This is a genomic window from Candidatus Aquiluna sp. IMCC13023 (genome assembly GCF_000257665.1).
In the GTDB taxonomy this organism is placed as follows: domain Bacteria; phylum Actinomycetota; class Actinomycetes; order Actinomycetales; family Microbacteriaceae; genus Aquiluna.
Genome location: NZ_AJKR01000002.1, coordinates 1 through 112,471 on the forward strand (window position 1 = coordinate 1; position 112,471 = coordinate 112,471).

Here is a 112,471-nt window from a genome sequence, read left to right on the forward strand (position 1 = left end):
GTTCGAACGCGGTGTCGCTCATGTAAATCTCCAATTAAAATTACTGCTTTTGTGAAATGGGATAAAAACTTATGGGGCATTGGTGCTTCTGTGCTCTTCGAAACTCGTTATTCGGTGCTTATTAAGCTGCTCTGTTGCTGCACCCTTACCGGGTGAGGTCTTTTTCAAGACCCCGCCCGGTTTGGGTTTGCAACTACTTAGTTTTTGGAACTATTTGTGGCTAGTGTTTACCACTCTGGCGCTACGTCAGCGTCAGATGCGTTGCCAGCGGTTACCTTTACAGAAGGCATGAATCTAACTTCACGCTCTCCAGCAGCAATCTCGCCGGTTAGTACTGCATACATCAAACGAGTCGCGTTGTCGCCATCCCATGAGGATGACTGGAATACGGTTCCGTCTAGGCTGCCTGCAATAACAAGTGGGTTACCTAGGAAGGTGTTACCGATTGAGGTGATGAAGTAGTCAGCTGCGACTACGCCACGTGCCTCTAGAGCTGCGATTGCACCAGCTGCGATTGAGTCGTCAGCTGCATAGATGCCGCCGATGTTGTCGATACCCTGAGCAGTGATCATCTCTGAGGCAACCTGCTGAGCAGTAGCCTTGGTCCAGTCAGTTGACTCTTCCTGCAAGATGGTTACGTTAGGGCAGTTAGCTGCAACGGTGTCAGTGAAACCATTGTCGCGGTCGATAGCAGTTGCGTTACCAGGTGCACCGTTTAGCTGAATGATGTTTACTGGGGTGTCTCCAACAAGCTCACACATGATCTCGGCTGAAGATACGCCCTGGCCATAAGTGTCTGGTCCTGAGTAACCGAATGATAGAGCCTTGTCAGCGTCGAATAGGTCAGAGTTGGTTACGGTTACAGGAATATCTGCAGCTGCAGCTGCCTCTAGACATGGACGAACAGAGTCACCAACAGCTGGCCAAAGGATAATTCCGTCTGGCTTTGCTGCAACGGCAATTTCACACTCAGAAGCTTGCTTGTCACCGTCGTACTGTGAGTTGGTGATGGTCAGGTTAATACCTAGCTCGGCTGCTGCTGCTTCCATTGCTGGAACGTAGAAGGTACCGTATGCCTGGTCTGAACCCTGAGGAAGCAATGCGTAAACCTCGTAGGTCTCCGCTACTTCTTCAGTTGAATCGGTTGTGCTACCTGCGTCTGTGGTTGTCTCTTCTTCGGCTGCTGCGCAGCCAGATAGAACCAAAGCGGCCGCGGCCAGCATCACTGCTGGAGCGAGTACTAGACGAGATTTTCTCATAGTTGCCTCTTTCTTCACTTGATTTCACGATCGACGGCGCCGATCTTTTTTTCTCTGGCCTATTTGGCTAGAGAATTCTTTATTCCTTGGAACGTGGTGCTTAGCGAGCCCCAAACAGCTCGCAGGCTGCTCGGGTCGGTGATGACAGCAATAAGCAAGATGCCACCGATGAAGATTTCCTGAATCGGAATCTGAACGCCTGAGATAGTTAGCGCAACCTGGAGCATTCCAAGTGACGCGGCACCAATTAGGGTTCCAATAATCGAACCCTTTCCACCCTTCAGGTAGTTACCACCGATGATTGCCGCAGCGAAGCTGGCAAGCAAAACGGTGGAGCCTGAGGTTGGATCGGCGCTGGTTCGCTCAACAGCGTTGATAATTCCAGCGATTGAAGCTACGACACCGGAAATAATGAAACCGGTGAAGATTCTTCGCTTGACTGGGATTCCAGCATCGTAGGCAGCCTGTCGGTTACCACCAACAGCCAAGAACTCTCGACCTGCCTTGACGCGAGAAACAAAAATCTGGATTGCAATGAAGATCAGGAAGAAGATCATGATTCGAGGAGTCAGAGGCCCGAGAAGCGGCTGACCGAAGGCGATTCCCAAGTCGGTGTTCTGAAGCTTCACGGGCGCCTCATCAGCAATAACAAAGGCCATTCCTCGGAGCGCAAAAAGCATTCCAAGGGTTGCAATGAATGAATTGATTCCAACAATCGCTACGAAGAAAGCATTGATAAGCGAAACGACGACACCGGCGGCCAGTGCAGCCAGAACTCCAATTGCCATGTTGGTCTGGTTTGCCACCGTGACGGCAATTACACCGGAAACAGCCAGAGTGCTAGCAACGCTAAGGTCCAGTTCGCCCATCAGAATCACGGCTGTTAGGCCCAGGGCCACAAGACCGATAAGTGCGATTCTTCCAAGTGTTACCTGGTACGCGGTGAAAACTAGAGGCTGGGAGACGGTAACGAACGTTGCGATAATCGCAAACAATACGACCGCGCGACCTTCAGTGCGCCTGGCCAACAAAGTTCTGGACTTGCCCCAGAAGCCTGTGGCCGTTGAGCCGACCTTAATTACGGTTTGATTGGTCATTTCTTGGACACCCTTCTGCCGAGTGCGTCCACAGTGACTGCGAGCACAATCAAGGACCCAATCGCTACCTGCTGGAACCCATAACTAACCTGAACTAGCACCAAGACATTAGACAGAATGCTCACGAACACGACACCTAGCAGCGTTCTAGGGACACTGCCCTTGCCGCCAAACACGCTGGTTCCACCAACGATGATTGCCGCGAGCGCTTGGAAGTCAAAACCTGTTGCCATGTTTGAAACGGCAGTATTTGAGAACGCAGCAAGCACAAAACCAGCGAACATGGCAGCCATTGAGGTAACCATGAAGGCCCCGATAACTATCAAGCCGGTGTTGGTTCCCGCCAACCTGGTTGCGCTACTGTTCACGCCGAACGATCGAATCAGAAAACCGAAGTTCGTTCGGGTTAGTACGAAGGTCAGTATCAATGTGACTGCTACTAGAACAACAGCTGAGTAAGGGAAGGGGCCGAGCTTGCTGGTTCCAAAAGTTGCGATTGGTCCATCGGCCGGGCCAAAGACCTGGCTTCCGCCAGATAGCAACCGCAAGAGACCTAAGCCGATGTAGGTGGTCGCGAGCGTCACAATCACAGCGTTTGCCTTGAAATAACCGACAGCGATGCCGTTTGCAAGCGCAAAGATGATCGCTACTACGAAAGCCACTGCGAAAGCAATAATCAGGTTGTAGGCATTGCTGACTGCAATCAGAATCACTCCGGCTGCTGCTGCCTGGGCAACAACTGAAAGATCCAGGTAGTTACCCGTGATAACCACAAAGGTCATACCCAAGGCAACAATCCCGATGGGAGCTGCACGGTGGAAAACGTCTGTGACATTTTGCAATGATGCAAAGCCGTCGACGAAAAGCACCGCTGTAAGAACCAAAATACCGGTGAAGACGAAGATGCCCTTGTCGGCTATGAAGCCAATAAATGAGGTCTTCGGCTTGGTGGCCTTGGAATCCTGAGGGTCCTTAGCAACGGCCATTGCCTCTGTGAAAGTTTCTTTTGCCATTATGCGCCCACCAACTTCTCGCCTGCAGCCAGCGACATAACTGACTTTTCGGTAGCTTCGGCCCCGGTTAGGGTCCCGGCAATCTTGCCGTCTCGAACAACGTGAATAAGATCTGAAAGCTCCAGGAGCTCTGGAAGATCGGAGCTGATTACAAGAACTGCAGCGCCATTGTCTGCTAGTTCTTTGACCAGCTTGTGAATCTCGGCCTTGGCACCAACATCAACACCTCTTGTTGGCTCGTCCAGAACGATGAACGAAGGCTTACGCCCCAGCCACTTAGCAATAACAATCTTCTGCTGGTTTCCACCCGAGTACTGTCCGGCTTCGCGGGTTACCTCTGGCGGACGAAGATTTACCTTTTCCGAAAGAACCTTGGCGAAGGCAGAAATCTTGCCCTTGGGCATAACACCGGTTGGTGAGATCTCTTTGCGGTTTGGAAGGAAGATGTTCTCGGCAACAGTCATGGTCAGCGCCAGGCCATCGGTTCTGCGCTCTTCAGGAACATAGGCCACTCCAGCCTTGATCGCAGACAGGTAGCCAGTAATAACGCGCTTTTTACCATTTGAGGTAATGGTCACGCGACCCGCGCTTCTTGGGTCCGCTCCGATGATTGCTCTAAGTAACTCGGTTCTTCCTGCGCCAACGAGCCCGCCTAGGCCAACAATCTGGCCCTTGCTTACCTCTAAGTCGATGCCGTTTACCTTTGGAGCCTTGATGCCCTTTGCGCTTAGGACTAGCTCGCCCAACTCGCGTGCTGGCCTGCGCTGGGTTAGGTCTAGATGCAGCTCACGTCCAACCATCTGGTCAATAACTTTGTCAGGGGTTAGATCGCCGATTGAATCGTTTGTTACCAACTTGCCATCTCGAAGAATTGTGACCTTGTTACAGATCTTGAAGACCTCGGGGATGCGGTGAGAGATGTAGATGATTGCAAGACCCTGGGACGCAAGGCGCTGAAGCATGCTCAATAGGTAATCAGTTTCGGCAGGAGTCAAAGTTGCGGTTGGCTCGTCGAGAATCAGAACCTTTGGCTTTCTAGCTACTGCTCGGGCTATCTCAACAAACTGACGAAGTGCTACTGAAAGCCTTGAGATGCGCTCATCTAGATCAACCTCGACACCGATTTCTTTCAAAGTGTCGGCGGCAATCTTTTTCATCTCTTTGGTCTTGGTCCAACCACCGTTGGTGGGAAAAGCGCCGAGCATAATGTTCTCGGCAACGGTCATTTCTGGAATAAGACTTAGTTCCTGGTGAACGAGTGAAATACCGGCATCAATGGAAGCCTTGGCACTGTTCTCAATTTCTTTACCGTCAATGCGGACGGAGCCACTGTCTGGTGTCTCAACACCGGCAAGGATACGCATCAAGGTGGATTTTCCAGCGCCATTCTCTCCGATTACGGCGTGAATTTCTCCAGGCATAACGCTGACCGATACATCGTCAACTGCCCTTACTCCCCCAAAACTCTTCACTATGTTTCTAGCCTCAATGACAGGTGAGGTCATAGATTCGGCTCCTTTGCCTTTTTCTGGGTATTCGAACTTGTTCACAAGTGTAAACAAGGAGAGAACACAATGTTAAATAGAGACCATTATGTGACTAAATTGTTATCTCTGGGAGAACACTAGGGACTCAGGTGTTTTTAAGCAAAAACCAACTCAGGTGTTTTTAAGCAAAAACCAAAGGGCTAATAAATGTGGCGGGCTTCCATTGCCTCGGCGGCACTGGCGTCCGAAGCGCCACCCTGTTCCGAAATAAACCAAATCGCTCTTACTTGCTTATCGGTTGCGTTCCAGAAACGATGCGGGATACTGCAATCAAAAGCCACTGAGTCCCCCTCGGTTAGAACCGAAATACTCAGGCCGACTTGAATAGTCAGCTCACCGGAAATGATGATCCCGTACTCCCTACCGACATGCCTAACAACCTCGCTTGGAGGATTGGAGGCGTGAACAGAAGGTTCGTAGACAACCTCGATAAATTCTGCGTTTGTTTCGACCCTGCCAGTTAGCCGCTCCCAGGTCAGGCCAGAAGTTAGATCGAGCTTTGGCCTTGATTCAACCCGCTGAATGACACCGGCTTCCTCAAGGGAAACCTCTCCGGCTGCCGCACGTTGTTCCTCTGCAAAGTCAACCGAAGCCTTTGGCTTGCCGGGGTCTTCAAAGAGACTGTCCATCGAGATACCAAGTTCCTGAGCAACTCGATAAAGAGTTGGAACGCTGAAGGAGGCTAAGCCTCTCTCGACCTGAGAAACATGTGACGCTGAAACTTCAATTCTTCTGGCTAGTTCGCGAACGCTGATCCCAGCTGCTTCACGGGCAATGCGGATATTTTCACCCGACCTGCGCCAGTGCCCATCTTCGCCAGTAGTAATAGTCACTCTTATCCTCTAAATCTTTCATCTCTTATGCTACCGACTAACAGGGTGTTCTCTAAGACCAAACAGTAAACATCGTAACTTTCTTGGCCACGAGCTTTCGATACCAGAATCAGATGATTGCAAAGACTCAATGCTGAAAGCAGCTGCTGATAATCTCAACCCATGGGACTAAAGCGTGTAATTGGAATCACGACCACCGCACTTATTGTTGTTGTTGCAGGTGGCGCACTGGCAGTTGGTAACTACGTGTACACCTCTGGCACTGAAGTTGCCTGCGCCGTGAACGCGGACGATGTGAACAACTTTCCAGAGCAGTTCTTCACTGCTCCTTCTGGAGAAGGCCCCTACCCAGGACCTGGTTGGGAAAAGTGGGTTGGCTATGACCTAAGTAGTTGGTGGCTACAGGATTACCCATACGATTCGGTGAGAATTCCGGTTGCCGACCAGGTGGAGCTAGCTGCCTGGTGGATAGACGCCAAGAACCCCGACTCAAACAAGACCGTGATGGTGACCCACGGAATCGGCACTTCCAAACAAGACTTCAACACCCTGTTACCAACTGCAATGCTTGTGAAAAACGGCTTCAACGTGCTGTTGGTTGATCAAAGAGACACCGGCGAATCCACCTGCGTAGATGGTCGTCACTCCGCTGGTCAAGAAGAATCCAGCGACTTTGCAGTGGTTGCCGATTGGCTGATCGCCAATAAGGGCCTCTCGGCTGCAAACATAGGAATGTTTGGTGTTTCTGGGGGAGCTATTGCCACCTCGCTGCTTCCAGCAAAATCAACCAATGTTTCAGCCTTCGCGATGGAGGGCACGATCTTTGACTTCAATGCCGCTGCCACTCAAGAGGTTGAGTTCCAGGGTTTCCCTGGATTCCTATGGCAGTTTGCACTCATTTCCGCGCGGCTTTTCCACGGCACTAACCTTTCAGAAACTTCAGTTAAAGAAGGCATTGATTCGGCAGGAACTAGGCCAATGCTCATCCTGCACGGAGAAATTGACCAGAGACTTCCCTACCAAAGCTCAGTGGACTTTTATGACTACGCAAAATCGGTGGGCGCTGACATTGAATTAGAGAGCTTTGCAAACGCCGATCACACCGAGGGCATGCTTACAGAGACCGATCGCTATGCCAGCGTATTAGCGGAGTTTTTTGGCAGGTCCCTAGCGAACTAGCTAATTCTTCAGCTTCTCAATTCGAAGAACCTCTTGAACTGGTTTCCTAATAGATGGCGCCGGGATGATGTCCCGGTCTTCTTCGCCCACTGACACAAAGCAAATGATCTCTTCGTAGTCTGCGATATCTGCAAGCTTCCGAAGCTTGTTGGCTTGAGTGTTGGTGGAAGAGAAATTCATTGGGCAGCTTGCCCAACCTAAGGCCTGAATTGACAGCAGTAGCTGCTGCAAGAAAATGCCACCGTCAATCCACATCTGGCTTCGCTCATTCGATCCGGTGAAGTTTCTAATGTCCACCGTGACTAAAAGCAACACCGGAATAGGAGAATTACCAACGTTTCCATTTTGAAGCTTCAAAATGTCAGTTATGTCTTGGGAATCTCGATAGGCCCTAACGCTCCAGCTCTGAGTGTTTGAAACGCTAGGGGCTTGAACAGCAAGTGAAATTACTCGCTCCAGCTCTGCATCACTTATCTGCTTATCAGACCCGAACGCTCGAACCGAGCGCCTAGAAACAAGGAACTTTTCAACCCCAGTTGCCGCTGGCAAAGTTATTTGCTTTGGCCTTAGTCCCTTGTCGTTCCAAGAATTTCGATTGTCTAAGACAGTCTTTGCCTGGGACAAAAGGTTCTTTCCTAGTTGATCCCCGTAATTGGCGATTATGTCCTCAACGCGCTTCACAGGAGCATTACCAAAAGGCCTCCTTGGTTCTGGCAGCGCTAAAGCGCGTTCAATCAGGTGAATGTCTTTTTGCAGTTCGGCTTTTGCTTGAATCAGGTTCTTAGGAGATCGAAACAAACCAAAATGCTTAGCTCGCCTAACCGAGTCCCGAAGGCCCTCGATTATTAGTTTCGCCGCCTGCAGCAAGGAATTGACGATTACGCTTTTGGCCCGAATGTCCTTGCCAAGCTTGCTGCTGCTGCAGAGAGCTCAGTTGGGATAAACCAGACCTTATTGGAATCGCCCTGTGCCAACTCCTTGAGTTGGTCAATGTATTTGTAGGCAAGAGCCTGGTCCGTGACTGACGCAGCCGCTAAGGCATCGAAGACCTTTTGAATTGCTTGGGATTCACCGTCAGCAACCAGTGCTTGAGATTCGGCGTCAGCACGGGCGTTTAGGACCATTGCCTTGGCACTACCTTCAGCGCGCAAGATGTCCGCTTGCTTATTTCCCTCAGCGGTCAAGATTGATGCTTGCTTAGTTCCTTCGGCAAGCAAAATTGAAGCGCGCTTTTCTCGCTCTGCCTTCATCTGCTTCTCCATGGAGTCACGAACTGACTCCGGTGGAACGATGTCCCTGATTTCAACCCGGTTCACGCGAACTCCCCACTTACCAGTGGCTTCGTCCAGAACGGTTCTTAGCGCTTTATTAATAGTGTCTCTGGATGTCAGAGCACTTTCTAAATCAAGACTTCCCACCACGTTACGCAGCGTTGTGACGGTCAGCTGTTCGATACCCAGGACAAAGTTGTTGATCTCATAGGTGGCGGACTTTGAATCGGTCACCTGGTAGTAGATAACGGTGTCGATTGAAACAACAAGGTTGTCCTCGGTAATAACCGACTGCGGCTTGAAATCAACGACTTGTTCGCGGAGGTCAATTGTTCTTCTAATAACGTCGATGAAAGGAAAGACCAGGTTCACACCAGCATTTAGAACTTTATGGAAGCGGCCTAAGCGCTCAACAACCCCGGCAGTTGCCTGAGGAATGATTCGAATCGATCGGATCAAGAGCAGTGCGATAACAATCAGCACAACTGCGGTTACCAAGCTCCCAAAATCAAAGGAATTTAGAATATCTATCATTTCAACTCACTATCAACGTCACGCCATCGATTTTTTCGATGACTACTTTGGATCCAACCTCTTTGATGCCCGAACCAGTCCTTGCGCCCCAGGTTTCTCCCTGAATTTTCACGTAACCGGCGACTTGGCTTACTTCTTCGAGGACAAATGCGTCTTTGCCAACCATTGCGGCAGCATTCGTCATTGTTTCTGGCTTCTCGCCCTGAAGCTTTGTGATTACCGGCCTAACGAATACCAGTGCCACAATGGCGGCGGCCAGAAAGCCCAGCGCCTGAACCCAGATATCAAGACCAAGAAGAGAAAGCACCAGCGGAACTAGGGCCGCTGCGGCAAGAGCCGCGAAATACAAGCCATAGGTAACTAGCTCTATAACTACCAGTGCTGCGATAACTCCCAGCCAGATTAATGTCACTTTGGTCCCTCTCGCTCTATAACGAGCCTAACCGACAACGCCGACTGTTTACTGGGAGCTTCGTTCGCTAGTGGGCTTGGCGGCTAAGCGCGGTGACTAGGTTTCGGAGTTAGCTCATTAGAAACAACAGCCTGGGCTGGCAAGTTCTGGTTTAGATAATCAAAGTCAGCATTCGAAAGCTCTATTTCTGTCGCGGTGATGCAATCCAGAATGCTCTCTGCCCTTGTTGCTCCCGGTATGGGTAGCACCGATGAAGAGGTCTTCATCTCCCAGGCAAGAGCAATTGCATAGGGCGAGACTGAATACTTGCGTCCCATTTCATCAAATGCGCTCGATTCGGAAATAGCTGCCTTTGTATTTACTCCACCCAGCGGTGACCAAGGAAAGAATGCAATCCCATATTCTTCGCAGATCTCCAGAACATCCAGATCGTGGCGGTAGCGGGGGCTGAATTCATTTTGAATTGACACCAGGCCACCTTGATCTGGTGTCCCGCCTATTTCAATCGCCTTTAGAAGCTGCTTAGCGTCATAGTTTGAGACACCGACCTGCTTGGCTAGCCCGCGGTCTTTTAGGACCATTACATTTTCAAACTGGGTCTCGAAGTCAATGTTTGGATCTTGCCGGTGGTGCTGCCAAAGATCTAGCTGCTCAACCCCGAGTCGAAATGCCGAGGCTTCTGCTGCACGCAAGAAATGATCAAGGCTTCCGTTTCGACCCCAGACTTCGCCTTCACTTCTGGTGATGCCACCTTTAGTGGCAATGAGAACTTTGTCCTTTTGCTCCTTAGTGCCGGACCATGTTCTGAGCGCCTCGGCAACAAAGACTTCGTTGTGACCAATATCGTCCCAGGTTGGAGCATAAATATCGGCTGTGTCCAGCAGGGTAATGCCCGCATCTAGGCCAGCGTGGATTGCAGGAATTGCCGATTCGAGTCTCCGGACCGGATCAAGGGCTGCGCCATTTGTGAAGATCCACGAAACATTCATGCAGCCTAAGCCGATGGCTGAAACCTCTTTGTTGCCAAGTCTTTGTTGCCAAGTCTTTGCTGCTTCATCTAGTGGCTCCTAAGTGCGGGTCAGATGGTGCTCGCATCAATCACAAAACGATAGCGAATGTCGCTATCCACCACTCGAGCATAAGCATCATCAATGGTTTTTGGATCGCTGGCATCAACCATCTCGATGGTTGAAACAATGTTGTGCTCACCACAGAAATCAAGCATGTCTTGGGTGGCGGCAATGCTGCCTGTATTCGCTCCCGCAATTGAGCGCAGTCCGGTAACCACGCTAAATGCATGGAACTCCTGCTTATTTGGGGAAATCCCAACGGTCACAAATGTTCCTCCAACTTTCAACATGCCAAGCAAAGAATCAAGATCAAGATCGGTGCTGGTGGTGTTTAGGATCACGTCGAAGAAGTCTTTGTGGGTTTCGAAGATCTCGGTGGTCATAAGGTAATCCTTGGCACCGAACTCTTTTGCATCCTGCACCTTAGACAGGCTGTGACCAAGAACATAAGTCTCGGCTCCCATGGCTGCAGCAAACTTCACTGCCATGTGGCCAAGGCCACCTAGGCCCATGATCGCGACCTTCATACCAGGTCCTACTTTCCAGTGCTTCAGTGGTGAGTAGACGGTTATTCCGGCGCAAAGCAAAGGAGCAGTTGCTGCGTAATCAAGATTTTCTGGAACCCTTAGAACAAAGGTCTCTTTGACAACGACGTCTTTGGCATAACCGCCATAAGACTCTTCGCCGTCATAGTGACGGCCGTTGTAGGTCTGAACGTTGCCGATTCGGCAGTAGTTCTCCATGCCTAGCTTGCAAGGCTCACAGGTCCCACAGGAATCAACGAAGGTTCCAACGCCTACTCGGTCGCCAACCTTGAACTTGGTGACTGCGTCGCCAACGGCCGTTACTTCACCGACAATTTCGTGACCCGGAACCATTGGGAAGATGCCCTCGAACCACTCATCTCTTGCCTGGTGGATATCTGAGTGACAGATACCTGAGTACTTGATGTTGATGGCAACTGAATCGGCAGTTAGCTCTCTGACTGGCATTTCTGCTTTTTCAAATGCTGCACCTGGTGCACTGACGATGAGGGCGTGGGTCTTTGACAATTGATCTCCTTTGGTCTTGCTTAGATGCTAACCCAGCTAAGACTGCAAGCGTAACCACTTACTGACAAGATACTGTCCTTGGGGTTTTGTGGTTTGCTTCTCTCATGAAAACTCGCACCAAGGTAATCCTCAGCGTCATTGCAGCGGTGGTTCTCATTGGACCCTTTGCGATTCCGGTAGAGACCTCCGGAACTCTCACCAACAAAGAGGCTGCGGCTCTTAGTTGGGACGGGGAATCGCAGTTTGTCGACATTGCAGATCACAGCGTTCACCTGGTTACTAAAGGCGATCCAGCATCCGACACCCTCATCGTGCTGCTCCACGGCTTTGGTGCTAGCGCCCTTACTTGGCAGGACGTTTTAGAGCCACTAAGTGCAGTTGGCTTTGTGGTTGCCTACGACCGGGCAGCTTTCGGTTTCACCGAAAGGCCCACCAAAATTGGAGACGTAAACCCATACTCCTCAGCCGGGCAGCTGCAGGTTTTGGATCAGGTTGTTGAAAAATATGGTGACCAGAAAAAAGTAGTTGTCCTGGGTCACAGCGCTGGCGGATCTCTGGCTTTGGGATATGCACTGGATAACCCAAACAAAGTTGACCGATTGATTCTTGAGGCGCCGGCTATTTATGGGTCTGGTGGTGCTCCGGAGTGGTTGAACTGGGTTTTTAATATTCCACAACTAAACCATTTGGGGCCGTTGGCAGTTTCTTCTATTGCCACTAGCGGTTTGCAGATTTTGGATCAGAGCTATTACAACAAAGACTTGATCACTGAAAAGGTCAGGGACAACTACACCGCTCCGTTAGCTGTGATTGGTTGGGAGCGAGCGTTCTGGGAGTTCAATAAGGCCCCGCGATCCCTTGATCTAGTTGACCGGCTCGGTGAACTAAATGTTGAAACCCTGATCATCACCGGTGACAACGATGAAATCGTTGCAACCGCTGACTCAGTGAAGCTTTCTAGCGAGCTTTTAGGATCAACCCTTGAGATTGTGACTGACTCCGGCCACCTTCCCAACGAGGAAAAGCCAGCAAAATTTGTTGAGTTGGTAATCGGCTTCTTGGCTAAGTAGCGATAGGTTCTTGAAATGCTAACTAAAGGTGTGTTTGGGGCTCTAAGAACCTTGCTTGGTCTTGCGCTGGTTGGCAGCGTGATCTGGCAGGTTGCTGACAGGATTCGGGTCGATTTATTTCGGCCAACCGAGTACTTTGCATACTTCTCTATTACCTCGGCCATCTTCGCCGGCTTGGTGCTGTTAGTTAGCGGCCTGGTGTTACTTCGAGGCAAGAGTGAATCTGAGCGCTTGAACGTAATTCGCCTGATTGCAGTTGTCTCAATGATCATTGTCGGGGTTGTCTACCATGCACTACTTGGTGATTCAGCTCTTGACCCAAGAGACATTGGCTATGACTGGCCAAGGGTTCCGAACGCGATAATCCACACCTATGCGCCGGTTCTGATTGTGGTCGATTACTTGTTCTCACTCAAAGGCCCAAGACCAAAGTTACGCAAAGCGCTTTGGGTGGTTATCTACCCACTTGCATGGCTGGGTCTGTCAATTATTCGTGGGCTAAGTGATGGCTGGTGGCCCTACTGGTTTATAAACCCAGGTAGTGAGGGTGGCGTGGTTGGCATGCTCACCTACATTGCGGTTATTGCTGCTGCCTTTATTGTTTTGGGCTTTATCGTGCTCGGGATGAGGCTTGCGATAACGAGAGTGCTTACAGCTTCTGGCTCATAGTCCGGCCAATCAGAAGGTGCCAGCCGATTCACCACCACGCTGTAAATACCCAGATGCGAGTTATTCCGCGCTGCATGATGTCCTCGACTAGTTCGAGTAAACAGGGGGGGGTAACGGTCATGCCGCAAGGCGGCACTAGCTAACCGGCCCCACAAGCAAGTAGCGATCATGAAATTAGTTTGCCCGCAGCGCTGTTGTTGGTTGACATGCTTACTAATCAAACTCTCACGATGCTCGATGGCACAACCAAAGAGCTTTCCGACTACCAGGGGCAACTCCTAATGGTGGTAAACGTTGCCTCTAGATGCGGACTTGCTCCGCAGTACGAAACTCTAGAGGCTATGCAGAAAAAGTATTCCTCACGGGGCTTCACTGTCTTAGGCGTTCCATCTGGGTCTTTTATGCAAGAACTTAAAAACAGCGAAGACATCTCTGAATACTGCTCCACAACCTGGGGCATTACCTTCCCGATGCTTGAAAAGGCCGACGTGAATGGTCGCAAGCGCCACCCGCTCTACAAAGAGTTAGTCAAAACAAAAGACGGGATGGGTCTTGCCGGTCCAGTGGTGTGGAACTTTGAAAAGTTCTTAGTGGCGCCAGATGGCAACATCATGCGCTTTAGGCCTCAAACCAAACCGGACGCCGAAGAAATTATCGAGGCTATTGAGGCAAACCTGCCGCGCTAATCTTGCCTCATGGCAATAACGGTGGTGGCGGGGATCATTCAGGATTCTGAAGGTCTCTTGCTTTGTGCCAAGCGCGGTGACTGGAAAGATGCTGCCGGCAAATGGGAGTTTCCCGGGGGTAAGCCTCTAGAAAACGAATCGCTCGAAGATGCCTTGATTCGCGAGCTAAGAGAAGAACTTGCGATTGAAATCAAACCACTGCGTATCTTTGATCGGTCGACCACAATTGTCGACGATATTGCAATAGACCTTGTTTGCTTTAGCGCGGTTCTAGTGAGCCCAAAGCCAACTGGATCCAGCGACCACTCCGAAATTCGCTGGCTGAAAGAAACGGAATTATCTGGTCTAGATTGGGCGGCTCCCGACATGCCCGCGGTAAAAAAGCTAACAATGCCTTTTTGTTAGGCCAGCTTGAATCCTTCTTTATCGTCTAGCTTTTTGACCGCAATCAAAATGATGTCGATGATTGTCCAGACACCCAGACCACCAAACGTGATTAGCTTCAAGATTCCAGTGCCGATTTTGCCAATATAAAAACGATCAACGCCGAGCGTTCCGACTATCACCGACAACACAAGAGCGATTAGCCATTCTCTTTTCGAAAATACTCCCGGAATCTGCTTGGCATTCCAATGCTCCCCATTTGCATCGACGACGATCGAATCGCCTGTAATTTTTCCGGCGCTTGCCCATGTTTTGAGTTCTTCGGTGCTTAGTTTGTGCTCATTGCCTGGCAGCTTCAGTGTCCAATTACTCATTATTTTGCCTTTCTCTCTCGAGCTCTAACCTACGCTCTCCCATCACCCACGCTGCCATGAGTGCTGTGAGCGCGGAAAATAAGGCGATTCCAACCACCATCAAAAGGCTTGCGATAAACCGCCCATCCGGGGTAATCGGAAACTTATCCCCGTAGCCCACGGTCGTGACCGATGCTATTGACCACCAAATGGCGTCACCGAAGGTATTTATGTTCGAGCCAGCAACCCCGCGCTCGGCCTCTAAGGCAGCGACTGCTGCGGTGAAAAGAGTCAAAGGCAAGCTAACCGCGACCACAAGGCCAACCTTTGATGCTCTGGTTCTGAAAAACGGCGCAAATCCACGTATGACAAGCAGCACGCCAAAGACCCGGAATGCCCTAAATGCTGGCAGGATTGCGGCGGCAATTGCCAGCCAGTTCCGTTTCACAAACCGCATAAACCCGGCAAGGGTTAGCAGATCTTTGCCGGCTCCAATAAGACGCAAGATTAAATCCAGAACGAAGAAGGCGTAGATCAAAGCCTGAATGATACTCAGCGCATCGTATGCGGTGCCAGCTGGCTGAGCCAGCACTTGATATGCGTAGACGGCAAGAAAGGAAAAGCCCAGGACCAGCAAAACAGGCTCTATTTTGTCAAAGTATGAATTTAGCGCGCGCTTCATTAGTGCCATGGTTAGTCCCTATCTATAAGTCCCTAGGAACTCAGGCTAGTCGAGGGTGTGAAGCGGGAACCTAAGGTAGGCGGCCTTCCACCTGAGTGCCTCTGACCGCCAGGCAAGGTCATCGGCCAGCTCGGCAATCGTGGCCCAGTAAAAAATGGTCAGCAAATCAACGCTCAAATAGCTGATGGTGTCGCCAGGAAAGGCCTTTGCCAAGCAGCGCTTGATGACCGCTGGCATGTCCCCGAGACCGTGCTCGTGAATTTGCGCCCTGACATCAAGCTCTATTTCTCTAGCTCGTCTTGGGTTCCAAGGCGTCATCGGGTTTGGGTAGTGGAGCATGTCGCTTAGCTGGAGTGCTTCGCGATAGCGAACCTCTTCTAGCCGATCAAAGATTGGCTCGAACCGCTCCATCTCGTAACCGGCTTTTCGCATGTCCAAGATATCTGGGTAGGACAAAAAGCGGTAAAAGGGAACGTGAGGACGCACAGCCTGATAGGGCCTGGAAGTGAAGCTAGCAAGAAGTGGGTCAACACCAATAGCCGCAGCACCCCAAGTGTTGAAGGCTTCATCCGGATAGGGGATCTTCTCCAGCTCTTCAGGTGTCGGTTCACTCATCTTTAATATTGTCTTCCAATTGGGTCAGTTTTGAACTGAAAAACGAGGAATTGTGGAAATCGTTGTATTCCTTGGCCTAGTTGCTAATTTTGGTATCGCGCGAATAAGACACAACAACGCAAGGCCACCGCAAAGTCCTCATCTGACATAGCAAAAGAACGAAGGCGCTACGGCGCTAATGTGACCCTCTTGCAAGCCTGATCGCGGGTGAAAGCTGCTCCCAAGAAGTGTCTTTGCAACAGGCTTTTAAAGAGGTGCTTGATTATTTAGGCTGCTGGCTAACCAAGCATGTCGTGACGGACCAGAGTCGCATCTCGATCTGGCCCAACACCAATTGCGCTGATTCTCGTGCCAGACATCTCTTCCAGAGCCAAGACATAATCCTTGGCGTTTTTTGGAAGGTCATCGAAGTTCTTTACGCCGGTAATGTCCTGATCCCAACCCGGGAACATTTCATAAATCGGCTTTGCGTGGTGGAAATCGGTTTGTGAAACAGGGACCTCTTCAACCCTGGTTCCATCAACGTCATACGCGACACACACAGGAATTTCCTTGAGGCCGGTTAGGACATCAAGCTTGGTCAAAAAGATATCCGTAAGGCCGTTCACCCTGGTTGCATAGCGAGCAATCGGAGCATCGAACCAGCCGCAACGCCTGTCGCGACCGGTGGTCACACCAACTTCGTGCCCAACGGTTCTTAGGAATTCACCCATGTCATCGAATAGCTCGGTTGGGAACGGGCCTGCGCCAACTCTGGTTGTGTAGGCCTTCAGGATGCCAATGACACCGCTGATTTTTGTAGGACCAATACCGCTGCCGGTAGTTGCTCCACCGGCTGTTGGGTTCGAGGAAGTCACAAAAGGATAGGTTCCGTGATCCACATCCAACAGTGTTCCCTGTCCGCCCTCGAGCAAAACAGTCTGGCCCTTATCGATTGCCTGGTTCAAAACCAGAGAAGTGTCAGCGACCATTGGGCGCAAGCGCTCGGCGAAGGTCAGCATGTGCTCAACAACGTCCTCGGGCTTTACTGCAGCGCGATTGTAGATTTTTACAAGTAGCTCATTTTTCTGAGCCAAAGCTGCTTCGACCTTCTGAAGCAGAATGCTTGGGTCAAAAAGATCCTGAACCCTGATGCCCAACCTGCCCATCTTGTCAGCATAGGTCGGGCCAATGCCGCGACCGGTTGTTCCAATGGCTCGTTTGCCTAAGAAGCGCTCTGAAACCTTGTCGACGGTGACGTGATATGGCGTGATGATGTGGGCATTTGCTGAAATCAACAACTTCGAGGTGTCGACTCCCTTTTCGATTAGGCCGTCAATCTCCTTGAACAAAACCTCTAGATCAATGACCACGCCGTTGCCAATTACTGGCGTGCAGGCGGGGGTAAGGATTCCAGAAGGTAAAAGGTGCAGCGCGAACTTCTTGTCACCGATAACTACGGTGTGGCCAGCGTTATTGCCACCTTGGTAGCGAACCACGTAATCAACGCGGCTGCCAAGTAAGTCGGTGGCCTTACCTTTACCTTCGTCGCCCCATTGGGCTCCAACGAGAACTACTGCAGGCATAGAAGGCCCCTTTCTAAAAAATTTAGGGGGAGATTCGGGTTATCGGCCCTTTTTCAAGTCTACCCAAAAACGTGCTGCATCACCCAGGTGTGCATGGTTATTGAGGCCGCAGCTGAAGCGTTTATCGACCTAGTCGAACCAAACTGGGTAATTTCCAAAACCATGTCGGCTGCATCGAGCGCTAATTGACTGAGCCCCGGGCCTTCTTGACCAAACAAGAATAGGCACTCGGCAGGCAGCTTCACATTCTCAAGCTGCTTGCAGCCTGGAACATTATCGATTGCAATAATCGGTAACTTGCCTCCGTTAGCTGCTCCTGTTTCTGCCCAAGCCACCAACTCCTCGATGGTGGGGACATGCCTAACGTGCTGGTAGCGATCCGTAACCATCGCGCCGCGACGATTCCAGCGTTTATTGCCTACTATGTGAACTTCTTTTGCTAGAAAAGCGTTGGCGGTTCTCACAATCGAACCGATGTTCAGATCGTGCTGCCAGTTCTCAATTGCAACGTGATACGGATGGCGCTTGGTATCAAGGTCAGCAACGATTGCGCGCATGGTCCAATATCGATATTCGTCCACCACGTTTCTGGTATCGCCGTTTTGAAGTAGCTCTAGATCAAACTTTTCGAAGTCCGGGTGGGTAGGACCGGGTAGCTTGCCTGGCCAAGGTCCGACTCCCCAAGTTGGCTGCTCTTGGGTTCCGGTCACGTTTTCATCACTCACGGGCTAAAGCCTAAAGCTATGGTTGTACTTATGAGAGAACGATCTGAAATTATTAGCTGGCTTACCGACATGGATGGTGTGCTTTGGCACGAAGGTAAGGCGATCCCGGGGGCCCCGGAGCTAATAAAAAAGTGGTTGGAGGCCGAGACTAAATTCTTGGTCCTGACTAATAACTCGATCTACACGCCTCATGATCTTTCGATTCGCCTGAAATCAGGCGGATTGAACGTTCCAGAAAGCTTGATTTACACCTCCGCAATGGCAACCGCTGATTTTCTAAACCACCAGTCACCAAAAAGCACCGCCTACGTAATTGGTGAAAACGGACTGATCACCGCAATGCACGAAATCGGTTATGTTCTCACCGAGTCCAAGCCCGAATACGTGGTCCTCGGCGAGACTCGAAACCTGAGCTTTGACAGCTTGACCAAGGCCGCCAGATTCATAAACGCAGGCTCGAAGTTCATCGCTACCAACCCGGATGCGACTGGCCCAAGCAAAGACGGTGTTCTACTAGCAACCGGCTCGGTTGCTGCCCTTTTAACTAGAGCTACCGGCAAGGACCCATACATTGTTGGCAAGCCAAACCCAATGATGTTCCGATCTGCAATGCGAAAAATTGGTGCTCACTCAGAAACTACGGCAATGATCGGTGACCGCATGGACACCGACGTTGTTGCAGGTATTGAGGCTGGTCTTCACACCATTCTTGTGAGAACAGGTATCTCGGATGACGCAGAAATAGCTAGGTATCCGTTCCGCCCAACCGAAATCATGGATTCGGTGGCTAACCTGCTATAGGAATTTCTTCCCGGGCATCTATCGACTTGATGTGTCGATTGAATGACACAAGCAGACCGGCTATCAAAACTGTTACAGCCAACACGGTGTATGTGGGCCGAATCCCGAATCCATCAACGGCCGAGCCGACCGCCACCATTGAAATAAGTGGTCCGGCATTCCAAATTGCCATTTCAAGAGCAAACACTCGGCCGCGCTTGTTGGCGGGGATTTTGCGCTGAATAACGGTGTTTAGAAGCGGCAACAGCGGGCCCCAGGCCAGACCCAAAACCAACGCCCCAACAAACATGGCCCACTGAGCTGGGAGTTGGCTCATCGGCAGCATCGCCAGCGGAACACCGAGGATGCCGATTCTCAAAATAGTTGAGTAGCTCAAGAACTTATGAATCTGTTCGAAGAACAGTGCTCCGACAATCGATGCTGCCGCCATGGCGGAAATCAGCAGACCTAGGCCCGCTGGGTCACCGAGTGAGCTGTAATAGGCTGGCAAAACCACCATCTCGGTTGGTAGATAAATAACAGCCAAAATCGAAATCGCCACCATCATCACCAAAACAGAAGGGGTGGCAAACAAAATCTTGAAGCCTTGCAACGCATAGCGATAAAAAGGCTCTTTCTCACTTGCATCGTTTGGCTCGTGCTGTTCAACAACTCTCACGAACGACGCGGTCAAGCCGCTTGCTAATGCAAAGGCGGCGACCACTATGAAAGTTTCAGCTGACCCGATTACAGCAATACAGAAAGTTGCTAGGGCAGGACCGAAAGCAAAGCCGGTCGCAAAGACACCCTCGTGTATTGAATTAGCGCGGTCAAGTGTCATCCGGGCAGGGACTGCGATGTCTGGAACCAGAGACTTTCTTGCGGTGGGCCCCGCTGCCGCGAGAACGTTTTTGAGAGTCGCAAGCACTATGAGCCAAGCGATTGTTAGCTCCCACAGGCTAGCAACCAAAGGCAGCAGCAGCGTGAGTGCTCCGGTGATTAGCTCAGCCCATACGGCCACTCGTTTTCTGCCGTACTTATCGATAATCGAACCGATGACAGGTATGACAACTAAGCCTGGTATTGCTGTTAGAGATACAACTAAGCCGGCTTGAGCCGCTGAACCACTGATTTCAAGCGCTATCCAAGGAATGGCAATAAACACCATCGAACCCGCGGTCACACTCATAAAGTTTGCAAGTTGGGTTAGGACAAAGGGCGCAACGCGACGCTGCACTTCCACCTTCTTCTACAGACCGAGATCACCGAGCGTGATTGCTGTTAGATAAGGATACCCCGCCGCCTCGATTGCCTGGCGTGCTCCAGTATCACGATCCACTACCGTTGCGACAGCCACCACCGTCGCCCCCGCTGCAATCAATGCCTCAGCTGCAGTCAAAGGTGAGCCTCCGGTGGTGGAAGTGTCCTCCAAAACAATTACTCTTTTCCCCTCGACACTTGGACCCTCAACCTGCCGGGCCATGCCGTGGGCCTTGGCTTGCTTGCGGACAACAAAGGCGTCTAGCTCAATACCTCTGGCTGCCGCCTGATGAAGTAGAGCGGTTGCAACGGGGTCGGCGCCCATTGTGAGGCCGCCAACGGCATCGATGTTGCCGAAGCTATTTGCCTCTAGAAGTTCCAGCATCACCTTGCCAATCAAAGGTGAGGCCTCGTGGTGGAGAGTTGCTCTTCTTAGATCAACGTAGTAATCGGCCTCAAGTCCAGAAGACAGGGTTACTTTGCCGTGGACAATGGCAAGGTCTTTTATCAGCTCAACTAGACGTGGCTTGTTACTTGAATCAAAGCTCATAGTTAGAGTTTAGAGATGCAAATCGCCACCTGGAACGTAAACTCCGCTCGAGCACGGCAAGGTCGCATTGTCGAATTCCTTCAACGCACCAAGGTTGACGTGCTTGCAATGCAGGAAATTAAGTGCAAACCAGAGCAGTTTCCCTATGAAGCATTCGAGGCAATCGGCTACAAGGTCTTGGCTCACGGGCTAAACCAGTGGAACGGTGTGGCCTTTGCTTACCGCGAAGACCTGGTTCCAGAGGATATTGAAACTTCCTTTTATCAGCAGCCCGAATTCAAAGATGTCCAAGAAGCCAGAGCCCTTGGAGCAACCTTCAATGGCGTCCGAGTCTGGTCAATCTACGTTCCAAATGGCCGCGAACTTGATGACCCCCACATGCAATACAAGCTTGAATTCCTAGACCGCCTTGCAGCGACAATGGCCGAGCAGCTTGAAATGGACCCCAGCCTCGAGATTGCAGTGGTGGGAGATTTCAACGTTGCTCCGCTAGATGAAGATGTCTATGACCTAAGCATGTTCGAGACTCATGTTTCTCAGCCCGAGCGTGATGCCTTCGATGCATTTGAGCAAGTTGGGCTTACCGACAAGGTCCGTGAGCTTGTCCCTAATGCCTATACCTACTGGGACTACAAGGAGCTGTGTTTCCCAAAGAACAACGGGATGAGAATCGACTTCATGCTCACCTCAGAAGCTCTCACCGAGCGCATCACCGCCGCCACGATTGAGCGGGATGAGCGCAAGGGAGAGCTCCCGAGCGATCACGTTCCTGTTGTTTTGACTATTAGCTAGCGCCTGCCTTCACCCCAAGAGGGGCGCGCTTCCAGCGACCCCAGACGATGAAGGACAGGGTTAGAACTAGAGCAATGTTTAGAGGACCGGTGGTTGCGAAACTACCGTGCTGTGTGTGCCAAATCATGGCGCCGAACATAACAAACACCAGACCGAGAGCTGCCAATGGAACCAAAAAGGCAAATCGCTTGATGAATCCAGGAATCAGCAGGCCAAGACCACCCAGGATTTCTAATGTGCCAGAAATCAAGTGAAGCTCTGGACTTAGCTCATACATCCAAGCCATCGCAGCTGGCAAGCCAGCCGGCAAAATAAAGTGGGTAATTCCAATTGCTACCCAGTAAAGCCCCAGGACTATTTGCAGAACCCAAAGAAATCTATTCATGTTTATTCCTCTTCTTATTGATACTTAGTTACTATTAGATACAGTGTAGGAGTGAGGTTCCCGGCACTTCAACGTGAGTGAGTAACCAAAAGGGAACCGAGGGAGAGGTGTCCATGGACTGCGAGAGCCACAATGTGCCGGTTTTGCAGAAGCTCTTCAGCAAGCTCGGTTCCAAATGGAGTCTGCTCATCTTGATATTTCTGGAACAAAACCCTCCTCACATTCGCTTCACTGAACTGAAGCGCCAAATCAAGGGCGTTTCCCAAAAAATGCTGGCTCAAACCCTGAAGGAGCTTGAGCGGGACGGATTAGTGGCACGTCAGATGCACGCGGAGATTCCCCCTCGCGTGGAGTATTCCCTCACCGAACTTGGCAAAAGCCTCCTGCCGGTCGCCCGAGGCTTCGCCGAATGGGCATTGAAGAACGAGACTGTCATCGAGCAAAAGCGGGAAGAGTTCGACCTTCGTTTTGCCGACTAGGCCTCAAGAACCCTAAAACCCTCGCATCACTTACGTTTCACCAGAGCCAGAGAACGCTAAGTTAGCGTGCGATCATGCTGCAGCAAAATGAGGGATGGGCTTCCCCGAGTGCCTTGCAGGCAGAATCGCGATTAGTCGTGCGTCTCCGCTAAAACGCTCAGGTGTTCGCCATCTACTGCAACATCGGCCTTCACAATTGACCCATCCTCGACTTGACCGTCAAGGATCAGGTTCGCAAGCTTGTCATCAATCTCTCTTTGCATAAGTCTGCGCAACGGTCTCGCCCCATAAACAGGGTCATAACCGTTTTCTGCCAACCACAATCTTGCAGCCGGCGTTACACCGAGTGTTAGGCGCTTGTCTTCAAGCCTTGCCGTGAGCTTCTCGATGTTTAGATCGACAATGAAGCCAAGCTCTTCAACGCTTAGTGCATCAAACAGCACGATGTCATCGAGCCTGTTTAGAAACTCTGGCTTGAATGCACTTCGCACCGATTCCATAACAGCCTGTGACTTCTGGTCATCAGATAACTCCTGATCTATCAAGAACTGAGAACCAAGGTTTGAAGTCATAATCATGATCACGTTTCTAAAATCAACCGTTCTGCCCTGACCGTCGGTTAGGCGACCGTCGTCAAGAACCTGCAGCAATACATCAAAGACCTCGGGGTGAGCCTTTTCGATTTCATCAAAAAGAATCACCGAGTAGGGCCTGCGCCTAACCGCTTCAGTCAGCTGTCCACCCTCGCCATATCCGACATAACCCGGAGGAGCTCCGATCAGACGGCTAACGCTGTGTTTTTCGCCGTACTCGCTCATGTCGATCCGAACCATGGAACGCTCGTCGTCGAACAAGAAATGCGCTAGCGACTTCGCAAGCTCAGTCTTACCAACACCAGTTGGACCGAGAAACAAAAACGAACCGGTTGGTCTATCTGGATCGGAAATGCCTGCTTTAGTTCTGCGAACTGCATCGCTAACAGCCTTGACCGCCTTTGATTGCCCAATAAGTCTCTTGCCAAGCTCTCGCTCTAGATTCAGTAGCTTTTTGGACTCTCCAGCAAGCAACCTTCCGGTTGGAATGCCGGTCCAAGCAGAAACAACAGCCGCAATCTCGTCTTCGGAAACCCGATCGCCAACCATTCGGTCGGCAGATTGGGTTTCAGTTTCTGCTCGTTCTGCTTCGCTAAGTTCTTTTTCAAGGGCTGGAATCTCCCCGTATAGCAGCTTGGAAGCCGCCTCTAGGTTTCCCTCACGCTGAGCGCGCTCTGCTTGAATCCTCAGGGAGTCCAATTTGGTCTTGAGATCACCGATTTTATTGAGCTCGCTGCGCTCTTTTTCCCAGCGGACATTTAGAGAATCAAGCTTTTGCTGTTTCTCACCCAAATCCTCTTGAAGTTTTTCTAGACGCCTCTTGGAGGCTTCGTCCTTCTCTTTTTTCAAGGCAAGCTCTTCAAGCTTTAGCCGATCTACTGACCGCCTAAGTTCGTCGATCTCAACCGGAGCAGAGTCAATCTCCATGCGTAGCCTGGAGGCTGCCTCATCAACTAGGTCAATTGCCTTGTCTGGCAACTGTCGACCGGTTATGTAGCGGTTGGAAAGCCCGGCTGCTGCAACCAAGGCACTATCTGCAATGGTGACTTTGTGGTGAGCCTCGTAGCGCTCTTTTAGGCCGCGAAGAATCGCAACCGTGTCCTCTACTGATGGTTCTCCCACGAAAACTTGCTGGAATCTGCGCTCGAGGGCGGAGTCTTTTTCAATCCGCTCGCGGTACTCATCAAGTGTGGTTGCACCAATTAGGCGAAGTTCGCCGCGCGCAAGCATTGGCTTGAGCATGTTCGAGGCATCCATTGCGCCATCAGCTGCTCCAGCTCCCACCAGAGTGTGAATCTCGTCAACGAAAGTGATGATGCCGCCCTCGGCATCCTGAATTTCCTTAAGAACTGCTTTTAGGCGCTCTTCAAACTCGCCACGAAACTTGCTGCCGGCAACCATTGCCGATAAATCAAGGCTTATCAGGGCCTTGTTCTTTAGGCTTTCTGGCACATCGCCCGCCACTATTCTTTGGGCTAAGCCCTCTACAACTGCCGTCTTTCCAACACCTGGTTCACCGATTAGGACCGGGTTATTCTTGGTCCTTCGCGATAGCACTTGGCTAACCCTGCGAATTTCGGCGTCTCTGCCGATAACGGGATCCAGCTTGCCCGCTCTTGCAATTGCTGTCAGGTCAATCCCAAATAGTTCAAGGGCGCTTTTTTGCTGTTCTTGCCCCTGCTGCCCTTGACTCATCTAACGCCTCTTCCATAGCACTACCGAGCCCGAGCGCTCAGGGCGTTGTCCCGGGTTGAGTCTGATTACGCCTTGCTCACCGGCTGCAAACACCCGGTTCCCCGGTTGACTCATTACCTGGTTTGCTAATTCGCGCTCGAGATCTCTCACGCGGGCATTAAGAGCAGTGTTTTGGTCCACGAGTTCTAGGACTCGCCTAATGCCCTCAAGAGAGACCCCCTCGGCACTCAACCTTGCGACTTCGCGGAGATGGGCTACGTCTTGCATTGTGTAGCGGCGAGATTTACCGGAGGTTCTAGTGGGGGAAACTAAACCAATTCGGTCATACTGCCTCAGGGTTTGTGGGTGCATGCCGCATAGCTCTGCGGCCACTGAAATCACAAACAGTGGTGTGTCCTGGCTAATATCCACAACCCCTCCTTACAGAAGTCCTGCCCTACTGATAAGTGTCGCTCGTGGGTCTTCGACCGGTATTTCGCTGTCGAAGGCCCGAAGCGCCTCTTCGGCTTTCTTGCTGATTCGGTTTGGAACCAAAATATCCACCGAGGCCAATAAATCGCCCTGGTGAGATTCGTGTTGAACACCCTTGCCCTTTACGCGCAGGGTCCTGCCGTTTGGTGTTCCGGGAGCAACCTTTAGCTTCACTGGCTCGCCGCCGAGCACCGGAACTGAGATAACTGCGCCAAGTACTGCTTCGGCAAAAGTAACCGGCACCACCACTCGGACATTGTCGCCGTCCCTAGTAAAAACCGGGTGCGGTCTGACCTTGATAGTCACGACAAGATCTCCGGCTTGGCCACCATTCGGTGATGGCTGTCCTTTGCCCTTGAGTTTGAGCTTTTGACCATCCTGAATACCAGCCGGCACCTTCAAGGTCACCGGTTTTCCGGAAACGGTTAGCTTGATGTTGGTGCCGTGAATCGAGTCAATGAAGTCAACGCTCGAGGAAGTAGTTAGGTCTTGGCCGCGCTGCGGAGCAAAGCCGCCGCCGCCAAAGCCGCCGCCGCCGCCACCGAAGAAGTTTGAAAACACATCTTCAAAGCCGCCGCCTTGACCTCCACGACCACCGGCCTGGAAACGAGCACCGCCGCCCATTGCGCGAACAGCGTCATACTCCTTGCGTTCGGTGACATCGGATAGAACGTCGTAGGCCTCTGAGATATCCTTGAACCTCGACTCGGCTGCCTGGTCTCCGGGGTGAAGGTCAGGGTGATTATCCTTAGCTAACTTCCGATAGGCCTTTTTGAGGTCAGCATCGCTAACGCCCTTGGTGACCCCAAGGATTTTATAGAAATCCTTTTCAATCCAGTCTTGCGACGCCATCTAACTCACCTCTTATTCGGCTGGTAAGAACACAGCGACCTTGGCAGGTCGCAATAGTCGATCTTGAATCTTGTAGCCGGGCTCAATCACGTCTGCCACTTCGGCCACGGTCACCTCGGGGTTTGGGTTTTGAACCAAAGCATCATGAAGCTCTGGGTCAAAGCGGTCACCCTTGGCTCCGAAGGACACCAGACCAAATTTTTCACCGGCAGCCCTTAGCTTTTGAGCAACTGCTGCCATCGGCGACCCCTCAGGCAAATCGCCATGCGATTCGGCTCTGGTTAGGTCATCAAGGGCAGGCAGGAAAGCTCTAATTGCTTCTGAGATAGCAGACTGACGCTCGGCACCTCGGTCGCGCTCCACGCGCGAGCGATAGTTCACAAAATCAGCCTGCAACCGCTGCATGTCCTGGAAGATCTCTAGTTCGCGGTCAACCGCGTCCTTTTGCTCATCCTGAACATCAGCACTGGCGTTGACGTCAGCATCGGCATCTGAATCAACTGAAGAATCAGAGGTTGGCTCCACTGGGGAGCCCTCCTCTTTCATCTCTTCGGTCTGATTTCCCTCATTGTGCTCGGGGTCGAGGTTCTTATCAGACATTACTTCTTGTCCTTGGTGTTCTCTTCTGGAGCATCATCTTCAGGAGCGTCTTCGGTAGTTGGTGCTTCAGCCTCATCGTCTTCGACGACTTCAGCGTCCACTACGTCTTCTTCTGCCTCTGGAGCAGCCTGTTCTTCGCCTTCAGCCGGCTGGTTGGCATAGATTGCTTCTCCAAGCTTCTGGGCAGAGGTTGATAGCTTCTCTTGAGCAGCCTTGACCGCATCGGCGTCATCACCCGCGAGCGCCGCCTTGAGTTCGTCAACGTCTGCCTGAACCTCAGTTTTCACGTCCTCGGGTAGCTTCTCGTCATTTTCCTTGATCAACTTGTCGGTTGAGTAGGCAAGCTGTTCTGCTTGGTTGCGGGTTTCTGCTTCTTCGCGGCGCAGCTTATCTTCGGCAGCGTGCTCTTCGGCGTCCTTCACCATGCGCTCAATGTCTTCTTCAGACAGTGAGGAGCCTCCGGTGATGGTCATGGACTGCTCCTTACCGGTTCCCTTGTCCTTGGCGGACACGTGCACAATTCCGTTAGCGTCAATGTCAAAAGTGACCTCAACCTGAGGGATGCCACGTGGCGCTGGGGCAATACCGGTTAGCTCGAAGTTTCCAAGACTCTTGTTGTCCCTGGTGAACTCGCGCTCACCCTGGAAAACCTGAATGGAAACACTTGGCTGATTGTCATCAGCGGTTGTAAAGGTTTCGCTTCTCTTGGTTGGAATCGCGGTGTTGCGATCAATCAACCTGGTCATCATGCCACCCTTGGTTTCGATACCAAGTGCAAGTGGGGTCACATCAATAAGTAGAACGTCTTTACGTTCTCCCCTGATAACGCCGGCCTGCAGCGCTGCTCCAACAGAAACAACCTCATCCGGGTTTACGCCCTTGTTTGGCTCTTTACCGCCAAGCAATTTGGTTACCAACTCGGTGACCGCTGGCATACGAGTTGATCCACCGACCATAACAACGTGTGCAATGTCAGCCACCTTCACTCCGGCTTCCTTTACTACGTCAAGGAACGGCTTACGCGTTCTCTCAAGTAGATCGGAGGTCATGTCTTCAAACTGTGCTCTGGTGAGGGTTTCATCTAGGTTCGCAGGACCTGCGTCGGTCAGGGAAAGGTATGGCAACTGAAGCTGCGCAGTCGTTGACTGGCTCAGTTCTTTCTTTGCCTGCTCAGCGGCTTCTTTTAGTCGCTGCAGCGCGATCTTGTCCTTTGAAACATCAACACCCGTTGTCTCTTTGAACTTCTTGACCAAGTAGTCGACCACTCGCTGGTCCCAGTCATCTCCACCAAGCTTGTTATCTCCGCTTGTTGAACGGACCTGGATAGTTGAGAAGTCATCATCTTTGCCAACCTCGAGTAGCGAAACATCGAATGTTCCACCACCAAGGTCAAACACCAGGATTAATTCATCTTCCTTGCCCTTGTCCAAGCCGTAGGCAAGTGCTGCGGCGGTTGGCTCATTGATAATGCGAAGCACGTTTAGGCCGGCAATCTCGCCGGCTTCCTTGGTTGCCTGACGCTCAGCGTCGTTGAAATATGCCGGAACGGTAATGACCGCGTCGGTGACACTCTCGCCAAGGTAGGTCTCAGCATCACGCTTGAGCTTCATCAAAATACGCGCTGAGATTTCCTGCGGGGTGTAATCCTTGTCTTCGACCTTGAACTTCCAGTCGGTACCCATGTGACGCTTCACCGATGAGACGGTGCGGTCTACGTTTGTGACAGCTTGGCGCTTCGCTGTTTCACCAACTAGGACATTGTCGTCCTTAGTGAAAGCAACCACCGATGGGGTGGTGCGGAAACCTTCTGCGTTTGAAATGACCTTTGGTTCGCCAGCTTCCAGCACCGTGACAGCGCTGTTTGTGGTTCCTAAGTCAATGCCTACTGCTCTACCCATTTGTTGCTCCTTCTTTGTGAAAGCTATTTTTGAAACTCGTGAACTTATGGCCCAAGTTGAGCCACATGCGCTCAAGTTTGTCCTAGGGTCTAAAACTTGTCAAGGATGGCTGGCTGAGAGTTGAGTGTGAATGACTCAACTTTGAAAATTCTAGAGCTTGGTTGCGAGGATCGTCACTTAGTTCATGCCTGCCTGGTTGCCAAAAAGTGAATTTTTGGTCTGTTGGGGCCTAACTGAGCCTCCTATAGGAGTAATGTCAGGCCATGACCAACAACGACGTTGCACAAGCTCGGCCAAAAGGAACATTCTCATGGGCACTCTGGGACTGGGCATCACAAGCCTTTCCGACAGTTGTCACCTCCTTTATCTTCGGCCGCTACATAACCAGTGAATTCTTTGCTCCTGCTGGCTACTCAATAGAGGAAGCCGGCCAATACACAGCCTTCTGGCTTGGTATCTCCGGCGTTGTAGCCGGAGTGCTGATCGCTCTCATTGCTCCGATTGTTGGCCGCAGGGCTGACACCTCGGGGCGCAAGAAGTTCTGGCTGATGGTCAACACTTATTTGTTTGCAGGCACCATCGGTTTGATGTTCTTCGTGGCACCCTCAAGTGACTTCTTTGTATTTGGCCTAGTGCTGCTGGCAGCAGGAGGCATCTTCTTCGAGTTTGCGACCGTGAACTACAACTCGATGCTGAATGAGGTCGCCAGACCTCATGAGCGGGGCAAGATCAGCCAGTTTGGTTGGGGACTTGGCTACATCGGCGGAATCATCCTTTTGGTGATGGCGCTCTGGATCATTCAGTTCGGCGGGGCTGAGCTGCTGGGCATCCCAGACACTGATGCACTGTCGGTCCGAGTGGTGATGGTTCTCAGTATGTTCTGGGTGATTATCTTCTCGATCCCCTTGATGTTGAAGGTTCCAGAAGCAAAGCCGATTGCTGGCACTGAGAATGAAGGCGTACTGCTCGCTTACAAAAAGCTGATTCGCTCGCTTGTAATCATGCGGAAAGAAAACCCAAACCTTTTGAAGTTCTTGATTGCCTCGGCTGTCTACCGCGATGGACTGAATGGTGTCTTTGCCTATGGTGCGGTGCTGGGTGGCATCGCCTTCGGCTTGGACTTGACCGAAATAATCCTGTTCGGAATTGCGGCAAACATAGTTGCCGGAATTGGTGCATTCGTCGGATCGTTCTTTGAGGATCGAGTTGGCTCGAGAAGAATTATTTTTGTATCGCTAGTTGGAGTGATAGTCGGTGGCTTCGGGGTGTTTGTATTTGAGAGTGCTGGAACGATTGCCTTCTTTAGTTTTGGTTTGTTCCTCTGCACCTTCGTGGGTCCTGCTCAGGCAGCGTCTAGAACCATGATGTCCAGGCTCTCAGCCGATGACAAGCAGGGTGAGGCCTTCGGCCTTTACGCCACCACCGGAAGGGCCGTTAGCTTTTTGGCTCCTGCGGCCTGGGCCATCTTCGTGGGGCTGTTCTCACCGATCTATGGAATCCTCGGCCTGATGCTGATTTTGGTGGTTGGTTTGCTGCTACTTATTTCGGTTAGGGCTATAGCTGCTCCCACAGCAACCAACTAACTTGTTTCTGCACGCCGTGGAGCCTGACTAATGTCAAAGCGCAAGAAGCACGAGCTGGATTCTTGCAATCTGTTCTGGAACTGCAGCGAAAGACTCGCTCACCGGGTTGTTCAGGGGGCCAAAACGATGAGGCGCGTCGAGTAGTCGACATGGTCAGTTGGCCTTGCTATCATGGCATCTGAGTACTTCGTCTAACCCCACGCGCTCACATGAAACCGTGAAACAGCGACGGACTGATTTTGAAGCTCAAGCGAAGGGGAATATATGTTGAAGAGTATTGACCCGGTTCTCACCGGAACGCTTCTCAAAGCCTTGGACGAAATGGGCCACGGAGACAGAATTGCGATAGTTGATCGAAATTACCCAAGCCTCAGCGCTGGGCCACAGGTGGTTCACCTCGGAGAAATAAGTATCGTGCGCGCCGCGGAAGCAATTTTCAGTGTGCTCCCGCTGGATTCCTTCATTGACAATCCTCTCCTGAGAATGGAGGCCGACGACCAGTCTCCAGCTAGTCCCACGCATGAGAAAGTTCTCGATACTGCCAGGAAGCACCACTTGCGTCCCTTGGAATTCGCCCTCATCCCGAGGCAGGATTTCTATGTCGCAGCGACTCAATGTTTGCTTATAGTGCAGTGCCTTGAAACGGCCCCGTATTCCTGCTTTATAGGTCAAAAAGGAGTGGTGTGACAACGGCGCAGGCCCCGCGCGAGCCGCTGGATCTTCGAAATGTTGCCAGGCTCGTTGATTTCGCTAAGAACGCTGCCCTGGTTGACCGAGGATTCGGCCACCTAGACAACGCCGGCCTGGTTGACCCCTCGTTTCCGCCCTCTGTCCTAATCACAGCGCGCATGACGTTTAGCTTCTCCATCGCCAGCGAGCTCGGCTTTGACGACTGTTTTGCCCTCGCAGAGCGCGGAATTACTTCCTTGGCTGGAGATTTCTTCGATTCAGAAAATGGAGGGTTTAGAAGTGTCCCCAGTGGATATGAAGGCTCCGAACTGAAGAGTGCCTACGACACTTCCTTTGTCCTGCTCGCGGCCTCCACTGCTTGCTCGCTTGGTGTTACAAAGGCTAAGCGAGTTGCGGAACTCGCCCTAGAAACACTGTTCGAGCGTTTCTGGAGAGACGATCTGGGTATTTTCGCCAACTCCTTCAATGAAGACTTCTCTATAACGGAGCCTTATTTGGGCGCGAATGCAAATATGCATGCTGTGGAGGCTTTGATGGCCGCCAGTAAAGCACTAGGGGACCACTCTTTGATGGACCGAGCCAGAGAAATTAGCCAGTTCATGATCAACCGGCATGCTCGCTCCTCTCAGTGGATGATGCCAGAGCACTTTGACCCCGACGGCAACGCGGTTCATGACTTCAACGCTGAGTCACCTGACGATGAATACAGGCCGTATGGCGTGACCATTGGCCATCTTTTCGAATGGTCCCGACTGCTCCTGGAGCTAAACCACAGTGGGGTGAAGGATTCCGATTGGATGCCTGAGGCGGCGCGAAGCCTCTACGAAACAGCCAAGCGTGTTGGCTGGTCGGCCGATGGCAAGCCGGGTTTTGTGTACACGCTTGATTGGGACGGAAATCCCATCGTCACAGAGCGCATGATGTGGGTTGTTGCAGAAGCAATCAGTGCGGCGTCGGCGATGGAGACAGGTGGTCTCGCGCTGACCGCCCGAGACGATATGGCCAAATGGGACAACCACCTGACATCAATGTTCAAGGACTCGGTCAAAGGTAGTTGGCACCACCAATTGAGTGCTGAGGGAGAGCCCTCCTCAACCATCGCAAAGGGAAAGCCCGATGCGTATCACCTTCTACATGCCCTTCTGATTCCCCAACTTCCGCAAGGAAGCGGGCTTCTCGAGCGCATCCGAAACCGATAACGGTAACCGGATTGACAAGTCACCTCACAAGGAAGCACATCTAGGAGCTAGGTACCGCCTACACCGGAGAGAGCTGCTGCTCGCTCTCTGGAACGTCTATTGCACCGGTCATAATTCCCACGGCGTCATTCATCGACGCTGACTTAGGTGTAACCACCGCAGCCCGCTTACCGAGCCTCTGGACGTGGATGCGGTCGGCAACCTCATAAACCTGCGGCATGTTGTGCGAAATCAACACAACCGTCAACCCGCGATTCTTTAGGTCTTTGATGAGGTCAAGAACCTTCCCTGACTCGCGCACACCAAGTGCGGCAGTCGGCTCGTCGAGAATGATCACTTGGCTTCCAAAGGCAGCAGCGCGAGCCACAGCAACAGCTTGGCGCTGACCGCCCGAGAGGGTCTCGACTGCTTGGGTGATGTCCTGAAGAGTGCTAATACCCAAGCTCTTCAGCTGCTCCGCCGCCTGCAGGCGCATGCCCTTCTTGTCGAGCTGGCGCAAGACTGTTCCCATGAAACCTTTTTTCCTGAGCTCTCTGCCCAGAAACATGTTGGAAGCGATGTCGAGCGCTGGGGAGACGGCTAGGGTTTGAAAAACGGTCTCGATTCCGTGATCGCGAGCTGAATGCGTGCTAGCGAATGTCACCTCTTCACCGTTGACCCACATGCTGCCGTCGTCTGCGGAGTGAGCCCCAGCAAAACACTTGATTAGGCTTGACTTACCGGCTCCGTTATCGCCGATAACGGCCAGTACTTCCCCAGGATACAGATCAAAATCCGCTCCGTTGAGGGCGGTTACGGTTCCAAAACGCTTTACGAGACCGCGCGCCTTGACAATGGGCTCCATCATACTTTTACCTTTCTAATCCACTGATCGATACCGACAGCGGCAATTACCAAGACTCCGATGGCAACCGTTCGGTAGGCCTGGTCCACTCCGGCAAGAGACAATCCCATTTCTACAGCAACGACAATCATCGATCCGATGAGCGCTCCTACGACTGCACCGCGTCCTCCAAACAAAGATATTCCACCGATTACCGCGGCAGTGATCGACTGGAGGTTCAACATTGGGTCAACATTCGGAGACGCCGAACCCACACGTCCAATCGTGATCAAGGCTGTGATGCCCATAATCAGCCCGGCTACAAGGTAAACGCTAAAGAGCACCCGATTGGTGTTAATTCCAGTCAGTTTTGCAGCGATTGGATCATCGCCCACTGCATAAAGGTGCCTGCCCCAAGCAGTGTTCCTGAGGACCCAAGCCACGGCGAAGTATAAGGCGAACATGACCAGCAACCCGAAGGTGACGAAGAAGGGGCCCACCGAGAAGCCTTCTCCCAAGGAGAGCATGACTTCTGGCATCTCTGGACCCTGGATTGTCCGGGCCTTGAAGAAGATAAGGGCAAGGCCCATGAAAACGCTCCAGGTTCCCAAGGTCACGATGAACGGCGGCAATCCAAAGCGAACGATGAGGAACCCATTGAGCGATCCGGCCGCCGCGGCCGCCAGAATGCCGACGATGATTGCTAAGTATGGATTCTGCCCAGCGAAGGGCGTAACGTTCGAAGCCACGGCAAACACAGCCATGTTGGCCATCACCATCTGGCCGAAAATCATAATTGACCCGATGGATAAGTCGATGCCGGCCGTCAAAATAATGAGTGACTGGGCCAACGCGAGACTTCCAACGATAACGGTCTGCTGAACCATCAAAGAAATAGTTGACGGTAGTAGGAATCTCTCATTGACTAGGCCGAAGGCCAAAACAACCGAAATGAGAACGGCCAGCGAGCTAAGCCATGGGTAGCGATATAGCGTCTTTTGTATCCGACGCATAGGCGTCAGTCGTAACTCAAACTCTTTTCCCACAGCATCTTTGCTCGATGACTTTTCGCTCACTCTGTTTACCTCCATGGAAACCTAAATTTTATAAAACAGTACACCACGAAGACGCGGGTTCTACTACAGCGGCCAACTCTAAGAGGCTGGCTGATTGTGGGAATGTTGGAGGGCCACATTCTGGCCCTCCAACATTTCTACATGTGCCTAGGTGAGATTAACCCCAGGCGTTTTCGATGCAGTATGCGGAGTCCTCTTGAGGAGCCGCAACCACTGCGTCCTGGGTCTCATCGGTACAGAGCGTAACGCCTGTGTCGAAGAACTGCCCGTTTGCGGAGGTATTAGCCGGAGCTGCACCACCAGTGGCAATGTCGTAAATTGCCTGGACGCCGTACGAAGCCATTCTCAGTGGATACTGTTGAGAAGTAGCCTGGATCTGACCATCCTGGACAGCCTTAACACCGGCAAGTCCACCGTCAACCGAGACAACGAGAACATCCTCGCCAATCACTTTTCCAGCTGCTTTTAGAGCTACGTTAGCTCCGAAGGCTGTTGGTTCGTTGATCGTGTAGACCACGTTGATGTCTGGGTTTGCAGCAAGGCAGCGTTCCATACCACTTCGGCCACCTTCTTCGTTAGCACCCGTTGCTTCTAGACAGATGATTTCATAGTCTCCACCGGTACCAGAGGTGTAGCTTCCTGAAGATGCAGCGCTGTCCATTTCTTCAAGCGTAGGTACGTCAATACCCATGCCCATTAGGAATCCGTTTGCACGACAGTAGTCCACTGGCACGGCGCGGTCATCAAAAATGACTAGCTGAGCGATAACGGCTTTCTTGCCGTCTAGCTTGCCGGCTGCCCACTGACCAATTGCCTCACCTGCAGCACAGTTGTCAGTTGCAAATGTCGAGCTCACAATGTCCGCAGGATCAGTTGGAGAGTCCAACGCGATGACGAAGAGGCCGGCTTCGCGGGCTTTCGTGATCGCTGCGTAAATGTTCGACGACATCGGAGTGATTAGGATTCCAGCTTGACCCTGAGCGATTGCTGCCTCAATGAGGTCAATCTGGCCCTGGTCGTCGCCCTCTTCCTTGCTTGCGCCGACGGTCAAGTCAACACCGATCTCTAGAGCCTTGGCGCGCGCTCCTGCCTCCATGGCAACAAAGAAGGGGTTGGTCAGGTTCTTCAAAATTAGAGACACAGCCACAGTTTCCTCGGCCACTGTTCCAGATTCTGCAGAGCTTGATGGAGCTTCAGATGTAGCTGCGCTACATCCCGAAAGAATCAGAGCAGCTGCGCCTGCAGCTGCGAGACTTGACACAAATCGGCTCTTTCTGAACCGGCTAGTGAACAACGTTGTCTTCATAGAGTTACCTTTCATTGTTAGTGCTCTTAATTAGTGCCCAGATTTCCTAGGTCTCTCGAACATACTCCATGTCTTGGAGGGGAACAGCGGCGTCACTCCTGATTGATACCTTTTTGTTATCTCACTAACACAGTCCATCAAAAACCCTACCCGCGATGGCGCGGGAAACCATCTGGCAGAGGAGAGAACTCAGGTAGGATACCGGCTATGGCGACGCTGGGAATAGACCTCGGGACGGGCTCAGTTAAGGCGGCCGTGGTGTCTGCCAACTCATTGATTCTCTCTCGTTCAAGCAAAACGTACGCGGTGAACTCACCTTTTGTTGGATGGGCCGAAAGTGACCCTCTGGAGTGGCTTCGGGCTGCGGAGGAAGTAGCACTGCAAGCGATCCAACTCTCCCCACAGTCGCCACAAGCAGTTGGTTTCTCCGGACAGATGCACGGTGTAGTTGTCACCGACGCGTCCCTGAACCCCCTACGTCCGGCAATTCTCTGGGCCGATACCCGTTCTGCCGCCGAAGCTCAAAGAATGAACGAAGAGTTGGGGTCTACGGAGATGGCGAAGCTCGGGTCTGCCGCAGTGGCGGGTTTTGCAGCCACAACGCTGGCTTGGCTAAATCGCCACGAACCGGAGGTGATGGCACGGGCTCATCACATTCTGCAACCCAAGGACTGGTTACGAGCAGCCCTGGGTGGCAAAATTGGCTCCGAGCCCAGCGACGCTTCCGGGACGCTTCTGTGCGATGTTGCAACAGGGCAGTGGGCGAATCTGCCAGTCGAATGGTCTGGAATTGAACCGAGCCTCCTTGCTGAAATTCACCCTTCCCAGGAGGAAGCCGGGCACGTCACCCTTGGCGGACTTCGAATTCCTTGCGTCTATGGAGGGGCCGATACCGCGTGTGCAATATTGGGTCTGGGGTTAGAACCCGGTGAGGGCTTTGTGGCTGTCGGAAGCGGCGCCCAGGTTGTCGCTGTAATGAAGGAGCCCACGCTCGACCGATCATTGTCCACTCACACCTTTGCGACGAACGGGAACAAGGGTGCTGGTTGGTATCGAATTGGCGCGGTTCAAAACGCTGGCCTTGCCCTAAAACCAACATTGGAACTCTTAGGAAGCTCTTTTGATGAGGCTCATGAAGCTCTCAGTGAAGGAGTTTCGTCTGATGATCCAATCTTCATTCCCTACCTCTCAGGCGAGCGAACCCCGTTTATGGATCCAAGCCTTCGTGGCTCGTGGCACGAAATTTCGCTCGGAACGACCCGAAAAATGATTCTTCGAAGTGCTCTAGAGGGTGTCGCTCACGCGGTGGCGCTTGCCGTGCAGGCTGTCAGCGATTCCGGCGGAGAAATGCCTGAAACTCTGCCCCTGATCGGCGGCGGGTCAACCAATGCCCTGTTTAAGCAGCTGCTGGCCGACTGCGCAAATCGACCCTTGGCAAACGTAGAGGCCGCTGATGCTGCAGTTATCGGTGCTGCACTTCTCGGATCGGGCCAGACCTCAAACCCCTCCAGACTGAGCCATTCCTCCGTCACCTTCCCGCGTGACAAAGAGGTGAGCCTCCTAAGCTCCCGCAGGGATAAGATGCTCCACCTCATTGCTAAATCTCGTTAGAGAATGAGCCGCCCGTGAGGGTGTTTCCAACCAGGTTCCAGGTGCCACACCGAGCGTGATGTTGCTCAGGACTACACTTGTTGAATGACGAGTTTTCTGAGTGGATTGACAGGATCTTTCTCCTTATCTGCGGCAGAAAACCCGACCGTAGCGGTCATGGAGGCCGGGTACGGCGCAAGCAATCTCGACGTGCGATACATCAATTGCGAAGTCGCACCCGAAAAACTCGCGGGCGCTGTTTCAGGGGCTATTGCGATGGGTTGGTTGGGCTTTAACTGTTCGCTGCCGCACAAAGAGGCAATTCTTGAGTACCTCGATGACCTCGCCCCCAGCGCGAGGCTAATCGGAGCCGTTAACACGGTGGTCATCAAGGATGGGCGGCTAATTGGAGAAAATACCGACGGCAAAGGCTTCGTCGAGGCCCTAAAAACAATAGAAAACCCCCAGGGTTCTAGAACTGTAATCTTTGGAGCCGGCGGAGCAGCGCGAGCGATCGCTATCGAATTGGCCCTTGCCGGCGCGCAAAAAATCACTATCGTCAATCGGTCGCCAGAGCGGGGCAAGAAACTGGCACAACACGTCGATTCCCAGACTGAAGCCGACTGCTCATTTGCTGATTGGACAGCCGGATACTCCATTCCCGAGGATAGCTCGCTCGTTGTGAATGCAACCTCTCTCGGTTTTTACCCCAACCACGAGCAAACCCTCGATGTTGACTTTTCCAGCTTCACCCCAGGATCGATTGTCGCCGATGTAGTTGCCAATCCGCCGAAGACCCGATGGTTGCAAGCAGCAGAGACCGCGGGCTGCGTTTCCCTGACGGGAATTGGCATGCTCGTCAACCAAGCGCGCGTCAACGCCCAGCTATGGACTGGAGAAACCCTCGACGCCGAAGTGATGCATCGAGCGCTGAATAAGGCGCTTGGGCTTGCCTGACGTGCCATTTTCGAAAGGTAAGTAACATGTCGCCATGTCCCGCTCTGAGTGGGCAAGAACGCAGGAGCAACTAGATGTCAGCGGATACTGAACCCGTCACTCTCATCGCCACGTTTCGAGCTATAGAGGGACAGGATTCCAAAGTCCTGAGCCTCATTGGGGAGTATGGCTTGGCCGTGCGCGCAGAACCTGGAAATATCTTCTTTGATATCTACACCGAACACGATGATGACCGTGCGTTTGTCATTGTGGAGCGATACTCAAACCAGCATGCTTTCGATCAACACCTGGCCGGGGATGAGGGCAAAGTATTCAACCAACAACTGGCACCCATGGTGGAAGGGGAAGGCTCCCAGCTTCAGTTTCTTCGGATCGCCACTTAGCTCAGCTTGGCGCCTGGGGGGAAACGAGCGCCCTAGTCGGTATTTTCCACATACTTTTCCAACAAGTCATCGAACTGGTTCAGCGCAGCAGAGTGAATATCTCCGGTTGGCAGCGCTCGAGACTTGAGCTCCCACCCTGGTCGTTTTCCGGTCAAGACCCAGGCCGCCTGTTTAGCGGCCCCGAAAGCCACGTACTCGCCCGGTTCGGGAACGATCACCGGCAATGACACACTCTGACTTACCACATGCTGAACACCAAAGTTCTGAGCCCCGCCTCCGATGAGCATGAGACGATTTAGTTTTTCCGTTTGTTTCACAATCGCCTCAAGGCCATGCGAGAGATTTGACACGACCCCCTCCACTGCGGCCCGCGCCATGTTAGCTGGGGTCAGGCTGAACCGGGATATTCCACCGAGTAATCCGGTCGCATCGGGAAGATTGGGGGTTCTTTCGCCATCAAAAAACGGAAGAAGCGTTAACCCTCCGGACCCTGGAGCCGCACTCTGGACCGCGCTTGAGAATTGTTCCCACGACAACCCGAGAAGTTGACGGACGGAATCGATGGGTCTGGAAGCATTCAAAGTTGCAACGAGGGGAAGAAAGCCTCCCGCGGCATCGGCGAAACCACCAACGGTCCCGGTGGCATCATTGGCAGGCTTCGAAGTCGCAGCAAACACAGTTCCACTCGTACCAAGGGACATCACCACATCCCCAACGTGGGTTTCGAGCCCAAGCGCCGCAATCGCGTTATCCCCGCCCCCTGGGCCAACAATCCAGCCATTCTCGGTTTTTCCTGCTGATTCGCCAGCGCCGAGGACCTTGGGAAGCACGGGTCGATGACCGAGAACAAAGTCAAGAATTTGATCGTCGTACGAGTTGTTTACGGGAGAAAAGTATCCGGTACCGCTAGCGTCCGAGCGATCTGTCACGAGCTCTTCAAGTTGAGGACCGTAGCGAGAGTCTCTTTTCGGGCCATACCCTCGAAGACGCCACGTCAACCAATCATGAGGAAGCGCAACTGCAGCGATCTTGGTGGCTAGTTGGGGTTCATGCTGTCGCACCCAGGCGAGCTTCGAGGAAGTGAAAGACGCCACCGGGACTGATCCCGTTCGTTCGGCAAGATTCGCAGCGCCGAATTCGGCGATGATGTGCTCAGCTTGCGGCGCGGAACGCGTATCGTTCCAGAGTAGCGCGGGCCTCACGACCTCGCCCGAGGCGTCCAATGCGACAAGCCCGTGTTGCTGAGCGCCAATGGAAATTGCCTGGACATCTGAAGTATCAACCTGATCGAGAGCACTTTGAAGGGCGGCCCACCATAGCTCTGGGTCAATTTCTGTTCCGTCCGGATGCCCGGTCCTGGCTTCTGAGAGAATTTCGCCAGAGTCGACGTCGACTACTAGGACCTTGCAGCTCTGCGTAGAGGAATCTACACCGATTACGGTCGGCATCTTCACCCTCTCTTTTTCAGTAACTGATTTATCACATGCTACCCAAAATTCCTCTCCCAAATTCCAGCGCCGAGGAAACCCTCCGCGGATTCCATAGCCATCTAGAGGAGCTCTCTACCCAGACTGACAGGATGGGAAGCTTCAGCTTTCTTGACCCCTGGTTGTGGGATTGCTTATTCTGTGGGTCAGCTGATTGCACCGAGGTGAAGGGCACTCCTGTCCCTAGTGCCAAACTGAATGGTTCGCACACTTCGTTGCCCAAGAATTTACGGAGTCGGCAGTGCATGCTCATGAGGAAATTGCTGCGAATCTCGACGTGATGAAAAAATTTGTCACCAACTTAGTCTGAGCCTCTGGCGCTAATTCTTATTGCGTTCTTAGACCACCCAGTTCAAAACCTGGAGTGCGCGAAGTCCATCATCCACCGTCGCAAGATTTGATGACTTCTTGCCTCTGAGCGTTCCAGTCCATTCCAGAAGCTCGTTGACATAAGCCTGCCGAAAACGAGCAATCCAGTTTTCTCCGAGTGCGAAACTCGGGTGCGCAGGATGCTCGTGGTTTTTGACTACCGAAACGTCGCCCCAAATTCCGACCCTCACGACGCCCTTTTCAAAGGTCAGCTCGCATCGAACGTCGTAGCCATAGGTGTTATTAGCAAAGATGTCGGCGACAATCACCACGCCGTTCGAAGTGCTGCCCGTCAGAACAATTGGGTCTTGGGTCCCCTCGGGTGCTGCTGAGGTGGATCGTCCCTTGAGGACCTTGAGGTCCGACCACTCATCTGAGAGAAGCCAACGAATCGTATCTACCTCATGTATCGCGATGTTGGTTAGGAGCTCTTCGCTCTTGATGTTCCCAGATGACACGTTGCGAGTAGAAGCGTTGACATAGAGCACTGCACCTAGCTCTCCGGACTCGATGAGCTTCTTGACTTCGACAAACGGAGGATCAAATCTCCTCATGAACCCCAAATGAATCAGTGGGCGGCCCACGTCTTTCAGCGATTGCTGTGCCAGGCCCGAAAGCTCTTCGGCATCCTCAAGCGACTGCGCCAAGGGCTTCTCACACAGGGTTGGCATCTGTCGAGAAAGACATAACCTAATACTTTCGGCATGGAAACGATCAGGCGACGCGACTACAACTCCATCGAGGTCGACTCCATCGAGCATGTCCTCAAGGGTATTGAAACCCGGGCACGTCAAATTAAAGCGATCTAGGACGGTTTTCCTCAAGCTCTCGTCGGGCTCCGCTAGCGCCGCTACCGTGACACCGGGAACCTCTCGCGAGAGATACTCGAGGTGACCTGAGCCCATAACGCCCGCACCAACCACACCGATTTTGAGATTACCTTCACCCATTAACTGCACCTATCCGCTCAGTGGTTGGAACAATTCCAAGCCCATTCATAGTCTCTCATGTCTATCTTCACCCAGACTAAGTAATCGGCCGGCTCTCGTTTGTCAGGCGGCTTTCTGGTTCAATGCGGCCGGCGCGCCTAAGGCCTTAGAGAAAACTGGCCAACCAAGACAGGTGGCCACTCCAGTACCTAGCGGAGTGAGTTGCTATCGGTGTCGGTGACATGAAAGTTCAGATAGCTCCTGGAGGCAGTTGGACCACGCTGCCCTTGATACCTGGATCCGTAGGCAGAAGTACCGTAAGGATTCTCACTCGCACTCGAAAGCTGGAAAAAACACAGCTGACCGATCTTCATGCCCGGCCAAAGCTTTATGGGCAGACTCGCAACGTTGGAAAGCTCCAGGGTCACATGGCCCTGGAAGCCGGGATCCACAAAGCCCGCGGTTGAATGAGTCAAGAGACCCAGGCGTCCAAGCGAGCTCTTGCCTTCGAGCCTTGCTGCGATGTCATCCGGCAGGGTCACGTATTCAAAGCTCGACCCCAACACGAATTCACCCGGGTGCAAAATAAACGCTTCGTCTGATTTGACTTCAACCAAACGGGTTAGATCGTCCTGCTGCTCACGAGGGTCAATGTAGGGATACTTGTGGTTATCAAATAACCGGAAGAATCGATCTAGCCTCACGTCAATGCTGCTTGGCTGCATTAGCCCCAAATCCAAAGGATCTAGAGCAATACGACCGGCGTCAATTTGGGTTTTGATGTCTCTATCTGAAAGCAGCATGGCTCTAAGGTTAGTGACTCAAGCCGATTTTTTTGTGAACCGCCTTGAGCCACTTCGGCGCCCACCAGTTTGCATCTCCAAATAGCCGCATTAATGCTGGAACCAACAGTGCCCTGACCACAGTGGCATCAAGCAGAATCGCGAAGGCAATTCCAAAGCCGAGCATCTTCATAATTGAGACTCCCGAAGATGCGAATGCCCCAAAGGTAACGGCCAAAATAAATGCCGCCGCAGTGATAATCCTGCCGGAGCGCTGCAAACCAACCGCGACCGAGTTCTCGGTGTTCATGCCGGCGTCATGCTGCTCTTTAATTCTTGAGAGCAGGAACATCTCGTAGTCCATGGATAAACCAAATGCCACGACCGCGACCATCACCAGCGAAGAAGTGTCGAGGGTTCCGGTGACCGAATACTCGCCAATTAACCATTGCAGGTGACCATTTTGGAAAATGTAACTAAGCACTCCAACTACTGCGCCCAGCGAAAGCACGTTGAGTGCAATTGCCTTCAGCGGCAACAGCACGCTGCCGGTAAACAGAAACAGCAATACATATGCGGTTATAAATATCCAGAGCGCCGCAAGCGGCAGCGCATCTTCAATGCCCTGCTGCGAGTCGGTGTAATAAGCCCCACCACCGCCAATTAGGACTTGATCTAGATCGGAATCAAGACCCCTGAGTGAAACCGTTTGATCGTAACCGTCTGGGCTTCTGGGCTCCACTAACGTGATCGCATTAATCCTGACCCACGCGGTGTCCTCGGCAGTTGGGACGATAGCCACCCTGGCGACATCTGGCTGCTCTTGAACCAAAACAATGTAGTCATTTATCGCCTCATCGCTACCTTGAACAAGTATTTCTATCGGCGAAGACGCCCGGCCATCAAAGCGCTCTCTCAATAGATTAGAGGCAACCGAAGCGGGGCTATCCTGTGGCAATACTCGGTCATCCACTTGACCAAATACCGCATCGGTTGACAGCGAGAACATACCCGAAAGGCCAAGTATCGTCACAAACAGAATTGGCAAAGGTCTGCGCATTGTGAAGCGGGCAATCTTCTCCCAAATGCCCTTGTCGCTTGGAACCAGCTTGCGCTTAAAGATCCTTATCGAGTCGACCTTGTCGCCCAGAAGAACTAGCTGAGCCGGAATCACAATAGCTGCTCCGATAACCGCCAGTGTCACAACCGTGAACCCGGCAAGTGCGAAGGACTGCAAGAAATACTGCGGGAAAAATGCCATTGAAATCATAACGAGTGCGACGGTCAGGCCCGAGAAGATAACCGTCTTGCCGGCGGTAGTTATGGTTGCAACCGTTGATTCTTCAACGCTGTTTCCGGCCGCTCGCTCCTCACGGAAACGGTTCACCACCAGCAGGCTGTAATCGATGCCTAGACCAAGACCAAGACCAGTGATCAAGTTCACAGCAAAAATCGACACGTCGGTAAACTCGCTTACGCCCCAGACCACGAAGAATGAACCCACGATCGCAAGTCCGCCAACAAATAGCGGCAATCCGGCTGCAACTAGAGAACCAAAGACAAACAACAACAGCAAAAGCACAATTGGTATGGCAATAATTTCTGCCCTAATCAGGTCCTGCTCAATGGTTTCGGTGATTGCTTTCGCCACAGCACCGAAGCCGGCGATGTGAACCTCGGCCCCCAGGTAGTCACCGGTGAATTCGTCAATGATCAGTGCGGTGGGAACAGATTGGCTGATGCCATTTTGAAGATCCACTAGGACATAGACCAACTTGCCGTCAGTGGAAATAAGTGAGGCGGGTGACCCAAGGGAGTAGTAGTTATCAACCGAGATAACACCATCAATTTTTGCTAAGTCATCACTTAGTTCCGTGACCAGTTCAAAATACTTTGGCGCTCCATTGGCATTTAGCTCGTTGGCGTCACCTGGTAAATCAACTAGGACTATAACCTCGGCCGGATCAAGAGCAAACTCAGTGCCAAGGAGCTCACTGACTGTTGCCGAATCTGAGTTTGGGTCGTCATAGCCGCCGCCCTGTAGGTTGCCAAAAACCTGGAAGCCCCAAACGCTGCTGAGCGCGATAAGCCCTATAAATCCAAAGAGCACAAACTTGGCACGACGGACGATGAAGTTAGCCAGGGAGAGCATTTGATCCTTTACTTCGTTTACTTGAAGATAAAGCCTTGTGGTTCGTGGAATGATTCCAGCATGTTCAAAAAACACATCGTTCGATCAAGAATTTACTTTGCCGTTGCCGCTTTGGGTCTAGTGACCGCGTGGGTGCTGAATGCACTCGCCGTAACCCAAGAAGCAGACTACCTCAATGCCTGGTTTGGGTCCTACGTGGATTGGGTGCTGTCTCTAGATTTGCTGGTGGTTGGCATCGCGGTCATCACCTTGATGTTGGTTGAAGCAAAGCGTTTAGGCATGAAGCGAGTCTGGCTTTACTTCCTGCTTTCTGGAATCACCGCCATGGCATTTACTTTCCCGCTCTTTATGGCATTTCGAGAAAGAAAGCTTCTAGAGCGACGCCTGGCCGGCGGCTCAATGGAGAAATTCGAGTTCGATAACCACCGCGTTGATGTTTGGGCACCGAAAACCATCACGGCCACAACACCAATTTTGATAATGCACGACGGCAGAAACCTGTTTGACGAGAAAGACTCCTACAAAGGCAAGACCTGGGAGATCCTCACAGCCATGAGAGAAGAGGTTAGAGGGCCGCAGCCAATAGTTATCGGACTCTGGGGCCTGAGCGATTTATCGAGGCTTAGAGAGCTGGCTCCGCAGAAGATTTTAGATAACCACCAAGAAATCTGGGATCACATGCCCGAGGAATATAAGGATTCCCCCGGAGAATCACTTGGGGATGCTTATGTTTCGTTGATGGCAGATGCGATTATCCCGTTTATTTTGGACAGGCATCAGATCACCCACCACCCGGACCGCACTGCAGTCATGGGCTCATCCATGGGTGGGCTAATGTCGCTATACGCAATGAGCAAGCGCCCGGAGGTTTTCGGCACTGCAATTGGGTTCTCTACGCATTGGCCTTTTGGTGGCGACTTCATGGTCCAAGAGCTAACTGATCTACTGCCTCAAGATGGCAACCACCGGATCTGGACCGACACCGGGACCATTGAGCTTGATGAAAACTACGCTCCGTTTCACGAAGCGGCCCTTGAGAAAATAAAGGCCAAAGGTTACCTCACGCCCGACTCACTTGTTGGCGCCACCTACCCAAACACTGGTCACCACGAAAGCTACTGGGCTAGAAGGGTGGCAGAAGCTCTGAACTGGTGGCTTCTATCTGGGCCCCGGACATGAACCGGACCACATCCGAATCAACCATCACGTCTCGAATCAAGATCGCACGGGTTAGGTAAAGACCGCCCAATGTTCTGACTCTGCTAAGCCCAACATATGTTTGACCTGGCGAGAATGCGCCTCGGCCCATGTCAATCTGGACCTCGTCGTAGGTTTGGCCCTGAGATTTATGAATAGTGACCGCCCATGCCAGTCGCAGCGGAATCTGCTTGAACTCGGCCAACGTCACCGGCACTAGCGTCTCTTTGGTCTTGCCTGTTGATTCGTCAAAGTCCTCTTCGACCTCATAGCGAATCTTTTCCCAGGTCGCCGGCCCAACCTCTAGTTGCTCACCATCAACATCTACTACTACCAAACCCGATTTCGGCAGGGCAACAACTCGGCCAATGGTTCCATTCACCCAGCGTCTAATGGCCGAACCATTTGAAGTCTTATTGCTGCTGGCGTCATCGTTTTTAATAAACATCACTTGCGCGCCGACCTTGAGCGCCAATTCTGTCTCAGCAGGTAGTGCTCGCCCAAAGGCTTTTGCAGCACCGTCTGAGTAGACGGCCTTAAAGATCTTTGGATCGGTTTCTATCAGCTCAATGCGCTGGTGGTTCACGGCATTCACGGTTTCGTTGATGGTTGCCAAACGAATCACATCTAGATGCGGTGGGTAACGGTTGCCGGCTTTATTCAAAACATCTAGCATGGCTTGGGTTACCGACCCATCTCGGATCGCATTGAGGATTTCTTTGAAGTCGTCATCCGACTGACGGAAGATTTCAGAAAGCTCAAATCGCTCTAGTTCAGAGTTTCGCCATACATGAGCATCAAAAAACCAAAGTGACTGGTAGTTCTCAGCGATGTAGTTTTTTTCCGAAGGGTCACGAGGTGGGACGGGGGCTAGTTGGTAGGGATCCCCGAACATCACTATTTGGGCGCCGCCAAATGGCTCGTTCTTTCTCCCCCTTGCGATTCTAAGAGCCCGATCAATCCCATCCATCAGGTCGGCAGACACCATCGAAATCTCGTCAATTACCAGCATGTCCAATGCTCGAAGAATTTCACGAGTTCGCTTATTCAGGTGTCTTGCAATCTCGACTTCACCCAGCAGGCCAATTGGAAAGGTGAATAGCGAATGGATGGTGACCCCACCAACATTCAATGCCGCTACGCCGGTTGGAGCACAAACCGCGAAGGACTTTTCGGTATTCGCCGTTAGATGTGAAAGAAGTGTCGATTTGCCGGTTCCGGCTCGGCCGGTGACAAAGACGTTGCTGCTTGATTGCTCGATGTATTCAAAAAGAGACTGTTGCTCTTGGCTCAAATCAATAATCACTAGTGCTTGTCTCTCGTTTTACTCAGACTATCAAGCATTTGGTTGTAATCCTCAAGGTCCTGGTTTCCACTGCGATCAGATGCTCGATCTAGGCGCTTGCGCTCTCGATCGTCAGACCTTGACCACTGCGTAACAACTATCAGGGCTATGACGATAGTTGGTATTTCGCCGACTCCCCACGCAAAAGCGCCGCCAATGGCCTGATCCGCCAATGGGTCATCGCCCCAGGTTCTTCCCATCGCCCCAAACCAGTCGGCAAGCAGCAAGCTTCTTTCGTTCATCAGACCAAGCCCAAAGAAGGCGTGAAAAGCCATCGTTCCAATCAGGAGCATGAGCTTTATCGGATAACCGGTTCTGTGTGGCTGGGGATCAACACCCATCAGAGACTGCACGAACAGATAACCGGTAATCAAGAAGTGAATCAGCATCCACTGATGCCCTATGTGCTCTTCGGTTGCCCACCTAAATAGCGGCGTGTAGTAAAACATCACCAGTGACAGCGCAAAATTCAGACCAGCAAATAAGGGGTGCGAAACAAACCAAGCGAAAGGTGTGTGAACGGCCCAAAGCACCCACTCACGCATCCCCCAAGATCCGTCCTTGCGTGGTGCCTGCGCTCTGGATAGCAACGTCACAGGTGCTCCTGGAACCAGCAGGACAGGAACCATCATCGATAACACCATGTGCCCAACCATGTGAACACTAAACAGGTACTCCTGGTAAGCGTTCATCGCACCGTTTGTGACATAGAGCAAAACCAGCATTCCGGAAACAAAAGAAATGGTTCTAACCAGCGGCCACTTATCCCCACGCTTACGAAGAACGCTGACGCCGTAAAGATAAAGCGCAATTGCCCCAAGGGACACGCTCATCCACAAAACATCAATGTCCCAGACCGTCACCCAAGCAAGATCGGTCAGCTCCGGAGGTAACTTGTCGCCGGTTAGGATCTCGGCCGGAGTTAGCGGCACAAATTCTGCAGCATCTAGCGGAGTCTGGGTTCTAGCCAGTGCCGTCCCCATTCCAACTGCCAGCCCCATGACTCCTAATTCGAAGATCGCCAGTCGCCAAAAGCTAACCGAGCGTTCGGCAAGCTTCTTCACTAGCCCTAGTCGGTGCCGAGCTCCAAACAGCCCCAGCACCACCACCAGCGAAGCTTTTAGCATCAGTAGCAGCCCGTAGCTAGTAAACAGGTCTGCTGGCTCATAAAGCCTGATGATGCCGGAGGTCACTCCGGAAACCGCGACCATGATGAACGCCACAAATGCCAAGGTGCTGTATCTAGAAACCAGCACCGCAGTTCGTTGGTTATCTCCCCTGAAAACCGCATACAGAGCAATAAGCCCGCCAACCCATATGCTGATGCCGACCAGGTGCATCAACAGTGAGTTCACCGCGAGCGCGTGACCCGCATCGCCAGAAGCGTGCCCGGATGCAGCCAACGGGTAAAGCCCGGCGATGGCGATCGCCGCATTTACGGCATTCATCCTTCGACCGTTGAAGGCAAGGGTGGAGAGGCTCAGCAGAAACGCGAAGCCTAAATTCCAAACCAAAAGTGTCCCGAGTTCAATCTGGGTGGCAAACAACCAAAGGCCATCAGAAAATGTTGGGCCATAAGAAATAGCCGAGCCCGAGACGCTTAGGTAGGTCATGACAAAATTAACTGCCGCAGCCCCCGCCCAGAGTGCCGCAGCCGAGCTTGCGACTCGAGATAATTTGGACCGCTCTTCTAGGTTTCCTGCAAATGCCGAAAGCACCAAAGACCCCACTGTGGTTGCCATCGCAAAATTCATGACCAGCTTGGCAAATGGGGCTCCCCAGCGAACTACGGGGCCAGGGTCAGAGAACTGCAGGGGCTCTGCACCACCTGCAATAACTAGTCCAACAACAACGCTTATTAAACCCGCAGCAAGAACAACGGCTATTGCCTGCAGAGCATGATTAGAGGTTTTTAGTTTCACCTACCGAGCCTCGGGAAAAACCGCGGGGTCCTCTCGGCGTATTGTTTGTATTGCGGGTACCGTTCGCGCAGCATCGTTTCTTCGAAATCCGCCTTTTTGCCAAGCAGCACATAAAGCAGCATCACGACGATGACCTGCGGCCAGTAGCCAGCATCGAGCATCACTCCAAAGCTCATGACCAGTAATCCAAAATAAATCGGGTGCCTAACCCGTGAGTAAATTCCGTGGGTAACTAACGTCCCGTTGTCTTTCGGAATCGCAAGGGCGGTCAAAGAATTGCCTAGCCCAATAAAACTAACCAACAACACACCTGATCCAAGAGCGATCAGGCCGACTCCAAACACGCCAACAATCTCGCTGGCACCGCCGTAAGGAGATTCCTGCCTGGGGGATAACAACAGCAGCGCAATGAGCAGAAACTGCATAAGGACCAGGGTGTAGGAGCGCGACTTGCTATTCATGCACACAAGCTTATTCCAGAGAAACAAAAAAGCGGCGTCTAATCAAAGACGCCGCTTCTTAGTTGAATACTTGAGTTACTTGACTGACGCCTTTAGCTTGCTGCCTGCTGAGACCTTTACGGTGTTAGCTGCTGCAATCTGAATGGTTGCGCCGGTCTGTGGGTTACGTCCCGCACGTGCTGCGCGGTGGCCCTTTGAAACGCTTAGGTAACCAGGAATGGTGACCTTGTCGCCTGATGCAATTGATGCGCCGATAGTGTCAAACATTGCGTCGATAACTCGGCCTACTGCTGCCTGAGATTCTCCGGTGTGTTGTGCAACTGCGGCAACTAGCTCGCTCTTGTTCATATGGTCCTCCTGGACAATTTGTGGACAGTTATGTCTCAATCAACTTATAGCCCCTACGCCGGTGTCAATGCTCTCGCCTCGGCGTGTTGCACGCTTAGATTTCCGCTATTTTTGGGGGATGTGGGCAGTTTTGTTGCTTTTTAACAAGAAATTACCCCCGCTCAGGATTTAGGTATCAAGATTCAGAAGAAGTTTCCGCTGCTCCTTTGCCAACAGGCTTTCCCGTGAAAACAAAAAAATCCCGTCCACCTGGGCATTGGCCTAGGTAGACGGGATTAGTTATAAAAAGTATTTACCAGCTTGACTTGGTGATGCCCGGAAGCTCACCCTTGTGTGCCATGTCACGGAAACGAACACGACTTACACCAAACTTAGACAGCACTCCACGTGGGCGACCATCAATTAGGTCGCGGCTGCGCACTCTAACTGGGCTTGCGTTGCGAGGAAGCTTCTGAAGTCCCACTCGGGCTGCTTCTTTCTGCTCAACTGTTGAGGTTGGATCAACCAAAGCCTTCTTGAGTTCCAGGCGCTTTACTGCGTAGCGCTCAACAATTACCTTGCGTTGCTCGTTACGAGCAATCTTCGACTTCTTTGCCATGTGTTTAGCGCTCCTCGCGGAATTCGACGTGCTTACGCACTACTGGGTCGTACTTCTTCAGGCTGATACGGTCTGGGTCGTTACGACGGTTTTTCTTGGTTACATATGTAAAGCCGGTGCCCGCGGTGGACTTCAACTTGATGATTGGACGTACGTCCTTATCCTTGGCCATCTATTGCTTCCTAGATCTTCTCGCCGCGAGAAACCATCTCGGTGATTACCGAGTCGATACCGCGAACGTCGATTGTCTTGATGCCCTTCACAGAAAGGGTCAAGGTCACTTTGCGTCCCAATGAAGGTACGAAGTAAGTCTTCTTCTGGATGTTCGGGTCAAAACGACGCTTGGTCTTGTTCTGAGCGTGCGAAACTTTGTGACCGAACTGCGGTCCTGTTTGCGTCACCTGGCAGTACGCTGCCATGTTTCCTCCTAAGGGCGTGTTTTCCCGAAGCTAATGATTTGGGTTTGAGCGGGCCGGAGCCCGTGCAACCATGCAAGCTTAGGAGGCTGAGGCACCCAAAAGCAAGTCCTGAATCAAGAAAATCAAGCCGACATGCCACATTTTTCACAAATGCCGAAAAGTTCGATGCTGTGGGCAACATCTTTATAGCCATGTTTGACAGCCAAAGCGCTCACTTCGGCCTCGAAACCATCAAGGTCAAATTCGACTGCATTCCCGCACTTTCGGCAAATCAAGTGGTGATGGTGCTCGTTACTGCAGACTCGATAACGCATTTCATTGTCTTCGCCGGCTAAAACATCAGCCTGACCGGCTTCAACTAGATCCGTGAGCGCCCGATAGACAGTGGTGAGTCCCAATTTTTGGCCTCCGAACAGGAGCTTTTGGTGCAGCTCTTGGGCAGAAACAAAGATATTGTCCTGGCTCAAAGCCTCAAAGACCGCTGTCTTCTGCCAGGTGGTCCTTCGTATGGTCATGAGCGCACCACAATCTTTTCTCTTACCCCTTTGGACTTCACGAAAGCTATCAGGCGTGCAGTCAGGTAAATCAAGAACGAAATGGTTGTTACATACGGGCTAATTGGCAATCCGCCGCCAAGAGCAAGCAGAATTCCACCCAACATCGCCACCAGTGCGAATGAAACACTTAGGACCGGAACCCATAGCTGGCTCTTGCTCAAGCGAAGCGCGGCCGCAGCCGGCGTGACAAGAAGCGCAAGAACCAACAACGCCCCAACAACCTGGACCGCAGCTGCAACAGCCAAGCCCAGAACTAGAACAAACACAATCCCGAGCGCCTTGGTGTTCACACCCCTGGCAGCAGCAACCTCAGCATCGAGCGTTGCAAACAAAAGCGGCCGCCACATGATCACCAACAAGGTCAGCACCACGGCACTTATCACAGCAAGGGAGGCAAGCTTTGGGTCATCGACGGCAACTATCTGCCCCGTCAGTAAACCAAATTTATTCGCCGCTCGGCCGGGATAAAGAGCCAGAGCAAGGATTCCAAGGCCCAACCCAAAGGGCATCAGCACCGCCACTATTGAATTTCGATCCTTTGACTTGTCTCCCAGCAGCGAAAGAATCAGCGCAGCAATCATCGAACCGACAACCGAGCCAAATACCACGTCAAAACCGAACAGCAGAAAAATCGCTGCTCCGGCAAACGAAAGTTCGGAAATTCCGTGGACGGCGAAGGACAGCTCTCGGTTCATTACAAACACACCAACCAGGCCACCCACTAGGGCTAGCAGCACCCCCGCCCACAGCGAGTTAGTAACCAGCGGAATTAGGCGGTCATAGTCTGAGAAGTCAAAAACGTCGGAGAGTTCCATCACAACCACTCTTCGTCATCGTGGTGGTTGTGATCGTGGGCCCCAAGAACCACGATTCGTCCTTGGTTTCTAACTACGTCGATCTCGGTTCCGTAAAGATTGGAGAGCACCTCGGACTGCATTACTTCATCGGTGGTTCCGATTTCGTATCGCCCCTGCGCTAGGTAAAGAACTCGATCGACATAGTCTGCGATTGGGTTGAGATCGTGGGTCACAAACAGCACCGCAGAGCCCTGCTTTTTAGCCTGGTCAGCAATCAGACCGCTAACTATTTGTTGGTGGTTTAGATCTAGCGCACTAAGCGGCTCATCGGCCAGGATGAGTTTCGGCTTAGAAATAATCGCCTGCGCCACTCGAACCCTCTGCATCTCGCCACCGGAGAGCTCAACGATCGGCTTGTCCGCGAGATCTAGGGCGTCAACCTGCTCAAGGGCTGCCAAAACAAGCGCTCTAGTATTTTTGCTTGACACAGGCAAACCAAAACGATGACCGTCCAAACCGAACCGAACAGAGTCAAAGACCCTAAGAGGCAGGTGGGAGTCCGTGGAACGATGTTGAGGAATATAGCCGATCTTGGTGCTGCCGGAAGTCGAGGGCTTCCCAAGAAACTCGATCGATCCTGAGGTAAGTTCCTGTTGGCGAAGGATTGATTTCAAAAGCATCGACTTGCCGGATCCATTTGCCCCAATTAGCGCAATGAACTCTCCGGGCTGAATCTCAAAATCTAAACCCTGCCAGATGACTCGATCATCGAACCGGAGAGTTGCATGTTGGACGCTTAGGACTCCTGTCATTTAATAAATCGCCTGTTGAAGTCGATCAATAACTGATGCCATCCAATCTAAGTAGTCCAAGTCTTCACTCGGAATCACTTCGCTGAGCTCCACAACTGGAGTCCCCACAGATTCGGCCATTTTCACTAGGTCCGTCGAAATCGCATCTTGAACCTGAGTATTGGTGACAAGTAACACCACAAGCTTATTCTTTATCAAGGTCCTGGCCTCATCGGAGGCTGTTAGAGGAACATCGCGCTCTTCCTCGATTGCATCAGCGAGCCTCTGTGGAGTTAGGTCTTCAAAACCGGCATCAGTAAGCATTAGGTTTCCAACGCCCTCAACGGCAATGATGCCTAAGCCCAAAGCTCGATCCCTTAGAGAATCGATGCGAAGCTGGAGGTTTTCAAGCTCGGATGCGAAGAAATCGTAGTTCTGATTCACATCGTCAAAGGCTTCTGGTCTGAGTTCATTGATCGCCTCGGCGATCAAGTCCGCGGCCTCTGCGACAGCGTGAAGGTCGTACCAAATGTGTTCGTTCTCATGTGTATCGACTGCGGCAGCCTCAGCATTAGTGGCATCGTGGTCTTCTTCGGTGTGAGAATGCTTGCCTTCAACCAGCTCTAAAAATATTCTGTCGCCATCGGTTGCAAAAACCAACTGCTCCATGAAGTCATCGTAACCGCCGCCATTAGCAATTACTAACTCGGCATCCTGAATTGCTAGCTGGTCTCTGGCGGTTGACTCGTAGGAGTGAGGGTCTTGAGCGACGTTGCGGATAATTGGCGTTACTTCTACCCAGTCGCCGCCGATAATTTCTATGATGCTTGCCCAAACGTTGGTGGATGCGACAACTTTGATGGACCCGGTCATACCACCTCTGGTAAGGGTTGGACTCTGTTCAGGGTTTGCAACACTCGTAGCCGGGGCGTCTCTGAAAATAACTGGACCCAGAGTAAAACCAGCGATGAGTGCGACAAAAGTCACGATCGCACTACCCAATATCCAGCGTTTCATTCTCTAGACACTACTCCTTATTGAAAATGACTGTCCGCGCAAACTCAACCAACCAGCGACTTTTGTCGCGGGCTGGTTGAGCAAGCTCTTAGCTAGCTAGCGGCAGCAATCGAATCCAGAAGTGAGCCCATCCACTCTTGGTAGTTAGTGTCGTCTGGCAGTAACTCGTCGAACTTCAGAATAGGGACGCCTGACTCTTCGGCCAGACTCTTGAGCGCTTCGAGGGTGGGAGAAGTGACCTGCTCATTAATTGCTAGAAACTGCAGCTTTCCAGAAGAAATAAGCTCCCGGGAGTCTGCCAAGACCCTGGCTGCAGACTCGAGGCCGGCCTCTTCCGCTTCAGCAAGCCCCTTTGGAGTTAGGTTTTCGTAGTCCAAATCGGTGAATAGCATCGTTGCCAGCGGGTGGGCCTCAAAGTAGTGCACATTAATGTCGGCAAGAGTTTGAACCCTTTGCTCTAGGACTGAAATGTCGGACACAAAAGCGCCTGCGTTATCGATGAAGTCCTGAGCATTATCAGGCTGTAGAACACCGAGCTTTTCGGCGAGGGAGATCGCTGCTTGCTCAACCAGGTGAAGGTCATACCAGATATGGTCGGAGCCATCACTCGCGTGAGCATGCTCGTCCGCGTGGTCTTCTTCACCATGCTCGTCCGCGTGGTCTTCTTCACCATGCTCGTCCGCGTGGTCTTCTTCACCATGCTCGTCCGCGTGGTCTTCTTCACCATGCTCTGTGTCGGTGCTCTCAAGAATCTCGAACACGTTGAACACCTCAACGTTCGAAGTGCTGGCTAAAATCAGAGCAAAATCGTCGTAGCCTCCACCGTTCATAACAAACAGGTCGGCCTCAGTGATTGCAAGCTGATCCCTAGCGGTTGCATCGTAGGAGTGGGGATCTTGGGCGGGGTCGGAAATGATTGCAGTGACATCAAAAAATTCTCCGGCCACCTGGCCTACAATGTCGGACCAAACGTTTGTGGTGGTAACGATGGAGGGCCTTGACTCGGCTGCAGCTTCGTTCTCCTCGGTTACGGAAGTTCCGCAACCGGTCAGGGCAACAGTTGTTAGTGCGGCGGCGATTGCAGCGAATGCCTTAGTTGTATTTATTTTCATGCTCTGATCTTAGCGCTTAATGAAAACGATTGTCAATACCATTTAGTCAAGCAGTAGGGCTGGCTCCTCTATAACGCTGGCCACATCCTGCACAAACCTGGAGGCAACATCGCCATCAACCACCCGGTGATCAAAGGTTGCACCGATAGTTGTTACCTGGCGAACCACAATCTCGTCGTCAACGACCCAGGGCTTTTTACGAATTGAACCGAGAGCCACAATTCCGACTTCACCGGGGTTCAAAATCGGCGTTCCAGTGTCAACACCGAAAACACCGATGTTGGTAATTGTGATGGTTCCCTCCTTCATGTCCTCGGGCGTGGTCTTGCCCTCTCTGGCGGTTGCAGCAAGCTTTTCGATCGCTGTTGCCAGCTCGATCATGTTCATGGCGTCGGCATCTTTGATGTTCGGAACTATCAAACCCCTCGGGGTTGCCGCCGCAATGCCTAGGTTCACAAAGTAGTGAACGATAATCTCGGTGTCCGACCAGGTTGAATTCACCATTCGATTTCTTCTGGCGGCCCAGATTATGGCTTTGGCCATAATCAAAAGTGGAGTTACTTTCACGCCGGCAAAATCAACCGATGCCTTTAGGCGCTTTACATACTCCATGGTCCTAGTCGCATCGACATCAACAAAGATGCTGACGTGAGGAGCGGTGAAGGCGCTTTTTACCATTGCGGTCGCAATCACCTTGCGCATGCCCTTGACCGGGATCCGCTCTTCTCGCTCTGAGGAAACCGCTGGCGTGGTGAGGTTTTTGAAGACGCTAGCTTGGCTGGCACTGGAAATAACATCTTCTCTAGTTATTTCACCCCGGGTTCCCGAGCCGCTAACGGTGGCTAGATTCACGCCTAGTTCTTTGGCCATTTTTCTGATTGGTGGCTTGGCGATAATTGAGTCAGATGCCAAAGCCGCGGCACTCACCATTGCCACCGGCACCGCTGTTGCGGTGGCGGCTGGCTTTACCGGCCGGCCCCTGCGAGATTTAGCTTCACCGGCATCTCCGTAGCCAACCAAAGTTGGGATTTTGTATTCGGCTCCGGTGTCGGCCTCTTGAGCAACTGCAGGATGGGTGTCTGGCTTATCCGCGACCAACAATGGCGATTCGCCTGAGACTCGAACCGAAATAATCGGGGTGCCAACTTCGACGGTTTCACCGGCCTGAACCAAGAGCTCGTCCACTTCACCCTCGAACGGGCATGGCAGTTCCACAACTGATTTCGCGGTTTCGATTTCACAAATTATTTGATTGACCGTGACGTGATCGCCCGGGGCGACAAGCCAGCTGACCATTTCGGCCTCGGTTAGCCCTTCGCCGACATCGGGCAGTGGGAACTTCGCAATGCTCATTTTGAGACTCCCTAGTAGGCCAGAGACCTGTCGATTGCTTCAAGAATACGGTCTGCATCAGGCAAAAATGCTTCTTCTAGCTTTGCAGGTGGATAGGGGGTGTCAAAACCACCGACACGTATCACCGGTGCTTCTAGGTTGTAGAAGGCCTCGTTGGAAATACGTGCCGCTATTTCGCTCGAGAGTGAGACATTCGTTGGAGCCTCGTGCACAATCACTGCCCTCGAGGTCTTCTTGACCGAAGCCATGATTGTTGGGTAATCGATTGGAGATAGCGACCGAAGATCAATCACCTCGATGCTCACACCTTCTTCGGCACCAATTTCCGCAGCCTGAAGAGCGGCTGTGACCATTGGCCCATAGGCCAAAAGCGTGACCTGGGTTCCCTCGATCATGACCCTGGCATTGTGAAGCGGCATTGGCGCAGTATCGAGATTTACCGGGCCCTTTTGCCAGTAGCGGCGTTTTGGCTCGAGCATGATCACCGGGTCCGAAGACTCGATAGCCTGCTGCATCATCCAATAGGCATCGTTTGGATTAGAAGGTGTGACAACCCTTAGGCCAGGTGTGTGGGCAAAATATGCTTCTGGGCTCTCAGAGTGGTGCTCAACAGCGCCGATTCCACCGCCGTAAGGAATCCTGATAACCACCGGCATCTGCATTGAACCCTCGGACCGGTAGGTGAGTTTTGCAAGCTGGCTGGTGATCTGGTTGAAGGCTGGAAAAACAAAACCGTCGAACTGAATCTCTACCACTGGGCGATAGCCACGCATGGCCAGCCCGATTGCGGTTCCAACGATCCCAGACTCTGCAATTGGGGTATTAAATATTCTGCTTTGGCCAAACTCTTTATAGAGCCCCTCCGTTACGCGGAAAACGCCACCTAATTCTGCGACGTCTTCACCAAACATTAGAACTTTTTCGTTCTTAAGCATCGCTTGCTGCAGGCCTGCGTTTAGCGCCTTTGAGATTGCCATGTCCTTGTAGCTACTCATGGTCACCCATGCGCGCTTCGTAGGCTTCGAGCCAGGCTCGCTGCTTGTCAATTTCGGGGTGCTGCTCGGTGTAGACGTGGTTGAAGATGTTTCCCAGTGGAGGATCCTCAAGCGCAAAGGTTTCTGCGCGAATTTTCTTGGCTAGATCATCTCCGGCAACCTTTACCTCTTCGAAGAAGTCATCGCCGATGCCTTGCCTGCGCAAGAAGATTTCGAACCGCTTGATCGGGTCTTTGGCTTTCCACTCATCAACTTCTGCATCTTCCCGATATTTGCTCGGGTCATCGGATGTTGTGTGGGCGCCAATTCGATAAGTGAGTGCCTCCAGCAAGAACGGGCCATCTCCGGATCTGGCGTTATCCATGTGAAGCCTGGTTGCCGCATAGCAAGCCAAAACATCATTGCCATCTATGCGCATTCCTGGAACACCGAAGCCCTCGCCTCGGGTGTAAAGAGGCGCCTTGGTTTGACTGTCAATGTGAGAAGAAATGGCCCACTGATTGTTTTGGATAAAAAAGACAATGGGTGACTCGTTTACCGCTGCAAACAGCAGGCCTTCGGAAACATCACCCTCTGCGGTTGCACCGTCTCCAAAATACGAGATGACGGCTAAATCTTTTTCCCGGTCTCCGGTTCCAACTTTGCCATCCAGCTTCACGCCCATTGCATAGCCGACAGCATGTAGAACCTGGGTCGCAAGAACAATCGCGTAATGGTGAAAACGAGTTTCTTCTGGGTCCCAACCTCCGTGGTTAACCCCGCGCATCATTTTCAGAATAGAGATCAGTTCGACTCCGTGAGTCAGAGCAACTCCGTGCTCTCGATAGCTTGGAAAGATGTGATCGTTTTTACCGACGGCATGGCCTGAGCCAATTTGAGCGCCCTCTTGGCCAATTGCTGGAACCCAAAGACCCAGCTGACCTTGCCGCTGCAAAGCGGTTGCCTCAACGTCAAACCTGCGAATGCGAGCCATGTCGGTATAAAGAAGTTTGAGGAAGTCTTGATCGAGCTCCTCGATTATCTTTCCGTATGCCTCATAGCCCTTGGGCACGCCGTAGGTTCCGTCGGGAGCTAAAAGCTGCAACATTGGTGGCTGATTTTCGGGGGTCACGCCACCTAATTTAGCTCGTTTACTGAAAGAATTGCCCAATGTTGCGATTTCTGGTTAGCACAATTGTTAATGCCGTCGGCCTATGGGTTGCCACCTCGGTGGTCCCGCAGGTTCAACTAACCCCCTACGGAGGCAGTGGTTTCTGGAACATAGCAGGTTCGTTCCTGTTGGTTGGCGCGGTCTTTGGGCTGGTGAACGCAATTATTGCCCCGGTAATAAAGGTTCTTGCCTTCCCGCTTTACATAATCACCTTCGGACTTATCGCATTTGTTATCAACGGTGCGCTGTTGTTGCTCGTGGCTTGGCTGAGCACGGTAATTGGGGTGGATGTCTTCAGCATCGATGGCTTCACTTCTGAGGGCCTCGAAATTGAATCTCTTGGTTGGGCAATTTTGGCGGCCATAGTCATGAGCATTGCGAGCTTCTTCACCAGAGCGGTCCTAAAGGTATTGAAAATTCGTTAGCCAATTGAGCTTATAAATAACGAACACTTGGATACTCGCAGTGTGCTCAGGCCCCAAGTACGGCAAAATAGAGTCGTGACTCTTTCTTCGCAACCCCTAAGCCCTCTAGATGGCCGCTACCTATCTCAAGTTAGGGAGCTCGGCGAGCACCTCAGTGAGGCGGGTCTCAACAGAGCGAGGGTATTAGTCGAAGTTGAGTGGCTAATTTGGCTGGTTGAGAGAGATCTTCTCGGAACCAGTAAAGAGTTGTCGCTCGAAGAAAAGACCAAACTGCGTGATTTGGTAAAAGATTTTTCGGACGCTTCAGTGACAGAACTCGCCGAAATAGAGGCAACCACTCGCCACGACGTCAAGGCAGTGGAGTATTTCGTAAGGAACGCTTTGTCAGCCATGAAGCGTGAAGATCTGGCCGAACTGGTTCACTTTGCCTGCACCTCGGAGGACATAAATAACCTCAGCTACGCAATAACTGTTCACGATGCCCTGGAGCGCGTTTGGTTACCGCGAGCCACGGACACAATCGTGAAGATCTCGAGAATGGCCAAGGAAATGGCGGCCATACCGATGCTTTCAAGAACCCACGGCCAACCTGCAACTCCGACAACGATGGGTAAAGAGCTGGCGGTATTCGCACACCGACTGAAACGACAAACCACAAAGGCCGCCAATCAGCAGATTCTGGGCAAGTTTTCCGGAGCAACCGGAACTTTCGCCGCCCATTTAGCAGCGGCGCCAAATGTCGACTGGGCCAAAGAGTCAAAAGAATTTGTTGAGCACTTAGGTTTTGACTGGAATCCACTCACCACCCAAATCGAATCCCACGATTGGCAGGCTGAGCTTTACGCAACCATCAGCCACTTCAACAGAATCCTTCACAACCTTGCCACTGATGTTTGGGCCTACATCTCAATTGGTTACTTCAAGCAGATACCGGTTGCTGGAGCAACTGGATCATCGACAATGCCCCACAAAATAAACCCGATTCGCTTCGAAAATGCCGAAGCGAACCTAGAACTTTCCTGTGCAGTGCTTGATTCACTCGCTCAAACCCTTGTCACCTCAAGAATGCAGCGTGACCTGACCGATTCCAGTGCTCAGCGAAACATCGGAGTGGGTTTTGGCCACTCTGTGCTCGCAATCGACAACGTGAACCGCGGTCTTGACGAAATAGCCATCAGTGAAGGTGTTCTCATGGCTGATCTGCTTGAAAACTGGGAAGTTCTTGGAGAAGCAATTCAAACCGCGATAAGGGCTGATGTGGCACGTGGCACGTCAAAGATTTCGGACCCTTACGCTCTTTTAAAAGAGCTGACGCGTGGCAAGAGTGTTGGCGAAGATGAGCTGTTGGCCTTTATTGACAAACTAGAGGTCTCTGAGCCAACAAAAGCCCGACTGCTAAAGCTAAAGCCACACACTTACGTGGGTCTCGCCGAGGCCCTCACCCAGCACCTAGAAGACTAACTAACTAAAAAGTTAGCGAAGGCGCGGCTTGTTGGGGTCTGGGTCATCTGGCTTGAAGCTCAGATCAAGAGTGGCAATAATCACAAGCGAGACTATGAAGGTCACTAGGCCCCAAATAAAAGCCTGCTCAACAAATCTGGTTCCGAAAAGAACGATGAGTCCAACAAACAGGGCGGCAATGGTTGACATAACCATATAACTTTTGAGGTTTCCGAATCGCTTCACTCCTCAAGCCTACTTCGGTTGAGGTGTGGCTGCGGCTATACCCCAGAAAACACCGCTAATCGCCAGATATGCACCCAAGAAACCAACGGCACTGACCTCATCGAGTGGAGCAACCAAAAACAGCAACCCAAGTACCAGGCTGAAACCAGCGCTTATGGCGAAATCTCGCCCAATTCCGACCCGGAAGCCCTCCCGTTTTGCCAGATAGCCCTCGAACGCAGCGAAAGAAAGCCCGAACAGTCCGACCAGGGGCAAAAACACCAGGGGCTGGATTTCTGAATACAAAAAAGTGCCTGCGCTCAATAATCCAATTAGCGTTGCAATCAACATCAGCGGGGCTAATTGCTTGTGGTTTTTGGTGAAAAGAATGTAGGCCAAAGAGCTAAGGCCGACTGCCAACCCGAAACCGGCCACAACTGCCGTGCCGACGGCAAAAGTGTGAGCTTGACTGAAGGTTATAAACACACCCAGGCCGAAAGCGAAAGCGGCCCTTAGGCCAAAGAGAATTTGCACGAGATTAGCTTGGCATATTTACAAAGCGCGAGTACTGACCGTGGAATGCAACCGTGACGGTTCCGGTCGGACCGTTTCGCTGTTTTGCAAGGATCAGGTCCGCTTCGCCGGCCCTTGGGTGATCGCGCTCGTAAATTCCCTCTCGGTGCAACAGCACGACAACATCAGCATCCTGCTCCAGCGATCCGGACTCTCGAAGGTGAGAAAGCTCGGGGCGCTTGTCCTTGGACTGCTCCGCCTGACGGTTTAGCTGCGATAGCGCAACGACTGGAAGGCCCAACTCTTTAGCCAAGAGCTTGAGCGCCCTTGAGAACTCGGAAACCTCTTGCTGGCGAGATTCAACCTTCTTGCCGCTGGACATCAGCTGGATATAGTCAATAACCACGAGCTTCAGATCAACCTGCTGAGCCAAACGTCTGCATTTGGCTCTAATTTCAACCAGGGACATGTTTGGGCTGTCATCAATGTAGAGCGGGGCATCATTGATTCGACCGCGGACGGCTGCAAGCCTGGTCCAGTCGCCCTCGGAAATTGTTCCCTTACGCATACTTTGGAGGTAAATCGAACTTTCTGCGCTCAACATGCGCATTGCGATCTCGGAACGACCCATTTCCAAAGAGAAAAAGATTGTTGCCTGATTATGTCTAACCGATGCGTTCCTTGCGATATCCAGGGCGAAGGTCGACTTACCAACCGCCGGCCGTGCGGCGACAATAATCAGCTGCCCGGCGTGTAGCCCGTGGGTATAGGCATCAAGATCTGTGAAACCGGTTGGGGTTCCGGTCATCTCCCCGCCACGGTTTTGCGCCAACTCGATATCGTGAATAGCGGCCTCTAGGGAATCGCTCAAGCCCACGTAATCCTCTTTAGATGACTGACTCGAGACTTTGTAGACCTCGGCCTGAGCCTGGTTCACTAGATCTTCGACCTCACCCTGGCTGTCATAACCGGATTGTGCAATTCTGGTTCCAGCATCAATCAGTCTGCGCAAAATAGCCTTGTCACCAACAATTTTCGCGTAGTAGCCGGCATTGGCGGCGGTTGGCACGTAGCTGGCCAGGGAGTGAAGGTAGTCAGAGCCTCCGGCTTTTAGTAAGTTTCCCTGCTTATTCAGTTCGTCGGTAACCGCGATCACATCGGTTGGCTCACCGCGACCGAACAGGTTCAAGATTGCGTTGTAAATAAGTTCGTGTTTGCCAGCGTAAAAATCGACACCGGCTATTTCTTCAACAACCTCGGCGACTGCCTCTTGGCTCAGCAGCATCCCACCGAGAGTGGACTGTTCTGCCTCAAGGTTGTGAGGTGCTACTCGAGGGTCAGATGCTGTAACGGTTGACAACATCGACATAAGATTCCTCCAGAACTAGATAAGACATGTATAGCTTGGGGCAGTGACACTTTGCGTACAAATCAGTCTGTGGATAACTGTGGATAACCCTGTGGAAACACGCCGATGATTTTGGTCTTCGCCTGTGGATAACCTGTGGATAAATAAACTGATATGTACTTTTTGCCCAGTGTTTTACTGGTTTCTGCCTGTGGATAACAAAATCTCTGAAAAGCCTAAAGCTCAGGCTTAGGGTTGTGGAAAACAACCAAATAAAAAGGACAACCCACACTTTTTCGTGTGGGTTGTCCTTCAGAAAATTGTGCTAGTTGGCAGAAACAACCTGCAGCTTTACCCGTGCCACAAGGTCAGAGTTCAAACGAACGCTTGCCTCGTAGTTACCGGTGGTGCGGATTGAAGATGCAAACTGGATCTTACGCTTGTCAACCTCGCCGAAACCAAGGGCCTGAATGGCCTCAGCCAGGTCAGAAGTCTTGATTGCGCCGAACAAGCGGCCGTTAGTTCCCGCCTTTGACTTGATTGTAATTAGAGCGCCCTCAAGCTTGCCCTTAATCTCCAGTGCCTCTTCTTCAGATGCAATGGCACGGGCGTCGCGGGCGTCGCGGATCTGGGTGACCTGCTTCTCGCCACCGCGGCTCCAGATAACTGCTAGTCCGGTTGGGATCAAAAAGTTACGTGCGTAACCGTTCTTTACCTCAACAATGTCACCGGCTGAGCCGAGACCTTGGACCTCGTTGGTCAAAATTAATTTCGACATGTGATTCTCCTCTAGCGTCCAGCACCGGAGTATGGCATTATCGCCATCTCGCGAGCGTTCTTGATGGCCTTAGCAATTTTGCGCTGGTCCTGTGGAGTCGCACCAGTGATGCGACGGGCACGGATCTTGCCTCGTTCGGTTACGAACTTGCGCAATGTTGCGACGTCCTTGTAATCGATGAATTCGATCTTGATTGTTTTTGCCGGAGCAAGCTTGTCGAACTTACTGTTCATCTGCTTGCGGCGGTCAGCTGACTTTCCTGCCATTTTTTTCTCCTAGGTCTTTTCTAAAAAGGTGCTTCGTCGGATGGGGCTTCTGCTGGGTTAGCCCAAGCATCCGCTCCAGAATTGGCCTGCTTCTTTTCTGCCTGAGCTCCACCCCATGGGGATTCAACCTGTGCAGAGCCTTCACGGGCACGCTTTGTAACAGTTGCTGTTGCATAGCGAAGTGATGGTCCAATTTCGTCAATCTCTAACTCGAGTGAAGCCCTGGCTTCACCCTGAGCGGTTTGGTAAGCAGAAGCCGGCTTCATGCGACCGGTGACTACAACTCGTGCTCCCTTGGTTAGTGACTGAGCAACATTCTCGCCAACCTCACGCCAAGCGGTGCAGCGAATCCATACGGTTTCGCCGTCAACAAACTCGTTTGTCTGACGGTTGAAGGTTCTCGGGGTTGAGCCAACGCGGACTGAGGCCACGGCGATTCCGCCCTGCGTGTAGCGCAGTTCCGGATCGTCAGCTAGGTTGCCAACGATCGTTATGACTACTTCGCCAGCCATTAGTCGGCCTTAGCGCCTGTTGGACGCTTGCCACCGCGAGCGCCGCCGCCACGAGGGCCACCACGGCCTGCGCGAGGAGGCTTCTCTTCGGGAACGAATTCGATTGGGTTGATGCTGAAAATTGCTTCTTCCAGACGGAGCACCTTGGTGCGAAGAATTGACTCGTTCAGATTTAGCTGACGGTCAAGCTCTTGCACGGCTGCAGAAGTGGTGTTCATGTTAACCACTGCGTAGAGCCCTTCGGAGTGCTTCTGGATCTGATACGTCATGCGACGTCGGCCCCAAATGTCGATCTTGTCCAAGGTGCCACCAGCTGCGGTGATTACCGTTAGGAACTTGTCGAGTGTTGGAGCGACAATGCGCTCGTCTAGTGAGGGGTCCATAATGACCATTAGCTCGTAGTTATGCATTTATAACCCACCTCCTTCGGTCTAAAGCGGCCACGGTCTTTCCGTGACAGGAGGGTATTAGCATTTTTTTTACTTTGGTGTTGCCTAGGCAACCTTTTAACCTTAGCGGTTGGACCACCACTCGAGCAAGAGTTTATTTGCTTGTTCTGGGCCAATCTCGCCCTGATCTAGGCGTAACTCCAACAAATAATCGTAGGCAAGCCCGACCTCGCGACTAGGTTTTATCCCTAGGATTTCCATGATTTGAGCGCCATCTAATTCTGGGCGAATTGCATCGAGCTGCTCTTGTTCGCTCAAAATAGCAATTCGCTTTTCCAAATCGTCGTAGGCGTGAGCCAAGCGATCGGCCTTGCGCTTATTTCTGGTTGTAACATCGGCACGCGTCAAAACGTGTAGCTGGGCCAGCTGAGCCTCCGCGTCTCTCACGTAACGCCTGACCGCGCTGTCGCTCCACTGCTGGTCCGAATACCCGAAGAACCTAAGGTGAAGCTCTATCAAACGATAAACAGCCTTGACGGTGTCATTATCGAAACGCAATTCACTCAGCCGCTTTTTTGAAAGCTTCGCCCCGACCACATCGTGGTGATGAAAAGTGACCGCGCCTCCGGTCTCTAATCTTCTGGTGGCTGGCTTACCGATATCGTGCAGCAGCGCTGCTAGCCGAAGTACGAGGTTTTTCTCTAACCCGTACTCAGCCTCCAGCTCGATCGCTTGAGAAACAACGGTGAGGCTGTGCTGATAAACATCCTTGTGGTGATGGTGCTCGTCCATTTCTAGTCTTAGAGCTGGTAGCTCCGGCAAGACAAGTTCCGCAATGCCACTATCGACCAAGATCTCAAGGCCTGGAATCGGGTTATCTGATAGCAAAAGCTTGCTTAGTTCGTCACGAACCCGCTCCTTGGAGATGATTTCGATTCGTTCAGCCATGCCACACATTGCGGTGAAAGCCTCCGGGTCGAGCTCAAACCCCAGCTGCGATGCGAATCTGGCTCCTCGCATCATTCGAAGTGGGTCGTCTGAGAAAGAAACCTCCGGGGCGGAAGGTGTTCTGAGCGTTTCCAGAAGCAAATCACGAAGGCCCTGATGCGGATCTACAAAAATCCTGGATGGCAACCGAAGCGCCATTGAGTTCACTGTGAAGTCTCTGCGCTTCAGGTCATCCTCTAGGTTGTCGCCAAATTCAATCGTCGGCTTCCTGGAATCAACCTCGTAGCTGTCGGCGCGATAACTTGTAATCTCCACTTTTTCATCACCGATTTGAGCTGCGATTGTGCCAAAGGCTCTGCCGATATCCCAGGTTGCGCTTGCCAACGGTCCAACAATGCTGAGTATCTTGTCTGGGTTAGCACTGGTAGCAAAATCTAGGTCAATTGAGCGCCTGCCCATAATGGCGTCTCGGACTGGCCCTCCGACCAAAGCTAGCTCTTCACCGGCTGCCGCAAAAGCCTCGCCCAGGACGGTGAACAACGGGTTATCCGTGTTGTCCGTCAGGTTCTTGAGAGCATCCGCCACTTGTTGCATGGGCAATAGCTTGCCACAGTCGACAAGTAGAGTTGGGTTATGAGCGCGCCCAGTAATAGAACTGTCACGGAGGTCTCCGCAGGAGGCCTGGTTGTTAGCGCCGCCAATCCAAATAAAGTCGCTCTTATCAGCCATCGGAATCGCGGTGGGGGCATGGACTGGGTAATCCCAAAGGGGCACGTCGAATCTGGGGAAGCCCTAGAACAAACTGCTAAACGCGAGGTTGAGGAAGAAACCGGCCTGGCCTGTGAAGTGGTGTCAAAAATTGGCGAGATTCAATATGGGTTTACGGTCGGCAAAAAAAGAATCAAAAAAACCGTTCATCACTATCTGCTTAGACACACCAGCGGTGAGCTTTCCGCAAACAACGACCCAACTGGCGAAGTGGTTGAGGTTCGATGGTTCGATCTCAGCGAGGTTGGAGATGTTTTGGCTCACGCCACTGAAAAGCGCATCGCGGAGAAGGCTCAGAGGCTGATTCAGTGAGGCGGGCTTGGCTTCTGGTGCTAGCGCTTTTGCTCATCCCAAACGCCGCCATCGCGGCTGAGCCAAGCATTGTCCCAGGCAGCAACATAAACGTTGTTGCCAGAGATGCCCGAATACCGGTAACGGTCACAAACCCAACCGATCAAGACATTGAAGTCACGGTTATGGCAGCAAGCAACAGCTTTCGCCTAGAAATAATCGAGAACGCAACGCTGATCATCCCTGCAAGATCAAGCGCGGTGGCCGAACTGCCAATCAAGGCAATTGCCAATGGGCCACTAGAAATTTCAGTGTGGTTGAGTGTTGAGGGCAATCAGATCGGCGACACCGTGGTTGTAGAAGTGATCGTAAATTACGACATTGAGCTGTTTTTGCTGGTTAGCTTTGGTGTGGCGATGTTTGCACTAATTGTTATTGGTGTGATCCGAACCACCTCGAAGCTTCGAAGGCAGCCCCGTGAGTGATATCAACCCCTCAGTGACTCGCAGTTCGCTGATCATGGCAAGTGGGACAATTGTGTCCCGGCTACTGGGTTTTGCGCGCGCTGTATTACTGGCCGCCACAATCGGTGTCACGACCGACGCGGCTGATGCTTTTGGCGTTGCAAATCAACTTCCAAATAGCGTCTACGCAATAATCGTCGGTGGCGTTTTGAATGCCGTACTGGTTCCGCAGTTGGTTCGAGCGCGCGCTGCCAAAGACGGTGGCAAGGGTTACATCGACCGCTTTGTCACGCTGGCCATCACGGTGTTTTTTGTTGTCGGGCTTATTTTTACCATCGCGGCTCCATTCCTAGTTCGGCTCTACACGGCCGGTTGGACCGAACAGCAGCTGGCCCTGGCCACCGCTTTTGCTTACTGGTGCTTGCCGCAGCTGTTTTTTTACGGGATCTATTCAGTGTTTGGCGAGGTTCTGAACTCCAGAAGCGCCTTTGGTCCATACATGTGGGCCCCGGTTTTGAACAACTTGGTTTCACTGGGCGGCCTGGCGGCATTCATCGCCATTTTTGGAGCGGACCCCACAGGGGCAAGAGGCATCACAGACTGGGGCGCTGACCAGATAGCGCTGTTGGCGGGGACAGCAACTTTGGGTGTGGCTGCGCAGTCGATGATTCTGTTGGCCAGCTGGCGCAGAATCGGCTTGAAGTTGAAGCTAAATTTCCGCTGGAGAGGTTTTGGCTTAGGTCCGGCCCTAAAGACCGCGAGTTGGTCACTCGCGATGGTTTTTGTGACGCAAGTCGGTGGTGTGGTTCAGACCGCGGTTGCCTCCACTGCCGCAAGCGCTAGAGACACCGGGGTTGTTGTGGCATCGGTGGCTGCGGCCGCGATTGCATGGCTAATTTTTATGCTGCCGCACTCGGTAGTCACGGTGTCGGTAGCCACCGCCTACTTCACGAGAATGAGCCACCACGCCGCCAGTAACGACATGGCTAAATTCAAGATCGATATGACCACCGGGCTCAAGGTGATCGCACTGGTGAGCATGATCTCGACGGCGATGCTAATAGTGCTGTCCTATCCAATTGCCCGGGTTTTCGCGGGAGAGTACCCAGCAACTGCTGCGCTTGGAAATGTGGTCGCGGCATTCATGATCGGCCTGGTTCCGTTTAGCTTCGTTTATATGATGCAAAGAGCCTTTTTTGCGCTGGAGGACACCAAAACACCGTTTTTCTTTACCAGCATTCAGATTGCCATCCACATCACTGGCTCACTGATTCTTGGCGCAACAATGGACAAGCAGTGGCTGGTGGTGTCAATAGCTTTGTTGACTGCCTTCTCGGTGACGGTTCAAGGAATCATCGCCTACTTGGCCCTAAAGTCCCGAATTGGCGGCCTAGAGGGCTTTGGCGTTGGCAGATCGCTGATTACATTTTTTCTAGCAATGATTCCCTCGGCAATAATCGGAGTTCTAGTTTTGAATTGGCTGGGTGGCGTTGGCGAAGGAAGCTACCCGGTGGACCGGGTGGTAACGGCTGTAGCCAGTGGGTTGCTGGTTGGTTTCGCCATGCTGTTTACCTACTTGGGATTGCTTTGGTTATTCAGGGTTCCGGAACTCAGAGAAGTTTCGAAGCAATTGACCATTAGATTTGGCAGGAATTCAAAGTAGGACGCTAATCTAGTGTTGGAATAAATAGATAGTCATCTATGTTTTACGCAATAACCAGAAAAGAGCATCATGAGAGAAGTAATAATCATCGGTTCCGGTCCTGCCGGTTACACAGCAGCCATCTACGCTGCCAGGGCTGCCCTGAAGCCGCTAATGATCGCCTCGAGCGTTGAGCCAGGCGGCGAGCTGATGAAAACCACTGAGGTAGAAAACTACCCGGGTTTCCCGAACGGCCTTATGGGTCCGGATCTAATGGCTAGCTTCCAGGAGCAGGCAGAGCGCTTCGGCACCGAGATTTTGTTTGAAGATGTCACAGAGGTGGATCTCACCGGCGACATCAAGATAGTAAAAACCGGAAACGGTGAGACCTATGAAGCCAAAACAGTTATTTTATCGACCGGAGCTGCCTACCGAGAGCTTGGTGTTCCTCGCGAGCAAGAGCTGAGTGGGCACGGAGTCTCCTGGTGTGCAACCTGCGACGGTTTCTTCTTCCGTGAAAAAGTGATTGCCGTTGTCGGCGGCGGCGACTCTGCCATGGAAGAGGCTAATTTTCTAACCAAGTTTGCTTCCAAGGTCTATGTCATCCACCGCAGAGACAGCCTGAAAGCCTCAGAAATCATGCAAAAGCGATCTTTTGACAACGAGAAAATTGAATTCATCTGGAACTCGGCTGTAACAGAGCTGAAAGGCTCGCCAAAGCTAGATGGTGTCGTACTGGAAGACACTGTCACAGGTGAGAAGCGAGACCTTGCGATTGACGGATTGTTCGTCGCCATTGGAAGCGATCCGAGGGTTGGTTTGGTTGAGAATCAGGTGGAGATTTCTGACGAGCGTTTTATAAAAGTAGATGGTCGAACATCAAAGACAAGCCTGCCTGGAGTATTTGCGGCTGGCGACGTGATTGACCCGATCTACCGTCAAGCAATCACTGCGGCTGGATCAGGCTGCGTTGCAGCCCTCGACGCCGAGCACTACCTAAGTTCGAAATAAGGAGAGAAAAATGCAACCAGTTGAAGCAACAAAGGCATCTTTTGACCAAGAAGTTCTACACGCGGACAAGCTAGTAATCGTTGATTTCTGGGCTGAGTGGTGTGGCCCATGCCGCATGGTTGCCCCAGTTCTAGACGAAATAGCAAGCGAGAATGCCGACAGCATCAAGATCGTGAAGGTAAACGTTGACCACGAGCAGCAGCTTGCCATGGACTACAGCGTCACCTCGATTCCGCTCCTTGGCATTTTCCAGGGCGGCAAGCTGGTGAAGCAGTTGGTTGGAGCAAGGCCGAAGGCTGCAATCATGGATGAAATCCGTGACCTCCTTCCAGCCAGTTAGCTAGTCACGAGCCACTCGGGGAACTAGACTTTTTTAGAACCTACCCTTGGAGTTCAAATGACTAAGACGCGTGCTGACGGAGTAACCAACTTTGATGCTTGGAAGCACGCGTACGCCTCGAGAGCCGCAAACCTGTCTGTTTCCGAGGTTAGAGCGTTATTCGCAGTGGTATCTAGGCCGGAAGTGGTCTCACTCGCCGGCGGAATGCCGGATGTGGCCGCTCTTGACACCGAACTGATTGAAAAAGCTTTTGCATCGCTAATGTCTAACCGCAGAGACTTAGCCCTCCAATACGGTGGCGGACAAGGAGACTTGCGGCTTCGTGAGCAGATCCAAGAGATCATGGCCCTTGAGGGTATTCATAGCTCGGTTGAGGACATCACAATCACCACCGGGTCTCAGCACGGCTTAGAACTAGTTTCGGACTTATTTTTGGACCAGGGCGATGTCGTTTTGGTTGAAGCTCCAAGCTACGTCGGTGCCGTCGGGATTTTCCGTCACAAAGAGGCCCAGATAGCTCACGTTTACACCGATGAGCACGGTATTTCACCTCAGGCGCTTGCTGAGACAGCCGATCGACTGATTGCCGAAGGCAAGCGCATAAAGCTGCTTTATTTGGTGCCGAACTTTGCAAACCCCAGTGGTGTGACCCTCACTGCCGATCGCAGACTTGAAGTTCTAGAAATTTGCAAGCAGCGCGGAATCCTGATCATTGAGGACAACCCCTACGGACAGCTCTACTTTGGCGAAAAGCCTCCGAACGCCATGAGGTCACTCGACGAGCAGAACGTGGTTTACCTAGGCAGTTTTTCTAAGATATTGTCCCCGGGCCTTCGAGTTGGCTACGTGCTTGCCCCGCCAGCGATACGAGAAAAGCTGGTACTTGCCAACGAGTCGGCGATATTGTCCCCGGCAAGCTTCGCCCAGATGCTCGTTAGTGAATACCTGAGTATTGCCGACTGGCAAAAACAGATCGCGACTTTTAGAGACCTTTATCAAACCAAGCGTGACGCTGCCCTTCAGGCCGTCGAACAGTTTTTGCCGAAGGTTCACACAACCAGGCCAGATGGCGGCTTCTTCCTATGGCTAACGCTGCCTGAAGGCCTAAACAGTAAGGAGATGCTGCCATTGGCCGTGACTGAGCTGGTGGCATATACCCCTGGAACTGCCTTCTTTGGAGATGGCCGCGGGGCGGACAACATCAGAATTTGTTTCTCTCACCCGACAGCCGACAATGTTCGAGTGGGTATTGAAAGACTTTCCAGGGTCCTAAACCAACAAATTGACCTTCTCGAGACCTTTGGGAAGAAGGACTAGTGAGCGACCTTCGAGTGCTGGTTTTAGCCGGCGGAATCTCTCACGAGCGTGACGTTTCTCTGAAATCGGGCCGAAGAGTTGCCGACGCACTGACCGATGCCGGGGTTTCGACAGAAATACGCGAACCAGACGGCGAACTGGTGGGTCATCTAATGGCAACTAGGCCAGATGTGGTTTGGTCCACCCTCCACGGCGCCGTCGGCGAAGACGGCTCTTTGCAGAATCTATTGCAACTGGCGGGAATCGCATTTGTCGGGTCTGATTCCGCAGGTGCTCGTCTTGCCTGGGATAAGCCAGTGGCAAAAGTACTGGTCGCTAGACAAGGAATCAGAACCCCTGAATCCATCGCACTTCCTAAATCAAGCTTTCGGGAACTGAATGCCGAGTCGGTGCTCGCGATGGTTGGGACTGAACTTGGATTCCCGGTAGTGGTAAAACCAGTCAAAAGTGGCTCTGCACAGGGCTGCGCGAGGGTTTCCGATCCAAAAAGCTTTGCGAAGGCCATGGTCGATGCCTTTGCATACTGCGATCAAGTGATGATTGAGCGTTTTATTGCCGGCACCGAGCTAGCAGTCAGCGTCATAGACCTAGGAGATGGGCCCATAGCCCTTCCGGCAGTAGAGATAGTTCCTGACTCCGGTGAATTTGGCTACAGCGAGCGCTACACGCCTGGCCAGACCAATTATTACGTTCCAGCTCGGCTGGATGGTGAGGTTTTGGCGGAAGCTGCCCGCATTGCGGTCGCAGCTCACAACAGCTTGGGGCTCACTCAGCTGAGCCGAGTAGACCTGATTGTTGACGAGTCAGGGGAAATCTGGTTTCTAGAGGCGAACGTCACGCCCGGAATGACAGAGACTTCGCTTTTCCCACAGGCAGTACTGGCAACCGAAGCAACCTTGCCCGAGACATACCTAGCGCTTGTGAAGCTGGCCCAAAAAAGCTAGTTATTGCCCTTGATGTCCTGGATTATGCGTCTCAAATCCACCAGGTTCCCAAATTCAATTACCATTTGGCCCTTCTTGCGCCCAATGCTTATCTTCACCACGGTGTTTAGGTGGTCGCCCACTTCTTCGGCCAGCTCCTTGAGCATGTCCTGCTTGCCGCCCGGCCTGATTGTCGCCTTGCCAGGCTTGACTTTGGCGCCAGAAACTATTTCTTCCAGTCCTCGAACCGAAATGCCTTCGCGAATTACCCGGCTGGCTAGCGCGCGCATCGTGGTCTCATCGTTAGTTGAGAGCAACGCCCTGGCGTGACCGGCACTAAGAACACCGGCCGCTACCTTATCCTGCACATCCATGGGCAGCTTCAGTAATCGCAAAGTATTCGTGATTTGCGGTCGGGAGCGGCCAAGCTTGTCAGCTAGCTGATCCTGCGTGGTCCCAAAGTCTTCGAGCATCTGCTTGTATGCAGAGGCTTCTTCTAGGGGGTTTAGGTTTGCGCGATGAATGTTCTCAAGCAGCGCGTCACGAAGCATGTTCTCGTCAGCCGTTTCGCGAACAACAGCTGGGATAGACACAAGCCCGGCTTCCTTAGATGCTCGTAGCCTTCGCTCGCCCATAATTAGTTCATAGCCGGCGCCCAGTGGGCGCACCACAATAGGCTGCAAGACACCGAATTCACGGATTGAATGAACTAGCTCCGCAAATGCCTCAGCTTCAAAAACCGTTCTTGGCTGCTGGGGGTTTGGTGTTATTTGGTCCAGGTTCAACTGGGCCAATCTGGCACCTGGCGCAACCTCAACACCTATTGGCTGTTTACTGTCGGAACCGAAGAAAACATCCACCGCATTTCGGTCACCCTCAGGAATCAAGGAACCGATGCCTCTTCCAAGGCCACCGCGGCGTTCGGGGCGTTTACTCGTAGTCATACGTGATCTCCTCGCTGAGCCAGCTCGATAGCAGCTTCCTGGTAGGCCAGGGAGCCTGAATTCTTGGGATCAAAGGTAATTGCAGTCTGACCGTAGCTCGGGGCCTCAGAAAGCCGCACAGAGCGCGGAATAGTTGCTGCAAGTGTCTTCTCAGGGAAGTACTTACGAACCTCGTTCGCTACGTCGGTACTGAGATTGGTCCTGTTATCGAACATGGTCAGCAAGATTGAACTTATGTCAAGACTTGGGTTCAAGGCTTTCTTGACTCTCTCAATGTTGGCGATCAGTTGAGTTACACCCTCAAGGGCGTAGTACTCGCACTGAATCGGCACTAAAACCTCGGTCGCAGCAACCAGAGCGTTTACCGTCAGCAGACCAAGACTCGGCGGCGAGTCGATAAAGATGAAATCTATTCGTGGGGCTGTCTGATCGACATAAGTTGCCAGCGCCGAGGCTAAAACCTTCTCGCGTTCACTTGCGCTAACCATGTCGATCTCAGCTCCCGCAAGATTAATGCTGGCCGGTAAGCAAAATAGGTTTTTGTGCTCTGGGCTCTGTTGTACTAATGGCCCAACTGCTGACCCATCGACCAGAACTTCGTAGCTTCCGGGAACCCCGTTGTGGTGTTCAACTCCAAGTGCAGTAGATGCGTTGCCCTGTGGATCAAGATCAATCACCAAAACCCTAAGGCCCTTGGTGGCAAGGGCTGCGGCGATGTTAACCGCGGTAGTGGTTTTACCCACGCCGCCTTTTTGGTTCGAAACTGTGATGATTCGGGTCTTGGCCGGCGCGGTCAGCCTGGCAGCTTCAATTCGCTTAGCACGCTCAGTATTGAGGGTGATCTCCCTCAGGATTGGGGCCCTAAAATCTTGCTGATTATTCATGCTTGCCCCCTGTTGGATGTTTCACGTGAAACATGTTCTATTTCACTGCTGGGGGATTGCTGCCAACCTGTTGGCTCCGGAGACTGTTCGTCGCGGTGATTTGGGAATCCTAACCCGGGTGCGACGCTCAGCTTGGTGATCGACGTCGTTTCCGCTGGTTGTTCAGTCATTTTCCTCAAGCCTTTAACCTAATACGGACAACAGTCGCAGTTTCCGGTGCTTTATTCAAACCCAGTGTAAGTATCTCAGGAGTGTCGAACCCAAGCAGCTCAAGGCGCTCGGTTGCAGCAATAATCTCCTCCGGGGCCTTTGAGCCCTTGAGTGCTAAGACTGTTTTTCCCGAAGAGCCCCTAATAAGCGGGCTGAGAAGGCGAATCAACTTGTCTAGGGCTGCAACAGCCCTTGCCGTAGCGACATCAAAATCAGTGCGATGGACATCCTCGGCTCGTGCACGCAACACCGAGACGTTTTCTAATCCGAGTTCAACAACCGCAGCCGATAACCAGTTAGCCCTGCGCTCCATCGGTTCCACCAAGGTGAAGTGAGAATCAGGAGCGGCGATCGCCATAGGGATGCCCGGCAAACCAGCGCCGCTTCCAACATCAACGATCTTTTGACCCGGTTCAACTAGATCCGCTAGCAGTCCACCGCTTATTACGTGACGGCTCCATAATTGAGGTAGCTCACGTGGACCGAGTAGCCCAAAAGTCTCTGAGTCTTTAGCCAATAACGCGGTGTATGCGCGTGCCTGAGAAATGTTTGACCCAAATAGTTCCTTGGCGAAGGCAGGTTCGAGTTCAACCTGGCTTGACTCGTTCAAGTCACCACAAGTTTCACGTGAAACATTTAGGGCTTGCGAACAACTATGTGGCGGTCACGACCTTGGCCCTCGGACTCCGAGACGAATCCTGCCTCTGACACCATGTCGTGTACTTGCTTGCGATCGTAGGAGGTCATTGGCTTTAGGTGCTGCTCGCTGTCAGACTCCTCTAGCTTTTCTATGGTTCGCTCCACAAGCTGCTTGAGCTTGTCGGTCTTTGCCTGACGCGACCCACCAATGTCGAGGATCAATCTGCTCATCTCGCCGGTCTTGGCCTGAACCGCCAGACGTGCAAGCTCCTGGACAGCTTCGACAGTGTCGGGATCAGAGATCTTGCCCAGGTTGGACTTCGCATCACTCTGAACGCTGATGTAAACGCGTTCCTTCTTAAACTCGATCTCGAGGTCACCGTCTAGGTCGGCTACATCCAAAAACTCTTCGATGAAGTCCGCTGCGATTTCGCCTTGCTGTTCTAGTTCTTTTTCTTCGCTCATTTACTTCTTCTTCTTTTTCTTGGATCGGTTTTTGCTAACTGGCTGGTTACGCTGACGAACTTCTGGCTCGGGCGTCTCCTCCTCGATAGCTGGGGTGGTCTCTAGTTTGGGCAGCTTGCCCCTGCGCTCCAGGCGCTCCTGTCGCGCTTTGTAGGCCGGTGAACCAGGAGTAGGCATGTTGCGAATAACAATGAATTGCTGGCCCATGGTCCAAAAGTTGGAAACCAACCAGTAGGTCATAACGCCGAGGGGGAAAGTTAGTCCTGAAAACAAGAAGACCGCTGGAAGCGTGTAAAGCATGATCTTCTGGGTCCGCATGAACTGGCTGTTTTGAGTCTCCGGGTTTTGGTTCTTCGCCATGATCTGCTTCTGGGTGATGAACTGCGAGGAAGACATCAGCACGATCATGATGGCGGCAATTACTTTGACGTTTATGTCGTCAGACCCAAAGAAGGTGTCGGACAAAGTTGCGCCAAATAACTGGGCCTGCGAAAACGATTGAGCCAAGTCTGCGTTCAAAACGCCAACCCCGGCCTCGTTTCGCTGTGCTCCGTTTAGAACGTAGAAAAGGCTGATAAAAATAGGCATCTGCAATAGCAGCGGGAGGCAAGAGCTAAGGGGGTTGGAGCCGGTCTCCTTGTAGAGCGCCATCTGCTCCTTGGCAAATCGCTCTCGTGAGTCTTTATCAGTCTTGCCCTTGTACTTCTTCTGAAGCTTCGCGAGCTGAGGCTGCACCATCATCATGTTTCGCTGGCTCTTGATTTGACGAACAAACACAGGTATCAGAGCTGCACGGACTACCAAAACTAGACCGACAATTGCAAGCACCCATGATCCGCCCGAGTCGAACGAAAAACCAACGGAACTGAAAACCCCGTGAAAGCTCACGAGGATTAGTTCGATGAGCCACTTAATTGGCCATAGCAGATCCACAATTACCTCTTTATTTCTGAACTAGCGGGTGAAGTAAATCCTAGCTGGCTTATGGCGATCCAGTTGGGCGGGCTTCCGACCTCATCCACCCCGCCGGCCGACCATGGATTACAGCGCAAAACTCGCCAACCGGTAAGAGGGATAGCGCGCAGCAGACCAAGGCGCTGAAGGGAGTGAAGACCATAGGTAGAGCATGAAGGGTAGTAACGACAGACGTCTCCATAAAGTGGGGAGATGACTTTCCTGTAAACCAGGACCAAAGCAATCAAAATGTTTCTGGGTATAAGAATCAAAAAACGAAGAAATCTCATTTTTCGGTCCGCTCCATCAATTTCAGAATTGACGCCTTGAGGTCATCGAAGGTGAGCATTGCTGCTCCAGGTCGAAAGCGAACCACACCGTGAATCTGGGGTTTGCCCTCAATTAGTTCGCTGAGAACCGCCTTAGTCCTGCGACGTATCTTGTTTCTTACAACCGCGTTGCCAACAGCACGGGAGGTTACTATCGCGAAACGACTCGTTTCGGCCGGCAAAAAATGGATCGTTGCAAATTCATTGCTGCTGCGCTTGCCGAGTTTTATCACCTGGCGGATTTGATCGCTAGAAGATAATCGATTCTCGCGCGCTAGCAACTGCCCTCTAGGCGCTTAGTTCTGTGCGACCCTTGCGACGGCGAGCGGCCATGATGGCACGTCCCGCACGAGTGCGCATACGTAGACGGAAGCCATGCTTTTTTGCACGGCGACGATTGTTCGGTTGGAATGTGCGCTTGCTCACTTAAAACTCCCTGGGTCTGTTGGGAATCACATCCCAAAACAACTTCCATAATCTACGACGAATATAGCCGATAGTCAAGGCTGTTGAGGACTAAATGCACCAAATCGAGTGCCTCTCATACAAATTCAAAAAAATCAGTTGCGACACGCCGAGTTAATTTGATATCCAACCGTAGTATCCACTTGAATGTTCCAATCGTGGAATTCTGCGACTTTAACACAAAGTTTTCCACAAGCATTGAGGGTTTATGCACAGATCCAAATATCTGTGCAAAAGTCTGTGCATAAGTATTTTAAGAACCTAAAGGAGCTCCAGATGGCCGACGTCGCCCTCACAGTAATGTGGAGCGACCTCGTGTCTAAGATTGCCTCGGACCCCAGGGTGACCCCGCACCTCAAAGGACATCTCGACCTTGCCGTCCCGAAGGGCGTGCTCGATGACACACTTTATTTAGAAGTACCAAACGAAACCACTCGTTCGATGCTTCAGCAGCGTCTTAAAGAGTTACTCCTCGACGCCCTAGGGGAAGTTGCTGAATATGGCGGCCCAACCTCCTTTCTAATAATTACAAACGAAGAACTTAAAACCCCAACCCGGATTGAACTCGCGGTAGAGCCCGAGCCGCTGGTAATTGATCGCGATCCTGCGACTGGTCCAGTTCCAATAACTGGATCTTCCGGGCTGAACCCAAAATATAGCTTTGACAATTTTGTCACTGGTGGCTCAAACAGGTTCGCGCACGCGGCATCCTTCGCGGTCGCCGAGGCACCTGCTGAGGCATACAACCCTCTGTTTATTTACGGTTCAAGCGGGTTGGGCAAGACACACCTATTGCACGCCATCGGTCACTACGCGATGCACTTGAAACCACGCACCAAGGTTCGATACGTTTCCAGCGAGGAATTCACGAACGACTTTATAAACGCGATCCAGAACAACAAGACCTCCGAGTTTCAGGCGCAGTATCGAGATGTTGACATTTTGCTTGTGGATGACATTCAATTCCTCCAGGGAAAAGACCAGACTCAAGAGGCCTTCTTCCATACTTTTAACAACCTGCACGATCACAATAAGCAAGTGGTCATCACTTCAGATCTTCGACCCAAACAACTGGAGGGCTTTGAGGAAAGAATGCTGTCTCGGTTCGAATGGGGTCTCATCACAGACATTCAGGCTCCCGAGTTTGAGACACGAGTTGCCATCCTTCGCAAGAAAGCTGCACTCGAGAGAATCCCGGTTCCGGACGAAGTAATTGAATACATGGCAACACGAATTTCTTCAAACATACGTGAACTAGAAGGCACACTAATTAGGGTCACCGCTTTTGCAAACCTAAACCGACAGCCTCTAGACATGGACCTGGTACAGACAGTGCTTAAGGACACCTACTCGGTCTCCGAGGACACGCGAATAAGCCCTCTCGAGATAATCGCAGCTACTTCGAGCTACTTCAAAATAACCCAAGAGCAACTCACCGGCTCAGGACGCCAAGCCGCCATTGCGCTGGCTAGGCAAATCGCGATGCACATATGCAGAGAATTAACGGATCTGTCTCTTCCGAAGATCGGCACTCACTTTGGAAACAGGGACCACACAACGGTCATGTACGCGACTAAGAAAATTAGCTCTCAAATGCGTGAGAAACGATATATCTACAATCAGGTCTCTGAAATAATCCAAAAAATCAAAGATAACCATAAATAGTTCTAAAAAAAACCTGTGGATAACTCCAGAATTACGGTTTAGAACTCGGGTATCTTCGGGAAAAAAACTCATAAATTGTTTACAAAACAAAAATACTCAACAACCAAATGACTTATACACAGGTTTATACACAGATCTGTGTACAACTTACAACGGTGTAGTTCCCAAACAACAAGAGCCCGAGAGGTAGTTATCCACTTTTACACAGCAGGTTATTAATGATTATTAAAGATATTAAGTAATTATTAATTCCACGCTCGTCACCAGGTTGTGTCTCTTGGGAACTCTTGTGCAAAGATAAAACCCAATTACCCAGGAAGTCATCATGAAATTTCAAGCCGATCGCGAAGTACTAAGTGATGCTGTTTCTTTTCTAGTTCGTCTTTTATCTCCTAGGCCCCAGCTTCCACAACTCTCTGGCGTAATGATCGAAGCATTGGGCAGCGAAGTTCAACTATCAATCTTTGACTATGAGGTCGCAGCTAGGGTAAAAATTGCTGCTGCTATAGATAGTCCCGGCAAGGTATTAGTTCAGGCGAGGCTTCTGTCCGAAATTCTTAGCAAACTGCCCGCTGCATCCGTGGCAATTCAATTAGACGACACGAGACTTCAAGTTAATTCAGGAACGAGTAAGTTTTCTCTTTCATCCATGTCAACTACTGACTACCCCGACACTCCTGACTTTCCGGAAGTAACCGGAAAAGTTTCCGCGAGTGAGTTTACAAACGGCGTCGCTAAAGTCGTGGTTGCCGCCTCCCGAGAAGAAGTTACGCCAGTTCTAACTGCAGTAATGATCACCGCTAGCTCTAAGGAGCTCACAATGGTTTCTACTGATCGATTTAGGGTCGCTGTCAAGGTGATTCCGTGGACAGGAAAATCAGTTGACCGCGAAGTGTTGATCCCGGCCAGGGTTCTAAGTGAAATCTCCAAAACCTTCAGTCACGACAGTGAGCTCGAGCTTGGGTTTGGGGAGGGCGAAAAGGACATGATCGGCTTCTCGAGTGCAAACAAGTCTGTTTCTACCGCGACCATCAAGGGGAAGTATCCCGCCGTGTTGCAATTATTTCCAGAGGAAACAACTAGTTTTGCAATCTTGAGTAAACAGGACCTGCTAGACGCCACACGCCGAGTCGCTTTGGTCGTAGACCGTGAAAAACCCCTGCGCTACAAATTCACTGAGAGTGAGTTGTCTTTGGAGTCAATAGGTTCTGATGTTGCCGACGCGTCGGAACAGGTGTCCTGCTCCATGAAGGGTGACGAAACTGTCGTTTCACTAAGACCCCAATTTTTGACGGATGCCCTTACGGGGCTTGATGTTGAGAATGTGAAAATAGGATTCACGGTGAATCCAAACAATCCAAACAAACCCGGCCCAGTACTAATTAGTCCAGTCGATCCAAAAGACGGCGACAAAGACTTTAAGTACCTGTTGCAACCAAATCTTCTAGTCTCCTAGGCAAAGGACTCGGCGCTTGTGGCTCAAGTCTTTACAACTAGCTAATTTCCGAAACTATTCACAGCTAAATGTTGACTTTTCAGTCGGCCAGGTTCTTCTCTACGGCCAAAACGGCGAGGGTAAAACAAACCTTGTTGAGGCAGTCAGTTACCTATCGACCCTAGAGTCGCATCGAGTTAGTGGATATCAGACTCTGATTCAAAAAGACCAACCAACGGCGCAGCTGTCGGGGAAAGTGAATCACAACTCTCGAGAGTTACTCATTGGTGTTGAACTTAATAAGGAATCCAACAACAGGTATTTCCTGAACGGCTCAGCCAGAAAGAAAACCTCTGAGATTTTAGGGCTTATTAGAACCGTCTCCTTTTCACCCGAGGACTTGGACCTAATAAGACGAGACCCAGGCGACAGAAGAAAATTCCTAGACAGCTCTCTTGTCCAACTAAAGCCGCGCTTATCCGGCGTAAAAGCAGATTATGAGCGCGTTCTGAAGCAAAGAAACGCCCTCTTGAAATCCGCGAGAGGCATAAAGAACCCTGAACTGTCCACACTGGAAATCTGGAACGATCAACTAGTTGCACTGGGTACCGAGCTGGCCGCTGAACGCCTTGAGCTAGTTACGGCGCTATCCCCGCTGTTACAAACCTTCTACACCGCCCTTAGTGACTCGAAAGATGAAATCAGCCTTCGACTTGTTTCAGCGGTGGGCAGCGATGAAAATGAAAAGTGGACCGATATTGAGTCTGATCCAAAGACTTACTCACAACTGTTTTACGAACGTCTGGAATCACTTCGGAACAAAGAACTTGAGCGCGGAATAACCCTTGCGGGACCCCATAGGGACGAGCTGTTGATTGATAAAGCGGGACTACTCGCGAGAACTCACGCTTCTCAAGGGGAAGCGTGGTCTCTGGCGCTGGGCCTAAAACTTGCCCTCGGGGATGTTTCACGAAAAACCAGCAACAATGGTGATCCGATTTTGCTGTTGGATGATGTCTTTGCGGTCCTAGACAAAGGCAGGCGAGAGCGCCTGGTCGAATTTGTGACCGATTATGAACAAGTGCTAATCACTGCCGCAGACGAGACCATGGCGCCAAATCTTGATTGGTCTGGCAAAATGCACGTATCGGGAGGTGTTGTCAGTGCCTAGTATTTTCTTCGAAGTGGCCGATGGGTTCTTTAAGAGCTTTCTTGCTAACTCGCACGGAATGAAGTCAAAGGATCAGAAGCGCCGAGAAAAAAACCAGACCCGTGGCACGCAGCCCTTTGACCCAGGTCGCGACCTAGTAACGGCAAGTCAAAGCCTGGAGCATTTGTTTGGGGAGTTCAACTGGACCGCGGATCTGGAGAAGGCGTCGTTATTTGCAGATTGGGATCAGGTAGTTGGTCCGGAAAGTGCGAATGCCTCCTTCCCTGAGGAGCTCAAGGGAACTCAACTAATTGTTCGTTGCAAGTCAACTGCGTGGGCCACTCAAATGCGTCTTTTGGAAACCCAGGTTTTACAGAAGCTAGCCGAGGTTCATCCAAAACTTGTCGTTGATGAAATTATGTTTATCGGTCCTAATGCCCCGAGTTGGAAAAAGGGTCCTAGATCGGTTCCTGGACGGGGTCCACGCGACACCTATGGCTAATAACCATATGCACTCCTTTTTCTGCCCTCTGGACTAGACTTGAAGGGTTAGCAAACCTGAATCTAAGTCGGTCCTAGACCGCGTTTATGTGGAGCTAACCCAAACGGGAAGTAATTGAATATGCCAGAACCAACGAGAAACTACGACGCCGGAGACATTCAGGTTCTTGAGGGGCTAGAGGCCGTTCGCAAGCGACCGGGAATGTATATCGGCTCCACGGGCCCCCGCGGCCTTCATCACTTGGTTTATGAGATCGTCGACAACTCAGTCGACGAGGCTCTTGCCGGCCACTGCGACAACATTGATGTTGTTATCACCAAGGCCGGAAATATAAAGGTCTCCGACAACGGTCGAGGCATCCCGGTTGATATGCACCCGGTGGAAAAAAGACCCGCCGTAGAGGTAGTCCTTACAGTTCTGCACGCCGGCGGAAAATTTGGCGGCGGCGGATATGCCGTCTCCGGTGGACTTCACGGTGTCGGTGCCTCGGTTGTAAACGCCTTGTCATCGACACTCTCGGTTGAGGTCCACCGCGACGGACATATTTGGCGCCAGGGTTATTCAATTGGCGTTCCAGACGCCCCGCTAGCCAAGGGTGAGAAGACCGACCGGACCGGAACAACGATTGAGTTCTCACCGAGCGCGGACATATTTGAAACCGTTGACTACGACTACGAGACCCTTCGCCAGCGCTTTCAGCAAATGTGTTTCTTGAACAAGGGCTTGAAGATCAACCTTCTGGACGAGCGCGATGGAAGAAAAGACAACTATTACTACGAGCGCGGTCTTGCTGACTACGTTGAGTATCTGAACTCAGCCAAAAAAGTCGAGACGATTCACGACGAGATCATTTCAATCGAGACCGAAACCAAAGAGAAAACAATCTCCGTCGAGATCGCGATGCAGTGGACCACCGGTTATAACGAAGGCGTCCACACTTACGCGAACACGATTAATACCCACGAGGGTGGAACTCACGAAGAGGGTTTCCGCACCGCTCTGACCTCATTGCTCAATAAATACGCCCGCGACAAGTCGCTTCTAAAAGAAAAAGATGACAACCTCACCGGTGATGACGTTCGTGAGGGTTTGACGGCGGTTGTTTCCCTGAAGCTAACCGAGCCACAGTTTGAGGGACAGACCAAAACCAAACTCGGCAACACTGAGGCCAAAGCCTTTGTGCAAAAAGTAGTGAACGATCAGCTTGGAGACTGGCTAGCCCGTAATCCTGTGCAAGCTAAAGAGATTGTTCGCAAGGCTATCCAGGCTGCCAGCGCAAGAATGGCAGCCAGAAAAGCTCGCGAGGCAACTAGACGCAAGGGCTTGCTGGAGTCCGGCGGAATGCCAGGCAAGCTAAGAGACTGCTCATCGAGGGACCCAGTTGTCTCCGAGATTTATATTGTTGAGGGTGACTCGGCCGGCGGTTCAGCCGTTCGAGGCAGAGATCCTGAGACCCAGGCGATCCTGCCGCTTCGAGGCAAGATTTTGAATGTTGAAAAGGCGAGACTTGATCGAGCCTTGGCAAACACCGAAGTTCAAGCTCTAATTACGGCTTTTGGTACCGGTATTGGTGAAGAGTTTGATGTCAGCAAGATTCGCTACCACAAGTGCATTTTGATGGCCGACGCCGATGTCGACGGTCAGCACATTAGAACCTTGTTGCTGACCCTGTTGTTTAGGTACATGCGCCCCTTGATAGAACACGGCTACGTTTACATGGCTCAGCCACCGTTGTTCAAGCTCAAGTGGTCTAACGCTCCTCACGAATATGTTTACTCGGACGAAGAGAGAGATCGAAGGCTGCAGGAGGGTCAAGCTGCCGGCAGGAGAATTCCAAAGGAAAACGCCATCCAGCGCTACAAGGGTCTTGGAGAGATGGACTACGACGAGCTTTGGGAAACCACAATGAACCCGGCCACCAGAACCTTGCTTCAAGTGACTCTGGACGACGGAGCACTAGCCGACGAGGTCTTTTCGACCTTGATGGGTGAAGACGTCGAAAGCCGAAGAAACTTTATCCAGCGGAACGCCAAAGACGTCCGATTCTTGGACATCTAGGTAGGAGAGAAAAATGTCAGAAAGCCAGATGGACAAAATAGAGCAAATCGACCTAAAGGTCGAAATGCAACGAAGCTACCTCGACTACGCAATGAGCGTTATTGTCGGGCGAGCACTTCCGGACGTGAGAGACGGCCTAAAACCAGTTCACCGTCGCGTTCTTTACGCGATGTACGACGGTGGTTACCGACCAGACAAACAGTTCTCAAAGTGCTCGCGTGTAGTAGGCGATGTGATGGGTCAGTATCACCCTCACGGTGACACAGCTATTTACGACACCTTGGTTCGCTTGGTTCAGGACTGGAACCTTCGTTATCCGCTTGTATCGGGCCAGGGAAACTTTGGTTCCCCCGGAAACGATCCGGCTGCTGCACCAAGATACACGGAGTGCAAAATGGCTCCGTTGGCGATGGAGATGGTTCGAGACATCGACGAAGAGACCGTTGACTTCCAAGACAACTACGACGGCCGCACCCAGGAGCCGACCATTTTGCCTGCGAGGTTCCCAAACCTGTTGGTTAATGGATCAATCGGTATTGCGGTTGGAATGGCGACGAACATTCCTCCCCACAACCTCAGAGAAGTATCAGAGGCAGCTCAGTTTGTGCTTGCCAACCCCGAAATCGAGGGTGAAGCGCTAATTGAAGAGCTAATCAAGATTGTGAAAGGTCCAGATTTCCCAACCGGCGCTCAAATCCTTGGTCGCCGCGGAATTGAAGATGCTTATCGAACCGGCCGCGGCTCAATAACAATGCGTGCGGTTGTGAACGTAGAAGAGGTTCAGAATCGAACCTGCCTAGTTGTCACCGAACTTCCATATCAAGTAAACCCAGACAACTTGGCGCTTAAGATCGCAGAGCTCACCAAAGAGGGCAAGCTCACCGGCATTGCAGACATTCGCGACGAAACATCGGGTAGAACTGGTCAGCGACTCGTAATTGTTCTAAAGCGCGACGCGGTTGCAAGGGTTGTACTGAACAACCTGTACAAGTACACCCAGCTGCAGGACAACTTCGGTGCAAACATGCTTGCACTTGTCGATGGAATCCCCAGGACGCTGTCGATCGACGGCTTTATTACCAATTGGGTGACCCACCAGATCGACATCATCGTCAGAAGAACTCAGTTCAGGCTGCGTAAGGCAGAAGAGCGAGCCCACATCCTTCGCGGGTACCTGAAGGCTCTTGACTCACTCGACGATGTAATTGCCCTGATTCGCAAGAGCGCGACCGTTGAAGATGCTCGCGACGGACTAATCAAACTGTTGAAAATCGACGAGCTTCAAGCGCGTGCGATCTTGAACATGCAGTTGCGTCAACTTGCGGCACTTGAGCGCCAGAAGATTATTGACGAGGCCGCTGAGCTTGAAACTCAGATAACTGAGTTCCAGAGGATCATCGGAGACGAAAAAGCCCAGCGCGACATCGTCTCATCCGAGTTGGCCGAAGTTGTTAGCAAGTACGGCGACGATCGTCGCTCAGAGATAATGCTTGGTTACGACGGCGACGTCAGCCTAGAAGACCTAATTCCCGAAGAAGAAATGGTAGTTACCTTGACCCAAGGCGGCTACATAAAGCGAACCAGAAGCGACAACTATCGCGTGCAGCACCGCGGTGGCAGGGGCGTTAAGGGAGCGAGCCTTCGAGCCGACGATGTGGTTCAGAACTTTATTGTTTCGACCACTCACCACTGGCTGATGTTCTTCACTAATACCGGCAGGGTTTATCGTTCCAAGGTCTACGAGGTTCAAGAGTCTGGCCGCGATTCAAAGGGTCAGCATGTTGCCAACCTCTTGGCCTTGCAGCCAGAGGAATATGTAGTGAAGGTTCTTGATCTGAAGGACTACCAGCAGGAGCCTTATTTGGTCATGGCCACCAAGAGCGGGCTTGTTAAAAAGACCGCTCTAGAGCTCTATGACACCGCTAGAACTGGCGGCATCATTGCCATCAAGCTCCGCGAAGGCGATGAGCTTATCAACGCAATGCTGGTTAGCGAAGAGAACGATGTTCTTTTGGTTAGCCGAAAGGGAATGTCTATTAGATTCTCCGCGGCTAACGACTCGATGCGTCCAATGGGTCGCGACACCTCAGGTGTCATCGGCATGGCCTTTAGAAAGGGCGACGAGCTTTTGTCGGCTTCGGTTATTGGGGAGTCCGGCTTTGTCTTTGTTGTAACCGAGGGCGGTTATGCCAAACGAACTTCGGCGGATCAGTACCGAGTTCAGAAGCGTGGCGGCATTGGCATCAAGGTTGCCAAGCTCGATGAGAAGCGCGGTGACCTGGTCGGCGCGCTAATGGTCGACGAAACTGACGAGGTTCTAGCGGTGTTGTCTTCTGGCAAGGTAATCAGGAGTTCGGCTAATGAGGTTCCGGCCAAGGGCCGCGACACCATGGGCGTAGTATTTGCTAGGTTTGACCAGAGCGATTCAGTTCTGTCGATAGCCAGAAATGCTGAGCGGAACCTAGAAACTAATGATGATCCAGAAACTGAAGGAGCGGCAGATGACATCGCTGTTCAACCGGAATAAGACCCCAAAGGAACCCAAGAAACAGATTCGCCTCAAGCTAAGAGGCGTAGATGTTTGGTCCGCGGTTAAGGTCGGATTCCTTATCTCAATCGCGAGCTCAATCGCTCTGGTGGTTGGGGCTTGGTTGATTTGGTCGGTGCTTGCTAATTCGGGGATTTTCTCCTCAATCGGGAGCTTGCTTGGATCTGTTCTTGGCGACGGCAGCAATGTGAACCTAGAGGATGATTTTTCTTTTTCTAACGTCATGACCACGGCTACCACCCTCGCACTTCTAAATGTCGTGCTAACTACTGCCCTGTGGGCAGTATGGGCGGTAATTTTCAACCTAATTTCTAAGCTGGTTGGTGGGCTTTCGCTCACTTTCACCAACAACTAGAGATCTAGGGTTTGTGGCAGGTGTTTTTTTCTAGTAGCATCATCTTGCTCGACGGGCCTATAGCTCAGGTGGTTAGAGCGCTTCACTGATAATGAAGAGGTCGGAGGTTCAAGTCCTCCTAGGCCCACGGTGAGCACTTTCCGCCAGGGAATGCTCGCTATGGGGACTTAGCTCAGTTGGTAGAGCACCTGCTTTGCAAGCAGGGGGTCAGGGGTTCGACCCCCCTAGTCTCCACAAGGAAGAAGACCCTCCCAGAAATGGGAGGGTTTTTCTTTTTACCGAGCAAACGCCAGAAAAAGCATCACTAGTGACACCGCAATGCCAGAAATCATTAGAAAAGTGTGGGCTTGTTGCTTCCAAAGCAGGCTCGCCCTTGCGTGGAGAAAGAAATAGGGCTTTGCAGAGGACTTAGTTGCACCACCCCAGGTCATGTAGATACCGATCGCAAATCCAACCCAGTAGTACCAGCTCATTCTCGCTCCTTTTCTAGTTACCTCACCTTTCCAGCCAGGCGCATGACAGTCAACTTCTTGAGTATGCAGGCGTCGCTTTCTGACGAACCGAGAATTTGGGTCTTGAGTTAAACCTGACTAACTCTTTCCCCCAACCATTTAATGGGTTACTTGGACGCTAACTGCTGGGAAAGACCGACCAAGAGATGAGGCCAAAATAGGGTTTCTTCGCGGCCCAAACGAACAAAGACGAGACCGTTCTCCGGTGCGACGAAAATATATTGTCCGAGGTTACCTTGAGCGGCGAATTGATTGTCAGGATGAACCCACCAGAAGGACCCGTAGTTCATTTTTGCCGCGGTCAGATCGTTCAATGTTGTTGACTCTTCCACCCAGTCTTGGGGTACCACCTGAATTCCATCCATCATGCCCTTTTGGGCAAACAAAAGACCGAATTTCGCAAAGTCAATGGGTCGGGCGTTCATGCCGCTCTCCATTTTCTCAAATCCGTTGTAAAAACTGTCCGTGCTCCAGGAGGCGTCCGCCTCGGCACCCATAGGGCCCCACAGCTTTTCACTCATGTAATCTGCGGTGGTTTGACCGGTCGCTCGCTCAAGTGCCATGCCGAGAAGCAGTGGATTGTAATTGTTGTACAGGAAAGACTTCCCTGGATCCTCAGCTATGACGGCATTCAGTGCCGTCGCCCTAAGGTTTGTGGAGAAGTAGGTGCTGGCCGCATCCCCGTATGGAGACATATCATCCACATATTTCAATCCGGATTCCATGGTGATTAGGTGCCGGAGCGTGATGCTGCCAAACCTAGGGTCAGTATCCATGAGCTCCGGAATGTACTTGGTGATTGGGTCATCAAGGGATTCAATCTTCCCTTCACCGATGGCTATACCAACCAACGCTGATAAAAAAGACTTCGAGACTGAGAATGATGTGTGCAACGCATTCGGGTCAACACCCGGTGCGTACCATTTATGAATAACGACTCCGTCCTTCAGAACCAGAAAGGCGGTTGTTCCAGTCTCCGAAAAAAAGCCACCCAGGTCCTCTTCTGAGTTAATTAGCAGATCACGCAAGCCAAATGGACTCAAATCGACGCTGTTGAAGGCGGCAAGGGTGGAGCCATCAAGCGCCTCGGGCAATGAAGTGGCGCCAGGAGTGGTCTTTATCTCGTTATTCGGAAAGTAATTAATGTGGTCAATGCTTGGACCACCCCAGATTGCCATTGTCGCCAGACCTCTGGCCATCTGAGAGAACGGGGTTGCGGCGACTATCAGCCCTGCCAAAATCAATGGCACGCTAACTATTGCGAGCACAACCTTCAGGGGGCGCCGGGGCCTTTTTGCTTTTCGTGCTTCGGTTGTGTTCATGAGGCAAAGCTACCATCCGGGCATCGGTAGTTTGGAGCCATGTTGGCTGGCCAGCCGAACCAGTGCCTCTCTTTGTCAAATGCCCCAGATGGTTCAAGTTTTTCACTCACGCGGCTGAGGATTTGGGGGTTCATCGAATTAGGCAGCTAGGATTTTTAGCATGAGTAATAAGTGGATCCTGCTTGCTTACGCCGCACTCTTCTTTGGGGTCGTTTCTACTTACGACTCCTATGCGGACAACACCTATCTTGTCGCTCTTGCTGGAATAACCCTAAGCGTGGCGGGTGTTGGTGCCTGGCTGTGGTCTGTTCAGCATAAAAAAGACAAGGGCTAGCTTTTTTCGATAGAGATTTGCTCGTTAAACACTTCAGCCAGGGATCTCTCCCTGGCTGAAGTTCAGTTTGTCTCTGGTTTTTAGCCAAGCAACGCTGCGACGTCAACTCCTGGTGGGAGGATGACTGCGTCGATGACATGGATCACTCCATTGGAGGTCATTATGTCGGTAGCGGTTATGTTAGCGGTGCCGTTGATTACAACGCCATTGGATGTGTCAACCGCGAAGGTCGAGCCTTCAACGGTTGTCACGTCGCCGGTCGTGACATCAGCTGCATAGACCTCGCCGGCCACAACGTGGTAGGTGAGGATTGACTGAAGGACAGCCAGATTCTCAGGTAGAAGAAGTGCGTCTAGAACGCCAGCCGGAAGAGCCGCAAAGGCCTCATCAGTTGGTGCAAAGACAGTGAACGGACCTTCACCCTGAAGTGTGGTTACCAAGTCAGCTGCACCAAGTGCGGCGGCCAGAGTTGTAAAGGTTCCGGCACCAACTGCCACCTCAACAATGTTTCCAAGCGCTTCTTCGGTCATGGTTCCATCGACCTGAGCTTCTTCCATCGTCTCTACTGGCTCTGCAACCTCATCTGCGGGTGCGCAGCCGGTTAGCACTAGGGCCGCGACTGCGATTCCAGCTAGGGCGGTAAGTCTGTTTTTTCTCATCGTTCCTCGTTTTTTTCGGGTGTTCGGTGATTGCGCTCCGAAAGTCCCGAAACGCTCTCAAAGGTTAACAATCCAAAATTTGAGTTCCGTGGGAGGTGGGTGGCAATTGACTGAGTTATTTCTAGGAGAAGACTGGCAATGTAGTCTCAGCAAATTCCTGGGGAATGGCCGTGGTAAGGGGGCTAGAAACGCGAATCTGGCTGGCGAGAGGCTTCTTGTCTCTTAGGCCCGGTTAAAAAGAAAAGCCAGGGATTTCTCCCCGGCTTTTCTTTTTTGACTTGGTTACGAATTACGCAAGCAATGCTGCTGCGTCGACGCCTGCTGGAACTAGTACTGCGTCGATTACGTGGATAACACCGTTAGATGCGGCGATATCGGTTGCAGTTACCTTGGCAGTGCCGTTGATAACTACGCCGTCGGCTGTGTCGATGGCCATTGTTGAACCCTCGACTGTTGGAACATCACCGGTGGTGACGTCTGCGGCATGAACCTGACCGGATACTACGTGATAGGTCAGGATTGACTTTAGGGCGTCTACGTTTTCTGGTAGCAATAGTGCTGCTACTAGACCCTCTGGAAGGGCCGCAAAGGCATCGTCGGTTGGTGCGAAGACTGTGAACGGTCCTTCGCTCTGCAGGGTTGCTACTAGGTCAGCTGCGCCCAGTGCTGCTGCAAGAGTGGTGAAAGTTCCTGCTTCGACTGCTACTTCTACTATGTTCTTGTCTGTCATGATTTCCTCAATGTTTCGATCTGCATGGAATACGGAACGAAAGTCTCGGGACGTATGTTCAGTGCAACAGACAGCCATGACTAACATTCCGTCGTTTAGTCGATGTTCACACTGAGCGTATAAATGCGGTTACCGGTCTTTTGGGCTAAGTAGCAAGTCAGTTATCGGCAACCTCTCGGCGTGCCAGCCATTGATGGGGTGTTCGGATGGATACCCGATTGACATCCCGCAAACCAATGCGTAGTCATCGCTAACTTCGAACTCAGAACGAATAATGTCAGGGTGTCCACCCAAGTAGCCCTGGGCACAGGTTCCCAGCCCTTTTGCGTTGGCTGCTAGCATCACGTTTTCCATAAACAGTCCAAGATCTAGGGTTCCGAACTGGTCTAGGCCGCGGTGGGTGAAAAAGAACAGTGCTGTTGGTGCGCCAAAAAACTCATAGTTTCGCTCCAAGAAGCTAAATCTTGCAGCCGTGTCCTTTCGGTCAATGCCGAGTGTTTCGTAAATGCCTTTACCAACGGCTTGGCTTCGCTCCGCAAGCCCCTTTGGATAGGGAATCTCGTGTGTGAAGTCCGGTGTTGCCCCTAGGTTTGGAAGCTCAGTTGATTCCCGCAACCTAGCGATTAGACGCTTACTTATTCGATCGCGCTGCTCACCCTCGGCAACCGCCACGACAAAAGGCCTGGTGTTCGACCAGCTAGGTGCAGTGAGGCCATCTGAGAGAATCTCGGTCAGGACACCTGGTTCGATGGGCGAGTCCAGGAAGTCTCTGGTTGATCGTCTGGACTGGGTTAGTTGTTTCCAATTTTCATAGCTGAGCATCCTTTAATGTTATGCGAGTTCCGGATTAGTTGCTTGGTTGGTCGCTTGCTGAGTGAAAGCTAGGCTTCCGATCATGAACACAAGGCAGAAGATCTTATTCAGGGCGCTTGGGGTGACCACGTCGATGTCTGTTTTGTTGATCCTGTACTACAACCTCTCTCCAAATTATGTCGACGATGAAGGCTTCATAGTCGAGGAGTTTTGGGCACTCGGGCTAGCCAGCCTCGGGTTGAGCTCCTCTTTACTAGGACTGCTGATTCTCATTGTTTGGCTTTGGGTGTCCAGCCGAAAAGCAAAAAACTCCTCCAACCGTTAGCGGCGATCACTCGAGATAATTAACTATGGAAGATCTAGCTGCACTGGTTGCAACCATTCTTGCTGTGTTTGTTGGGGTGGCGCTGATCAACATACTGTTGGCCGTTTTATCGAGGCGCAAAAAGCTAAAGCCTTTTATAGCAATGGTCTTCAATGCGCTCACCGGGTTCGCTGCTGTTTTCGGCATCAGCATTAGTTGGGTGATTGGGATATTTCCACTTGCGGGCCTAATTATCGGTTCGATTATTCTCACTTTGCCAAACAGAAAACGCCGCTAGCTATCTTGTCTGACGCGCGTCAATGAATGGACTTAGCGCGGGCAAAAACTAAACCCTTTTGCAGTATTTGGACCAGATATTGGCGCAACCGGCCTAACAGCGTCTAATCTTTGAGCCATGTCGACGATGACCAGAATTACTTTAGAAACCCAAGGGCACGTTTTACTCATCGGCCTGAATCGCCCCGAGAAGCTAAACGCTGCCGACGAGCAGATGCTCCACGAGTTGTCACTTGCTTACGGCCAGCTTGATACCGACCCCAATCTAAGGGTCGGTTTGGTTTTTGCCCACGGCGACCACTTCACTGCTGGTCTCGATCTGCAAGATGTTGGACCAAAGCTTGCGGCAGGCAAACTTCAAATGGTTCCGGAGGGTGGACTGGACCCCTGGGGCATAACGACCAAACAGGTTTCAAAGCCAGTGGTTATGGCAACCAGAGGGACTTGCTTCACGTTGGGCGTGGAATTGGCCCTGGCAAGCGATGTTGTAATCGCGGCAACTGACTCGAGGTTTGCTCAACTAGAAGTTAGTAGGGGCATCATGCCCTTTGGGGGCGGAACCATAAGGTTTCCGAAAGTTGCCGGACATGCAAATGCCATGCGCTATTTATTGACTGGAGACAGCTTTGATGCTCAGCAGGCGTTGTCCATGAACTTAGTAACTCAAGTGTGCGAACCCGGCGAAGAATTTGATATCGCTCTGGAAATTGCTAACCGAGTTGCAGATCAGGCCCCGCTGGCCGTCCAGGCGACACTCGCCTCTGCAAGAGCAATCGATTCCGAGCAAGAAAAAATGCAGGTGTTTCAGAGACTAGCCTCCTTGATGCAGACGAAAGACGTTGCAAGGGGCATGGAGGCTTTCATGACCAAGCAGCCCGCCAAGTTTGAGGGCAATTAGTTCTTGTCTGTTATAAGACAAAAGGCCATGCTGTTTTTGTAGGAAAGCTCTAAAGAACCAATTCTGCAAATGACGCGGATTGTGCGCTGTCACAAAGTTTGTAAACACCCCTTGGCGAGACGGAGATTCTGTCATTTACTAGAGGTTGAGGTGAGAAATGAATTTCAATGAGGACATTCAACTAGACGTCGAGGCAATCGGTGAAAGAGTCTTAGGCAGGTGGGCAGACGTTCGTCGCCACACCCGCTCGGTGATAGAAGAGCACAAGCTTTTCAAGCAAGAGGGCCAGCCAATGGCTGAGCACCGAGAGACAGTTTTGAAGCAGCTTCGAACCCTGGTAGCCGCCGGAGCAACGCAGCACGGTTTCCAGTCAGAGTTCGGTGGAACCATGAACCCCGGAGCCTCGCTTTCTAGCTTCGAAGAGCTTGTCTTCGCGGACCCTTCGCTGCAGATTAAATATGGCGTCCAGTACGGACTGTTCAGCTCCGCGATTTTGTATCTGGGAACCGAGTACCACCACAAGACCTTCTTGGGCAGTGCAGTTAGTACCGAGATTCCCGGCGCCTTCGCGATGACCGAGACTGGCCATGGCTCGGACGTGGCGTCGATTGGCACAACCGCCACCTATGACGCCGACACCAAAGAGTTTGTTATTCACACACCGGATCGACACAGCTACAAGGATTACTTAGGAAATGCAGCACTCCACGGACACGCTGCTGTTGTTTTTGCACAGCTTTACACCGGCGGTGAAAAGCACGGAGTCCACGCCTTCTATGTTCCAATTCGCAAGCGTGGAAAACTGTTGCCCGGAGTTGGTAGCGAAGACGACGGCCTAAAAGGCGGTCTAAACGGCATCGACAATGGAAGATTGCATTTCGACAGCGTCAGAGTTCCAAGGACAAACCTTCTAAACCGATACGCAGACGTGAGCGAGGACGGTGTTTACACCTCGGTCATTGAATCCTCCGGAAGAAGATTCTTCACTCAACTCGGCGCTTTGGTTCAAGGAAGAGTTTCTCTCACCGGCGGCGTCGTGAACGCTCAGAAGCTTGCCCTAGACATTGCAATCAGATATTCGCTTGAGCGCAAACAGTTTCCAGGACCAGATGGTGAAGAAAAAACCATCATGGATTACGGACGTCACCAGCGCAGGCTCTTGCCGCTCTTGGCTAGAACCTATGCCCAAGTCTTCACTCACCAAGAACTTCTTGATCAGTTCCACGCTGTCTTTACAGGTCAAAACGACACCGATGAGTCAAGACAGGATCTTGAAACTGTGGCTGCTGCTTCCAAGGCACTCAGTTCTTGGTATGCGTTGGAAACTGTTCAAGAATGTCGCGAGGCATGCGGCGGCCAGGGCTTTATGGCCGAGCACCGCTTAACGGGACTTCGAGCAGACCTAGATGTTTATGTCACTTTTGAGGGCGACAATAATGTGATGCTTCAGCTTGTGGCAAAGCGTCTTCTGGGCGACTACGCAAAAGCCTTCAAGTCTCCTGATTTTGGAACGCTTGCAAGCTATGTTGCCGGCCAAGTTGGAGAAGCCACAATTAATCGTGGTGGCCTGCGGGGCCTTGCTCAAAAAATGGTTGATTTTGGTTCTACCGCTCGCTCGGTTGGGTACGTCAAGGAAGAAGAGCATCAGCACCAACTTCTAACAGACCGAGTCCACACCATGATTGCGAAGCTTGCAAACAACCTGAAGCACTCGGGCCCCAAAAACGCTCAAAAGCAAGCCGAGCTGTTTAACCGGTATCAGAATGACTTGATTCTTGCGGCAAAAGCCCACGGTGAACTAATCCTTTGGGAGGCGTTTACATCGGCACTCAAGACAATTGAGGATGAAGACTCCAAGCAAATTCTGACTTGGCTAAGAGACCTCTATGGCTTCAGCGTTTTGGAAGAGAACTTGTCCTGGTACTTGATCAATGGCCGACTATCTTCCTCAAGAGCTGAAGCAATAACCGAATACATCGACACCAGGCTATTGCCAAGACTGAGGCCTCACGCAGAAAGCCTGGTCGATGCATTCTTGCTAACGCCGGGTCTGGTCCGCACTACTTTGGCGGCGGATGAGAAGGAACGACAAGCAACACGCTCGCAATTAGTTAGGAAATAATGCAACCTCAAGATGTCTACTTCGTAGACGGAGTCAGAACACCATTCGGAAAAGCTGGCGAGAAGGGCGTTTACTGGAACACCCGAGCTGATGACCTAATCGTGAAGGCGATGATCGGTCTTTTGGAACGACACCCAGACCTAGATCGCTCAGCAATAGACGACGTGGCAATTGCAGCCACCACTCAGCAGGGCGATCAGGGTTTGACTATTGGTCGAACTGCCAGCATCTTGGCCGGCCTACCCGAAAGCGTTCCTGGTTTTGCCATTGATCGGATGTGTGCCGGAGCTATGACCGCCGTCACAACGACCGGAAGCTCAATTGGAATCGGGGCGTATGATCTTGTTTTGGCCGGTGGTGTTGAGCACATGGGTCGACACCCAATGGGCTTCGATGCGGACCCAAACCCCAGGTTTTTGTCTGAAAAGCTAGTTAGTCCAGATGCCCTAAACATGGGTTGCACGGCCGAGAAGATTCACGATCGCTTCCCAGCGCTGACAAAAGACAGAGCGGACGCGTTCGCGGTTTCATCTCAGCAAAAGGCGGCCAAGGCCTATGAGGACAATAAGATTCAGCCGGATTTGATACCAGTCTCGGCTGGCAGCGAAGCTGGCTGGTCCCTGGTCTCTCAAGATGAGCTAATGCGACCTGAGTCAACAATCGAGGGCATGCAAGGGCTCAAAACCCCTTTCCGTGCTCACGGAAAAGTAACCGCGGGCAATGCTTCTCCACTGACCGATGGCGCGACAGTTGCGCTTTTGGCCGGCGAAAGGGCTTTGGCTAAGCACGGGCTGAAGCCAAAAATGAAGCTTGTTTCGTTTGCCTTTGCTGGTGTCGCTCCGGAGATCATGGGCATCGGCCCGATTCCAGCCACCGAAAAAGCTCTTGAGAAAGCCGGACTGAAAATTGAAGACATCGGCCTGTTTGAAATCAATGAGGCCTTTGCCGTTCAGGTGCTGTCGTTCCTGGATCACTTCGGGATTGCAGACGACGACGCACGGGTAAATAAATTTGGTGGAGCGATCGCTTTTGGGCACCCGCTTGCCTCAAGCGGCGTGAGACTAATGAATCAACTTGCTAAGCAGTTTGAAGAGCACCCCGAAGTTCGCTTCGGCCTCACCACCATGTGCATCGGCCTCGGTATGGGCGGCAGCGTGGTTTGGGAAAACAGCAACTGGAAGGGCTAGGAAGATGCAGGACTTCGCACCGCTACTTGCCGACACCGATGAAATCATCAGCCATTCCTATGTCTCGGACGTCACTTTGCGTTCGGGTCGTGTGATTGCGCTCATAACCCTAGATAACGGCAAGGACCACACTCGTCCCAACACACTCGGACCGCACACACTGTTGGAATTCGCCGGAAAACTTGATGAACTAAAAAAGCGCGCGGCTAATAAAGAGATCCACGGAGTTGCAGTTACCGGAAAGCCTTACTACTTAGCTGCCGGGGTTGATCTAACCAAGGTCCAGGGCCTCAAGGATCGCCACTCCGGGCGTCTAATTGGAGAAATGGGTCATTGGGCGCTGGATAAATTATCTGACCTAGGAGTCCCAAGTTTCGTGTTCATAAACGGTCTTGCTCTTGGTGGGGGGCTCGAGGTTGCCCTAAATGCGCATTATCGAACTGTGAACCAAGCTGCTCCAGCAATCGCACTGCCCGAGGTGTTTCTTGGATTGATTCCGGGTTGGGGCGGCGCATATTTGCTTCCGAACCTAATTGGGATCAGAAATGCTCTGAAGGTAATAATTGAAAATCCTCTAAAGCAAAACCGAATGCTGAAACCTGCCGAAGCCCTGGAGCTTGGCATTGCCGATGTGATGTTTGATTCACCGAGGTTCTTGGAGCAGTCACTAGATTGGGCCGACGATGTACTCGGGGGCAAGAAGGTAAAGCGCAAGAACGAGCCGGGCAAAGTTGAAAAAGCGACCATTTGGTCACCTGCCGTGTCAATTGCCAGAAAAACTGTTCGGCAAAAACTCGGTTCGGTTCCGCTGTCACCATACGTGGCGCTTGATCTGATCGATGCAGCAAAATCTGGGACCAAGAAAGATGCTTTTACCAGGGAAGACCAGGCCATTGAGGATCTGAGCGCCTCCGACCAATTCCACGCGTCGATCTATGCTTTCAACCTGGTTCAAAAGCACGCGAAGAAGCCCTCGGGCGCTCCGGATAAAGCTTTGGCCGTTCCAGTAACAAAGGTTGGTGTTCTTGGAGCCGGCCTAATGGCATCGCAGTTCGCACTTTTGTTTTTGAGGAGACTTGAAATACCGGTGGTAATAACCGATGTCTCCCAGGAGCGAATAGACAAGGGCCTGTCTTACATAATCGGAGAGCTAGACAAGCTAGTTGAAAAGGGCAGGCTTTCAAGCGATGATCGAAATCGCTACGCTGGCAACCTTTCTGGGTCATTAGACTATGCAGCCTTTAGCGATTGCGACTGGGTTATCGAGGCGGTTTTTGAGGAACTCAAGATTAAGCAAGAAGTTTTTGCAGAGCTAGAAAAACACGTTAGCGAAACCTGCATTTTGGCAACAAACACTTCCTCACTTTCGGTCGCTGAAATCGGCTCCAAGTTAGCAAACCCTGAGCGGGTAGTTGGTTTTCACTTCTTCAACCCGGTTGCAGTAATGCCGCTGGTTGAAGTAGTCAGAGCACCCAAGTCTTCGGACCAAGCGGTTGCGACTGCCATGAGTGTCGCTAAAAACCTAAGAAAAACGGCTGTAATCACCTCTGACTCGGCAGGGTTTGTCGTGAACAGGCTGCTGGGGTACTTGCTTGGAGAAGCAATGCGGGCTGTTGATGAGGGAGCTTCTTTTGAGCAGGTCTCAGAAGCAATTGCGCCTCTTGGTCTTCCAATGAACCCTTTCGACCTCCTAGAACTAGTTGGCCTAAAGGTAGGGGCTCACGTGCTTGATTCGATGCATGCTTTTAGTAGCGACAGGTTTTACGCCAGTGCGAACCTCCACAAGCTGGCTGAATACGGCAAGCTGATTGATCGCGATGCAAAGGGAAACATCAAGGGCTACGACAAAAAAGCAATGGAAATCGTTGGCAATGGCGTAGGTAAGGGCCGTTCTAGCGAGGAAATCTTTGAGTCAGTAAATCTAGGTCTTGCCAAAGAGGTGAAGCTGATGCTCGATGAGGGCGTTGTCCAGTCGGCGCAGGACATCGACTTAGGCATGATCATGGGTGCCGCTTGGCCATTCCACCTAGGCGGAATTACCCCATACCTGGATCGCACCGGAGCTTCGGAGCGAGCCTTCGGCGGAACCTTCCACGACCCAATGATTATTGGGATTAAAGGCTAGAAGGGCTTCGCGCCGATCTGCTTGGTTATCTCAAAGGCTGTTCTGATGTTGGCAAGTGTTTGAGCATGGGTATGGACTTCGGATTCAAGTTTGCCCTCGGACAAGTACTTAGCAAACCAGGTTGCCTGATAGCTAAGACCCTCGTGGCCGGCAATTCCTGACTCATCGACCCAGGTGGTCTGTTCTGGATAAAAGTCCTTGGTCTTTAGGCTGATGCTCGAGGGCACGAAGAATGGTTCGCCAAGAGAAATCACTGCGTTTTCAAATGAGCAGTGGGCAAGCATTGGGAGGGCCGCAATGCCTGAAATAGTAAGTGACGCTCTAGCACCAGATTCGTAATTCAAAAGGCTGTAGCTTTCCTCATCCATGCCGTCGGGCCTAACTCGTCCGGTCGCGGCGATGGAGCTTGGCTCCCCAAGCATTTCTTGAGCAATGGCGATCGGGTAGATGCCCATGTCAAATACAATCCCACCACCACCTGGTTTCCAGAGTCTTTCAACAGCCCGGTTATCCGCGCAAAAGCTGGCTGTTAACAGTTCCGGCTTTCCCAGGTCGCCGGATTCTAGAAGCTGCCGCAAAATAGTGGACTGGGGCAGATACCTTGTCCACATGGCTTCCATTGCGAGCACTTTGGCTTGTTTTGCAGCAGCAAAAATTTGCTCCGCTTCCTCTGGCAAGTATGTAATCGGCTTTTCAACCAGAATGTTTTTTCCAGCATTGATCGCGAGCATTGCGTGCTCAAAGTGATCCGACATGTGGCTTGAAATATAAACAGCATCGATTTCTTCATCAGCCACAAGATCCTCGTAACTAGCAAAGGTCTTCGGGATATTGAATTTGCTTGCGAACTCCTGTGCCCGGCCCGAAGTTCTTGAGGCAACGGCAACAAACCGCTGCGAGGTGTGCTTTTGGGTGGCAGCTACAAACGTCTCTGCGATCCGGCCCGGCCCAATGATTCCCCATCTCAAACTTGGGACGGACTGTGGGTCGACAATGATTGGCTCAGGTAGTTTCATGCTTAGTAGTTTAGAGCGGTATCCTTGACACGCTGGTACAAAAAATCGGCACCAAGTGAGCACTAAATTACCAATTCGATTCCAATAACTCAGCCGATCAGGATCCCTGTCGGCTCCCATTCCCAAAAGTACCGAGCTGGGGTGTGGCTGGCCTACCCGGGCTTGTTTTTAGTCCTAGCCGGCGACGCTGTTCGTTATTCGATTGGTTGGGGTGGCTGGTCTGTCGCTGTTGTATTGCTAACTGTGGCCAGCATCTATGCGCTTGCAGTATCCAAGCCGGTGGAACTTATTCGAACGATGCCGACTGCCTTGATGTTATTACTCGGGTGGATGATGTTGAGCCTGACTTGGTCCTCGTATCTCGGAACAAGTTTTATGATGATCGGCCTACAGCTAAGCACGACGTTATTTGCTCTGTTTTTAGCCAGCCAATTTAGTTGGCGGCAGCTACTAAATATTCTTTCAAATCTAATTCGTTTCATTCTTGCAACTTCGCTGGTTTTCGAGCTACTTGCCAGCATTACCGGACCGGTAATCCCGCTGTTTCCCAACTTTGAGGGCGATACCGTGCCATACGCCGCCTACTACTGGAGCCAAGGGCTCCTTTTTGAGGGCGGGCGAATACAGGGCATTGTTGGAAACGCAAACCTGCTTGCCTTCACCGCGGTCCTGGGGGCACTGTTGTTTCTGGTCGAAGCGATCGTGACAAGTAAAAAAAGGCTGATTCCGGTAATTTCTCTGGGACTGGCTATTTTGCTGGCGTTCTTGTCTCAAAGTGCGAGCATGACTCTCGCCGTTGTAATCATTGGTTTTGTTGCGGTCATTGCAATTCTCGCCGAGGGTAGATCGCGCCAGGTTAGACACCAGATCTACTGGGGTGCCGGCGCTATCGCAGGATTGGCGGTGGCTTCGATTGTCATTAACCTTTCAGCCGTTTTTGACTTCTTGGGCAAGAGCCCAGATGCTTCCGGCAGGTTCCTAATCTGGTCTGAGGTTTGGACTCTAATCTTGCAGAAGCCAGGTTTTGGTTGGGGCTGGATCGGCTACTGGGTTCCCGGAGTGGCTCCTTACGAGGGCCTAATTGTCATGAACGGTGTTCCTATGTACCAGGCGCACAATGCCTATTTGGACATATTCATGCAGCTGGGAGTTGTGGGCTTGGGGCTTTTGGTTTGGCTTTTGGCAGTTACTTTCGTCAGGCTTTGGACAGTGGCGGTTCGTCACACCAACCCGCTTTATCTTTTTCCGCTGTTTATATTCTTGGTCATTACCGCTCAATCGATTTCAGAATCCAGGCTCCTAATAGAGGCCGGTTGGGTGCTGCTGGTGCTACTTGCAGTCAAGAGCGCGGGGCCGTTTGCTGAGCTAGAGCCGCTAGGAAGGACAGGAAAGCGAAGCCGGCTAGCCGGCAATTTCCGACTCAGGCCAAGAGCTAGAATCTAAATACTCGCGAGCGTAGTTCAATGGTAGAACTCCAGCTTCCCAAGCTGGTGGTGCGGGTTCGATTCCCGTCGCTCGCTCCAGGTGCCATTTATTTGCTCAGGGAGCCTGGTTTTTTCGAGGGAGCCTAATATCCCTCAAGCCCAGAGGCAATCCGCATCTGGGGGCTTCAAGTTGTCCCCCAGTGACATAGATTCTGCCCGAACTTGAAGAGCTCATACCTTGTATGCATAATCGCAGCCTCCTAGACTGAAGCCACTCACAGGGGGATCAATGAGAAAAGTCATAGCTCTAGTTTCATCACTGCTACTTGTTGCAACATTTGCAACTCCAGCTCAGTCTGCGGGGGCAAAGTATTCGGTCTATCAAAAGACCCTGGCGACCTTTAGTTCCAGCGCAACAACGCTGACCTCCCAGCAAAAAGCCCAAGTCAAGGCAACAGTTGAGGCGAACCCCACTGCTGAGAAGTTCATTTGCACTGGCATTAGGTATTACGACCAACCGATGAGTGTGAACATAACCGTCAGGAAACGCGCCAAGGCAGCTTGTGAGTATGCCAAGCAACTAAACCCAGCGCTCTCGACCTGGTTCCAGAACAAGCCGACCAAGGCTAGAAGCTATGCGGGGAAGGTTCTTCTGACGTTAAAAACAGTTCCAAGTCTGGGTGCTACTAAATCTGGTGAAGTAGCCGTTCCTGCTGTTCAAGACCTACTTCTATCAAGCGAAACGGTAGATGATGGGATCTGCAAATTAAAGCAGAGTAGTAGTAACAGGGATCTTGCAGCGTCTTTCCCGGCTTTAACATATGAAATTCCACACACTGGAAAGGTAAATGTAGCCTTAGTGTTCTTGGAGTGGGGAGACCTCAAGGGCACGGAGGCTGACTATAAATATTGGCTAGAGCAAGCATCTATGTTTGAAGACTTTTATTACATGGTGTCAGAGGGAAAGCTGGATATTGAGATTCACCAACAGAAGCAGTGGTTTGAAGTTGGTCCTACATATGTTGACTACAAGATGTCTCAGGCAGAGGATGGTGGAAGTTACCGCTCTAAAGACATAATGCAGAAAAATGGGGATGCTTTTATTGCTGCTAGCGATGCTGGCACTGACTTCTCTGGGATGGACGCAATTATCTTCGCAATCCCTCGTGCAAAAGAGGTGTTCGAGACGGGCCCTCACGCGTTTGGCCACAATAAACAAAATGGGCTTAGGACTCAGGAGGGGACTATCTATGACTGGATGTCTGCTGGTACTTGGGCAATTGACAATCCTGGACAGCCATCATGGGTCTACTACGTTCACGAGTTCGGTCACTCCCTGGGGCTAGTAGATTTTCGAGACACTAAGCAATCTGGACAAATAATCGGGGAGAAGTATGCAGTCAACCCCATGGGTGGTTACGAGATTATGGACAATCAAGGTGGCCCTACTAGGACAATGACAGCATGGGTTAGGTGGGTACAAGGCTGGCTAAATGACAGTCAGGTGCTCTGTGTTGACTCTACTGAAATTACAACCAACTACTACAAAATTAGTCGGCTCAATGAGGTGGGCGGGGCTAATAAAGCAGTAGTAATAAAGACAAGTAGCACTAAAGCTATAGTGATCGAATCTCGCCGTTGGGACTCTAAATTTGATGTCCCTGTAGTCAACTCAAAGGATGGCGTTGTGATCTATACGGTTGACTCGACTAAAGGTCACTCTGAAGGACCCCTAAGACTAGTTAGCCCTAGAGATATAACTAGATACTTGAGCGAGCCTAATACGTACCCTGACTGGAGGACTCTAGATGCGGTCTTCTATGAAGGCGACTCGATTACGGTTCAAGGCGTGACCGTCACCGTTGAGTCACTATCTAGCTCCGGAGACATAGTTAAGATCTCGAACTAAAATATGTATCCCCTTCAAGCCAATACTTCCATCGTCTCAAGTATTTATTGACGATGATAGGGCGGGCATCACCTTCCTCGTTGCCGCTGGGGCTTTGAACACTAAGAAAGACATAGACGACAGGCATCAGCCGATGGTGGTCTAGTGGGCAAACATCCGGGATAACATTCTGCTCGGGGCCTGCTCGTTACCAGAGAGCTATCCGCTTTTCACAGGTGACTTCAGTGCCCAGTAAATAAGTGGCAATTGAAGAGGTAGCCGCAACCAGGCAATTACTGCAGTTGCTATTTCGGCATTGTTCGTAGCTTCGATCGCCACCCACCAGTTGGCAGGCCACACAGCCAGAAGCACGAGGGCTGTGAAAATTGGTGCCCAGCGCAATTTTGCAATCAGACCAATGGCGGCCAGCAGTTCAGCTATGCCGGATAAACACACCAATGCCAAAGGGTAGGGGGTCCAATCCGGCAGCAGCGGCATGAACTGAGCCGGTGCAATCAGATGGAAAGTACCGGAAACCAAAAAGGCGCCAATGACGACCTTGGATCCGACCTGATTTAGTGTTTGGCGAGCCATAGCACCAGAGCATCCAAGGTTTTTCTCGGCAATAGGTAAAAGGCAAGCTTTAGTGCGACTACGTCCCAGCTCCCTGGGTAGTGGGCTCGGGGTCTCTTGGCGGTAGCCGCGCGATGAAGCTTATTTATAACCGTCTTTGGACCGGGCGAAACTCGATAGAGACCCCCGAGCCATTTGTTTAGTCCTCGCATTACGCCGTCGTAGTCGCTTATCGATCTTGACTTGTCTAAAGTCTCGAAGGCCAGAGCACCAAATCCGGTTTTAGAGGTTCCTGGCTCAACCGTTGATACTCGGATCCCTAAGTGACGCACCTCTTGGCGAAGTGCGTTGGTCATAGCTCTTACTGCGTGCTTGGTTCCGGAATACCAACCAAGTCCAACAAGTGAAACGTGAGCAACAACGGAAGTTGTTGCAATGATGCGGCCAGAACCCTGTTTGCGCATTTGCGGCAGCACTGCTTTCACAAAGCGCTCTATCCCAAATACATTCACGTCGAAAATCGCTCTCACCTGTTCGCTGGTGGTCTCTTCGACAGAAGAAAAAGTGCCGTAACCGGCATTTGCAACTAGGACGTCTATACGACCCTGTTCCTTGATTACCTTTTTGACCCCGGCGGAAACCTGACTGTCACTAGTGACATTAACTTTTAGAGGGTGTGCGCCAATTGATTTGAGCAGAGCCAGTCCGTCGGGAGAAATATCTGCACCGTAGACAATCCAGTCCTCACCCAATAGTTTTTTAGTCAGTCCAAGTCCGAAGCCCGATCCAGCGCCAGTGATGATAGCAACGTTGCTCATGTCTAGAACTTTACTAAGCCGGGCCAATAATTGGTGCTCCAAGGTCGGTGGAAAAACGAAGTGCTGCCCCAGAAACCAACTGGCCAAGCGGATCAAACTGATTGCCTATTCGCTCTTTCGGAACACCGGTGCTTATCGCCGCCACAATCATGTTGCTTGAGTCCCTGACTGGAGCTGCTGCATCTACGATTCCAGGCTGAAACTCACCATCGCTTATCGCGTAGCCAAGATCTCTAACTTCCTGAAGTATTTTTAGAAACGCCCTCAGGTTCTTAGCCGGCAATTGTCGCTTTACTTTTCGGTTGATTGGCTCAAGGGGCTTCGTGAAGGCGGTCTGCAGGGCCGGCAGTGGGTCATCTTGCGCGTGCTCAAGCCACCAAAGTTCTATTTCCTCGTCACTGAGGCCTGCCAACATAACCCGGCCGGATGCAGTGCTGCCGGCGGCACTCACGATGCCATCCCAACCGGAGCGACGAAGGGCCTGGGCGGCCACAACTGTCTTCGTGGTTAGCACCCGACCCCCCCGCAATACGTTCAGGTGAGCAGTTTCTTGGGTCTGTGCAACCAACTCGAACAACCTCGGTTCGGACAGGAGCGCCAGGTGGGCTTCCTTGGTGCGCATTGCCATCGAGTAAAGCCTGGGCCCGAGTGAATAACGCCGAGTTTTATCATCGCGATCGACTAGACCGCTTGAGGCAAGTGTTTTTAGGACCCTAGAAATTTGACCCTTGTCGCGCTCCGTGAGTTCTGAAACTCGGTTAACGCCAAGACCGCCGTTAGTAAATGCCTCGGCAAAAGACAGAACCTCAAGCACTTCAAGGTCCCTCGCCAAGCCTGATGTGTGGGTTCTCATCCACTCAATATACCCGCTAGTTGACGCATGCTCAACACTATTCGACTAGGACAATTGGCTTGTCTAACCTTGGGTGAAACCTACAGAGGAGAAATTATGATCAAAAGCAAGACATTCTCAATGTTGGCAATTGGCGCCACAGCGGCCCTAGTGCTTGCAGGCTGTGCAGCAGCTGAGACAGAGACAGAGACAGAGACCACAGCCGGAACCGAAGCTGCAACTTCGATAATCGGTGCTTATGACCTTTCCGGTATTGACATTACGGTTGGCTCAAAGGACTTCGACGAGCAGCTGATTCTTGGCGAAATGCTAGTTGCTGCTTTTGAAGAGGCCGGCGCAACAGTTGACAACAAGGTAAACCTTGGTGGAACTAGCGTTGCCCGTGCAGCACTTGAGTCTGGCGACATTGACATTTACATGGAGTACAACGGAACCGGATGGGCTGTCCACCTAGGACAGGAAGACCCAAGCTTCGACCCAGATGTACTAACACCTGAGGTTGCAGCTCTTGACCTTTCCGAGAATGGAATTGTTTGGGTTGGTCGTTCACCGTTCAACAACACTTATGGATTCGCATCCAGCCCAGCAGTAACTGAGGCAAATGGTGGGGCATTCACATTGACCAGCATGATGGAGTACACACAGGCAAACCCAGATGCAATTGTTTGCATGGAGTCTGAATTCCCATCCCGTCCAGACGGACTGATCTTGACTGAGAACCACTCAGGGATCACCTTGCCTGACAGCCAACAGCGGATTCTTGACACTGGAATCATCTACACCGAGACATCAGCTAATAACTGTGACTTCGGTGAGGTTTACGCTACCGACGGTCGTATCCCAGCTTTGGGCTTGACCCTTGTTACAGATCCAGGCGTCAACATCCTTTACAACGTTTCCGGAACCATCGGTCAGGACAAGTACAACGAAGCACCTGATGCCTTTGATGCAATCATCAATGCAATCCTTGCTCCTTTGACTAACGTCCGCATGGCAGAGCTAAACGGCTATGTATCGGCTGAAGGTCAGGACTCAGGCGTTGTAGCCAGGGAATACCTGGTTTCTGAAGGCTTGATCGACTAAGAACCCTATGGACTTTCTATTAAGACTGATTGACTTCGCGCTTTCTCGACAAGAGCAAGTTTTAGAAGGTCTAGCGCAACACACCTGGTACGTGATTACGGTGCTGGTGACGGCTGGCTTTTTTGCCATCGTCGCCGGCGTCGTAACCAGGCGCAGTACTGTAGCTAAGGAGCTGGCCTTAGCCATCGCCTCGGTCTTCTTGACCATCCCAGCCCTTGCACTATTTGTAATCTTCATTCCACTGGTCGGACTTGGCTTCGCGCCTTCCTTCATTGCGCTGTTCCTCTACTCGCTGTTGCCTATCTTGCGTAACACGATTACAGGGCTCGACGGCATCGACCCGGGAATCTTAGACGCAGCAAAAGGAATGGGCCTTTCGCCCATTCAAGTTCTAATCAAGGTGGAACTTCCTCTTGCTTGGCCCGTGATATTGGCCGGCATAAGGGTTTCATCGATGTTGACTGTTGGAATTGCATCACTCGCCACTCTGGTCGCCGGTGGCGGACTTGGTGACTTTATAAAGAGCGGCCTCGCAAGACTGCCGCTACCAAATTCTCTGGAGTCCATCTGGCTGGGCACGCTGTTGTGTCTAGTACTAGCTCTAGTTATTGACGTAGTTCTCCAGGCCCTAAGAGCGGCCACAATCTCGAAGGGTATTCGATGAGTGAAGTATTAATTCGTTTAGAAAACGTAAGCAAGTCTTACGGCACGGGCGATCCAGCGGTGCGCAATTTGACTCTAGAGGTCATGCGCGGCGAGGTTCTTGTGCTGGTCGGACCATCCGGTTGCGGCAAGAGCACAACTCTTAGGTTGATAAACCGACTAATTGAGCCAACCTCCGGCCGCATGTTTATTGACGGCGAGGATGTAACTGAAGTAAACCCGTCTGAGCTGAGAAGGAAAATCGGTTACGTAATTCAGCAGGTAGGTCTATTCCCTCACCGCACAATTGCCGAGAACATCGCAACCGTGCCACAGCTACTGGGCTGGAGCAAGGACAAAATAAGTGCGCGAGTCGATGAGCTGCTGGAACTTGTTTCCATGGATCCAGAAACTTACCGAGATCGTTACCCTAAGGAGCTTTCTGGTGGCCAGGCTCAAAGAATCGGTGTTGCCAGGGCGCTAGCGGCAGACCCCGATGTGCTTTTGATGGATGAGCCCTTTGGTGCAATCGACCCAATCACCCGAGACCGACTTCAGAACGAGTTCTTGAGACTTCAGCAAGAAGTTAAAAAGACCATTGTTTTTGTCACACACGACATCGACGAGGCAATCAAGATGGGCAACCGAATTGCGATTCTTCGCGAGGGCTCCGAGATTGCTCAGCTGGACACACCAGAGGCAATCTTGGCTCACCCAGCTGATGAGTTTGTGGAGAGCTTCTTGGGCTCAGGCGCAATTTTGAAGGGACTTACCTTGAAGAAGGTAAGCGACATTGACCTGCACCAGGTGCCAACTCTTACCTCGCCAGTTTTGCGTGAGGAAGCGCTAAAGACTCTTCAGGAATCCCCGGATCAAGTCGCCCTGCTGCTTGACGGCTCAGGTCGACCACTGAGATGGATCGACGAGCGCGCTTTGAACCGAACTACTCAGCCGATTGAGAAATCTGGCCGACCAGTAACCGTTGACCTTCAGCCCGAGGACACCTTGCAGGATGCATTGACAGTCATGCTTCAGTCCTCAGTCGGAATGGCTTGTGTTACGGACCGAAAAGGTAAGTATCTTGGCTGCACCACAATCGAGAGCCTCGCCAAGTTGATCATGAGCGACAGCTAGGAGTTATTCGTGAGCACAACTAACTCAGCAGCTAAGACCCGATCGCCTTTGAGCGAACGGCTTGATCTAATCATCTCGCCGGTTTTTGCCGCCGCCCTAGCGATTTTGGGTTTTGCTGTCTGGACGTATTCAGACCTGGACAAAATTACGATTGCGATCTTGTCGCCTGACAAGGTTCAAAGGCAAATTGGAGAAACTCTGATTCTGGGACTTTCATCCTCGATCTTGGTTGTCCTAATTGCAGTTCCAGTGGGCATCTTGGTAACACGAAAGGGCTATCCTCGTCTAAAGAATCTTCTGGTTAGCACTCTTGGCCTCGGTCAGGCGCTCCCTGCCTACGGACTAATTGTTATTTTCTTCTCGTTTATGGGCTCGGGAATCGTCACCGTGATTCTTGCCCTAGCTACTTTTTCGTTGCTTCCGGTTCTTAGAAACACAATTGTTGGCTTAGAACAGGTGGATAAGTCTGTAATCGACGCGGCACGTGGCATGGGCCTAACCGCGAGACAAATTTTGCTAAAAATCGAGCTGCCGCTGTCAGTTGAAGTAATTCTAGGTGGCATCAGAACTGCCGTAGTAATCAACGTTGGCTTCTCGGCACTGGCCTTTTTGGTTGGTGGTGGCGGACTTGGTGAAACAATCAACTCCGGCCTAAAGCTAGATCGAGGACCAGCTATTTTGATTGGCGCCGTTATGGTCGCGATTATGGCTCTGTTGTTTGACTTCCTAAGCGCACTTGCTCAGAAATACTTGAAGCCAAGGGGCCTATAAACCCTGAACGCAAAAAAAACGTCGGCTCCCAACTGGACGCCGGCGTTTTTTATGTCTTGTTTCTACTCGACGTCCCGCCTCATGCTTGTTACCAATGAGGTGAGCGCAAAGACCGCTCCGTATCCGAGTAGAAGCAGTGTCGCCTGAATAGGGTCAAGGAAGTTGGCGGTGTTGATCCCAAATTCCGGGGCGTCTATGTCGATCGCTGTCATCGCCGTTATCAAGCCGCCCGGTAGATACTTTGCAATGTCGACCCAAAGCACTAGCAGCAGTGGATCGATGATAAATAAGTAAACCAGTGAAAACACGATCGCCAACATCTGGCTCTTCAGTAAAGCCCCGATCGCAACTCCAATGACTGCGAGAATTGCCCCAGAAACAAGGCCAGCGATAGTCAGGTTCAGAAAGGTGCTGCTCGAGGGAGCGGCAGCGTTATCGAAGGTCGCCAGCACGATGATGCCTGCGAAAATAGAGGCCCAGACCGAGATGAGCATGAACACGGCACCGACAATCGCGGCGATACCCAGCTTGGCGGCGAGAACTATCTCACGCTTTGGGCGCGCAAGGAAGGTGGCGACGGCTGTGCCGTGACGGTATTCGCCGGCCATCAGCATGATTCCCAGGATGATCACGAAAATATATCCCGAGATCGCATTTGCATAAACGGCATCGATTGCTTGAGGTGAATCAAGTGTCAGACCGGCACCGACGTTGCCAGCTGCAAAAATAAACGGTGTAATTACAACCGAAATTATCGAGATGACTACGGATGCGAGCAGGATGCCCCAGTTGGCCCTCACATATAAAACTTTGCGAAGTTCAGATTTGATAAGAGACATTAGTTCACCCCTTCGGTTAGCTTCAGGAAGGCCTCTTCGAGGGTTCCTTCTTTGATGATTTCCTGCATGCTTCCGGAGGTTATTAGTTTGCCTTTGTGCATAATGATGACGTCATCAACCGTGTTCTGCATCTCAGCCAGCTGGTGAGAAGAGACCAGGATTGTTCTTCCGGAACCGGCCAGTGACCTTAAAAACTTTCTGAGCCAAGCAATTCCTAGCGGATCCAGTCCGTTCGCCGGTTCATCCAAAATAAGAACCTCTGGATCTCCCAGGATGGCTCCCGCGAGTGCCAGGCGCTGCTTCATGCCCAGCGAGTAGTTCTTGGTTCGCTTATTTGCAGCTTCGGTTAGTTCAACTAGTTCTAAAACCTCATCGACTCTTGAGTCGGGAATGCCGCCGGCAGCGGCCATGACCTTTAGGTTTTGTTTTCCAGTTAGAGCTCTATGAAAACCTTGAGAATCTAAGACGCAGCCAACCTGTCTGATTGGGTCCCGGAGGTCCCGGTAGCCGGCTCCAAGAATGGTAGCCGAGCCGCTTGTCGGTTTAGCTAGACCTACAAGGCATCGTAGGGTCGTAGATTTACCGGCACCGTTTGGTCCTAAGAACCCAGTAATGCGGCCCTTTTGAATTTCGATGCTCAAATCGGATACAGCTTTTTGTTTGCCGTAGCTCTTCACGAGGTTGGTGAAGGTTATTGCTGTAGTCATTTCACTCCGTCTTTTGGTTGGTCATGCTGACTTTTAGATTGTTCAGATAGCCACGAGTCTAGAACTCATGGCAGAATGTAGGGATGACCTCACCTACTTCAATAGCAACCCTTCACACCAACCACGGCGCTATCAAGGTAAACCTGTTCGGTTTGCACGCCCCAAAGACTGTCGAGAACTTCGAGGGCCTAGCAACTGGCGCCATCGAATGGCGAGACCCTAAGACCAACTCGGCACAGACCAACACCCCACTGTATAGCGGCGTAATCTTCCACCGAATCATCCCTGATTTCATGATTCAGGGTGGAGACCCAACTGGAACCGGAATGGGTGGCCCGGGCTACCAGTTCGGTGACGAGATCCACTCGGAGCTAACCTTCACCGAGCCATACATGTTCGCGATGGCCAACGCTGGTCCTGGAACCAACGGCTCGCAATTTTTCATCACCATCGCCCCAACCACATGGTTGCAGGGTCGCCACACCATCTTCGGCGAGGTCGCAGATGAAGTTAGCCGCAAGGTAGTTGACCAAATTGGCCAGGTTGCAACCGGTGCAAACGACAAGCCAGTGGACGATGTAATTATTGAGAGCATCACAATCGAAAAAGCCTAAGTGGCTCGTTTAAGACTTCAAAGCTTCCAACAGGTTCCGATAACTTCGGGCCTGTTGGCGCTTAACGTAGTTATTTGGCTCGGGCAAATCAGCCCAGTTGGCTATCTTTTTACAAACCAGATGTTCTTTGCCCCGCTATTTGCGCCATTTGAACCTTGGCGAATGCTCACAGCCGGCTTCGTCCACGACTGGACTGGACCGTTTCATATTCTTCTAAACTCCTACGCCATTTGGATCTTCGGCCGCATTCTTGAACCACTCTTGGGCCCGGTTCGATTCTTGGTGATGTATCTGACCGCAATTGTCGGTGGCTCAGTAGCGGTGATGTGGCTGTCAGACCCTCAGGTTCCGGTTGTGGGGGCATCGGGAGCACTGTTTGGCCTCATGGGTGCCTATTTCATTGTCGTGCGCTCCACCGGGGGCAATTCCACTCAAATCTTTACTTTGATAGCCATAAACTTCGGCCTCGGGTTTTTTGTTTCCGGGATCTCTTGGGAGGGCCACCTAGGCGGCCTTGTAACCGGCTTGGCAATTGCGGGAATCTACTCGCAGACTAGGCAGCCCGATAAGCGCGTGCAACAAATTTTTGGAGTGCTATTGGTTTGGGGGGTCCTCTACGGACTAACCATGCTGAAAATCTCTAGCTGGATGTAGTTACTTCCACTTAGTTGTCATAGCAAAGCCAATCATGGCGATGCCGAAGCCAACCAGGATGTTCCAGTTGGAAAGATCAATGGGTGTAGCTGCACCGAGCGGGTAGCGAGCGCTTGAGATGTAGAAAATCAATATCCAGGCTAGGCCGAAGAGCATAAAGCCAAACATGACCACCTTGTACCAGGTTGGGTTGTCTTGCTCTTCTTCGCCGATAACCTTTGGGGTTAGTGGCTTGGTCTCGTTTTTCTTACTTCTCTTTGAATCAGACATGATTAGTATCTTAATGCCTGAACCCAAGGACCCGCCATCCGATTAGGCTATTAGAACCATGGTAAACATCCTCGTTTTAGATAACTACGACAGCTTTGTCTACACTTTGAACGGTTATTTGCAGCAATTAGGCGCAGAAACTACCGTTATGCGCAACGACGCGATCACCGAAGCTGAGCTTCCAGCTCTCTTGCAAAAATTTGATGCGGTTCTAATCTCTCCGGGTCCAGGCACTCCAGCGAGTGCCGGATTATCGATACCTACGGTGAAATATGCACTCGATACCGATTACCCAGTTTTTGGAGTTTGCCTGGGGCACCAGGCAATTGCAGAGGCAATGGGCGGCAGAGTTGAAAGTGCGCCGGAGCTGATGCACGGTAAAACCTCCAAGGTGAACCACCAGGACAGCCTGATTCTCAAAGGCTTACCGCAAGGTTTTATGGCAACCAGATATCACTCACTGGCAGTTGTTCCGGAAAGTGTTCCAGAACAACTTCTGGTTACTGGCCAGACTGAAAGCGGAATCATAATGAGCCTTCAGCACAAGACTAAGCCGATCTACGGCGTGCAATTCCACCCGGAATCAGTCATGACCGAGGGCGGCTATCACATGATAGCTAATTGGCTTGAAACTCTCGGGGTCGAAGGAGCCTTAGAAAAATCTAAATCCCTAAGCCCCAGAATCGAAAAAGCTTAGACCGAATCTCAGTTCCTTACGGTACAGGGGTCGGCGTCGGGGTTGCCGTTGGAGTTGGCGTAGCGGTCGGCGTCGGTGCCGGAGTTTCGCCACCCACACACTCGACATACAGAATTATGTTCTGCAGCTGAGGCCCTTCTCCCGGAAGTACTGATTGCTGCAGAACGATGGTTCCAGGTGTGCCGGTACAGGTTTCCGCGTCCAGAACTTCAACTGAAACCGTGTAGCCAATTGATGGGCTAGTCAAGATGCTTCTAGCCTCCAGCACCTCAAGGTTTCTGATGTCTGGAACCTGAACCGTGCCGTCGGACAAGATGATGTTGACAACTGAGCCAAGGGGCAGCTTCGAGTTGGTGACTGGATCAGATGCTATTACGGTGCCATCCGGGACAATCGGAGATCCGACAACCGTGATGCTCCCTACTGTCAGCCCTTGCCCCTCAATTAGGGCAACAGCGTCCGCTTCGTTTTTGCCAACCAGGTTTGGAACGGTCACTTCGGTCGCACCACTGGAAACATAGAGCGTTACTGCGGTGCTAGAAAGAACCAATGTTCCGGCCTCCGGGACCTGCCTTATGACAACTCCCTCTGGCACCAATTCGCTTTTCTCGTAAACCCGAAGCACCACAAGATCCTGCGAGTTCAGTGTGCTGTAGGCGTCCTCGTATAAAGAACCTTGAACGCTTGCCACTTCAACGCCGCTTGACGGAGCCGTTCCTGGTCCAGCAGAACCTAAGTTCATTACCCAGAAAAGTAAGCCAACCAAAATCACGACAACTCCGGTTCCGAGGCCCCAAAGAACGCCCGCGCCCACCTTGTTGGTCGTTGTAGTTATTTGCCTGCTTGGAGCTGTTTCGAAGCCTTCAATCAAGGAGGTTGGAAACTCGTCCCCTCCGGTCGTCGAGATTACTTCGGTGGCGTCCAGGTTTACCGGGGTCATTTTTGAAAGCGGAACTTTTTTGGTTGTCGGCAGGGCGGTCCCGGCCTGAGCCGCAAGCAAGTGCTCTCGGAATTCCTCTGCCGTCTGGAAGCGCTCGTCGCGATCTTTGGTCATCGATCGAAGTACCACGGCGTCTAACTCTGGTGAAACATCCGTGTTGAAGGCCGAGGGTGGAGTAGCTAGTTCAGAAACGTGTTGGTATGCAACCGAAACCGCGCTCTCGCCCTTGAACGGTGGCCTCCCGGCCAGCAACTCATAGAGAATCACGCCGGTCGAGTACAGA

General features: G+C 51.8%; 121 protein-coding genes and 3 tRNA genes (1 of these 124 cut by a window edge). 50 read left to right on the forward strand and 74 right to left on the reverse strand.

All coding sequences use genetic code 11. The annotated features are described in order from the left end of the window. Positions 1–227 precede the first annotated feature (227 nt). The 5 genes from IMCC13023_RS00900 to IMCC13023_RS00920 form a co-directional block, all read right to left on the reverse strand. A complete protein-coding gene (locus tag IMCC13023_RS00900; RefSeq protein WP_040324756.1) occupies positions 228–1,259 on the reverse strand; it encodes a sugar ABC transporter substrate-binding protein in 1,032 nt (343 codons plus the stop codon). 59 nt (positions 1,260–1,318) lie between these two features. Further along, positions 1,319–2,356, reverse strand: coding sequence for an ABC transporter permease (locus tag IMCC13023_RS00905; protein WP_007540283.1), 1,038 nt, complete (start codon positions 2,354–2,356; stop codon positions 1,319–1,321). Next, a complete protein-coding gene (locus IMCC13023_RS00910; protein WP_007540285.1) occupies positions 2,353–3,369 on the reverse strand; it encodes an ABC transporter permease in 1,017 nt (338 codons plus the stop codon). The genes IMCC13023_RS00905 and IMCC13023_RS00910 overlap by 4 nt, the downstream gene beginning before the upstream one ends. Continuing rightward, complete coding sequence (locus IMCC13023_RS00915; RefSeq protein WP_040324757.1) at positions 3,369–4,874, reverse strand: sugar ABC transporter ATP-binding protein; 1,506 nt, start codon at positions 4,872–4,874, stop codon at positions 3,369–3,371. Before IMCC13023_RS00915 ends, IMCC13023_RS00910 begins: the two co-directional genes overlap by 1 nt. Before the next feature lie 182 nt (positions 4,875–5,056). Next, a complete protein-coding gene (locus IMCC13023_RS00920; RefSeq protein ID WP_007540290.1) occupies positions 5,057–5,749 on the reverse strand; it encodes a helix-turn-helix domain-containing protein in 693 nt (230 codons plus the stop codon). A gap of 162 nt (positions 5,750–5,911) precedes the next feature. Here IMCC13023_RS00920 and IMCC13023_RS00925 point away from each other — a divergent pair, with 162 nt between their 5' ends. Further along, positions 5,912–6,928: an alpha/beta hydrolase gene (locus IMCC13023_RS00925; protein ID WP_007540292.1), complete on the forward strand. Its 1,017-nt coding sequence runs from the start codon at positions 5,912–5,914 to the stop codon at positions 6,926–6,928. Here the strand turns inward: IMCC13023_RS00925 and IMCC13023_RS00930 are convergent, their stop codons facing one another. From IMCC13023_RS00930 to IMCC13023_RS00950, 5 genes are all read right to left on the reverse strand, one after another. Continuing rightward, entirely contained in the window at positions 6,929–7,795 is an 867-nt protein-coding gene (locus IMCC13023_RS00930) for a nitroreductase family protein (protein ID WP_007540295.1), read from the reverse strand. Positions 7,796–7,806: 11 nt separating this feature from the next. Next, complete coding sequence (locus IMCC13023_RS00935; RefSeq protein ID WP_007540297.1) at positions 7,807–8,733, reverse strand: SPFH domain-containing protein; 927 nt, start codon at positions 8,731–8,733, stop codon at positions 7,807–7,809. A 1-nt stretch (position 8,734) separates the two neighbouring features. Beyond that, positions 8,735–9,145: an NfeD family protein gene (locus IMCC13023_RS00940; protein WP_007540299.1), complete on the reverse strand. Its 411-nt coding sequence runs from the start codon at positions 9,143–9,145 to the stop codon at positions 8,735–8,737. Between the two features lie 83 nt (positions 9,146–9,228). After that, positions 9,229–10,134: an aldo/keto reductase gene (locus IMCC13023_RS00945; protein ID WP_007540302.1), complete on the reverse strand. Its 906-nt coding sequence runs from the start codon at positions 10,132–10,134 to the stop codon at positions 9,229–9,231. A gap of 89 nt (positions 10,135–10,223) precedes the next feature. Beyond that, entirely contained in the window at positions 10,224–11,267 is a 1,044-nt protein-coding gene (locus tag IMCC13023_RS00950) for an NAD(P)-dependent alcohol dehydrogenase (RefSeq protein WP_007540304.1), read from the reverse strand. A 104-nt stretch (positions 11,268–11,371) separates the two neighbouring features. Here IMCC13023_RS00950 and IMCC13023_RS00955 point away from each other — a divergent pair, with 104 nt between their 5' ends. The 4 genes from IMCC13023_RS00955 to IMCC13023_RS00970 all read left to right on the forward strand — a co-directional run bounded on the left by IMCC13023_RS00955 (position 11,372) and on the right by IMCC13023_RS00970 (position 14,097). After that, positions 11,372–12,337 carry an alpha/beta fold hydrolase gene (locus IMCC13023_RS00955; protein WP_007540307.1) on the forward strand — a complete coding sequence of 322 codons (966 nt, stop codon included), beginning with the start codon at positions 11,372–11,374 and terminating at the stop codon, positions 12,335–12,337. Between the two features lie 15 nt (positions 12,338–12,352). After that, complete coding sequence (locus IMCC13023_RS00960) at positions 12,353–13,006, forward strand: Pr6Pr family membrane protein (RefSeq protein WP_007540308.1); 654 nt, start codon at positions 12,353–12,355, stop codon at positions 13,004–13,006. Positions 13,007–13,212: 206 nt separating this feature from the next. Further along, positions 13,213–13,692, forward strand: coding sequence for a glutathione peroxidase (locus tag IMCC13023_RS00965; RefSeq protein WP_040324914.1), 480 nt, complete (start codon positions 13,213–13,215; stop codon positions 13,690–13,692). Positions 13,693–13,701: 9 nt separating this feature from the next. Continuing rightward, entirely contained in the window at positions 13,702–14,097 is a 396-nt protein-coding gene (locus tag IMCC13023_RS00970; RefSeq protein ID WP_007540312.1) for a (deoxy)nucleoside triphosphate pyrophosphohydrolase, read from the forward strand. On the opposite strand, the gene IMCC13023_RS06935 is transcribed toward IMCC13023_RS00970, so the two are convergent. The 5 genes from IMCC13023_RS06935 to IMCC13023_RS00995 form a co-directional block, all read right to left on the reverse strand. Continuing rightward, the gene (locus IMCC13023_RS06935) at positions 14,094–14,450 is read right to left on the reverse strand and encodes a TM2 domain-containing protein (RefSeq protein ID WP_007540314.1); all 357 of its coding nucleotides are present in this window, start codon (positions 14,448–14,450) and stop codon (positions 14,094–14,096) included. The two genes, IMCC13023_RS00970 and IMCC13023_RS06935, sit on opposite strands and share 4 nt — an antisense overlap. After that, positions 14,443–15,120: a potassium channel family protein gene (locus IMCC13023_RS00980; RefSeq protein WP_040324758.1), complete on the reverse strand. Its 678-nt coding sequence runs from the start codon at positions 15,118–15,120 to the stop codon at positions 14,443–14,445. Before IMCC13023_RS00980 ends, IMCC13023_RS06935 begins: the two co-directional genes overlap by 8 nt. Positions 15,121–15,156: 36 nt before the next feature. Beyond that, positions 15,157–15,726 carry a hypothetical protein gene (locus tag IMCC13023_RS00985; protein ID WP_007540319.1) on the reverse strand — a complete coding sequence of 190 codons (570 nt, stop codon included), beginning with the start codon at positions 15,724–15,726 and terminating at the stop codon, positions 15,157–15,159. 278 nt (positions 15,727–16,004) lie between these two features. Further along, positions 16,005–17,291, reverse strand: a complete 1,287-nt coding sequence (locus tag IMCC13023_RS00990) for an adenylosuccinate synthase (RefSeq protein ID WP_007540320.1) — start codon at positions 17,289–17,291, stop codon at positions 16,005–16,007. Between the two features lie 59 nt (positions 17,292–17,350). Next, the gene (locus IMCC13023_RS00995) at positions 17,351–18,016 is read right to left on the reverse strand and encodes a TrmH family RNA methyltransferase (protein ID WP_007540322.1); all 666 of its coding nucleotides are present in this window, start codon (positions 18,014–18,016) and stop codon (positions 17,351–17,353) included. A gap of 30 nt (positions 18,017–18,046) precedes the next feature. Here IMCC13023_RS00995 and IMCC13023_RS01000 point away from each other — a divergent pair, with 30 nt between their 5' ends. Beyond that, positions 18,047–18,817, forward strand: a complete 771-nt coding sequence (locus IMCC13023_RS01000; RefSeq protein ID WP_007540323.1) for an HAD-IIA family hydrolase — start codon at positions 18,047–18,049, stop codon at positions 18,815–18,817. Here the strand turns inward: IMCC13023_RS01000 and IMCC13023_RS01005 are convergent. Continuing rightward, positions 18,804–20,033, reverse strand: coding sequence for an MFS transporter (locus IMCC13023_RS01005; protein ID WP_157775948.1), 1,230 nt, complete (start codon positions 20,031–20,033; stop codon positions 18,804–18,806). The two genes, IMCC13023_RS01000 and IMCC13023_RS01005, sit on opposite strands and share 14 nt — an antisense overlap. A 12-nt stretch (positions 20,034–20,045) precedes the next feature. Next, entirely contained in the window at positions 20,046–20,606 is a 561-nt protein-coding gene (gene pyrE, locus IMCC13023_RS01010) for an orotate phosphoribosyltransferase (protein WP_007540325.1), read from the reverse strand. A 15-nt stretch (positions 20,607–20,621) separates the two neighbouring features. On the opposite strand from pyrE, the gene IMCC13023_RS01015 reads away from it, so the two are divergent. Further along, on the forward strand, positions 20,622–21,398 hold the full coding sequence (locus tag IMCC13023_RS01015; RefSeq protein ID WP_007540326.1) for an exodeoxyribonuclease III: 777 nt from the start codon (positions 20,622–20,624) through the stop codon (positions 21,396–21,398). Here the strand turns inward: IMCC13023_RS01015 and IMCC13023_RS06940 are convergent. Then, positions 21,391–21,783, reverse strand: a complete 393-nt coding sequence (locus tag IMCC13023_RS06940) for a DoxX family protein (protein ID WP_007540327.1) — start codon at positions 21,781–21,783, stop codon at positions 21,391–21,393. The genes IMCC13023_RS01015 and IMCC13023_RS06940 overlap by 8 nt on opposite strands. A 77-nt stretch (positions 21,784–21,860) precedes the next feature. On the opposite strand from IMCC13023_RS06940, the gene IMCC13023_RS01025 reads away from it, so the two are divergent. Then, positions 21,861–22,262, forward strand: a complete 402-nt coding sequence (locus tag IMCC13023_RS01025; RefSeq protein ID WP_007540328.1) for a winged helix-turn-helix transcriptional regulator — start codon at positions 21,861–21,863, stop codon at positions 22,260–22,262. Between the two features lie 131 nt (positions 22,263–22,393). Here the strand turns inward: IMCC13023_RS01025 and IMCC13023_RS01030 are convergent, their stop codons facing one another. From IMCC13023_RS01030 to dnaK, 5 genes are read right to left on the reverse strand one after another with little or no spacing between them, the layout of a single operon-like run. After that, the gene (locus tag IMCC13023_RS01030) at positions 22,394–24,550 is read right to left on the reverse strand and encodes an ATP-dependent Clp protease ATP-binding subunit (protein WP_007540329.1); all 2,157 of its coding nucleotides are present in this window, start codon (positions 24,548–24,550) and stop codon (positions 22,394–22,396) included. Continuing rightward, positions 24,551–24,955 (reverse strand): heat shock protein transcriptional repressor HspR, encoded by a 405-nt coding sequence (locus IMCC13023_RS01035; RefSeq protein WP_040324922.1) that lies wholly within the window; start codon positions 24,953–24,955, stop codon positions 24,551–24,553. It lies immediately after the preceding gene. 15 nt (positions 24,956–24,970) lie between these two features. After that, entirely contained in the window at positions 24,971–25,873 is a 903-nt protein-coding gene (locus IMCC13023_RS01040) for a DnaJ C-terminal domain-containing protein (RefSeq protein WP_007540331.1), read from the reverse strand. A gap of 12 nt (positions 25,874–25,885) precedes the next feature. Continuing rightward, positions 25,886–26,473 carry a nucleotide exchange factor GrpE gene (locus tag IMCC13023_RS01045; protein WP_007540333.1) on the reverse strand — a complete coding sequence of 196 codons (588 nt, stop codon included), beginning with the start codon at positions 26,471–26,473 and terminating at the stop codon, positions 25,886–25,888. Further along, positions 26,473–28,371, reverse strand: coding sequence for a molecular chaperone DnaK (gene dnaK, locus IMCC13023_RS01050; RefSeq protein WP_007540335.1), 1,899 nt, complete (start codon positions 28,369–28,371; stop codon positions 26,473–26,475). Before dnaK ends, IMCC13023_RS01045 begins: the two co-directional genes overlap by 1 nt. Before the next feature lie 263 nt (positions 28,372–28,634). Here dnaK and IMCC13023_RS01055 point away from each other — a divergent pair, with 263 nt between their 5' ends. The 3 genes from IMCC13023_RS01055 to IMCC13023_RS01065 all read left to right on the forward strand — a co-directional run bounded on the left by IMCC13023_RS01055 (position 28,635) and on the right by IMCC13023_RS01065 (position 31,843). Then, positions 28,635–29,954 carry an MFS transporter gene (locus IMCC13023_RS01055; RefSeq protein ID WP_007540337.1) on the forward strand — a complete coding sequence of 440 codons (1,320 nt, stop codon included), beginning with the start codon at positions 28,635–28,637 and terminating at the stop codon, positions 29,952–29,954. 264 nt (positions 29,955–30,218) lie between these two features. Then, positions 30,219–30,641: an RbsD/FucU family protein gene (locus tag IMCC13023_RS01060; RefSeq protein ID WP_040324760.1), complete on the forward strand. Its 423-nt coding sequence runs from the start codon at positions 30,219–30,221 to the stop codon at positions 30,639–30,641. Further along, positions 30,638–31,843 carry an AGE family epimerase/isomerase gene (locus IMCC13023_RS01065; protein WP_007540341.1) on the forward strand — a complete coding sequence of 402 codons (1,206 nt, stop codon included), beginning with the start codon at positions 30,638–30,640 and terminating at the stop codon, positions 31,841–31,843. Before IMCC13023_RS01060 ends, IMCC13023_RS01065 begins: the two co-directional genes overlap by 4 nt. Before the next feature lie 58 nt (positions 31,844–31,901). Here IMCC13023_RS01065 and IMCC13023_RS01070 read toward each other — a convergent pair whose 3' ends face one another. From IMCC13023_RS01070 to IMCC13023_RS01080, 3 genes are all read right to left on the reverse strand, one after another. Continuing rightward, positions 31,902–32,687: an ATP-binding cassette domain-containing protein gene (locus IMCC13023_RS01070; RefSeq protein WP_007540343.1), complete on the reverse strand. Its 786-nt coding sequence runs from the start codon at positions 32,685–32,687 to the stop codon at positions 31,902–31,904. Continuing rightward, positions 32,687–33,742 (reverse strand): ABC transporter permease, encoded by a 1,056-nt coding sequence (locus IMCC13023_RS01075; RefSeq protein ID WP_249859674.1) that lies wholly within the window; start codon positions 33,740–33,742, stop codon positions 32,687–32,689. Before IMCC13023_RS01075 ends, IMCC13023_RS01070 begins: the two co-directional genes overlap by 1 nt. A 157-nt stretch (positions 33,743–33,899) precedes the next feature. Then, positions 33,900–35,003 carry a substrate-binding domain-containing protein gene (locus IMCC13023_RS01080; RefSeq protein WP_007540348.1) on the reverse strand — a complete coding sequence of 368 codons (1,104 nt, stop codon included), beginning with the start codon at positions 35,001–35,003 and terminating at the stop codon, positions 33,900–33,902. A gap of 252 nt (positions 35,004–35,255) precedes the next feature. On the opposite strand from IMCC13023_RS01080, the gene IMCC13023_RS01085 reads away from it, so the two are divergent. The 3 genes from IMCC13023_RS01085 to IMCC13023_RS01095 all read left to right on the forward strand — a co-directional run bounded on the left by IMCC13023_RS01085 (position 35,256) and on the right by IMCC13023_RS01095 (position 37,978). After that, a complete protein-coding gene (locus tag IMCC13023_RS01085; RefSeq protein ID WP_050816693.1) occupies positions 35,256–36,659 on the forward strand; it encodes a xylulokinase in 1,404 nt (467 codons plus the stop codon). Positions 36,660–36,764: 105 nt separating this feature from the next. Next, complete coding sequence (aroE, locus tag IMCC13023_RS01090) at positions 36,765–37,595, forward strand: shikimate dehydrogenase (protein WP_249859676.1); 831 nt, start codon at positions 36,765–36,767, stop codon at positions 37,593–37,595. Between the two features lie 74 nt (positions 37,596–37,669). Beyond that, positions 37,670–37,978 carry a putative quinol monooxygenase gene (locus IMCC13023_RS01095; RefSeq protein WP_040324763.1) on the forward strand — a complete coding sequence of 103 codons (309 nt, stop codon included), beginning with the start codon at positions 37,670–37,672 and terminating at the stop codon, positions 37,976–37,978. 32 nt (positions 37,979–38,010) lie between these two features. Here IMCC13023_RS01095 and xylB read toward each other — a convergent pair whose 3' ends face one another. The 4 genes from xylB to IMCC13023_RS01115 form a co-directional block, all read right to left on the reverse strand. Next, a complete protein-coding gene (gene xylB / locus IMCC13023_RS01100; RefSeq protein WP_040324933.1) occupies positions 38,011–39,426 on the reverse strand; it encodes a xylulokinase in 1,416 nt (471 codons plus the stop codon). Positions 39,427–39,803: 377 nt separating this feature from the next. Then, entirely contained in the window at positions 39,804–40,784 is a 981-nt protein-coding gene (locus IMCC13023_RS01105) for a Gfo/Idh/MocA family protein (RefSeq protein WP_007540360.1), read from the reverse strand. Between the two features lie 188 nt (positions 40,785–40,972). Further along, positions 40,973–41,566 carry a dCTP deaminase gene (dcd, locus tag IMCC13023_RS01110; protein ID WP_007540361.1) on the reverse strand — a complete coding sequence of 198 codons (594 nt, stop codon included), beginning with the start codon at positions 41,564–41,566 and terminating at the stop codon, positions 40,973–40,975. Between the two features lie 10 nt (positions 41,567–41,576). Next, a complete protein-coding gene (locus tag IMCC13023_RS01115) occupies positions 41,577–43,772 on the reverse strand; it encodes an MMPL family transporter (RefSeq protein ID WP_007540366.1) in 2,196 nt (731 codons plus the stop codon). Here IMCC13023_RS01115 and IMCC13023_RS07285 point away from each other — a divergent pair. Beyond that, positions 43,758–44,876 carry a DUF2834 domain-containing protein gene (locus IMCC13023_RS07285; RefSeq protein WP_157775949.1) on the forward strand — a complete coding sequence of 373 codons (1,119 nt, stop codon included), beginning with the start codon at positions 43,758–43,760 and terminating at the stop codon, positions 44,874–44,876. The genes IMCC13023_RS01115 and IMCC13023_RS07285 overlap by 15 nt on opposite strands. Here IMCC13023_RS07285 and IMCC13023_RS01125 read toward each other — a convergent pair. From IMCC13023_RS01125 to IMCC13023_RS01195, 15 genes are all read right to left on the reverse strand, one after another. Beyond that, entirely contained in the window at positions 44,821–46,200 is a 1,380-nt protein-coding gene (locus IMCC13023_RS01125) for an ATP-dependent DNA helicase (protein ID WP_007540368.1), read from the reverse strand. The two genes, IMCC13023_RS07285 and IMCC13023_RS01125, sit on opposite strands and share 56 nt — an antisense overlap. Further along, entirely contained in the window at positions 46,200–48,161 is a 1,962-nt protein-coding gene (locus IMCC13023_RS01130; RefSeq protein ID WP_007540370.1) for a bifunctional copper resistance protein CopD/cytochrome c oxidase assembly protein, read from the reverse strand. Before IMCC13023_RS01130 ends, IMCC13023_RS01125 begins: the two co-directional genes overlap by 1 nt. After that, the gene (locus IMCC13023_RS01135) at positions 48,158–48,622 is read right to left on the reverse strand and encodes a methyltransferase family protein (RefSeq protein ID WP_040324765.1); all 465 of its coding nucleotides are present in this window, start codon (positions 48,620–48,622) and stop codon (positions 48,158–48,160) included. Before IMCC13023_RS01135 ends, IMCC13023_RS01130 begins: the two co-directional genes overlap by 4 nt. A gap of 75 nt (positions 48,623–48,697) precedes the next feature. After that, entirely contained in the window at positions 48,698–48,970 is a 273-nt protein-coding gene (locus IMCC13023_RS01140) for an HU family DNA-binding protein (RefSeq protein ID WP_007540374.1), read from the reverse strand. Between the two features lie 292 nt (positions 48,971–49,262). Next, positions 49,263–49,568, reverse strand: a complete 306-nt coding sequence (gene rpsN, locus IMCC13023_RS01145; protein ID WP_007540376.1) for a 30S ribosomal protein S14 — start codon at positions 49,566–49,568, stop codon at positions 49,263–49,265. Between the two features lie 4 nt (positions 49,569–49,572). Next, on the reverse strand, positions 49,573–49,740 hold the full coding sequence (gene rpmG / locus IMCC13023_RS01150; RefSeq protein WP_007540378.1) for a 50S ribosomal protein L33: 168 nt from the start codon (positions 49,738–49,740) through the stop codon (positions 49,573–49,575). Positions 49,741–49,750: 10 nt separating this feature from the next. After that, entirely contained in the window at positions 49,751–49,987 is a 237-nt protein-coding gene (gene rpmB / locus IMCC13023_RS01155) for a 50S ribosomal protein L28 (protein WP_040324766.1), read from the reverse strand. 122 nt (positions 49,988–50,109) lie between these two features. Next, positions 50,110–50,502, reverse strand: a complete 393-nt coding sequence (locus tag IMCC13023_RS01160; protein ID WP_007540382.1) for a Fur family transcriptional regulator — start codon at positions 50,500–50,502, stop codon at positions 50,110–50,112. Continuing rightward, positions 50,499–51,359, reverse strand: coding sequence for a metal ABC transporter permease (locus IMCC13023_RS01165; RefSeq protein ID WP_007540384.1), 861 nt, complete (start codon positions 51,357–51,359; stop codon positions 50,499–50,501). Before IMCC13023_RS01165 ends, IMCC13023_RS01160 begins: the two co-directional genes overlap by 4 nt. Then, complete coding sequence (locus IMCC13023_RS01170) at positions 51,359–52,153, reverse strand: metal ABC transporter ATP-binding protein (protein ID WP_007540386.1); 795 nt, start codon at positions 52,151–52,153, stop codon at positions 51,359–51,361. Before IMCC13023_RS01170 ends, IMCC13023_RS01165 begins: the two co-directional genes overlap by 1 nt. Further along, positions 52,154–53,149, reverse strand: coding sequence for a metal ABC transporter solute-binding protein, Zn/Mn family (locus IMCC13023_RS01175; RefSeq protein WP_050816695.1), 996 nt, complete (start codon positions 53,147–53,149; stop codon positions 52,154–52,156). It lies immediately after the preceding gene. A 92-nt stretch (positions 53,150–53,241) separates the two neighbouring features. Next, positions 53,242–54,261: a metal ABC transporter solute-binding protein, Zn/Mn family gene (locus IMCC13023_RS01180; RefSeq protein ID WP_007540391.1), complete on the reverse strand. Its 1,020-nt coding sequence runs from the start codon at positions 54,259–54,261 to the stop codon at positions 53,242–53,244. 42 nt (positions 54,262–54,303) lie between these two features. Continuing rightward, entirely contained in the window at positions 54,304–55,614 is a 1,311-nt protein-coding gene (locus IMCC13023_RS01185; RefSeq protein WP_007540392.1) for a dihydrolipoamide acetyltransferase family protein, read from the reverse strand. Between the two features lie 11 nt (positions 55,615–55,625). Further along, the gene (locus IMCC13023_RS01190; RefSeq protein ID WP_007540394.1) at positions 55,626–56,609 is read right to left on the reverse strand and encodes an alpha-ketoacid dehydrogenase subunit beta; all 984 of its coding nucleotides are present in this window, start codon (positions 56,607–56,609) and stop codon (positions 55,626–55,628) included. Further along, positions 56,602–57,696 carry a thiamine pyrophosphate-dependent dehydrogenase E1 component subunit alpha gene (locus IMCC13023_RS01195; RefSeq protein ID WP_007540396.1) on the reverse strand — a complete coding sequence of 365 codons (1,095 nt, stop codon included), beginning with the start codon at positions 57,694–57,696 and terminating at the stop codon, positions 56,602–56,604. The genes IMCC13023_RS01190 and IMCC13023_RS01195 overlap by 8 nt, the downstream gene beginning before the upstream one ends. Before the next feature lie 62 nt (positions 57,697–57,758). On the opposite strand from IMCC13023_RS01195, the gene IMCC13023_RS01200 reads away from it, so the two are divergent. Further along, a complete protein-coding gene (locus IMCC13023_RS01200; protein ID WP_007540398.1) occupies positions 57,759–58,184 on the forward strand; it encodes a phage holin family protein in 426 nt (141 codons plus the stop codon). Between the two features lie 75 nt (positions 58,185–58,259). Further along, positions 58,260–59,645, forward strand: a complete 1,386-nt coding sequence (gene purB / locus IMCC13023_RS01205; RefSeq protein WP_007540400.1) for an adenylosuccinate lyase — start codon at positions 58,260–58,262, stop codon at positions 59,643–59,645. 12 nt (positions 59,646–59,657) lie between these two features. Here the strand turns inward: purB and IMCC13023_RS01210 are convergent, their stop codons facing one another. The 8 genes from IMCC13023_RS01210 to IMCC13023_RS01245 all read right to left on the reverse strand — a co-directional run bounded on the left by IMCC13023_RS01210 (position 59,658) and on the right by IMCC13023_RS01245 (position 65,197). Then, the gene (locus IMCC13023_RS01210; RefSeq protein ID WP_040324768.1) at positions 59,658–59,870 is read right to left on the reverse strand and encodes a hypothetical protein; all 213 of its coding nucleotides are present in this window, start codon (positions 59,868–59,870) and stop codon (positions 59,658–59,660) included. Positions 59,871–59,879: 9 nt separating this feature from the next. Next, positions 59,880–60,383: a hypothetical protein gene (locus IMCC13023_RS01215; protein WP_007540404.1), complete on the reverse strand. Its 504-nt coding sequence runs from the start codon at positions 60,381–60,383 to the stop codon at positions 59,880–59,882. A 4-nt stretch (positions 60,384–60,387) separates the two neighbouring features. Then, positions 60,388–61,731 (reverse strand): replicative DNA helicase, encoded by a 1,344-nt coding sequence (gene dnaB / locus IMCC13023_RS01220; RefSeq protein WP_007540406.1) that lies wholly within the window; start codon positions 61,729–61,731, stop codon positions 60,388–60,390. A 304-nt stretch (positions 61,732–62,035) separates the two neighbouring features. Next, entirely contained in the window at positions 62,036–62,488 is a 453-nt protein-coding gene (gene rplI / locus IMCC13023_RS01225; RefSeq protein ID WP_007540409.1) for a 50S ribosomal protein L9, read from the reverse strand. 11 nt (positions 62,489–62,499) lie between these two features. Continuing rightward, complete coding sequence (gene rpsR / locus IMCC13023_RS01230; RefSeq protein WP_007540411.1) at positions 62,500–62,754, reverse strand: 30S ribosomal protein S18; 255 nt, start codon at positions 62,752–62,754, stop codon at positions 62,500–62,502. Positions 62,755–62,774: 20 nt separating this feature from the next. After that, entirely contained in the window at positions 62,775–63,266 is a 492-nt protein-coding gene (gene ssb / locus IMCC13023_RS01235) for a single-stranded DNA-binding protein (protein ID WP_007540413.1), read from the reverse strand. After that, positions 63,266–63,676 (reverse strand): 30S ribosomal protein S6, encoded by a 411-nt coding sequence (gene rpsF, locus IMCC13023_RS01240; RefSeq protein ID WP_007540415.1) that lies wholly within the window; start codon positions 63,674–63,676, stop codon positions 63,266–63,268. The genes ssb and rpsF overlap by 1 nt, the downstream gene beginning before the upstream one ends. Positions 63,677–63,778: 102 nt before the next feature. Beyond that, positions 63,779–65,197: a CCA tRNA nucleotidyltransferase gene (locus IMCC13023_RS01245; RefSeq protein WP_040324769.1), complete on the reverse strand. Its 1,419-nt coding sequence runs from the start codon at positions 65,195–65,197 to the stop codon at positions 63,779–63,781. 39 nt (positions 65,198–65,236) lie between these two features. On the opposite strand from IMCC13023_RS01245, the gene IMCC13023_RS01250 reads away from it, so the two are divergent. The 7 genes from IMCC13023_RS01250 to IMCC13023_RS01280 all read left to right on the forward strand — a co-directional run bounded on the left by IMCC13023_RS01250 (position 65,237) and on the right by IMCC13023_RS01280 (position 71,380). Then, positions 65,237–65,683, forward strand: coding sequence for an NUDIX hydrolase (locus tag IMCC13023_RS01250; protein WP_040324770.1), 447 nt, complete (start codon positions 65,237–65,239; stop codon positions 65,681–65,683). Continuing rightward, the gene (locus IMCC13023_RS01255) at positions 65,680–66,147 is read left to right on the forward strand and encodes a DUF6049 family protein (RefSeq protein WP_040324771.1); all 468 of its coding nucleotides are present in this window, start codon (positions 65,680–65,682) and stop codon (positions 66,145–66,147) included. Before IMCC13023_RS01250 ends, IMCC13023_RS01255 begins: the two co-directional genes overlap by 4 nt. Beyond that, positions 66,140–67,789, forward strand: coding sequence for a murein biosynthesis integral membrane protein MurJ (gene murJ / locus IMCC13023_RS01260; protein WP_050816696.1), 1,650 nt, complete (start codon positions 66,140–66,142; stop codon positions 67,787–67,789). The genes IMCC13023_RS01255 and murJ overlap by 8 nt, the downstream gene beginning before the upstream one ends. A gap of 69 nt (positions 67,790–67,858) precedes the next feature. Continuing rightward, entirely contained in the window at positions 67,859–68,779 is a 921-nt protein-coding gene (gene trxB, locus IMCC13023_RS01265; protein WP_007540427.1) for a thioredoxin-disulfide reductase, read from the forward strand. A gap of 10 nt (positions 68,780–68,789) precedes the next feature. Further along, positions 68,790–69,119, forward strand: a complete 330-nt coding sequence (gene trxA, locus IMCC13023_RS01270) for a thioredoxin (protein WP_007540429.1) — start codon at positions 68,790–68,792, stop codon at positions 69,117–69,119. 57 nt (positions 69,120–69,176) lie between these two features. Next, positions 69,177–70,436, forward strand: coding sequence for an aminotransferase-like domain-containing protein (locus IMCC13023_RS01275; RefSeq protein WP_007540431.1), 1,260 nt, complete (start codon positions 69,177–69,179; stop codon positions 70,434–70,436). Then, complete coding sequence (locus IMCC13023_RS01280) at positions 70,436–71,380, forward strand: D-alanine--D-alanine ligase family protein (protein WP_007540434.1); 945 nt, start codon at positions 70,436–70,438, stop codon at positions 71,378–71,380. Before IMCC13023_RS01275 ends, IMCC13023_RS01280 begins: the two co-directional genes overlap by 1 nt. Here the strand turns inward: IMCC13023_RS01280 and IMCC13023_RS01285 are convergent. From IMCC13023_RS01285 to rpmH, 8 genes are all read right to left on the reverse strand, one after another. After that, positions 71,377–72,303 (reverse strand): ParB/RepB/Spo0J family partition protein, encoded by a 927-nt coding sequence (locus IMCC13023_RS01285; protein ID WP_040324772.1) that lies wholly within the window; start codon positions 72,301–72,303, stop codon positions 71,377–71,379. The two genes, IMCC13023_RS01280 and IMCC13023_RS01285, sit on opposite strands and share 4 nt — an antisense overlap. Beyond that, on the reverse strand, positions 72,300–73,187 hold the full coding sequence (locus IMCC13023_RS01290) for a ParA family protein (RefSeq protein ID WP_007540437.1): 888 nt from the start codon (positions 73,185–73,187) through the stop codon (positions 72,300–72,302). Before IMCC13023_RS01290 ends, IMCC13023_RS01285 begins: the two co-directional genes overlap by 4 nt. A 175-nt stretch (positions 73,188–73,362) precedes the next feature. Next, positions 73,363–74,007, reverse strand: coding sequence for a 16S rRNA (guanine(527)-N(7))-methyltransferase RsmG (gene rsmG / locus IMCC13023_RS01295; RefSeq protein ID WP_007540439.1), 645 nt, complete (start codon positions 74,005–74,007; stop codon positions 73,363–73,365). Between the two features lie 26 nt (positions 74,008–74,033). Continuing rightward, complete coding sequence (locus tag IMCC13023_RS01300; RefSeq protein WP_007540441.1) at positions 74,034–74,501, reverse strand: Jag family protein; 468 nt, start codon at positions 74,499–74,501, stop codon at positions 74,034–74,036. Then, positions 74,502–75,434 carry a membrane protein insertase YidC gene (gene yidC, locus IMCC13023_RS01305; protein ID WP_249859678.1) on the reverse strand — a complete coding sequence of 311 codons (933 nt, stop codon included), beginning with the start codon at positions 75,432–75,434 and terminating at the stop codon, positions 74,502–74,504. It abuts the gene before it with no gap. A 2-nt stretch (positions 75,435–75,436) separates the two neighbouring features. Continuing rightward, complete coding sequence (yidD, locus tag IMCC13023_RS01310) at positions 75,437–75,745, reverse strand: membrane protein insertion efficiency factor YidD (RefSeq protein WP_050816697.1); 309 nt, start codon at positions 75,743–75,745, stop codon at positions 75,437–75,439. After that, complete coding sequence (gene rnpA / locus IMCC13023_RS01315) at positions 75,742–76,065, reverse strand: ribonuclease P protein component (RefSeq protein ID WP_050816698.1); 324 nt, start codon at positions 76,063–76,065, stop codon at positions 75,742–75,744. Before rnpA ends, yidD begins: the two co-directional genes overlap by 4 nt. Positions 76,066–76,072: 7 nt before the next feature. Beyond that, positions 76,073–76,210, reverse strand: coding sequence for a 50S ribosomal protein L34 (rpmH, locus tag IMCC13023_RS07155; RefSeq protein ID WP_081478819.1), 138 nt, complete (start codon positions 76,208–76,210; stop codon positions 76,073–76,075). 315 nt (positions 76,211–76,525) lie between these two features. Here rpmH and dnaA point away from each other — a divergent pair, with 315 nt between their 5' ends. The 9 genes from dnaA to IMCC13023_RS01360 all read left to right on the forward strand — a co-directional run bounded on the left by dnaA (position 76,526) and on the right by IMCC13023_RS01360 (position 86,196). Further along, entirely contained in the window at positions 76,526–77,914 is a 1,389-nt protein-coding gene (dnaA, locus tag IMCC13023_RS01320) for a chromosomal replication initiator protein DnaA (RefSeq protein WP_040324775.1), read from the forward strand. Positions 77,915–78,239: 325 nt separating this feature from the next. Next, positions 78,240–79,370: a DNA polymerase III subunit beta gene (dnaN, locus tag IMCC13023_RS01325; protein WP_007540450.1), complete on the forward strand. Its 1,131-nt coding sequence runs from the start codon at positions 78,240–78,242 to the stop codon at positions 79,368–79,370. A 16-nt stretch (positions 79,371–79,386) separates the two neighbouring features. Then, entirely contained in the window at positions 79,387–80,520 is a 1,134-nt protein-coding gene (gene recF / locus IMCC13023_RS01330) for a DNA replication/repair protein RecF (RefSeq protein WP_007540451.1), read from the forward strand. Then, positions 80,513–81,001, forward strand: a complete 489-nt coding sequence (locus IMCC13023_RS01335; protein ID WP_050816699.1) for a DciA family protein — start codon at positions 80,513–80,515, stop codon at positions 80,999–81,001. The genes recF and IMCC13023_RS01335 overlap by 8 nt, the downstream gene beginning before the upstream one ends. Positions 81,002–81,121: 120 nt before the next feature. Next, positions 81,122–83,059 (forward strand): DNA topoisomerase (ATP-hydrolyzing) subunit B, encoded by a 1,938-nt coding sequence (gene gyrB, locus IMCC13023_RS01340; protein WP_007540455.1) that lies wholly within the window; start codon positions 81,122–81,124, stop codon positions 83,057–83,059. A 13-nt stretch (positions 83,060–83,072) separates the two neighbouring features. Next, positions 83,073–85,586 (forward strand): DNA gyrase subunit A, encoded by a 2,514-nt coding sequence (gene gyrA / locus IMCC13023_RS01345; RefSeq protein ID WP_007540457.1) that lies wholly within the window; start codon positions 83,073–83,075, stop codon positions 85,584–85,586. Next, positions 85,561–85,962 (forward strand): DUF3566 domain-containing protein, encoded by a 402-nt coding sequence (locus IMCC13023_RS01350; RefSeq protein WP_007540459.1) that lies wholly within the window; start codon positions 85,561–85,563, stop codon positions 85,960–85,962. Before gyrA ends, IMCC13023_RS01350 begins: the two co-directional genes overlap by 26 nt. 53 nt (positions 85,963–86,015) lie before the next feature. Continuing rightward, a tRNA-Ile gene (locus tag IMCC13023_RS01355) sits at positions 86,016–86,089 on the forward strand. 34 nt (positions 86,090–86,123) lie between these two features. Beyond that, positions 86,124–86,196, forward strand: a tRNA-Ala gene (locus IMCC13023_RS01360). A gap of 41 nt (positions 86,197–86,237) precedes the next feature. Here the strand turns inward: IMCC13023_RS01360 and IMCC13023_RS01365 are convergent. Both IMCC13023_RS01365 and IMCC13023_RS01370 read right to left on the reverse strand, forming a co-directional pair. After that, complete coding sequence (locus tag IMCC13023_RS01365; RefSeq protein ID WP_007540461.1) at positions 86,238–86,435, reverse strand: hypothetical protein; 198 nt, start codon at positions 86,433–86,435, stop codon at positions 86,238–86,240. Between the two features lie 146 nt (positions 86,436–86,581). Then, positions 86,582–87,796 (reverse strand): serine hydrolase domain-containing protein, encoded by a 1,215-nt coding sequence (locus IMCC13023_RS01370; protein WP_007540464.1) that lies wholly within the window; start codon positions 87,794–87,796, stop codon positions 86,582–86,584. Between the two features lie 160 nt (positions 87,797–87,956). Between IMCC13023_RS01370 and IMCC13023_RS07290 the strand changes: the two genes are divergently transcribed. Further along, positions 87,957–88,130 (forward strand): hypothetical protein, encoded by a 174-nt coding sequence (locus tag IMCC13023_RS07290; protein ID WP_007540468.1) that lies wholly within the window; start codon positions 87,957–87,959, stop codon positions 88,128–88,130. 80 nt (positions 88,131–88,210) lie between these two features. On the opposite strand, the gene IMCC13023_RS01375 is transcribed toward IMCC13023_RS07290, so the two are convergent. The 3 genes from IMCC13023_RS01375 to IMCC13023_RS01385 form a co-directional block, all read right to left on the reverse strand. After that, positions 88,211–88,789: a fasciclin domain-containing protein gene (locus IMCC13023_RS01375; protein WP_007540470.1), complete on the reverse strand. Its 579-nt coding sequence runs from the start codon at positions 88,787–88,789 to the stop codon at positions 88,211–88,213. A 289-nt stretch (positions 88,790–89,078) separates the two neighbouring features. Then, complete coding sequence (locus tag IMCC13023_RS01380; RefSeq protein ID WP_007540472.1) at positions 89,079–89,519, reverse strand: fasciclin domain-containing protein; 441 nt, start codon at positions 89,517–89,519, stop codon at positions 89,079–89,081. 129 nt (positions 89,520–89,648) lie between these two features. Continuing rightward, positions 89,649–90,341, reverse strand: a complete 693-nt coding sequence (locus tag IMCC13023_RS01385; protein ID WP_040324777.1) for a nitroreductase — start codon at positions 90,339–90,341, stop codon at positions 89,649–89,651. A 73-nt stretch (positions 90,342–90,414) separates the two neighbouring features. Between IMCC13023_RS01385 and IMCC13023_RS01390 the strand changes: the two genes are divergently transcribed. The 6 genes from IMCC13023_RS01390 (at position 90,415) to IMCC13023_RS01415 (ending at position 97,265) form a co-directional block, all read left to right on the forward strand. Next, positions 90,415–90,657 (forward strand): hypothetical protein, encoded by a 243-nt coding sequence (locus tag IMCC13023_RS01390; protein WP_040324779.1) that lies wholly within the window; start codon positions 90,415–90,417, stop codon positions 90,655–90,657. A gap of 25 nt (positions 90,658–90,682) precedes the next feature. After that, the gene (locus IMCC13023_RS01395) at positions 90,683–90,934 is read left to right on the forward strand and encodes a hypothetical protein (RefSeq protein WP_007540478.1); all 252 of its coding nucleotides are present in this window, start codon (positions 90,683–90,685) and stop codon (positions 90,932–90,934) included. Between the two features lie 126 nt (positions 90,935–91,060). After that, positions 91,061–91,831 (forward strand): crotonase/enoyl-CoA hydratase family protein, encoded by a 771-nt coding sequence (locus IMCC13023_RS01400; RefSeq protein WP_007540479.1) that lies wholly within the window; start codon positions 91,061–91,063, stop codon positions 91,829–91,831. Between the two features lie 157 nt (positions 91,832–91,988). Continuing rightward, positions 91,989–93,953 (forward strand): acyl-CoA dehydrogenase family protein, encoded by a 1,965-nt coding sequence (locus tag IMCC13023_RS01405; RefSeq protein ID WP_007540481.1) that lies wholly within the window; start codon positions 91,989–91,991, stop codon positions 93,951–93,953. Beyond that, positions 93,953–95,140 carry a thiolase family protein gene (locus tag IMCC13023_RS01410; protein ID WP_007540483.1) on the forward strand — a complete coding sequence of 396 codons (1,188 nt, stop codon included), beginning with the start codon at positions 93,953–93,955 and terminating at the stop codon, positions 95,138–95,140. Before IMCC13023_RS01405 ends, IMCC13023_RS01410 begins: the two co-directional genes overlap by 1 nt. A gap of 4 nt (positions 95,141–95,144) precedes the next feature. Next, positions 95,145–97,265, forward strand: a complete 2,121-nt coding sequence (locus IMCC13023_RS01415) for a 3-hydroxyacyl-CoA dehydrogenase NAD-binding domain-containing protein (RefSeq protein ID WP_007540486.1) — start codon at positions 95,145–95,147, stop codon at positions 97,263–97,265. Here IMCC13023_RS01415 and IMCC13023_RS01420 read toward each other — a convergent pair. Continuing rightward, complete coding sequence (locus IMCC13023_RS01420; protein WP_007540488.1) at positions 97,262–98,281, reverse strand: Gfo/Idh/MocA family protein; 1,020 nt, start codon at positions 98,279–98,281, stop codon at positions 97,262–97,264. The two genes, IMCC13023_RS01415 and IMCC13023_RS01420, sit on opposite strands and share 4 nt — an antisense overlap. Before the next feature lie 141 nt (positions 98,282–98,422). On the opposite strand from IMCC13023_RS01420, the gene IMCC13023_RS01425 reads away from it, so the two are divergent. The 3 genes from IMCC13023_RS01425 (at position 98,423) to IMCC13023_RS07350 (ending at position 101,614) form a co-directional block, all read left to right on the forward strand. Continuing rightward, entirely contained in the window at positions 98,423–99,724 is a 1,302-nt protein-coding gene (locus IMCC13023_RS01425) for an O-antigen ligase family protein (RefSeq protein WP_007540490.1), read from the forward strand. A gap of 6 nt (positions 99,725–99,730) precedes the next feature. Next, positions 99,731–99,804: transfer RNA gene (locus tag IMCC13023_RS01430), tRNA-Gly, on the forward strand. Positions 99,805–99,994: 190 nt separating this feature from the next. Further along, a complete protein-coding gene (locus IMCC13023_RS07350; RefSeq protein WP_040324784.1) occupies positions 99,995–101,614 on the forward strand; it encodes a metallopeptidase domain-containing protein in 1,620 nt (539 codons plus the stop codon). A 198-nt stretch (positions 101,615–101,812) separates the two neighbouring features. Here IMCC13023_RS07350 and IMCC13023_RS01440 read toward each other — a convergent pair whose 3' ends face one another. Genes IMCC13023_RS01440 through IMCC13023_RS01450 form a run of 3 tightly spaced genes read right to left on the reverse strand, consistent with a single transcriptional unit; the run spans position 101,813 to position 103,837 of the window. Next, positions 101,813–102,187: a DoxX family protein gene (locus tag IMCC13023_RS01440; RefSeq protein WP_007540497.1), complete on the reverse strand. Its 375-nt coding sequence runs from the start codon at positions 102,185–102,187 to the stop codon at positions 101,813–101,815. Continuing rightward, positions 102,169–102,984, reverse strand: a complete 816-nt coding sequence (locus tag IMCC13023_RS01445; protein WP_007540499.1) for an SDR family oxidoreductase — start codon at positions 102,982–102,984, stop codon at positions 102,169–102,171. The genes IMCC13023_RS01440 and IMCC13023_RS01445 overlap by 19 nt, the downstream gene beginning before the upstream one ends. Before the next feature lie 13 nt (positions 102,985–102,997). Next, on the reverse strand, positions 102,998–103,837 hold the full coding sequence (locus tag IMCC13023_RS01450; protein WP_007540501.1) for an IclR family transcriptional regulator: 840 nt from the start codon (positions 103,835–103,837) through the stop codon (positions 102,998–103,000). Positions 103,838–103,933: 96 nt separating this feature from the next. Between IMCC13023_RS01450 and IMCC13023_RS01455 the strand changes: the two genes are divergently transcribed. Genes IMCC13023_RS01455 through IMCC13023_RS01470 form a run of 4 tightly spaced genes read left to right on the forward strand, consistent with a single transcriptional unit; the run spans position 103,934 to position 107,467 of the window. After that, positions 103,934–104,920 (forward strand): glycine betaine ABC transporter substrate-binding protein, encoded by a 987-nt coding sequence (locus IMCC13023_RS01455; protein ID WP_007540503.1) that lies wholly within the window; start codon positions 103,934–103,936, stop codon positions 104,918–104,920. 7 nt (positions 104,921–104,927) lie between these two features. Further along, positions 104,928–105,584 (forward strand): ABC transporter permease, encoded by a 657-nt coding sequence (locus tag IMCC13023_RS01460; RefSeq protein ID WP_007540505.1) that lies wholly within the window; start codon positions 104,928–104,930, stop codon positions 105,582–105,584. Continuing rightward, positions 105,581–106,696 carry a betaine/proline/choline family ABC transporter ATP-binding protein gene (locus tag IMCC13023_RS01465; RefSeq protein ID WP_081478822.1) on the forward strand — a complete coding sequence of 372 codons (1,116 nt, stop codon included), beginning with the start codon at positions 105,581–105,583 and terminating at the stop codon, positions 106,694–106,696. Before IMCC13023_RS01460 ends, IMCC13023_RS01465 begins: the two co-directional genes overlap by 4 nt. A 9-nt stretch (positions 106,697–106,705) precedes the next feature. Beyond that, on the forward strand, positions 106,706–107,467 hold the full coding sequence (locus IMCC13023_RS01470) for an ABC transporter permease (protein ID WP_040324786.1): 762 nt from the start codon (positions 106,706–106,708) through the stop codon (positions 107,465–107,467). 62 nt (positions 107,468–107,529) lie between these two features. Here the strand turns inward: IMCC13023_RS01470 and IMCC13023_RS01475 are convergent, their stop codons facing one another. Beyond that, complete coding sequence (locus IMCC13023_RS01475; RefSeq protein WP_007540514.1) at positions 107,530–108,306, reverse strand: ABC transporter permease; 777 nt, start codon at positions 108,304–108,306, stop codon at positions 107,530–107,532. Beyond that, the gene (locus IMCC13023_RS01480; protein WP_007540517.1) at positions 108,306–109,013 is read right to left on the reverse strand and encodes an ABC transporter ATP-binding protein; all 708 of its coding nucleotides are present in this window, start codon (positions 109,011–109,013) and stop codon (positions 108,306–108,308) included. The genes IMCC13023_RS01475 and IMCC13023_RS01480 overlap by 1 nt, the downstream gene beginning before the upstream one ends. Positions 109,014–109,096: 83 nt before the next feature. Here IMCC13023_RS01480 and IMCC13023_RS01485 point away from each other — a divergent pair, with 83 nt between their 5' ends. Further along, positions 109,097–109,627, forward strand: a complete 531-nt coding sequence (locus tag IMCC13023_RS01485; protein ID WP_007540519.1) for a peptidylprolyl isomerase — start codon at positions 109,097–109,099, stop codon at positions 109,625–109,627. Next, positions 109,628–110,281, forward strand: a complete 654-nt coding sequence (locus IMCC13023_RS01490; protein WP_050816701.1) for a rhomboid family intramembrane serine protease — start codon at positions 109,628–109,630, stop codon at positions 110,279–110,281. It begins immediately after the preceding gene. Here the strand turns inward: IMCC13023_RS01490 and IMCC13023_RS01495 are convergent, their stop codons facing one another. Then, on the reverse strand, positions 110,282–110,551 hold the full coding sequence (locus tag IMCC13023_RS01495; RefSeq protein ID WP_007540523.1) for a cell division protein CrgA: 270 nt from the start codon (positions 110,549–110,551) through the stop codon (positions 110,282–110,284). Positions 110,552–110,609: 58 nt separating this feature from the next. On the opposite strand from IMCC13023_RS01495, the gene IMCC13023_RS01500 reads away from it, so the two are divergent. After that, positions 110,610–111,248 (forward strand): anthranilate synthase component II, encoded by a 639-nt coding sequence (locus IMCC13023_RS01500; protein WP_007540525.1) that lies wholly within the window; start codon positions 110,610–110,612, stop codon positions 111,246–111,248. Between the two features lie 16 nt (positions 111,249–111,264). Here the strand turns inward: IMCC13023_RS01500 and pknB are convergent, their stop codons facing one another. Then, positions 111,265–112,471, reverse strand: the 3' portion of a protein-coding gene (gene pknB, locus IMCC13023_RS01505) for a Stk1 family PASTA domain-containing Ser/Thr kinase (RefSeq protein ID WP_007540526.1). Its footprint extends 608 nt past the window's final position; the window shows 1,207 of its 1,815 coding nt (coding positions 609–1,815); its start codon lies beyond the right edge, outside the window; its stop codon occupies positions 111,265–111,267.

Coding starts and splice junctions, on each gene's coding strand:
- IMCC13023_RS01160 (WP_007540382.1), bottom strand. CDS start 50,502: ATGACCATACGAAGGACCACCTGGCAGAAGACAGCGGTCTTTGAGGCT.
- IMCC13023_RS07290 (WP_007540468.1), top strand. CDS start 87,957: ATGAGTAATAAGTGGATCCTGCTTGCTTACGCCGCACTCTTCTTTGGG.
- IMCC13023_RS01485 (WP_007540519.1), top strand. CDS start 109,097: ATGACCTCACCTACTTCAATAGCAACCCTTCACACCAACCACGGCGCT.
- IMCC13023_RS01250 (WP_040324770.1), top strand. CDS start 65,237: ATGAGCGCGCCCAGTAATAGAACTGTCACGGAGGTCTCCGCAGGAGGC.
- IMCC13023_RS01480 (WP_007540517.1), bottom strand. CDS start 109,013: ATGACTACAGCAATAACCTTCACCAACCTCGTGAAGAGCTACGGCAAA.
- IMCC13023_RS00990 (WP_007540320.1), bottom strand. CDS start 17,291: ATGCCTGCAGTAGTTCTCGTTGGAGCCCAATGGGGCGACGAAGGTAAA.
- IMCC13023_RS01070 (WP_007540343.1), bottom strand. CDS start 32,687: ATGGAGCCCATTGTCAAGGCGCGCGGTCTCGTAAAGCGTTTTGGAACC.
- IMCC13023_RS01165 (WP_007540384.1), bottom strand. CDS start 51,359: ATGGAACTCTCCGACGTTTTTGACTTCTCAGACTATGACCGCCTAATT.
- IMCC13023_RS00900 (WP_040324756.1), bottom strand. CDS start 1,259: ATGAGAAAATCTCGTCTAGTACTCGCTCCAGCAGTGATGCTGGCCGCG.
- trxB (WP_007540427.1), top strand. CDS start 67,859: ATGAGAGAAGTAATAATCATCGGTTCCGGTCCTGCCGGTTACACAGCA.
- IMCC13023_RS01245 (WP_040324769.1), bottom strand. CDS start 65,197: ATGCAACAAGTGGCGGATGCTCTCAAGAACCTGACGGACAACACGGAT.
- IMCC13023_RS01350 (WP_007540459.1), top strand. CDS start 85,561: ATGACATCGCTGTTCAACCGGAATAAGACCCCAAAGGAACCCAAGAAA.
- IMCC13023_RS01055 (WP_007540337.1), top strand. CDS start 28,635: ATGACCAACAACGACGTTGCACAAGCTCGGCCAAAAGGAACATTCTCA.
- IMCC13023_RS01405 (WP_007540481.1), top strand. CDS start 91,989: ATGAATTTCAATGAGGACATTCAACTAGACGTCGAGGCAATCGGTGAA.
- IMCC13023_RS01000 (WP_007540323.1), top strand. CDS start 18,047: ATGAGAGAACGATCTGAAATTATTAGCTGGCTTACCGACATGGATGGT.
- IMCC13023_RS01040 (WP_007540331.1), bottom strand. CDS start 25,873: ATGGCGTCGCAAGACTGGATTGAAAAGGATTTCTATAAAATCCTTGGG.
- IMCC13023_RS01370 (WP_007540464.1), bottom strand. CDS start 87,796: ATGAACACAACCGAAGCACGAAAAGCAAAAAGGCCCCGGCGCCCCCTG.
- IMCC13023_RS00980 (WP_040324758.1), bottom strand. CDS start 15,120: ATGGCACTAATGAAGCGCGCGCTAAATTCATACTTTGACAAAATAGAG.
- gyrA (WP_007540457.1), top strand. CDS start 83,073: ATGTCAGAAAGCCAGATGGACAAAATAGAGCAAATCGACCTAAAGGTC.
- IMCC13023_RS01495 (WP_007540523.1), bottom strand. CDS start 110,551: ATGTCTGATTCAAAGAGAAGTAAGAAAAACGAGACCAAGCCACTAACC.
- dnaB (WP_007540406.1), bottom strand. CDS start 61,731: ATGTCGATGTTGTCAACCGTTACAGCATCTGACCCTCGAGTAGCACCT.
- IMCC13023_RS01195 (WP_007540396.1), bottom strand. CDS start 57,696: ATGTTGCAGCTTTTAGCTCCCGACGGAACCTACGGCGTGCCCAAGGGC.
- IMCC13023_RS01170 (WP_007540386.1), bottom strand. CDS start 52,153: ATGACAGGAGTCCTAAGCGTCCAACATGCAACTCTCCGGTTCGATGAT.
- IMCC13023_RS01300 (WP_007540441.1), bottom strand. CDS start 74,501: ATGAGCGAAGAAAAAGAACTAGAACAGCAAGGCGAAATCGCAGCGGAC.
- dnaA (WP_040324775.1), top strand. CDS start 76,526: ATGGCCGACGTCGCCCTCACAGTAATGTGGAGCGACCTCGTGTCTAAG.
- xylB (WP_040324933.1), bottom strand. CDS start 39,426: ATGCCGACCGTAATCGGTGTAGATTCCTCTACGCAGAGCTGCAAGGTC.
- IMCC13023_RS01475 (WP_007540514.1), bottom strand. CDS start 108,306: ATGTCTCTTATCAAATCTGAACTTCGCAAAGTTTTATATGTGAGGGCC.
- IMCC13023_RS01400 (WP_007540479.1), top strand. CDS start 91,061: ATGACCAGAATTACTTTAGAAACCCAAGGGCACGTTTTACTCATCGGC.
- dcd (WP_007540361.1), bottom strand. CDS start 41,566: ATGCTGCTTTCAGATAGAGACATCAAAACCCAAATTGACGCCGGTCGT.
- IMCC13023_RS00905 (WP_007540283.1), bottom strand. CDS start 2,356: ATGACCAATCAAACCGTAATTAAGGTCGGCTCAACGGCCACAGGCTTC.
- IMCC13023_RS00945 (WP_007540302.1), bottom strand. CDS start 10,134: ATGAATGTTTCGTGGATCTTCACAAATGGCGCAGCCCTTGATCCGGTC.
- IMCC13023_RS01135 (WP_040324765.1), bottom strand. CDS start 48,622: ATGAATAGCAAGTCGCGCTCCTACACCCTGGTCCTTATGCAGTTTCTG.
- IMCC13023_RS01290 (WP_007540437.1), bottom strand. CDS start 73,187: ATGAATAATCAGCAAGATTTTAGGGCCCCAATCCTGAGGGAGATCACC.
- IMCC13023_RS01450 (WP_007540501.1), bottom strand. CDS start 103,837: ATGAGAACCCACACATCAGGCTTGGCGAGGGACCTTGAAGTGCTTGAG.
- IMCC13023_RS00935 (WP_007540297.1), bottom strand. CDS start 8,733: ATGATAGATATTCTAAATTCCTTTGATTTTGGGAGCTTGGTAACCGCA.
- IMCC13023_RS01380 (WP_007540472.1), bottom strand. CDS start 89,519: ATGACAGACAAGAACATAGTAGAAGTAGCAGTCGAAGCAGGAACTTTC.
- IMCC13023_RS01420 (WP_007540488.1), bottom strand. CDS start 98,281: ATGAAACTACCTGAGCCAATCATTGTCGACCCACAGTCCGTCCCAAGT.
- IMCC13023_RS01045 (WP_007540333.1), bottom strand. CDS start 26,473: ATGTCTGATAAGAACCTCGACCCCGAGCACAATGAGGGAAATCAGACC.
- IMCC13023_RS01175 (WP_050816695.1), bottom strand. CDS start 53,149: ATGAAACGCTGGATATTGGGTAGTGCGATCGTGACTTTTGTCGCACTC.
- IMCC13023_RS01375 (WP_007540470.1), bottom strand. CDS start 88,789: ATGAGAAAAAACAGACTTACCGCCCTAGCTGGAATCGCAGTCGCGGCC.
- IMCC13023_RS07350 (WP_040324784.1), top strand. CDS start 99,995: ATGAGAAAAGTCATAGCTCTAGTTTCATCACTGCTACTTGTTGCAACA.
- IMCC13023_RS00965 (WP_040324914.1), top strand. CDS start 13,213: ATGCTTACTAATCAAACTCTCACGATGCTCGATGGCACAACCAAAGAG.
- IMCC13023_RS01105 (WP_007540360.1), bottom strand. CDS start 40,784: ATGGGTGAAGGTAATCTCAAAATCGGTGTGGTTGGTGCGGGCGTTATG.
- IMCC13023_RS01200 (WP_007540398.1), top strand. CDS start 57,759: ATGTTGCGATTTCTGGTTAGCACAATTGTTAATGCCGTCGGCCTATGG.
- IMCC13023_RS01060 (WP_040324760.1), top strand. CDS start 30,219: ATGTTGAAGAGTATTGACCCGGTTCTCACCGGAACGCTTCTCAAAGCC.
- IMCC13023_RS01140 (WP_007540374.1), bottom strand. CDS start 48,970: ATGAACAAGAGCGAGCTAGTTGCCGCAGTTGCACAACACACCGGAGAA.
- IMCC13023_RS06940 (WP_007540327.1), bottom strand. CDS start 21,783: ATGAATAGATTTCTTTGGGTTCTGCAAATAGTCCTGGGGCTTTACTGG.
- IMCC13023_RS01285 (WP_040324772.1), bottom strand. CDS start 72,303: ATGACTACGAGTAAACGCCCCGAACGCCGCGGTGGCCTTGGAAGAGGC.
- IMCC13023_RS01390 (WP_040324779.1), top strand. CDS start 90,415: ATGAACACAAGGCAGAAGATCTTATTCAGGGCGCTTGGGGTGACCACG.
- pyrE (WP_007540325.1), bottom strand. CDS start 20,606: ATGAGCTTTGATTCAAGTAACAAGCCACGTCTAGTTGAGCTGATAAAA.
- rplI (WP_007540409.1), bottom strand. CDS start 62,488: ATGTCGAAATTAATTTTGACCAACGAGGTCCAAGGTCTCGGCTCAGCC.
- IMCC13023_RS01385 (WP_040324777.1), bottom strand. CDS start 90,341: ATGCTCAGCTATGAAAATTGGAAACAACTAACCCAGTCCAGACGATCA.
- IMCC13023_RS01500 (WP_007540525.1), top strand. CDS start 110,610: ATGGTAAACATCCTCGTTTTAGATAACTACGACAGCTTTGTCTACACT.
- IMCC13023_RS01275 (WP_007540431.1), top strand. CDS start 69,177: ATGACTAAGACGCGTGCTGACGGAGTAACCAACTTTGATGCTTGGAAG.
- IMCC13023_RS00970 (WP_007540312.1), top strand. CDS start 13,702: ATGGCAATAACGGTGGTGGCGGGGATCATTCAGGATTCTGAAGGTCTC.
- IMCC13023_RS01365 (WP_007540461.1), bottom strand. CDS start 86,435: ATGAGCTGGTACTACTGGGTTGGATTTGCGATCGGTATCTACATGACC.
- rpmB (WP_040324766.1), bottom strand. CDS start 49,987: ATGGCAGCGTACTGCCAGGTGACGCAAACAGGACCGCAGTTCGGTCAC.
- IMCC13023_RS01185 (WP_007540392.1), bottom strand. CDS start 55,614: ATGAGCATTGCGAAGTTCCCACTGCCCGATGTCGGCGAAGGGCTAACC.
- IMCC13023_RS00960 (WP_007540308.1), top strand. CDS start 12,353: ATGCTAACTAAAGGTGTGTTTGGGGCTCTAAGAACCTTGCTTGGTCTT.
- IMCC13023_RS01395 (WP_007540478.1), top strand. CDS start 90,683: ATGGAAGATCTAGCTGCACTGGTTGCAACCATTCTTGCTGTGTTTGTT.
- IMCC13023_RS00915 (WP_040324757.1), bottom strand. CDS start 4,874: ATGACCTCACCTGTCATTGAGGCTAGAAACATAGTGAAGAGTTTTGGG.
- IMCC13023_RS01410 (WP_007540483.1), top strand. CDS start 93,953: ATGCAACCTCAAGATGTCTACTTCGTAGACGGAGTCAGAACACCATTC.
- rpsN (WP_007540376.1), bottom strand. CDS start 49,568: ATGGCAAAGAAGTCGAAGATTGCTCGTAACGAGCAACGCAAGGTAATT.
- IMCC13023_RS01085 (WP_050816693.1), top strand. CDS start 35,256: ATGGCGACGCTGGGAATAGACCTCGGGACGGGCTCAGTTAAGGCGGCC.
- dnaK (WP_007540335.1), bottom strand. CDS start 28,371: ATGGGTAGAGCAGTAGGCATTGACTTAGGAACCACAAACAGCGCTGTC.
- IMCC13023_RS01180 (WP_007540391.1), bottom strand. CDS start 54,261: ATGAAAATAAATACAACTAAGGCATTCGCTGCAATCGCCGCCGCACTA.
- IMCC13023_RS01415 (WP_007540486.1), top strand. CDS start 95,145: ATGCAGGACTTCGCACCGCTACTTGCCGACACCGATGAAATCATCAGC.
- rpsR (WP_007540411.1), bottom strand. CDS start 62,754: ATGGCAGGAAAGTCAGCTGACCGCCGCAAGCAGATGAACAGTAAGTTC.
- IMCC13023_RS07285 (WP_157775949.1), top strand. CDS start 43,758: ATGTTCAAAAAACACATCGTTCGATCAAGAATTTACTTTGCCGTTGCC.
- gyrB (WP_007540455.1), top strand. CDS start 81,122: ATGCCAGAACCAACGAGAAACTACGACGCCGGAGACATTCAGGTTCTT.
- IMCC13023_RS00925 (WP_007540292.1), top strand. CDS start 5,912: ATGGGACTAAAGCGTGTAATTGGAATCACGACCACCGCACTTATTGTT.
- IMCC13023_RS01095 (WP_040324763.1), top strand. CDS start 37,670: ATGTCAGCGGATACTGAACCCGTCACTCTCATCGCCACGTTTCGAGCT.
- IMCC13023_RS01460 (WP_007540505.1), top strand. CDS start 104,928: ATGGACTTTCTATTAAGACTGATTGACTTCGCGCTTTCTCGACAAGAG.
- IMCC13023_RS00985 (WP_007540319.1), bottom strand. CDS start 15,726: ATGAGTGAACCGACACCTGAAGAGCTGGAGAAGATCCCCTATCCGGAT.
- IMCC13023_RS01445 (WP_007540499.1), bottom strand. CDS start 102,984: ATGAGCAACGTTGCTATCATCACTGGCGCTGGATCGGGCTTCGGACTT.
- yidD (WP_050816697.1), bottom strand. CDS start 75,745: ATGAGATTTCTTCGTTTTTTGATTCTTATACCCAGAAACATTTTGATT.
- IMCC13023_RS01190 (WP_007540394.1), bottom strand. CDS start 56,609: ATGAGTAGCTACAAGGACATGGCAATCTCAAAGGCGCTAAACGCAGGC.
- IMCC13023_RS01015 (WP_007540326.1), top strand. CDS start 20,622: ATGCAAATCGCCACCTGGAACGTAAACTCCGCTCGAGCACGGCAAGGT.
- rpmG (WP_007540378.1), bottom strand. CDS start 49,740: ATGGCCAAGGATAAGGACGTACGTCCAATCATCAAGTTGAAGTCCACC.
- IMCC13023_RS01030 (WP_007540329.1), bottom strand. CDS start 24,550: ATGAGTCAAGGGCAGCAGGGGCAAGAACAGCAAAAAAGCGCCCTTGAA.
- trxA (WP_007540429.1), top strand. CDS start 68,790: ATGCAACCAGTTGAAGCAACAAAGGCATCTTTTGACCAAGAAGTTCTA.
- IMCC13023_RS01455 (WP_007540503.1), top strand. CDS start 103,934: ATGATCAAAAGCAAGACATTCTCAATGTTGGCAATTGGCGCCACAGCG.
- dnaN (WP_007540450.1), top strand. CDS start 78,240: ATGAAATTTCAAGCCGATCGCGAAGTACTAAGTGATGCTGTTTCTTTT.
- IMCC13023_RS00910 (WP_007540285.1), bottom strand. CDS start 3,369: ATGGCAAAAGAAACTTTCACAGAGGCAATGGCCGTTGCTAAGGACCCT.
- IMCC13023_RS01465 (WP_081478822.1), top strand. CDS start 105,581: ATGAGTGAAGTATTAATTCGTTTAGAAAACGTAAGCAAGTCTTACGGC.
- IMCC13023_RS06935 (WP_007540314.1), bottom strand. CDS start 14,450: ATGAGTAATTGGACACTGAAGCTGCCAGGCAATGAGCACAAACTAAGC.
- rpsF (WP_007540415.1), bottom strand. CDS start 63,676: ATGCATAACTACGAGCTAATGGTCATTATGGACCCCTCACTAGACGAG.
- IMCC13023_RS00955 (WP_007540307.1), top strand. CDS start 11,372: ATGAAAACTCGCACCAAGGTAATCCTCAGCGTCATTGCAGCGGTGGTT.
- IMCC13023_RS01440 (WP_007540497.1), bottom strand. CDS start 102,187: ATGGCTCGCCAAACACTAAATCAGGTCGGATCCAAGGTCGTCATTGGC.
- ssb (WP_007540413.1), bottom strand. CDS start 63,266: ATGGCTGGCGAAGTAGTCATAACGATCGTTGGCAACCTAGCTGACGAT.